Genomic DNA, 93,944 nt, shown 5'->3' with positions numbered 1-93,944 from the left:
TGGCCACGATCACCCTATGGTGTTCCCCGGCGCGAGGGGCGGCTTCCAGCGCCGCTCCAACTTCAACCGCCGCGCCTGGACCCCCGCCGTCGCCGGCGACCCTGCCGCCGGCATCCCGCCGATCCTGGCCGGCATGCACTTCCACGATCTCCGGCACACGCACAAGACCTGGCTGATCGAGGACGGCATCCCCGAGATCGCCCAGGCCCGACGGCTGGGTCACCGCCTCGGCGGCGTCCGGGGCATCTACAGCCACGTCACCCCCCGCCATGCGCCAACACCTCGTCGACGCGCTGCAACGCCGCTGGGAACGCCTCCAGCCGTTGGCGCCGGCCACCGGCGACGACAGTGGCCACGTGGCGGGGGAGGTGCCGGCGGCGTGACCGCCACAGCCCCGGATCGCGCGTGGGGATCGACCGTCGACGTCCACCGGGACGCTCCACAGGCGAGTCTACGACGATCATGTGCTCCCAGTTTGCTCCCAACGTAAAGGTCACAACGGGAAACGCCCGTTACCGGAGCTCCGGTGACGGGCGTTTGACCTGCATAAATGCTGGTGGGCGATACTGGGATCGAACCAGTGACCTCTTCGGTGTGAACGTGGACGCTGCGACGCTGTGACCAGCGCAAACACGAGGCGGCGCAGGTCAGCGGCGCCTGTTCGCAACAGTTCGATGCCGTTCGGAGCAGTTCAGTGCGGTTCACGGCGGCCGTGTGCTCCCCGCGTGTCGTGTCATGGCCGCCGGACCGGTCCGCGACCTCTGGAAACGCGACGGTCTAATAGCCGTTACCGGTGGACTATCGCCACCAGATGGCTGAGCGGACCACGCCGACGCAACCGGACCCGCAGACGGCCATCGTGCGCCAGTTTGAGCGCGACGAGGACGGTCGCCACCGCGGGTACCGCTCCGGCGAGCAACATGCCGATGCGTGGGCCAAAGTGCTGGTCGATGCTGCCCAGCAGGGGTCCGCCGAGCGCGCCACCGCCGATGAAGACGACCAGGTACACGCCCATCACTCGGCCGCGAATCGAATCGTCGGCTGCCAGTTGCACCATCGAGTTCGCCGAGGTGTACAGCAGCAGGGTGGCCGCACCCACCGCGACAAGGAACAGGCAGTAGCTCCACCGGTCTGGTGCCGCTGCGGCGAGCATTTCCAACGTGGCGAGGATGAGGCAGGTACCGACCAGTTCCCTTAACCTGGCCCGGGTCCGCCGAGTGGAGACCAACGCGCCGCCGAGCGAGCCGAGCGCCACCACGGAGTTGAGAAGTCCGTAGCCGCCCGGCCCGGATTGAAACACAGTCTTGGCGTAAACGGCGAGCGTGACGGGAAGGTTGCTGGTGAACATGCCGAACACGCCGACGAGGACGATCGGCCACAGCAATTGCGGCCGGCCCGCGACGTAGCGCAGCCCGGCACTCACCTGACGGCTCATCGTGTCCCCCCTCGGCGATCTGATGAGCTCGTCGTCGCGCATGAGCAACAGCGCGGTCAGGGGCGCGACGTACGAGGCGGCGTTGACGGCGAACGCGTAGCCGGCGCCGACGGCGCTGATGAGCGCACCGCTGATCGCCGGACCGATCAGCGCGGCGAGCTGAAAGACCGACGAGTTGATACTGATCGCGTTGCGTAGCTGATCCGGGCCGACCATCTCATTGACGAACGACTGCCGGACGGGATTGTCGACTGCTGTGACGGTTCCGAGACCGAACGCGATGGCGTAGACGTGCCATGCCGCCTCCTGGTGGGTCAAGGTGAGAAGGGCGAGCGCTGCCGCCATGGACGACATTCCGACCTGCGTCGCCAGCAGCACGCGCCGCTTCGGGTAGCGGTCGGCGATCAACCCGCCGGTCAGGCCGAACAGCAGTGTCGGCATGAACTGCAGGGCGGTGGTGACGCCGACGGCGGTCGCGCTGTGCGTGATGCTGAGTACCAGCCAGTCCTGGGCGATGCGCTGCACCCAGATCCCGGTGTTGGAGACGATCTGACCCGACGCGAACATCCGGAAGTTCCGTGCCTGCAGCGAGCTGAGGGTTGCCCAGCCGCGCGACGGCGGGGTGGGCGGTGGATCCGACGGTTGAGGACACTCGGCTCTTCTGGGCGCGCTACTCAACAGTTATCCAAACCTCGTGATGTGGGCCAATCTGATCCTCGCCACTCCCACCTCATTCCTAAAGCTAATTGATCGTATTAATGTAATTGCGAAACATTATGAGAGGCGATGATCGATGTACGATCCGGACCAGTTGCGGACGTTTCTCGCCGTGGCACAGTCGCTCAGCTTCACGAAGGCGGCGGCGTCCCTCGGCATTCGCCAACCGACTGTCAGTCAGCACGTTCGCAAGCTGGAACAGGCGGTGGGTCGCCCACTGTTCATCCGCGACACCCGCACGGTGACCCTCACCGCCGACGGTGAAGCGATGGCGAGCTTCGCGCGGTCGATCCTGGCCGCGTACGAGCCGGCGGTCGCGTACTTCACGGGTTCCGGCTTGAGCGGTCGGCTGCGATTCGGTGTGACCGACGATCTGGCGCTCACGTCGGTACCGAGGATCCTTCGCGACTTCCGGCAGCTCTACCCCCGTATCGCGTTGGAGCTCACCGTCTCGCAGAGCGTCACCCTGCAGCGCCGCGTGGAATCGGGGCATCTTGACGTCGCGTTCGTCAAGTCCACCGCGGGGGAGGGGCGCGGCCGTCTGGTACGGCGTGACCGGCTCGTCTGGGCCGCCGTCGACGGCACTACCGTAGAACCGGGTCGCCCGGTGCCGCTGATCGTGTATCAGGCGCCGAGCCTGAGTCGCTCCCTCGGCGTGCAGGCGCTGGAAAGCGCCGGTCTCAGCTACCGCGTCACCTGTACGGTTCGGGGTGTCAATGGTGTGATCGCGGCCGCCCGCGCCGGGCTCGGCATCGCGATCTTTGCGCGCACGATGGTCCCTGAGGACCTCGTTGAACTACCGGTCAGCGCCCGCCTGCCGGAACTGGGTGAGATCGATCTTGTCCTGCTGACGAGCGCCCGAGCTGCCGCGGGGCCCGTCGACGCGCTCATCGCGGCGATCATCGCGAGCGGAAATCCGATGGGTGCGGCTCCGTTGAAGGGAGTTGTCGGGCGGGGATGACATCCGTCGAGGTCCCGGCCGGTGTTCGGCGCACCCCGGTCGCGGTCACCGTCCCGCCTCGCCCCGGTCAAGGGCCGGAACGGAAGCCAGAACCGGGTCCGACCCGCCCCTGGGGGTCGGGGCGTCGAGGTGCCCGGACTCCTGCTGGTGGGCGCTCGTGTTGTGGGCGTGAACGAGACTTTGCGCCTTGTCTGCCGCGCGCTCCGCAATCGCGTCCACGAGCGCGGCGTGCAGGTCGTACCGCTCCCGGAGGTACATCGCGTGCGCCTCGTGTGCGGGGAGCACGAACACCGTGTGCGATTCGATGATCTCGAGCAGGCTGCAGTAGAACGAGCGAAGAATCGCGCTCGGGCTGACGGCGGCGATCCGCGCGTGCAGCGCCCAGTTCGCACGGGTGAACGAGGTCGAGTCCTCCGTCTCGATGGCCTCGGCCATGGCGCGCAGCAGTTCGCGCATGGCCTGGATGTCGGAGGCGGAGGAGTGGCGGATGGCGTCCGCCACGAGTAGCGGGTCGAGGGCGTCGCGGATGCGGATGGCGTCGGCGACCGACGTGTCGGCGGCGTCGAGGGCGAGCACCGAGTTGCCCAGCCGCACGATCGGTGACGGGGCGGCGGCGAAGACGCCGCCGCCCGGACCGGTTCGGACCGAGACGATTCCTCTCGACTGGAGCAGGCGCAGCGCTTCGTTGAACGTTCCGACGCTGACGCCGACGGCCAACCGGAGGTCGTTCTTGGTGCCCAGACGGGCGCCGGGAGCGAGGTTCTGGACCATGGCCGCGATGCGCTCGGCCGCTACATGGGCGAGGGGCGAGTCCTGCACCCGGCCTTGGTTCATCTCATACCTCCAGGGGAGATCCTATGCCACCCCTTGACAGCGCTGCCCCGACCGATAACATCGCCTGCACAAACCTCCATATTCAATATAGCGAATTCAGCTATCCCCATCCTTCTCTGGGAGTGCCGCGTGCGGGTTGCGAACGTTGCGGGTCGATTGGCCCTGGTGAAAGATTCCGAGGCGGTCGATGTGGAGAAGGCCAGCGACGGCCGGTTCGGTCCGGACCCGCAGTCGGTGTACGCGGACTGGGACGCCTTCCACGACTGGGCACGCCACGCCACCCTGCCCGCCGGTGAGTCGTTCGACCTCGCCGAGCTGGGGCCGCCGGCGCCGGCGCCGCGGCAGGTCTTCGCCATCGGGCTCAACTACCGCGACCACGCGGCCGAATCGGGCTATGAGGTCCCCACCGATCTCACCGTGTTCACCAAGTTCCCGGCGAGCTTCACCGGTCCGTACGGCGAGATCGCGCTGCCGGACGGCGGAATGACCGACTGGGAGGTCGAGCTGGTCGCCATCCTCGGCCGGCGTGCCGAACGGGTCGACGAAGCGGACGCGTGGGACCACGTCGCCGGGCTCACCGTCGGCCAGGACCTGTCGGAGCGGATCTCGCAGACCAGGGGCTCCGCGCCCCAGTTCAGCCTCGCGAAGTCGTTCGCCGGCTTTTCCCCGACCGGCCCCTGGCTGGTCACCCCCGATGAGTTCGACGACCCCACCGACCTCGAGCTCGGCTGCTCCCTCAACGGCGAGAAGGTGCAGTGCGCGCGTACCCGGGATCTCATCTACAGCTTGCCCGTCCTCATCAGCCGGCTGTCGCACGTCCTTCCGCTGCTGCCCGGTGACGTCATCTTCACCGGCACGCCCGCGGGCGTCGGATTCAGCAGGGAGCCCCAACGGTCCATCGCCCCCGGTGACGATCTGGTGAGCTACGTCGAGGGAATCGGAGAGATGAGGCACCGCTTCGTGGCCGGCTCGGGAGCCCGGTGAGTTCGCGCCCGGCACCTTCGAGTGGAAAAGGGATGAGATGACGCACCCGGTTGTCCTGATGCCCGGCCCGATGACCGAGCACGTGATGGCGGCCTGCGCGGCGCGCTTCGACGTGATCCGGCTCTGGGAGCACAGCGACCAGGATGAGACGCTGCGCACCCGTGGCGCCACGGTGACCGCGATCGCGACCGCCGGCAGCCCACCCGTTGACGCGGCCCTGATGGACCGTCTGCCCAATCTGCGGATCGTGTCGGGCTTCGGCGTCGGCTACGACTCCATCGACGCCGTCGAGGCGGCGCGGCGCGGGATCATCGTGACCAACACCCCGGACGTGCTGACCGACGACGTCGCCGACGTGGCGCTGGGCCTGTTGCTGATGGCCGTGCGCGAACTGCCCCAGGCGGAGCGGTACCTGCGCGAAGGGAAGTGGCGCAGCGGACCGTTCCGGCTGGCCCCGGCCACCCTGCGCGGGCGGAAGCTGGGAATCTTCGGTCTCGGCCGGATCGGCGAGGCGATCGCCAGGCGCGCCGAACCGTTCGGTGTCGAGGTCAGATACCACAACCGCCGGCCCAAGGCCGTCCCGTACCGCTACTGTGCCACCCTGGCCGAACTCGCCGACCAGGTCGACACGCTCGTCATCGCGACGCCGGGCGGACCGGCGACGCGGCACCTGGTCGACGCCGACGTCCTCCGGCGGCTGGGCGGGCGCGGCATCGTGGTCAACGTCGCCCGCGGCTCCGTGATCGACCAGGCGGCGCTGATCGACGCCCTGCGGTCGGGCACCATCCTGAGCGCGGGCCTCGACGTCTTCGAAAACGAGCCGCACGTCCCCGGCGAGCTGCTGGCCCTGCCCAACGCGGTTCTGCTGCCACATGTCGGTTCGGCCAGTGTGGACACCCGGCGCGCCATGGGCCAGCTCGTCGTCGACAACCTCGTCAGCTGGTTCGAGCGCGGAACCGCGCTGACCCCGGTACCCGAAACCCCACAGCCGGAGCCCGCGCACGCGCCGCCCGGACGCGGCTGATAGCGCACGACCGCACATCCGTCACCACCTACGAGGGGGAGCCCCAGTGCGCAGCTTGAATGAGTCGGCCCGGCTGTACGACGCCGCGTGCAAGGTGATCGCCGGGGGAGTGTCGAGCGACATCCGGCGGAGCACCACCTCGGCACCCCCGCTCTACATCGACCACGCGTCGGGCTCGCACCTGTGGGACGTCGACGGCAACGAGTACGTGGACTACGTGCTGGGCCAGGGCCCACTCCTGTTCGGACACTCGCACCCGCGGATCGTCGAGGCGGTGACGAAGCAGCTTGCCCGCGGGCAGGTGTACTCGGCGCAGCACGCCCTCGAGGTCGAGGTCGCGGAGCTGGTGTGCGAGCTGGTGCCGTGCGCGGAGCTGGTCCGGTTCAACAGCGTGGGCTCCGAGGCGGTACAGGGTGCCTGGCGGCTGGCTCGGGGGCTGACCGGCCGGCCGAAGGTCCTCAAGTTCGAGGGGCACTACCACGGCTGGTACGACTCGGCGCTGTTCAGCCTGCACCCCAGCCTGGACGAAGCCGGACCGGCCGACCACCCGCGCGCGGTGCTCGGTTCGCTCGGTCAGTTGCCGTCCGCGGCCGACGGGCTGGTCATCGCGCCCTGGAACGACCTGGCGGCGTTCAACCGGCTCCTCGACGAGCACGCGGGCGAGATCGCCGCGGTGACGATGGAGCCGCTGCTGTGCAACACCGGCTGCATCGAACCGCACGCGGAGTTCCTGCGGGGCGTCCGCGAGCGGACCCGGCGCGACGGCATCGTGCTCATCTTCGACGAGGTCATCACCGGCTTCCGGCTCGCGCCCGGTGGCGCGCAGGAGTGGTTCGGCGTCGTGCCGGACCTCGCGGTCTTCGGCAAGGCGATCGCGGGCGGGCTCCCGCTTTCCTGCATCGCCGGTACCGCGGAGGTCATGCGGCCCATCGTGGAGGGGCGGGTCGGTCACTCGGGAACGTTCAACTCCAACCCGGTCGTCATGGCCGCCGCGGCAGCGGCCCTCAGCATGATCGCAGAGCAGAGGGACGCGCTGTACGACCCCTTGCGGGAACGGGGCCGGCGGCTCGTCGAGGGCATCGCCGAGCGGGCGAAGGCCGCCGGCGTCGACATCCTCACCAGCGGCCCCGGTCCGATCGTGCAGACGTACCAGACGAGCCGGTCGGCGATCGACAACTACCGCGACTTCGCGACGGTCGATCGGGAGCGGACGCTGCGGTTCCACGCCGCGCTCCTGGATCAGGGCGTCAACTCGGTGAGCCGGGGCCTGTGGTTCCTGTCGACGGCGCACGACGACGCCGACATCGACCGGACGCTGAACGCGGTCGAGCGGGTGTTCGACGACCCGACCTGGACGCGGGAGCTGCCGTGACGGCCACGCGGCGGGCACCGGCCACGCGGGCACCGGCCACGAGGCGTGCCGGGCTTGGGCGCCGGTTGGCCCCCGGACTTTCGGAGGTGCTCGCGTGATGGAGTACGTCCGGCTCGGCGCGTCCGGCCTCAAGGTGTCCCGGGTGGTCTACGGGAACTGGTTGACGCACGGCCCGCACACCGACAGAGCCGACGCGTTCGCATGTGTCCGCGCGGCGCGCGATCTCGGCATCAGCACCTTCGATACGGCCGACGCGTACGCGAACACCGAGGCGGAGTCCGTACTCGGCGAGGCCCTCCAGCACGAGCGGCGGGAGAGCCTGGAGATCCTGACGAAGGTCTACAACCCCATCGGCCCGCGTGGTCACAACGATTCCGGCCTGTCCCGCAAGCACATCATGGAGGGGATCAACGGATCGTTGCGGCGGCTGCGTACCGACTACGTGGACGTCTACCAGGCTCACCGCTTCGACACCGAGACGCCGCTGGAAGAGACCATGCGGGCGATGGCCGACGTCGTACGGCAGGGCAAGGCGCTGTACATCGGCGTCAGCGAGTGGACCGCCGACCAGCTCCGCCGGGGGGCCGACCTGGCGCGGCAGTTGGGCATCCAGCTCGTCTCCAACCAGCCGCAGTACTCCATGCTGTGGCGCGTCATCGAGCAGGAGGTGGTGCCGACCTGCGAGCAGCTTGGCATCTCCCAGATCGTGTGGTCGCCGCTGGCGCAGGGCGTGCTGACGGGTAAGTACCTGCCCGACGCCCGGCCGCCCGGAGGATCCCGGGGCGCCGGTGCGGCCGAGTCCGGTGAGCCGCTGCTGAACAGGTTCATGCAGCCCGAGGTGCTGCGCCGGGTGCAGCGGCTCCGCCCGGTCGCCGACGCCCTCGGCCTGAGCCTCGCCCAGTTGGCACTGGCCTGGGCGCTGAAGAACCGAAACGTGGCGGCCGCGATCGTCGGTGCGTCCCGCCCCGAGCAACTGAAAGAGAGCGTCGCCGGGTGGAAGGCCAACATTCCACCGGACGCCATGGCCCGCATCGACGAGATCCTTGCCGATGTCGTCGAGCGCAGACCCGAGATGACCGCCGCGATGGCGCCGAAGCGGCGCCCCACCTAGGCGTGACGAGACAGCCGCGCCGGCGACCGGCCGGCGCGGCGATGGAGACGGTGAGTATCGCTAGTTCGGTTACCGCGAGGTGAGCTGAAAGGCTGCCTTCCTTCCGAAATGAGGATAGCCACGATGGCGAGGTTCAAATTCAGAACAGGGGCATGGTTAGGGGCCCTGCTGCTGACAGCGGCGGCGCTGACGGCCTGTTCGGGCGGGTCGTCGGGTGGCGGGTCGGCGAAGGGCGACCCGGCCAAGCCGGTGGATCTGCTCAAGTGGGCCGGCCCGGGGCCGGTCGTGACCCTCGACGGTTCGGTCGCCGGGGACGCCGCCTCCATGGACGGCATCTATCTCGCCTCGGGTCAGTTGACCCGGTTCAACGCTGACGGCAAGCCGGTTCTGGACCTTGCCGAGAGCGTCGACATGGCCAAGGACGGCCTCACCGCCACGATCAAGCTCCGGCCGAACCTGAAGTATTCGGACGGCACACCGATCACTTCCGAGGACTTCCAGTACGCGGTCGAGCGCAACCGGAAGGGCACCGGCGCCTCCTTCGTGGCCACCATCAAGTCGGTCGACGTCGTCGACGACACCACGGCGGTGGCGCACCTCAAGGGTCCCGACCCCGACTTCCTGACCTGGTTGGCGGAGCGCGGCACCCAGCTTCACCCGAAGAAGCTCATCGAGTCCGACCCCGACTACTGGAAGCATCCGGTCAGCGGCGGCCCGTACATGGTCGACAAAGGCTGGACCCCTGGCAGTGACGTGTTCCGCGCTGTGGAGAACCCGAACTACCCCAAGGGCCCGATGATGGCCAAGGCGATCGAGATCCGCTCGGTCCCGGACGCCGCCTCCCGGGTGCTCCAGGTGACCAGTGGCGAGCTGGACGCGGCCATCGACCTCCCCCTGTCCAGTAAGGACAATTTCCCGGCGGAGGTGAAGACGTCCTACGCGGGCGTCGGCGGTACGAACTACGTGGTCGCGAACGAGACGCTGGGTGGGCCGTTCGCCAACGCGAAGGTGCGGCAGGCCATGTCGTACGCCATCGACCGCAAGTCCATTTCCCAGAAGGCGTTCTTCGGCCTGCAGCCGGCGTCCACCTCGCCGATGTTCAACTGCGGGGACCTGTGTGAGCGCGACCTGCTGCCGGAGAAGGGCGCGCGGGACGTCGCCAAGGCGAAGCAACTGATGCAGGAGGCTGGGTACGCCAACGGCTTCGACGCCGAGATGAAGGTGAGCAGCGGCCGGGGCGGTTGGCAGGAGGCGGCGGTGATCGTCGCGCAGAACCTCGCCGACATCGGCATCCGGGTGAAGGTCACCCCGGTCGATGAGGGCCAGCACTTCAGCTCGATCACGAAGCAGAACTACCAGCTGTTCTTCACCGGCGGCGGTGGGAAGGCGCAGTCGACGCTGTCGCAGATGCTCAACACCGGTGACTTCTGGGTGAAGGCCACCGGCTGGACCCCGCCGGCCGAGGCGGCCGAGGTGATGCAGCGGACGGCGTCCGAACTCGACCCCGCCAAGCGTCGCGAGGCGTACACCGAGGCGCAGAAGATCTGGATGGACGCGATGCATGTCATCCCGGTGACCGAGCGCATTCAGCTCAACGCCAGCAGGGTTTCGCCCAACCTGTTGGTGCTGCAGGTCAAGAACGACCAGAAGGTCATCGTCCAGACCGTTGCCGAGGCCAAGCAGGGCCTGAAAGCTGGAAGTCTGTGAGTTCCCGAGTTGAGTGAGTCGATCAGGGTGCCGCGTCGGCGGGCCGGGTTCACGGACGTGTGGCGCAGGCACCGGGCGGTGCAGATCGTGGCACGGGGAGTCGCCGTCAGTTTCATCGTCGCGACGGTGGCCTTCTCCGTGCTGCGGTTCGCACCGGGCGATCCGGTGCTTGCGATCCTCGGCGACCAGGCCACGCCGAGCGCGGTCACGGCGATGCGGGCGAAGCTGGGGCTGGACGGGAACATCTTCGTGCAGTACCTCCGCTTCCTCGGCCACGCGGTGCGGGGCGATCTGGGTACATCGATCACGAGCGGCGTGCCGGTGGCGCGCATCATCGGTGACTCGATCGCCCCCACCCTGTCACTGGTCGCGATGACCGCGATCCTCGCGCTGATCTTCTCGGTGCCGCTCGGGCTGCGGCTGGCCCTGGCGCCGGAGGGACTGTTCAGCAAGGTGTTCCGGGTTGCCGCGTCACTGTCGCTGGCGATGCCCGGGTTCTTCCTCGGCCTGCTGGCGCTGCTGCTGTTCGCCATCCGGTGGGGGGTGGCGCCGGTCGCGGGGTTCACGTCGACGTTCCCCGGGGCGCTGACCTACCTGTGGCTGCCCGCCCTGGTGATCTGCGCCCAGCTCGTGCCGATCCTGGCGCGCGTCTTCCGGGCTTCGGTCCTGCGGACGCTCGACGAGGAGTTCATCGAGGCCGCCATCGTACGGGGAGTCTCGCGACCGCGGTTCTACTGGCACTACCTGATCCGGCCGTCGATCGCGCCGACCATAGCCCTCCTGGGCTACATCACCGGCCAGCTCCTCGGCGCCTCGGTGATGATCGAGATGGTGTTCAGCATGCCGGGGATCGGCACCCGCCTGGTGCGGGCGGTGACGACCCGCGACTACCCCACGGTGCAGGGGATCCTGCTGGTCTTCGGGGTGCTCGTGGTGCTCATCACCACCCTGTCGGAACTGGTGATCAAGCGCCTTGACCCGAGAGCCGGGGGTGACAGATGAGGTGGGCCTCGCGGTTGAAGGACGCCGACCGGATGTTTCTCATCGGTGCGCTACTGCTCGCACTGATCGTGCTGGCCAGCGCGCTCGCGCCGATACTCAGCTCGTTCGATCCCGTCCGGGGCACGTCGCCGCCGATGCGGGCGCCGTCGGCCGGTCACCTGTTCGGCACGGACAACCTCGGCCGGGACGTCTTCGTCCGCGCGTTCGCCGCGACCCGGCTCGACATGATGCTGGCGGTGGTCGCCGTGGGGGTTTCTCTCATCGTCGGCACGCTGGTGGGCGCCGTCATGGGAATGGGCGGCCGGTCCAAGGTGAGCGGTTTCCTGAACCTGGTCGTCGACAGCATCAACGCCTTCCCGTTCATCGTCCTGGCGCTGGGGGTGGTGGCGGTGGTCGGGCCGAGCGTGCCCGGCGTGCTGTCGGCGATCATCCTGACCGGATGGGCCCGCTACGCGCGGGTCGCCCGCGCCCGGACGGCGGTGATCGCCGACGCCGATTTCGTCAACGCCGCCCGGCTGCTGGGCTACGGCCGCTCGCGGGTGATGATCCGGCACGTCTTCCCGAACGTGTACTCCGAGAGCTTCGCGTTCGCGCTGAGCGAGCTGGTGATCGTCATCCTGGCGATCGCCTCGCTGTCCTTCCTCGGCGCGGGCGTCCGCCCGCCGACACCCGAGCTCGGGGCGATGATCTCCGAGGGCCGCATCATGCTCACCCGGGCCTGGTGGATCTCGGTCTTTCCGGGGGCGGTGCTGGCGCTCGCCGCCCTCAGCATCCAGCTCATCGCCGACGGCTACGAGAGGATGACGCGCTATGCCTAGTGGGCTCAGCACGGAAAGCGCGCAGCCGCGCGGGGACGCCGACGGCGCCGGCCGCCCGGCCGACGACCTGCTGGCCGTCTCCGGCGTGAGCGTCGCCCTGCGGCGCCGCGTCGGAGAGGTAATGGTCGTCGACACCGCGAACTTCACGATCGCACCCAACGGCGCGCTCGGCGTCGTGGGAGAGTCGGGCTCCGGCAAGAGCATGCTCAGTCGTGCGCTGATCGGTACGCTGCCCCGCTACGGCGGGCGGGTGACCCGCGGTTCGATCCGGTGGCAGGGGCGCGAACTGGTGGGCCTGCCGGAGAAGGAGTGGCGGACGATCCGGGGAACCGAGATCGGCTATGTTCCGCAGAGCTCGATGGCCTCGCTCAATCCGATCCTGCCGATCGGCGAGCAGTTGCTCGAGGCCGTCTCGAACGGACGGCGCCGGGCCGACGCCGAGCATCGCGCCCGGGTGCTGGAGCTTCTCGAGCTGGTCCGGATCCCCCGGGCGAAGCAGGTGATCGGGGAGACCGCCGGCCAGCTGTCGGGCGGCATGCGCCAGCGGGTGGTCATCGCGGCCGCTCTGGCGCAGCGGCCGAAGCTGCTGATCCTCGACGAGCCGACGACCGCGCTGGACGTCACGGTCCAGGCCGGCATCCTCAAGCTGATCGTCGAGCTTCGCCGCGAGCTCGGCATGGCGGTCATGCTGACCTCGCACGACCTGGCAGTTATCGAGACGGTCTGCGACAACGTCATGACGATGTACGCCGGCGCGGTCATCGAGATCGGGGCGACCGGCGCGGTACGGCAGCAGCCGCTGCACCCGTACACGAAGGCGTTGATGGGCTCGCGGGTCGACCAGGCGGACCCGGCGAAAGAGCTCCTCACCATCCCCGGCGAGCCGCCCACCACCGGCAACTGGCCGACCGGGTGCCGGTTCTGGCCCCGGTGCCCGAGCGCGATCGACGCCTGCCGCGTCGGGGAACAGCCGGCGATGGGCGCCTACGGCGAGCGGTGGTCGGCCTGTATCAGAACCGAGGAGTTCCTGTGACCGAGCCGATCATCACAGTGGCCGACCTGCACGTCACGTTCGCGACCCCGCGCGGCGACGTGCCCGCGGTCCGTGGCGTCGACCTGGTCGTCGCGCCCGGCGAGACGGTGGGCATCGTCGGCGAGTCGGGCAGCGGCAAGTCGACGCTCGCCCGCGCCATCGTGGGCCTGGTCGACGCGCAGAGCGGAAGCGTCACCGTCGACGGCCGCCCGGTCCGGCCGGTGCACGGGCGCCGCTCGCGCGCCGATGCCGCCACCGTCCAGATGATCTTCCAGGACCCGTACAGCTCGTTGAATCCACGGCAGCGGCCCATCGACGCGGTCGCCGAAGCGGTACACGTCTGCCAGCGGCTCGATCGGAAAGCGTCCCGGGCTCGGGCGATGGAGCTGCTCGGCTCGGTCGGGATCTCGCAGGCGCAGTGCCGGATGAAGACCCGGTCGTTGTCGGGCGGGCAGCGGCAAAGGGTGTCGATCGCGCGGGCCCTCGCCGCCGAGCCGAAGATCCTCGTGGCCGACGAGCCGACCTCGGCCCTTGACCAGTCCATCGCGGCGAGCCTGCTCAACCTCCTGCGGCGGATCCAGTCCGAACGGGGTATCGCGGTGGTGTTCATCTCCCACGACCTCGGTGTCGTCCGGTACCTCGCCCATCGGGTCTACGTGATGAAGGAAGGCGTGTTCGTCGAGGACGGCGTGACCGTCGACGTCTTCGAGGCGCCACGCCACGAGTACACCCGCACGCTCGTCTCGTCCGTGCCGGGCGCCGGTACCACCGTCGCCCACGGGCACGCCCCGGCTCAGGAATGACCGGTTCCGCTCAACCGCGTTGGAGATGAACACATGCCGAGCATCGGTGTTGGAATTGTGGGGACCGGCATCATGGCCAAGGCCCACGCCAGAGTCGTGCAGGAGGACCCGCGTACCCACCTCGCGGGGTGGGTGAGCAGGCAGAGCAGCCCGACCGGAATCGACGAGTTCGGCCCGGTCCCGGTCCACCGCACGGTCGACGACCTGCTGCGGGACGAGTCGGTCGCGATCGTCATCGTCGCGACGCCGGACTTCGCGCACCGCAACCCGAGCGTGGCGGCGGCGCGGGCGGGGCGGCACGTGCTGATCGAGAAGCCGCTCGCGATGTCCGGCGCCGACGCCGAGGCCATCCTCGCCGCCGTCCGCGGGTCCGGCGTGCACGCCATGACGCTGTTCAACCAGCGCTGGGCGCCCGCGTACTGGCAGGCCAAGCAGGAGCTCGCGCAGCCGTCCGCGGGCCGTCCGATCATGGCGTACGCGCGCAAGAACGACACGCTCCACGTGCCCACCAAGATGATCCCGTGGGCGGACCGCTCCTCGCCGTCGTGGTTTCTGTCCTCACATGACGTCGACCTGGTGACGTGGTTCTTCGACGCGCCGGCCGTCGAGGTCTACGCGACGGCGGTCGAACGGGTGCTCGTCGGCATGGGCATCGACACCCCCGACGCGGTGCACGCGCAGGTGCGGTTCGCCGACGGCGCCGTGGCCACCTTCGAGTCCTCATGGTCCGTACCCGAGGGCTACCCGACCGTGGTCGAGTCCTTCGTCGAGGTGCTCACCTCGGACCGCCACATCCACGTCGACCGCAAGGTCGAGCAGTTGGAGATCGCCACCGCGGAGCGGATGTACTACCCCCGTACCGGCGGAACCCGGATCGGCGGGCGCAACGTCGGCCCCGCCGCCTCGGCGGTTAGGCACTTCATCGACGTGGTCGTCGACGGAGTGGAGCCGATCATCCCGCTCGAGCACTCGGTACGGGTGACCTGGCTGCTCGAGGCGATCGAGAAGTCGTACCGCTCGGGCGCCCCGGTGCGGGTCAACGCCGCCGGTGGCGCCGGCTGACCCGGAGTCCACGGTAGACACCGGTCCCATTCGCAGGCACGCCGGAGAGGGCGGACATGAGCCAGGTTGAGCCAGTACCGCACAACGGTCGGAATCATCGCAGCGCCAAATGGTTCCAGGGCGACAGCATCAACGCGGCGTCGAGCCGGGCGTGGCTGCGCTCCCAGGGGCACAGCGCGAGCATGTTCGACGGCCGGCCGACGATCGGCGTCATCAACTCGTGGGCGGACACCACACCGTGCAACATGAGCCTGCGCGACGTCGCCGAGCACGTGAAGCGGGGAGTCCGCCGCGCCGGCGGTTTCCCCCTGGAGCTTCCGGTGATGTCGCTCGGCGAGACGCTGATGAAGCCGACCACCATGCTCTACCGCAACCTCATGGCGATGGAGGTCGAGGAGTGCATCCGCGCCTACCCGTTCGACGGCGTGGTGCTGCTGTCCGGCTGTGACAAGACGACACCGGGGATGATCCTCGGCCTGGCGAGCACCGACGTTCCCGGCATCGTGGTGACGAGCGGCCCGATGCTCCGCAGCATCCGCGGCACCCAGGAGCTCGGCGGCTCGAGCGGGCTGTGGAAGGCCGACACCGCGCACCGGACCGGGGCCATCACCGGGCGGGCCTGGCGCGAGATCGAAGGCTGCATCGCCCGGTCGGCCGGTCACTGCGGCGTCATGGGATCGGCGTCGACCATGGCGATCGTGGCCGAAGCGCTCGGGCTCACGCTGCCCGGAAACGCCGCCATCCCGGCCGTGGACTCGCGCCGGCTCGCGCTCGCCGAGGAGAGCGGGTACCGGATCGTCCAGATGGTCGACGAAGGGCTGGTGCCGGAGCGGATTCTCACCCGCGCCGCCTTCGAGAACGCCATCACCGCGCTCATGGCGGTGGGCGGCAGCACGAACGCGATCATCCACATCACCGCGATCGCGCGGCGGGCCGGAGTCGACATCACGCCGGCCGACTTCGACCGGATCTCCCGGCGCACGCCGGTCATCGCGAACGTCCTCCCCGTCGGCACCCACCAGATGGAGGACTTCTTCTACGCCGGCGGGCTCCCGGCGGTGATCCACGAGCTGGGCGACCTCATCGACCCGGACTGCGTCACCGTGACCGGCCGGAGCCTGCCCGACGAGTGCGCGGACGCGGAGATCCTGGACCCGGACACCATCCGGCCCCTCGCCGACCCGTTGCAGGCCGACGGCGGCATCGCGGTCCTGCGCGGGAACCTGTGCCCGGACGGCGCGGTCATCAAGCACGCGGCCGCGTCACCGGGGCTGCGCAGGCACCGCGGCCGCGCGGTCGTGTTCCGCGACAAGTACGACCTGGAGGCGCGCGTCCACGACCCGGCTCTCGACGTCGACGCGAGTTCGGTGCTCGTGCTGCAGAACAGCGGACCGGTCGGCGGCCCCGGCATGCCTGAGTGGGGGATGCTGCCGATCCCGCTCAAGCTCGCCAAGCAGGGCGTCGTCGACATGGTGCGGATCTCGGACGCCCGGATGAGCGGAACCTCCTTCGGCACCTGCGTGCTGCACGTCTCGCCGGAGGCCGCGGTCGGCGGCCCGCTCGGGCTGGTCGAAGACGGCGACGAGATCGAGCTGGACATCGCGAACCGCAGCCTGACCCTGCTGGTCAGCGACGAGGAGCTGGCTCGGCGCCGGGAGCGCTGGCGGCCCGCGGTCGCCGCACCGCAGCGGGGCTTCACCTCGCTGTACGTGCGCCACGTCGAGCAGGCCCACGAGGGCGCGGACTTCGGCTTCCTCGCCGGCCGCACGTCGGTGAGCGAGCAGATGTACCAGCCGATGCCGGACTGACCGACGGCGTGCGGACTTCCCGAACGGCTCAATGGAACGGATGGCGGGGGTATGGCCAGTAGCGACAATCTCACCGGACCGCTGACCGAACTGGAGACGAGCGTCGTCGACGTCAACGTGCTCGTCGGTCCCGACGTGCCGGCCAGCCGGTCCACGGGCGCCGCTGACGTCGGAGAACTCCGCCGCCGCTTCGGCATCGGCCACGCGCTAGTACGCAGTTCGGCAGCGATCCGGGTGGCGCGGGAGCGCGGCAACCGGTCGGTGCTGGACCTGGCGGGCGAGGAGGGGGTGTCGGCCGTCGCCGTCGCCTCGGCACTGCACCTCGACCGGCTGCCCGACGAACTGGACACTGCGGTGAAGGCGGGTGCGCGGGCGGTCTGGGTCGAGTACGCCAACTGGGCGCTGGAAACCGAGGCGGCACGGCGACTCCTGCGCGTCGTCGAGGCGACCGGCCTGCCGCTGCTGGTACCGCACCTGCATCCGGCTGCCGCCGCCCGGCTCGGCGCGCTGACCGCCCGGACGAAGACACCGGTCGTGCTGGTCGAGGCGCGGTATCCGGACTTCACCGAGGTCGTTCCCGCCCTGGAGCGGTACGAGAACCTGCACGTCGAGACGAGCAGCCTCGGCAGCTACGAAGCGATCGAGTGCATGGCGCGGGTGGTCGGGCACGAGCGGATCCTGTTCGGCTCGGGCGCTCCGGTCCGCTCGCCGCTGTCGCCGATGTACGCGGTGCTCCAGGCCAGAATCTCCACCGCCGCGAAGCGAGCGATCTTCGGCGGCAACGCGGCGCGGATCTTCGGCCTCGGCTCGGTTCCCACCGCCACGGTGAGCATGACCGTACCCGAGCGCCTGTTCGACGTGCACGGGCACTTCTTCCCCGCGCCCTGGGAGGTGCCCGAACAGTCCGGGGAACCGCTGCTCGGCGAACTGGCCGGGTTCGGCATCCGTACCCAGGTGGCGTCGTCCGTGCCCGCCATCATGGGCGACCTGGAGGCCGGCAACGAGCAGACCGTGCGCGCCTGCCAGGCCCAACCGGGCCAGCTCGGGTACCTGGTCGCGCACCCGGACGACATCGGCCTCGCCGAGGAGCACATCAGGAAGTGGGGCGACGCCGCCGGCATCGTCGGCATCAAGGTGCACGCCGAGATAGCCGGCGTGCCGACGAGTTCTCCGCAGATGGCCAGGCTGTTCGACGTCCTCGCGGACTACGGCCGGCCGGTCAAGATTCACAACGCCGGCGACGGGTGGGAGCCCGCGCTAGTCGCGATCGCCCGGAAGCACCCGCGGCTGCCCATCATCATCGCGCACGCCGGCTTCCACCGGCCGCAGCCGTCGGCGGCCACGGTCGTCAACGGCACACCGAACGTCCACATCGAACTGGCGAGCAGCAAGGCCGATATCCGTGACGCGCGCGACCTGGTCCACGCGGTCGACGCCGATCGGGTGCTGTTCGGCTCGGACGCACCGCTGATCAACCCGGCCTTCGTCCTCGGTGTGTACCAGGACCTGGGCCTGCCGGAGCCCGTCCTGGAGCGCGTCTACTGGGACAACGGCGAGCGCCTCTTCGGCGGCTACCGCTGAACGGTCGTCCGGCCCGGTACACCACTTCCGAACCTACGAAAGGAAAGAGTCACATGGCGTTGGACCTTGCCGGGGCAGAGTCGAAGCGGCTGCGGGAGCGCGCACTGTCTGTCATCCCCGGCGCCGTCAACTCGAACATCCGACTCTCCGCCCCGCCGGTGTTCTTCGGCCGGGCCAGTGGCGCGACCCTGTGGGACGTCGACGGCCGCGACTACATCGACTACGTGCTGGGGCAGGGGCCGCACTTTCTCGGGCACGCGTGCGAGCGGGTCAACGCCGCGGTGGCGGAGGCGTGCGCGCAGGGCATGCTGTTCGGCGCCTCGCAGGCGCTGGAGGTGGAGGCCGCCGAACTGGTTCTGCAGGCACTCGGGTGGGCCGAGCGCCTGCGGCTCGGGCTGACCGGGACGGAGTGTGTGCAGGCCGCGCTGCGGCTGTCCCGCGCGGTCACCGGCCGGCGGAAGTTCGTCCGGTTCGACGGGCATTACCACGGCTGGCTCGACAACGTCCTGATCAGCCCGGACGAGCGCGCCCGCCAGGCGAGCGACGGTCAGGTCGGGGAGTATCTCAACGACTCGTTCATCCTGGACTGGAACGACGCCGACGCCCTGGCCGAACTCCTGCGCGAGCACGGCGACAGCATCTGTGCGGTGATCATGGAGCCGGTGATGGTGAACACCGGCGGCATCGAACCGCGGCCGGGTTACCTGCGGCGCGTACGGGAACTGTGCGACCAGTACGGGGTCGTGCTCATCTTCGACGAGGTGATCACCGGCTTCCGGGTGGCCCGTGGCGGCGCCGTCGAGCGGTACGGGGTCGTGCCGGACCTCGCCATCTACGGCAAGGCGATCGGCGGTGGATGGCCGGTGGCCGCTGTGGCCGGGCGCGCGGATCTGATGGACGAGTTCGGCTCGGGCCGGGTGAACCATTCGGGCACCTTCAACGGCTCGGTAATGGCCGCGGCGGCGGTCGTCGCGACGCAGCGACTGCTGGCGGAGAACTCGCCGTACGACCGGGTCGCTGACTACGGGAATGCGCTGATGAAGGGGCTGGCGGCGGTCGCCGCCGACCACGGCGTCGCGCTCAACGTGCACGGTCTGCCGGCGGCCTTCCACGTGTCGTTGGGGCCGCAGATGCCGGTACCCGACCTGCGCACCCTCAACGAGTTGGATCTCGCCGGGTACGCCGCGCTGACCGACCGGTTCGTAGCGCAGGGCCTGTGGGTGATGCGACGCGGGATCTGGTTCGTCTCGGCGGCCCACGGCGACGCCGAACTGGACAGGACGTTGGACCGGTTCGGTGCGGCGCTGGGCGGCGCGTCGTCGTAGACCAATGGTGGCCGTACCGCGGCCGGCCAGCACGGTCGACACCCGTACGCGTATCCGGTCCGCATCGATTCGAAGGGGAAGTGGGAAGCGTTGGCCAATCGCTTGAGAGTCCTCTACATCGTCCCGTCGGAGCCGACGTACCGGCGGCCGTGGGCGGTGGACATGACGGAGGCCATCGGCACGGAACACCATCTCGTCCCGGTTGACGGCAGCAGGTCGCTGATCGAACAGGTGGCTGACGTCGACGTCGTCGTCGACGCCGCCGGCGCGGCTTCACCCGATCTGGCCCGGGCCGCGGCCGGTTCGATGCTGCTGTGGCAGTTGACCTCGGTTGGTTATGACAAATACGACGTAGGGTCATTGCTGGATCACCGCATACCGACCGCCAACTGCCCAGGATTCACCAGTGCGAGTGGGCTTGCCGAATGGGCGATGACGCTGGCCAGCATGGTCCTGCGTCGTTGGTCGGAGATCGGCCACCTGATGAGGTCGGGTCGTACGGACCTGGTCACCGGTCGGCAGTTGCACGGCCGAACTCTTCTTGTCCTCGGCCTGGGCGCGAGCGGTCGCGCCATCGTGCGACTGGCCAGGGCGCACGGAATGCGGGTGATCTGTGTTCGCCGAGCCGGACCCGATGACCGGTTGGCCAAGAAATTGGGGCTGGCCCGGCTCACCGGATTGGATGAGCTCGACGAGACTCTTCCGATGGCTGATGTGGTCTCGCTCCACATTCCCTTGACGGGCGACACCGAGAACATCCTCGACCGCAGGAGAATGGCCCTCATGCGGCCGGGCGCCGTGATCGTGAACGTGAGCCGTGGCGGCCTGCTGGACGAACCGGCCCTGGCTGAGCTCGTGCGTGCCGGGCACCTTGGCGGCGCCGGTCTGGATGTCCTCGCCAAGGAGCCGCCCGATCCGGGTAATCCGTTACTCGACCTGCCACAGGTGGTCGTGACGCCACATGTCGCCGGACTGACCGATCGGACGTCGAAAAGGCGTGCGTTGTTCTGCGCCAGAAACATAAGTCGAGTTGGTGCCGGCCGGGAGCCGCTTTCGCGTATCTGTTCATCGCAGGAACGGTGAAGATGAAGATTTCCAAAGTCGAGACCATCTGGTGCGCCGCGGGTGCGAGCCCGGCACTCACCTTCGTCCGTCTCCACACGGACGGGGGTGTCGTCGGCCTGGGCGAGACGTACTACACCCCGTTGTCCGTGGCGTCGTACGTTCACGAGGTTCTCGCTCCGTACGTCATCGGGCGGGACGTGCTCCGGGACGGCTCGATCTGGGAAGAGCTGTACGCGCAGTCGGCTCGTCGCGGTGCGGGGGGAACCGACATGCGTGCGCTGTCCGCCGTGGATCTGGCCGTGTGGGACCTTCGCGGCAAGCTTCTCGACGTGCCGGTCTACGTACTGCTCGGAGGCAACGACAAGCCGAGCGGCGTACGGATGTACAACACCTGTGCCGGTCGGACGTACGCGGCTGCCCCGGCTGTCGGCCGCGGCGAGTCGGCGGAGCACGATGACCTGTGGCGTTGGCGGCACGCGCCGGCGGAACTTGCCGCGGAGCTGCGCGACGAAGGTTTCGCCGGCATGAAGGTGTGGCCTTTCGACGAGGCTGCCGCCGAGGACCAGGGTCGGCGGATCTCCGCTGGTGCGCTTCGGGCCGGTACGGCCATCCTCGAGGCGATCCGCGGCGCGGTCGGCGGCGACCTCGAGCTCATGCTCGAAGGGCACGGCCAGTGGCAGATCGAGCCGGCCGCGCAGATCCTTCGGGCGGTCGAGCCGCTGAGCCTGCAGTGGGCTGAAGACATGATCCTCGCCCATGACCCGGAGGCGTTACGGACGCTCGCCGCGCGCACCTCGGTACCGATCGCCGCGTCCGAATACCTCATGGGCCGATGGCAGTACCGTGCCGTGCTCTCATCCCAGTCGATCAGCTACCTGCATCTGGATCCGACGTGGTGCGGCGGCATCACCGAGGCGCAGCGCATCCTGGCGCTCGCGTCGAGTTTCGGGGTGGTCTGTTCGATGCATGACTGCACCGGGCCGATGAACCTCCTGGCCGGCCTCCACCTGGCCAGCGCGAACCGGATCGTCGGATACCAGGAGGTGGTGCGCGGCTTTCTGTCCGACCTCTACCCCGAGATGGTCGACACCACCTGGCTGCGCCGGGACGGACGGATGATCGTCCCAGATGCTCCCGGACTCGGCGGTGAGCTCAGCGATCGCTACCTGGCCCGCCCCGATCTCATCCGCAGTGTCACCGAATGACGGGAGACGCGGAGGACCCGTACCTCCACCGACGCGCGGCGAGCGGTACGGGCACCTGGGCGTCGCGGCGATGGCAGCGCCGTCTCAGTCGCGCATCTGCCGGCTGAGACTGCGGGCGACCTTCCGAAGCTGTTTGACCGTGTCCGCGACCTGTTCGCGGGGGAACCGGTCGGCCGGGGCGCTGACGCTGATGCCCGCCGGCAGGCCGGTGCCGCGGATGACCACCGCCACGCACCGGCCGGCGGGCTGGTTCTCAGCGTCGTCTTCGCCGAAGCCCTCGGTGCGTACCCGCTTCAGTTCCGTCAGGTACGAGTCGACACTGGTGATCGTGCTGTCGGTCAGCGCCGGCATCCCGGCTGCCGAGAGGATGGACCGGACGCGGTCCTCGGGAAGCTCCGCGCAGATCGCTTTGCCGAGCGCGGTGCTGTGAATATAGCCCCGGTCCCCGACCCGCGCCGCCAGCCGCATGATGTGCGGTGACTCGGCGACGGCGGTGTGTACGACGTAGGCCCCGTCCAGCACGCCGAGGTTGGTGGTCTCGCCGAGCTGGTCGCGCAGCTTCTCGAGGGCGGGGCGCGCCAGTTCGGTGAGCATCTCGACGGCACGAGTGTTCTGCGGGCGGAAAGCCAGGCCCAGCCGGAAGCTGCTGGTCTCCGGGTCGCGCTCTACGTAGTGCCGGCCTTCCAGGACGGTCAGGTACCGGAAAGCGGAGCTTTTGGGCATGCCGGTGCCCTCGGCGACCTCCGACAGGGACACGGAGCTGTTGGAGTTGGCCAGGATATCCAGGATGTCGCAGACGCGCTCGACCGCACGCAGTGCGTAGGGCGGCCCGGACTCTGCTGGCGCGCTCTGCTTCACGATCGTACCCCTGTCGTCACGTCGGATCTGGGTGTGGGCCTTCATCAGTTCTCCCCGATGTTATTGGATCCACCGCGGCCGGTGGGCGCCGACGTCCGCCCACCTCGGGCCGGTCCGTGCGCCACCGGGTCGTTGTTCCAGCCCTGGCTGGTTCCGCCTTTTGGACAAGGACTTGCCTCGATGCTTGCCTCGACCGATAGCATCCTAGCTGAAACGCCCGTTCCTGTGCATGGAACAGGTGCTGGACTCGGGAGGCCTTATGACCATGTCGGCCGACGACGAGGGTGACCTGCCCAGCGGGCTTCCCGACGTGTTCGAGGTCCGGGGCGCGTCGCCGGGGCCGACCGTCGCCGTGCTCGGTGGCGTACACGGCGACGAGTTGGAAGGCGTCCTCGCCGCGCGCCGGGTCGCGCGGCTGCTCGATCCCGCCGGGCTGCGCGGGACCGTACGGTTCGCCGCGCCCGCTCATCCGGCCGCGTGGTCGGCGATACGCCGGACCAGCCCGCTGGACGGCCTCAACCTGGCCCGGGTGTTTCCCGGCGACCCGCTCGGCAACCCGACCGAACGGGTCGCGGCGGTGCTGACCTCGCAGCTGATCACCGGAGCGGATCTGCTCATCGACCTCCATTCTGCGGGAGAGGGCTTCGACATGCCGCTCCTTGTCGGATACGGCGCCGATGCCGGCGACGTCTCCGAGCGGTCGGCGGCCGCGGCGGAAGCCTTCGCCGCGCCGTTCCTGTGGGAGCACCCCACCACGGCGCCGGGCCGGTCGCTGTCCGCGGCCACGACGCTCGGCATTCCGTCGATCTACGTCGAGGGGCGCGGCGGCGGCCAGGTCCGGCACGCGGACCTCACCTGCTACGTCGGCGGCGTGCTGCGGGTGCTGCGCCATCTCGGGATGATCGACGAGGCGCCCGCGCCGGCGCAGCCCGCGCCCGTGCGGGTCCACGGCGACGGTGACACGGACGGCGGCATCGAAGCCGGCGCCGCCGGCTACTTCGTGACCGCGGTCGAGGTCGGTGACTCGGTCAGCGGCGGAGCACTGCTCGGCGCGCTTCTCGACGAGCACGGCGAGCAGGTCGCGGACGCCCGAAGCCCCCACGACGGAGTCGTGATGCTCCTACGCCGCCACTCACGCACCGAGGTCGGCGACACGCTCGCGATCGTCGCCACCGTCACCGCGCCGCCCGGAGAGGACCCGAGATGACTGACCTGATCGACCCCCGTGTCACGATGGGCGAGGGCGGGACGCCGATGGTCGCGCTGCCCCGGCTGGCCGAACGCTGGGGACTGAAAGCGTTGTGGGGCAAGGCCGAATACGTCAACCCCACCGGCTCGTACAAGGACCGGATCGCGGCGGCCAGCCTCTCGGTCGCGCTTCGCGACGGCATGCGCGGCTGGATAGCCACCTCCTCGGGTAACGGCGGGGCGGCCATGAGCGCGTACGGCGCGCGGGCCGGACTGCCCGGCGTGCTGTGCGTGTTGACCGACGCGCCGGTCGAGAAGCTCGGCTCGATCGCCCCGTACGGCGTCCTGCAACTGTCCATGGACCGGATGGGACCGGACGTCATGGGGCGGCTCGCCGAGATCGCCACGACCGAGGGTCTCCAGCTCACCATCACCGCGCACGCCTACAACCCGGTGGGCATGCGCGGCGCGGACGCGATCGGACACGAGATCGCCGGGCACGGGCGCGCCACGCACGTGTACGTGCCGACCGGAGGTGGCGGGCTGCTGGTGGCGACCGCACGCGGTCTGCGCGACCGCGGGCACGACGCCGCCGTGGTGGTGGCGCAGCCCGCCGGCTGCGCGCCGATCGCCCGGGCGGTCAACAAGGAGATCGTCGAGCCGCGCATCGACGACTGGTCCACCCGGGTCTCCGGGCTCCAACTGCCCGTGCCGCCAGACGGCGAGCTGGCTCGCGAGGCGGTCACCGCGTCGGGCGGGTGGGGCGCGCCGGTCGACGACGACGACGCGTGGGTCGCCCAGGAGTTGCTGGCCCGCACTGAGGGCGTCTTCGTCGAACCGGCGTCGGCGCTCGCGCTCGCGGCTGTCCGCAAGGACGCCGCGGCGGGGAGGTTGGGCGCCGACGATGAGCCCTGCGTCGTCCTGACCGGTCACGGGCTCAAGGACCTCGGACGGTTCACCGGCGCCGACCGTCGCCCAACGCCCACCACATTGGACGAGGTTCAGGACCGGGTTCGGGCCTGGCTCCGCTGACCGCCGCCGGTGGTCAACGACGAAGGGACACGACACATGAGGGAACGCCTGGCCGTGCTGGGCCTGGGACACGAAACCAACACCTTCTCCACCGTGCCGGCCGATCTGCGCAAGTACGAGGACGGGGGCATCCACCGTGGACAGGCGCTCGTCGACCACTACGCGGAATCCCAGGCTACCTGGGCCGGGTTCCTGGCACCGCGGCCGGACGATCCGGTCGAGACGGTGCCCCTGCTCGCCGCCTGGATCAATCCGTGCGGCGCGATCACCCGCGAGGCGTTCGAAACGATCGTCGACGAGATGACGGAGCGTCTCGCGGCCGCCCTGCCCGTCGACGGCGTCCTGCTGGGCCTGCACGGCGCGGCGGTGGCGGACGGCTATCCGGATGCCGACGCCGAGATGGCCGAGCGGGTACGCGCGGTCGTCGGGCCGAATGTCCCGATCGGCGCTGTCCTGGACATGCACGCGAACGTGAGTCCCCGGCTGGTGGAGCACGTCGACGTGCTCCTTCCGTACCAGACGAATCCGCACGTGGACGCTCGCGCCCGGGGCATCGAGTGCCGCGACCGGGTGGTCGAGATCATCCGTACCGGGCGCCGTCCGGCCCTCGCGCTCGAACAGCTGCCCCTGGTGGTCACGATCACCCGACAGGACACCCGCGAGGAACCGATGCGCGGCCTGCTCGAGTACGAGCGGCGGTTGGAGCAGCGCGACGGGGTGCTGGACGTCAGCGTCGTGGAAGGCTTCCCCTACGCCGACGTGCCGCAGATGGGCATGTCGGTGCTGGCGGCCCACCGGGACGGTCCGGCCGCGGCGCGGCGGGTGGCGCGTGAGATGGCAGAGCGCGTCTGGGCGGCGCGCGAGGCGCTGCAGGGCGACGGCGTCACCGTCGAGGACGCCATCGCGCGGATCGCGGCGCACCGTGGCGACAAGCCGCTGCTCGTCCTGGACGTGGGGGACAACGTCGGCGGCGGTGGGCCCGGTGACTCGACGGTGCTGCTGGCCGCGGCCGTACGCGAGAAGGTGGGCGGGATCGTCGTCGTCCTGCTGGACCCTCAGGCGGTGGAGAGCCTGGCCGACCGTGCCGTCGGCGACCGGGTCCGGATCGCCGTCGGCGGCCGGTCGGTGGAGCAGGACGGCGCGCCGGTGGACCTGGACGCCGTGCTGGTCGGCCGCTCGGACGGGCGGTACGAGGAGCCGACCATGGCCCACGGCGGCCTGCGCTACTTCGACGCCGGTCCGATGGTCGCGCTGCGCACGGACGACCGCATCACCGTCGTGCTGACCTCCAAGCTCGTGCAGCCGATCACTCCCCGGCAGCTGACGGCCGTGGGCCTCGACCCCGGCTCGTTCCGGGCGATCACGGCCAAGGGGGTCAACGGTCCCCGCGCCGGCTACGCCGACGCCTGCGGCGACCTGGTGGTGGTGGACACCCCGGGCGTCACCCGGCTGTCGGTGCAGGGCTTCACCTACGCCAACCGCCGGCGGCCCATGTACCCATACGAGCCGGACGCGACCTACGAACCGGCGCCGGCACCGGACGACAAGGAGAACTGACATGCCACGTGAGGCGATCGTCGAGGGCGACGTTCCGCTCAGCCACCTGCCCTTCTCACCCGCCGTGCGCGCCGGCGACCTCGTCTTCGTGTCCGGGCAGGCGTCGGTGGACGACACCGGCGCCTACGTGGAGGAGGACTTCGCGGGGGAGATGGACCGTGCGATGAGGAACGTCGAACGGATCCTCGCGGCGGCCGGCGCGACCATGGACGACATCGTGCAGGTGCGCTCGTACCTGGGTGACATGTCCTACCGTGACGATTACAACCGGCTGTACCCGCGGTACTTCCGGACGCCGCTGCCGGCGCGCACCACCGTCGCCGGGGAGATCGGGTCCCTGAAGTTCGAGATCGACGTGATCGCCTACGCGCCACGCCACAAGGGTGATGCGTGAGTCGTCCGGTCCGGAGGCCTGAGCCGTCGGTGCCGACGGTGACCGCCGAACCCGTCGACGCGCCCGCGTGCGCGCTCGGAGAGAGCCCGCGGTGGGCGCACGGCGCCTGGTGGTGGGTGGATGCCGAGGCGGGGGTGCTGTGGACCGCGGACGCCGCGCTCACCGCCGGCGGCGCGACGGCGGTCGCGCTGCTGCGCACCGGCGGCCGGCTCAGCCTCGTGCACCCGGCTGCCGACGGGCCGGTCGTGGTCGCCAGCGGCAACGATCTCCTGTTGGTGGACGCCTCCGGCGCCGCCGCGCCCCGCGTCTGGTCACGCCTGGACCTGCCGGCCGGCTGGGTGCTCAACGACGGCGTCGCCGACCCGGACGGTCGGCTGTGGATCGGTGCGGTACATCCGGACCGCCTGCCGGGATCCGGTCGGTTGTACGTCGTCGAACCGGACGGTACGGCGCGCGTCGCCGCGGAGGGGTTCGCGCTGTCCAACGGGATGGCGTGGCGGTCGTCGACGGTGCTCGTCCACGCCGACTCACTCGACCGTTGTCTGTGGCGGCACGAGGTGGACGCGGGCGGAGCGACCGTCATCCGGTCACACCGGACGGTGACGTTCCCCGCCGAGCCTCCGGGCGACCCGGATGCGGGACCGCGGGGGCTTCCCGACGGGGTGGCGCTCGACCGCGACGGTGGACTGTGGGTCGCGCTGTACGGGTCGGGGCAGGCGTGGCGTCTGGTGGAAGGCCGGGTCGACACGGTCATCGAGGTGCCGACCCCGCGGGTGACCAGTGTGGCCCTGGGCGGAGCCGACGGCCGCGATGTCCTGATCACCTCAGCCCAGGAGGGCATGGACGAGGCCGCCCTTGCGGCGGACCCGCTGGCCGGACGCCTTTTCCGGGCGCGTGTGGCGGTGCCGGCGGGCCCGGTGCCGGCGGCGCGGCCAGGACATTGATCCGTAACCAAAACTTGACAGTGGGCCCGGCCGGAAGCCTTGACCGTGCCGCTCCATGTTTCTGATACTGAACACTCTATTTCACACAGCGAAACCTAACCAATGAATGGTCCACCTTGCTTCCGCAATGAAAGGTGCACACATGGTTCGCCGACAGGCACGAAGAATGGGCCGGGTCGCCGTGGCCGCGGTCGTGGGAGCTGCGCTGCTTCTCACCGCCGCGTGCAGCTCGTCCGGGAGCGGTGGGACCAAGACCAAGGGCGGCTACCTGCCCGCGTCGGCCCGCAAAGCGGCCAACAAGCTCGTTCTGGTGGCGTCACAGGACCCGGGCACGCTCGACTACGTCAAGAACAACCTGACGGCGCTGATCCTGTGGCTGCCCGGCAACGTGGTCGAGCCGCTGCTGAGCTTCGACAAGAACGGCGACGCTCAGCCGAACGTCGCGGAGTCGTGGAAGGTCAGTGACGACCAGACCACCTACACCTTCAAGATCCGCGATGTGAAGTTCTCCGACGGCTCGCCGGTGACCGCCGACGACGTCGTCTACTCGCTCGAGACCATGCGCAAGAGCCCGATCACCACCTACTCGGCGCCCTACACCGCGGTGCAGACGATCCAGGCCACCGGCGACCACGAGGTGACGGTCAAGCTCAGCCGGCCCAGCCAGTCGTTCATCCACGGCATGGGCGGCATGTCCGCGCTCATCCAGCCGAAGGCCGCGGCCGCCAACATCGCCACGAAGCCGATCGGCACCGGCCCGTACGTGCTGGACCGGTACGTGCAGGGCACCAACATGATCTTCAAAGCCAACCCGAACTACTGGGGCAAAGCGCCGAGCATCAAGGAGGTGGAGGTCCGCATCATGCCCGACGGCACCGCGGCCCTCAACGCCCTGCGCGCCGGCGAGGTCGACGCGTTCCCGGTCATCACGATCGACAAGTGGGAGCGGTTGACCAAGGAGAAGTTCGGCGACACCTTCAACCTCATCACCTACCCGCAGGTCGGTGAGATGCTCTACGTGACGTTCAACGCCACGCAGGCCCCCTACAACAATCCGGCCCTGCGCAAAGCGCTGGCCGAGACGTTCAACCGCCAGCAGTTCATCGACGCCTTCAACGCACCGTGGGGCGCCAAGGCCACCTGCGGCTACGGCCTCGACAACACCTCCTGGTTCGAGAAGGAGAGCAAGGCGAGCTGCCCGGCACCGTTCGACACCGCCGCGGCGAAGAACGATCTGAAGGCGGCCGGCTACAACGGCGAGGAGCTCGAATTCGCCTCGCTGAGCGACGTGCCGGACCTGTCCCTGCCGGCGGACCTGCTGATCCAGCAGCTCAACGGGTCCGGGGTGAAGGTCAAGCGGGACGCGATCACGCTGGCCCGGTACTCGCAGCAGATTTTCCAGCAGAAGCCGCCGCAGTTCGGGATCACCGTCATGTCCGACCCGGCCCCGATCACGCAGTTCGCGTGCGCGGACCAGTCGCAGATGGGCTGGACGACCTACTGCAGCCCGGAGATGACCGACCTGATGAACAAGGCGGACGCGGCGAAAACCAAGCAGGAGTACGAGGACCTGATGAAGCAGGCGGACGACGTGCTCAAGAAGGACGCGGTGATCGTCCCGCTGCTGTCCAAGAGCGGCGTGGGGCTGCTCCGGCCGGACCTGAAGGGCTGGCAGGAGCCGAAGATCCTCGTCGACATCGACTTCGCCAACCTGCACTGGTAGCCGTGGAAACCGTCCAGAAGTGACGGTCAGGGGGCGCGCCTGGCGGCGTGCCCCCCTGACCGGACTCCATACACCGCCTCAAAAACTGGAGAGGCATGCTGGTCTTTCTCGCGCGCCGGCTGGCGTTCTTCGTCATGGCGCTCATCACGTCGTCGATCCTCATCTTCGCCCTGATCCGGCTAGCCGGTGGCAACGTCGCCTCCGTGATGCTGGGCAAGGCCGCGAAGCCGGAGGCCATCGCCGCGCTGTCCAAGGAGCTGGGCCTGGACCGCCCGCTGCCGGTGCAGTACTTCGACTGGGCCTGGGGGATGCTGCGGGGTGACCTCGGCATCTCGTTCCGGACCCGCGAGCCGGCCACCAGCCTGCTCCTCGAACGCCTGCCGGTCAGCGTGCCACTGGCCCTCGCCGGCATGATCCTGGCGCTGCTCATCGCGGTGCCCGTCGGCACGTACGCGGCGACGAAGGTCGGTACGCCCATCGGCGCGTTCGTGGCGTTCACCAGCCAGGTGGGGATCGCCATCCCGGTGTTCTGGGCCGGCGTGCTCCTGTCGCTGTTCTTCGGGGTGCGTCTCGGCTGGCTGCCGACCGGTGGGTGGGTGCCCTGGTCGGCATCGCCCATCGACTCCATCCGGTCCCTCGCGCTGCCGGTCATCGCGCTCGGGCTGGTGATGGCGGCGACGTTGAGCAGGTACACCCGGACGGCGGTGCTCGACGTGATGAACGAGGACTACGTCCGCACGGCGCGCGCCTCGGGGATGACGAAGCGGGGTGCCCTCCTGCGGGTGGGCGTGCGCAACGCGTCCCTCCCGCTGGTGACCGTCGTGGGCCTGCTCGCGGCCGAGCTGATCGGCGGCACAGTGATCATCGAACAGGTCTTCTCGCTGCCGGGGCTGGCCCGCATGGTTCTCGACCAGGTGCAGGCGCGCGAGGTCATCGTCGTACAGAGCACCGTGATGATCATGGTGGCGTTCGTGCTCGTGGTGAATCTGATCGTCGACATCCTGTACGGCGTGCTCGACCCGAGAGTGAGGGTGAGTCGATGAGCAGCGCTGCCGAAGGCGCCATGACGTCGCACGAACTGGCGTCAGGCGGCGGCCCCGTACCCACTGGCGGCGTGGGTCGACGCGTTCTCGGTAACGCGTCGCTCGTCGTCGGCGTCGTCATGACCGTGGCCCTCGTCGCCGTCGCCGCCCTGTCGCTGGTATGGACGCCGGCCGACCCCAACCTGGCCGCGCCGGCGGATCGGCTGCTGCCGGCCGGGTCCCACGGGCACCTGCTCGGCACCGACGCGCTCGGCCGCGACATCGCCAGCGCACTGATGGTCGGAGCCCGTACCTCGATCACCGTGGCAGCGGGCGCGGCCCTGCTCGGGGTAGTGCTGGGCACGATCAGCGGCCTGACAGCCGCGGCGGCGCGGCCGGTGGTCAGCGAGTCCATCATGCGTGGCGTGGACATTCTCCTGGCGATGCCGGGCATCGTGTTCGCGCTGGTGCTGGCGGCGACGGTCGGCGCGGGGGTCGGTTCGACGATCTTCGCGTTGACCGTCTTCTTCGTACCGTCCTTCACCCGCGTGGTCCGGGCGGCCGCGCTGCGCGTCCTGGCCGAGGACTACGTCACGGCCGCCGAACTGTACGGGCGGCGCAAGGTCTTCATCCTCGCCCGGCATGTGCTGCCGAACATCTTCTCGGTACTGATCGTGCAGTTCACCCTGTACTTCGCCGCCGGAATCCTCACCGAGGCGGGCCTGTCCTACCTGGGCGTCGGCGTGAACCGGCCGGCGGTCTCCTGGGGCATGCTGCTCAAGGAGGCGCAGGACACGGTCGGCGTGTCCGGCCCGCTGGCGATCTGGCCCGGGCTGGCCATCGTGTTCGCCGTGCTCGGCCTGAACATGCTGGGCGACGGCCTGCGCGACGTACTCGACCCGCGCCTTCGGAAGAGGAGCTCATGACGACGCAGACCGTGCTCGACGTGCGTGGGCTGGTGGTCCGACGCGATGACCTGAAGGCCGTGCGCAACGTCGACTTCCAGATCCGGGCGGGGCAGCGGGTCGGCCTCGTCGGCGAGTCCGGCGCCGGCAAGAGCCTGACCGCGCTGGCCGTGATGGGGCTGCTCCAACCCGGCTGGACCACCGAGGGGCAGGTGCTCCACGACAACGTCGACCTCACGACCATCTCCGACCGCGAGTTCTCCAACCGCCGAGGCCGCACCGTCTCGATGGTGTTCCAGGACCCGCTGTCGGCGCTCAACCCCACGAAGCGCGTCGGCGCGCAGGTGAGCTGGGTGATCCGGCGCCACACGAAGGTGACCCGGGACGAGGCGCGAGCCCGGGTGCTCGACCTGTTCAAGCAGATGCACCTGCCACGGCCGGAGCAGTTGCTGCGCGCGTACCCGCACGAATTGTCGGGCGGGCAGCGCCAGCGGGTGATGATCGCGATGGCCATCGCGTGCTACCCGCAGCTGATCATCGCGGACGAGCCGACCACGGCGCTCGACGTCACCGTGCAGAAGCAGGTGCTCCGGCTGCTCGATGGCGCGGTGAAGGACCGCGGCAGCGCGCTGCTCATGATCACCCATGATCTGCCCGTCATCGCGGCGATGTGCGACTACGTCATGGTCATGTACGGCGGCCGGCTCGTGGAGCAGGGGCCGGTGGGAGAGGTGTTCCGCTCCCCGCGCCACCCGTACACCAAGGGGCTCCTGGAGTCCCAGCCCACATTGGACAACATCGAGCTGGAGGGGACGACGCGCTTGCCGTCCATCCGCGGGAGCGTCCCGCCACTTCACGCCATGCCGACCGGCTGCCCTTTCCGGACCCGGTGCGACCGCGCCACCGCCCAGTGCGAGATTGTGCCGGAGCTCGAAGGCGACACCTCCCAGGCCGCCTGCTGGCACCCCCTCGACGCGCACTCGCCGGTGGTAGGGGCATGACCGCGCGGACGGCGGACACCGCCGCGACCGACGCCGTCCCGATCATCGCGGCCCGTGGCGTGTGCCAGGAGTACAAGCTGGCGCGCAAGTCCCTTTTCGGGCAGCGGGAACGCTTGGCGGCGCTCCAGGACGTCGACTTCCACGCCATGCCCGGCGAGGCCGTCGGGCTGGTGGGGGAGTCCGGATCCGGCAAGTCGACCCTGACCCGGGTACTCGTGGGGCGCGAACGGCCGACCGCGGGGGTCATGGAGTACGAGGGGCGCGACGTCTGGTCGCTCGACGGGGCCGGCCGGCGGCAGTTCCGGCGGTCGGTGCAGGTGGTACTGCAGAATCCACGCTCGTCGCTCGACCCGCGGATGACGGTGGGCGTATCCCTGGTGCAGCCGCTGCGGGCGCTGCACATCGACGTCGATCCGAAGGCCCGCGTACGCGAGGTGCTCGAGCAGGTCGGGCTCGGCGTCGACGTGCTGAGCAAGTACCCGCACGAGTTCTCCGGCGGCCAACTGCAGCGCATCGCGATCGCGCGGGCGCTGATGCCGCACCCGAAGGTCGTCATCGCCGACGAGCCGGTCTCGGCGCTGGACGTCTCGATCCAGGCCCAGGTGCTCAACCTCCTCAAGGACCTGGTGGCCGAACTCGGGCTCACCCTCGTGCTCATCGCGCACGATCTGTCGGTCGTCGCCTATACGACCAGCCGGGTCGCGGTGATGTCGGCGGGACGGATCGTCGAGACCGGCCGCCCCGCCGACCTGTTCCGTCACCCGACGGCCGAGGCCACCCAGGCGCTGGTCGACTCGGTGCTCACCGTCGAAAAGGGTCTGGAAGGAAGTGCACTGCTATGAGTACGGGTCGGCTCGCCGGGCGTACGGCGCTCATCACCGGGGCCTCGCGCGGTATCGGCGCGGCGGTCGCGCGCGCCTTCGTCGCCGAGGGCGCCCGCGTCGCGCTGGCGCACGAGCCCACAGCCGCCATGGCCGAACTGGCCGAGCAGTTGGCCGATGAGCTTCGCGCCGGCGGTGGGCAGGCGGTCGCCCTCGCCGGTGATCTGGCCGAACCGACCGGGCCGGCCGAGGTGGTGGCGAAGGCCCGGGAGGCGCTCGGCCCGCTGAACATCCTGGTCGCGAACGCCGCGGCGTCTGGACGGTCGCCGTACCAGGACATCTCGGTGGCGCAGTGGGATCTCGTGCAGGCGGTCAACACGCGCGGCACGTGGCTGCTGGCCAAGGCGGTCCGCGACGACCTCATCGCGACGCGCGGCTGCATCATCAACCTCACCTCGGTGATGGTCCGCACCGGGCAGCCGTGGGCCGTGCACTACACGGCCTCGAAGGCAGCGATCCTCGGCATGACCCGTGCGCTCGCCCGTGAGCTGGGCCCGCACTACGTACGGGTCAACGCGGTCATGCCCGGCGCGATCCGTACCGAGAACGAGGTCGAGCTCGAGGCCGACCCGGCGGTCGTCGCCGCGGAGATCCTGCCGCTGCAGTCGATTCCGCGCCGGGGCCTGGCCGAGGACCTCGCCGGCGCCTTCGTGTTCCTTGCCAGCGACGAGGCGGCGTTCATCACCGGCCAGGTGATAAACGCCGACGGCGGCTGGGTGATGTACTGACGGCGCGTCGCCGCGCCCCGCGGTCACCGGGTGCACGCCTCCAGCAGTTCGAGGATGTGCCGGTAGGTGTGGCCGGTCGCCCGCGACATGCCCAGCTCGCAGGTGCGGTTGTTCGACACGTACTCGTCGAACCGGGCACCCGCGAGCTCGGCCGCCTCGGGCCGGGTCGCCGCCGCGGTCACCTCGGGGTGCAGCAGGCCCCGATCGCCGGCGAACCCGCAGCAGCGCCAGGTCGCCGGCACGGTGACCGAGTCGGCGCAGGCGTCCGCCAGCGCCAGCAGATCGGCGGTCGAGCCGAGATGCTCGCTGGAGCAGGTCGGATGTACCGCCACCGACGCCACCCGGCGGGTGACGGTGAGTCGGGGCAGCACGTCCGTGCGCGTGTACGTCACCGCGTCCACGATGGGCAGGGCGGCGAAACTGTCGGCCGCGTCGCCGGTGAGGTGGGCGCCGATTTCGCGCAGGCCGAGCCCGCACGACGAGGCGTCGCAGACCACGGGGAGGCGTCCGCCGTCCGACGCCGCCCACACGGCCTCGAACGTCCGGTGCGCCATCACGTCGTACCCGCGGGTGAGCCCCTTCGATTTCCACGGGGTGCCGCAGCACAGCCCGGCCACGCCGTCCGGTACGGCGAGCGCCAGCCCGGCCCGTTCGCACAGCGACTGGAAGGCGGTCGCGGCTCCCACCGCCATCGTGTCGTCCCCGTCGACAGCGGGTCCGAACAGCGCGTTGATACAGGCCGGAAAGAACACGGCGGCCGCGTCGCCCGGCGTTCGGGGCCGGGGCCGCCGCGGGCCCGCGCCGGGCAGATCGGCACCGAGCTGCGGCACCCAGTCCTCGGAAAGGATCCGCCGGGCCGCCCTGCTGCCGGCCGACAGCACGTTGGTGGGTAGCGCGTCGGCGACGCGCAGGGCCGCCCGGAGTCCGTTGACCGTGCCGCCCCAGTGCGCGGCGGCGGTCGCCCCCGCGCGCTGCGCGGTGGCCGAGTGCCGGCGCTCGCGGTCGGCCTTCATGACGGAGCCGGTGTCGATGCCGACGGGGCAGGCGGACCGGCACATCGAGTCCGCCGCGCAGGTGTCGACGGCGTCGTAGCCGAAATCGCGTCGAAGCGCTCGGGCGCGCGCGGTGTCTCCGGCAGCATCCGCCGCCGCGATCTCGCGCATGATCACGATGCGCTGCCGGGGCGTGGTCGTCAGGTCCTGTGACGGGCAGACCGGCTCGCAGTATCCACACTCGACGCAGGTGTCCACGGCCGGATCGGCCGGCAGCGGGATCTTGAGGTCCTTGAGGTGAGTGCGCGGGTCGTCGCTGAGGACGGTGCCAGGGTTCAGCAGAACCGCCGGGTCGCACAGGTCCTTGATGGCCCGCATCACCCCGTACAGTTCGTCGCCGAACTGCCGGCGCACGTACGGCGCCATGATGCGGCCGGTGCCGTGCTCGGCCTTGAGCGAGCCGTTCGCGCCGAGCACCAGGTCGACGAGGTCCTCCGTGAAAGCCTCGTACCGGCTCAGCTCGTCAGGGTCGTCGAAGCGCGGGTTGATCAGGAAGTGCAGGTTGCCGTCCTTGGCGTGGCCGAAGATGACGGCGTCGTCGTACCCGTACCGGGCGAACAGCGCGGTGAGCCGCTCGGTCGTGTCGGTGAGCCGGTCGAGCGGCACCACGATGTCCTCCAGCAGCGCCGTGCTGCCCAACGGACGCGCCCCGGCCACGAGGGTGTACAGGCCTTTGCGGAGGTGCCAGAGCGTGGCGCGTTCCGCCGGGTCGGTAGTGAACCGGGCCGCGGTGGACAGTGCGAGCGTCGCGAGAACCGACGACGCCGCTGCCAGCTCGGCGTCGAGCTGCCCGGTGGTGGCCGCCTGCAGTTCGACCAGCAGGGCGGTGTGTGACCGTACCCGCACGCCGGCCAGCACCGCTGCGCCCTGCGGTTCACGTTGGACGACCCGCAGTGACGCCGCGTCCATGAGCTCGACGGTACGCGCGCCGGCCGCCAGCAGCCCGGGTACCGAGTCCGTGGCCTGTCGCAGGGAGTCGAACACGAGCAGGGCGGTCGCGACGTGCGGCCGGACCGGCACCGTGTCGAAGACCGCTTCGGCGATGAACGCCAACGTTCCCTCGGAGCCGACCAGCAGGTGGCTCAGGATGTCCACTGGGCGGTCGAAGTCCAGCAGCGCGTTGAGCGAGTACCCCATGGTGTTCTTCATGGAGAACTGGTGGCGGATGCGGGCGACGGAGTCGGCGTTTCCGCGTACCCGGTCGCGAAGCTCTGCGAGGCCCTGCCACAGCCGCGGCTCGCGGGTGCGCAGCAGGTCGTCGGCGCCGGTGTGGGCGGTGTCGACGACGGTGCCGGAGGGCAGGACGAACGTCATGGACCGTAGCGTGTGATAGGCGTTGAGGGCGGTGCCGCAGGCCATCCCGGACGAGTTGTTCGCCAGCACTCCGCCGACGGTGCAGGCGGCCTCGCTGGCCGGATCCGGCCCGAGCTTGGTGCGGTACGGCGCCAGCCGGGCGTTCACCGCGCGGACTGTCGCGCCGGGCTGGCTCCGGACGCGCGCGCCGTCGTCGAGGACCTCGACCCGCCGGAAGTTCCGGCGGGTGTCAACCAGGAGGTCGTTGCTGCCCGCCTGTCCGGACAGGCTGGTGCCGCCCGACCGGAACGTGACGGGAAGGTTGTTGTCGGCGGCGAGGCGGAGCAGTCCGGCGACGTGGTCGGCGTCGCGCGCGGTGACGACGACGCGCGGCTGCCGCAGGTAGTGCGAGGCGTCGTGGGCCATCGCCGCGAGGTCGATGGGCCGGGTCCGTACGTTTCCGGGATCGCTCAGGGCGCGCAGCGCCTCGAGGGCGGACCGGTCCAGGGGTCGGTTGACAGCCATGGTGGCCTTTCCGGATGATGCCGGTCAGGCCCGCTTGGCCACGGGGCCCGGCCCTTGCGAGAGGGTGGCCGCGAGCGACTCGTCGAAGACCGCGACCGTCTGCGCGATGTCGGCGTCGCTGTGTGCGGTCGACAGGTACCACCGGCCGCCGGGCAGGGTGAAAACGCCGCGGCGCAGCATCTGCACCCCGAGCCGGTCGTAGAACTCCTGGTCGGCGGCCAGGAACGCGTCGAACGAGTCGGCGTTCTCGACTCCGGCGATGCACTGCACGACCGGACCGACCTGGTGCACTGTGGACGGTACACCGTGGCGGGCCAGCGCCGCCCGCATGCCGTCGGCCAGGGCCGTGCCGCGCCGCTCGAAGTCCTCGTACACATCGGGCTCCGCGAGCGCGTCGAGGGTCGCGCTGCCCGCCGCGAGCACAACCGGGTTGCCGTTGTAGGTGCCGGCGTGGACGACGCCCTTCGTGGTGCGGTCGATGATCTCGGCGCGACCGGCCACGGCCGCCAGTGGGTAGCCACCCGCGATCGCCTTCGCGAGGACGACCAGGTCCGGCGTCACGCCGTACCGCGTGACGGCGCCGCCCGATCCGATCCGGAAGCCAGTGATGACTTCGTCGAACACTAGGATGGTGCCGGTGGCGTCGCACAGGTCGCGTAGGCCCTGGAGGAATCCGAGCGGGGGTGCGAGCACACCGGAGTTGCACAGCACGGGCTCGCAGAATACGGCCGCGATGTCCGAGTCGGGCGCTTTCAGCAGGTCGGCGGTCGCTTCCAGGTCGCCCCACGTGACCAGCGCGAGATCCTCCATCGCTGCGGGATTCTGGCCGAGGCTGCCGAGGCCCAGCGATCCGTCCGGGCCGGGGCGGTACCCGACGAGCATCGTGTCGGACCACCCGTGGTAGTGCCCGGTGAACTTGACGAAGCGGTGCCGGCCGGTGGCGGCGCGGGCGAGGCGGAGGGCGACCTGGGTCGCCTCCGAACCGGTGTTGCTCCACAGGACGCGCTCCGTGCCGGGTATGCGCGCGAGAACCTTCTCGGCGACCTCTGCCTCGAGGAGGTGCCCCGAGCCGTACGTGGCGCCCAACGGCAGTTGCCGGCTGACGGCTTCGGTGAGGCCGGGGTGGCCGTGCCCCAGGATCACCGGACCCCAGCCGAGGACGTAGTCGAGGTAGGTGTTGCCGTCCAGATCGGTCAGCCGAGGGCCCTGTCCGCCCTGGAAGAAGATGGGGTGCGGTTTCATCGAGGCGCGTAGACCGGTCGAGACGCCGCCGCCCAGCGAGGCCTTGGTCCGCTCCCATGCTTGTTGTGACGCCGGCCATGCAGCGATCGTCATTCCGTCTCCCGCGGTTGAGCGACTACGTCGTTGGGTTTTACAGAATGGAATACCGGTTCCAATTGCTTCACGCTACTATCGCGCGATGAGTCGGTCAATGTGGTGCGCCGATGGCGGCGGAAACAGCTCTTCCCACAACGGAACCGGTGGTCCGCGCTACCGCAGTCTCCCGGTGCCGGACATTCCTGCCGACCTGGTCGGCGCGCAGAATTGGCGCCTCGACGACCTCCTCCTGCCCGCGCTCACGGTGCGCCGCAGCGCGATCGAGCACAACGTCGGACTGCACGCCGCCTGGTGTGCCCAGCGTGGGGTGTCACAGGCGCCCCATGCGAAGACCCATCTGTCGCCGGAGATCGTGCGGCTGCAGCTGGAGTCGGGAGCGTGGGGCATGACCGCGGCAACCGTCCACCAGGCCCGCCTGCTCGCCGAGTGGGGAGTACGTCGGATCATCCTGGCGCACGAGGTGGTCGATCCGGCCAACATTCGTGCCCTGGCGGGGCTGCTCCGGCAGTACCCCGGCCTGACCGTGCTGCCGCTGGTCGACTCGGTGGACGGGGTACGGGCGTTGGACCGGAACCTGACCGCGGTGCGGGCGGGGGCGCCGCTGCCCGTCCTTGCCGAGCTCGGCCTGCCCGGCGGCCGGACCGGCGCCCGCACCCTCGACGAGCTGGAACGGGTGGGCCGAGCGGTACTCGCCAGCGAGACGCTCGTGCTCGCCGGGGTGGAGGGCTTCGAGGGCATCCTGCCGGGCGGCCGCGACGCCGAATCCCTCGCCTGCGTGGACGAGTACGTCGCCGCGCTCATCGACGCGGTGGCGCACCTCGACGAGCTGGGGATGTTCGATGGCGTCGACGAGATCCTGCTGACTGCCGGCGGCTCCGCCTTCCCGGACCGCCTCGCGCTGGCCGAACGGCCCGTGCTCAGCCGGAGCCTGCGCCTGGTGGTGCGCTCGGGTGGGACGGCGACACACGACTACGGCGACCATGCCGACATACCTCCGCTCGCGCCGGAGGCCGACCATCCGCTCGGGGCGCTGCGGCCGGCGCTCGAACTGTGGGCCGCCATCGTCTCCACGCCGGAAGCGGGCCTTGCGCTGGCGGCGTTCGGCAAGCGTGACGCGCCGTACGACACCCAGCTGCCCGTCGTTCTCGGTTGCCGACGCGACGGGCAGGCGGTGCCGGTCGACGGCGTCGCCGTGACGAAGCTGAACGACCAGCACGCCTACCTCGCACACGACGGACGCCTGCGCGTAGGGGACGTCCTCCGGCTCGGTCCGTGCCATCCGTGCACGGCGTTCGACAAGTGGCCGCTGGTGCCGGTGCTGGACGACGAGGACGCGGTCGTCGGCGCCGTGACCACCTGGTTCTAGGCGGGTGGGCGTGCCGGGGGCCGGTCCCGGCACGCCCACCCGCTCAGTCCGCGCGGCGAAGCTCCTGGCGTTGGGTACCCAGGCCGTCGATGCTCAGCTCCATCACGTCGCCCGGCTTCAGGTACGGGAAGCGCCCCGACAGCGCGACACCCTGCGGCGTGCCGGTGTTGATGATGTCGCCAGGTTCGAGCGCCGCCACCTGCGACAGGTGCCACACGAGGTAGTCGACGGGGAAGATCAGGTCCGCAGTGGTGGAGTCCTGCCGCGGCTCGCCGTTCACCCAGGACCGGATCCGCAGCGCTGTGGCGTCGATCTCGTCGGCCGGCACCAGGGCGGGGCCGAGTGGGTTGAACGTCTCGCAGCACTTGCCCTTCGACCATTGCCCGGCGGACTGTTCGAGCTGGAAGGCCCGCTCGGAGACGTCGTTCGCGATCGTGTATCCGGCGATGTGGCGGCCGGCGTCGGCCGGGGAGTCGAGGTACCGTGCGCGCTGGCCGATGACCACAGCCAGCTCTACCTCCCAGTCGGTCTTCATCGAGCCCCGCGGGATCAGGACGTCGTCGTTCGGCCCCACGACCGTGTTCGGCGTCTTGAAGAACAGCACCGGAACCGACGGCGGTGCCGCGCCCGACTCGGCGGCGTGGGCGGCGTAGTTCATGCCGATGCACCAGACGGCGTGCGGCCGGGCGACGGGCGGCCCGAGGCGTACGCCGGTGATGTCGACCGGCGGTAACGCGTTGTCGGCCAGCGCCTGTCGCGTACGCCCGATGCCGTCGTCGGCGAGGAAGGAGCCGTCCACGTCGGCGGTGAGCGGGGAAAGGTCGAACGTGGCATCGGTGTCGTCGGAGACGACCGGCCGTTCGGCGCCGGGTTCGCCTACGCGAAGGAAGCGCATTGTTCTCCTTCAGGGTCTGCGCGGGGCTGGTGTCTGCCCGGATCGCCCACCCATCCGAGGCCTGCCGCAGTGGCCGGATGGTGAGCGTCCGCATCGACGCGGTCCCGTGACGATCTCACACTGTTGAGTGCAGAAATGGTACGTTATTTTCATCAGGCGAAACAGTAGTGTCCGGCGCGGTGTGTCGGGCCGCCGGACGACGGCTGCCGTGCCCGGTTCCCGGCCGCGTCCGCCGGTCGGGACCATCGCCCAGCGCTGAAACCACGGTCTCCACGAGGAGTATGAGCGTGACCAACCAGCCTCACCCGACGTCCGGCACGAGGCGGGTCGCCTTCGCCTCGTTGATGTACGAGACCAACACGTTCGCGCCCGGACCGCAGGGGCTCGACGCGTTCAGAGCGTCCACCTACGCCGACGGCGCGGAGGTTCTCACCGTCGGGCAGGGGCTGGACTCCATCGCCGGCGCCCTGGCGGTGGCGCGCGCGAACGGCGTGGACGTCGTGCCGACGACCGCCGCCGGCGCGATGAGCGGCCCGACGGTCGCGGCCGGGGTGTACCCGTTCCTGCGCGACCGGCTCCTGGCCGGGCTGGCACCGTTGCGCGGGCAGGTCGACGGCATCTACCTGCAGTTGCACGGCGCGATGGTCGCCGAGGACGAGCCGGACGTCGAGGGCGACTTGCTGTCGGCGGTGGCCGACCTCATGGGCGTACCCGTCGCCGCCTCCTTCGACCTCCACTGCCATTTCACCGCTCGGATGGCCGGGGCGACGCCGCTCATCGCGGGCTACCACACGCTGCCCCACGTCGACATGGTCTCCACCGGAGAGCGGGCGATGCGACTGCTGCTCGCCGCGCTGGATGGTGCGCGACCCGTCATCGCGTGGCGCAACGTCCCGATGATTACCTCGTCCGAGGGGCAGGACACGAACCACCCGCCGATCAGCGAGGTCATGGCGCGGCTGCACGAGATCAAACAGGAGCCCGGCATACTCGACGCCTCGCTGTTCATGACCCAGCCCTGGCTCGACGTACCGGAGCTGGGGTGGACCGCCGTGGTCGTCGCCGACGGCGCCGGTGAGCTGGCCCAGCGCCGGGCCGACGAGATCGCGCAGCTGGTGTGGGACCGGCGGCATCGGGTACTGGCCCCCAAGCTGCCGATCGACGAAGCCCTGGTGCGGGCCGCCGTGATACCCGCGGGTCGGGGGCCGGTGGTCATCGGCGACGGCGCCGACAGCGTCTCCGCCGGGTCGACCGGGGACGGGGCGGAGGTGCTGGCAGCCCTGTCGCGAGCCGACCTCACCGCCCGGGCTCAGGTCATCGTCACGGACGCGCCCGCCGCCCGGCGCCTCGCGGAGGCCGGTATCGGCTCGGAGGTGACCCTACGCCTCGGTGGCCGCCTGGCGCCGCAGTTCCACACGCCGGTCGAGGTCACGGGAACCGTCGTCACCGTGACGAACGGCCGGTACGAGTCGCTGTACCCGCCGGTCCCCGTCGACCTGGGGACGGCCGTGGTGCTCCGGGTTGGCCGGCATCTGCATGTCGTGGTGACCGAGCGGCCGGCCAGCCAGCTTGACTACCAGCTGTACCTGCACGTCGGACTGGATCCGCGCGACGCCGCGGTCGTCGTGACGAAGTCGGCAGGTGGCTACCGCGCGTTCTTCGAACCGATCGCCGCGGAGTGTCTCGACGTCGCAACACGAGGGCCGTCCGATTCGCGCATCGAGCTGATGCCGTTCACGCGGGTGCCGCGCCCGCTGTACCCGCTGGACCCCGACGTGGAGTGGTCTCTTCCGGGTTAGACCGGCAGGCTACGCCGGCCCGGTGGAGCCGGGCCGGCGGCTGCCGGCGCGTACGGCGGTCCGCACGTCGCGCGCCGAGGCGGCCCCGCGCAGGTGCCACAGTGTGGTGGTGGCGGGCAGGGGAACGTCGGTCCGATCGTGCGCTCGCTCGCCCGTCACCCGGCCGGGCTCAGCGCAAAAAATGAAATGTCCATTCCACTAGACAGTAGACCGTGGTTTCATATGGCAGAGCGGACGCCCGCCGGCCAGGGTAGGTGAGCGTCCGCCGATACTCGCGTGAGATGGGGGCGCCGTGGCTGCTGACCTGATTCTGCGATCCGCGACTGTCGTCGACGGAACGGGTAGCGAGCCGTTCACCGCCGATGTCGCCGTGTCCGGCGGTCGCATCGTGGAGATCGGCGACCTGCGTGGCCGATCGGCCGCCCGCGTCGTGGACGTGGACGGAAGGGTCATCTGCCCGGGGTTCATTGACATCCACACCCATTCCGACGTCAGCCTGCTGTTGGATCCGGCCGGTGAGAGCAAGGTGCGGCAAGGCGTCACCACCGAGGTGACCGGAAACTGCGGCTTCTCCGCGTTCCCGCTGTCCGAGGACAGGCTGGACCTGCACGCCGACCACCTGGCGAGGATCGGGGACGATCCGGTCGAACTCACCTGGCGCACGCTCGACGGGTACGCGTCGCGGCTGGCCGGGTCTCCGCCGGCGCTGAACGTCGCCCCGCTGGTCGGCCACGGCACGATCCGCGTCGCCGTGATGGGGGTGGAGCAGCGACGGCCGACCCCGGACGAGCTCGACGAGATGCGCCGGCTGGTCGCGCAGAGCCTCGACGACGGCGCCTTCGGACTGTCGACCGGGCTGACACACATCCCGTCCGGGTACGGCGACACCGACGAGGTACGCGAACTGGTGCGCGTGGTGGCCAGCCGGGGCGCGCTCTACAGCACGCACTGCCGGGAGTCCCACGGTCGCGGGTTCCCGGCGATCGAGGAAGCGATCGCGACCTGCGCCGATGTCGGCGCCAGGCTCCAGTTCTCACACGCGGCCATCAACGAGCCGGGCAAGTGGGGGCGTGCGTCAGAGGCCGTGGCCCTGTTCGAGCAGGCCGAGGCGGCCGGCCTGGACGTGCGCTTCGACGTCTACCCCTACGACGCGTCGTCGTCCTCACTGACCCAGTACCTGCCCGCCTGGGTACAGGCCGGCGGGACCGAGGAGATGCGCCGGCTGCTGTCGGATCCGGCGGTGCGCGAACGCGCGGAGCGGGAACTGGCGGCCGGCTGGATGGGGGGCATTCCCTGGTTCTGGGACCGGGTGGTCATCAGCCGCAGCGGTCCGGGGCGCGAGGACTGTGTCGGCCTGACGATCGAGCAGGCCGCCGCCCGCGCGCGCGTGGACCCGGTGTCGTTCACGCTCGACCTGTGCCTGGAGCACGGCAACAGCGTGCAGGTCGTCCTCTTCTACCGGACCGAGGCCGACATGACCACGTTCCTGGCGCACCGGCTCTCGCTGGTGGGATCCGACGGCTCGGCGGTACCGCTCGATCAGCGTGGGCTCAAGCCACACCCGCGTGGCTTCGGCACCTTCCCGCGCATCCTCGGCCGGTACGTCCGGGACCAGGGGCTGCTCACCCTCGCCGGCGCCGTTCACAAGATGACCGGCGCGGTGGCGGACCGGCTGCAGGTGCGCGACCGGGGCCGGGTCACCGTTGGGGCGTACGCCGATCTGGTCGTCATCGATCCCGCGTCGATCGCGGACTCCGCCACCTTCACCGAGCCCGCCCAGCCGCCGGTAGGGGTCGACTATGTGCTGGTCAACGGCGACGTCTGCGTCGATGAAGGAGTGCAGACGGCGGCCCGCCCGGGACGGCTGCTACGGCGGGAACGCCACGTACCGGCCTGACCGACTGGTAGCGCGCCGCCGCGCCGGCCATGACGCGAGACATCGCTCGCCCGCCCCACTGCAGAAACTCGCCCGCCTCATTGCAGAAAAGAGCCCGAAGGTGCAACCCACATCCACGCCGGGGGACCAGAACCCGACGGAGGTCCCACGCGAACTCGCCAGCCAGCGGGTACGCCGGATGAGCTTCGAAGGCGACGCGCTCCGCCTCTCCATGGATTGGTCCGTCGAGGACCTCGGCCGGCCGCAGGTGCTGGTCGAGACAACCGCCGGCTCGTCCCACCCGAGCTCCTACGCGCTGCGCGAACTGGGCGCCGAGGCGGCGAAAGGCGTGCTGCAGGCCGGCGGCAAGCCGGGCGAGTACACCACGACGGACATCTGCGACGGGGTCGCGCAGGCGCACGACGGCATGCGGTACCCGCTGGCATCGCGGGAGTTCATCGCCAACATGGTGGAGATCCACGCCAACGCCACGCCGTTCGACGCGATGGTCCTGTCGTCGGCCGGGGACAAGGCGGTGCCCGCGCACCTGCTCGCCATCGCCCGACTGGACCTGCCGTCGGTGCACATCCCGGGTGGCGCGATGGCGGCCGGTCCCCAGTTCCGCTCCAACGAGGAGCTGTGGAGCATGAAGGTGGCCGTCGACCAGGGGACGCTGGATTTCGAGGAGTTCCTGGCCTTCCAGCGCTTCGCGTGTCCGGGCTGCGGGGCGTGCCAGTACATGGGCACGGCCGCGACCATGCAGGTGATGAGCGAGGCGCTGGGGCTCGCCCTGCCGTGGGGTGCGCTCGTGCCGGCCACCATGGCCGAGATCCGTCGGATGGCGCGGGCGGCAGGGGAGCGCGCGGTCGAGTTGCTGACGGCCGGCGTGACTGCCCGGCAGATCCTGACCCGCGAGGCCTTCGAGAACGCGGTCACGGTACACGCGGCCATCGGCGGTTCCCTGAACGCGGTCATGCACCTCATCGCGATCGCGCGCGAGGCCGGTGTGCCGCTCACGGCCGAGGACTTCGACGCGATCCACCGGCGTACGCCGGTCCTGGTCGATGCCAAGACCGCCGGCCGGTACCCGACCGAGCTGTTCTGGTACGCCGGTGGTGTCCCGGCGCTGATGGCGCAGATCAAGGATCTACTGCACCTCGACTGCGTCACCGTCACCGGCGCGACGGTGGGGGAGAACCTCGAGCGGCTCAACGGTAGCCAGTTGCAGAAGCATGCCGCGATGTTTCTCGGAAACTACCGGCTGCGACCCGAGCAGGTCATCCGCCCGCTGAACGACCCCGTGTACGATTCCGGCTCGACCGTACTGTTGTCCGGTAATCTCGCCACCGGCGCCATCGTGAAGTCACACGCTGTCGCGTCGTCGATGCTCACCCATGCCGGCCCCGCGCGCGTGTTCGACCGCGAAGAGGACGCGATCGCCACGCTGCTCGATGACCGCATCCAGCCGGGCGATGTGGTCGTCGTCCGCTACCAGGGGCCACGCGCGAACGGCATGCCGGAGATGTTCTTCCTCTCGGAACTGATCGCGTCCAACCCCGTGCTGGCATCCACCACCGCGCTCGTCACTGACGGCCGATTCTCAGGAGCCAGCCGCGGTCCCTGCGTCGGATACGCCTATCCGGAGGCGATGGACGGCGGCCCGCTGGCCTTCGTCGAGGACGGGGACCTGGTGGAGATCGATATCCCGCGCCGGCTTCTGCGGGTGGTCGGCCTGAGGGGCGTGCCCGCGACCGCCGAGCAGATCGACCAGGAGTGGGGCCGCCGCAAGGCGGACTGGCCCCGTCCGCAGGTCGTCCATCGTGGAGCTCTCGGCCAGTACACTGCCCTGGCGAGGCCGGCACTGTTCGGAGGCGGCCTGGAGACCCGCATCGAGCACTGAGCGCAGCGTGTCCGAGCATTCAATCGCCCCGTGGCCCACCCGGAATACAGCGAGCTTCGCCGGGCCGCGAGCGGGTGGGCTCGGCGCCGACCGCTGCGGCGAGCATCTCGGATCGACACCGACCACCGCGGCGAGCAGCCCGGATCTTCCTTACCCCGCGCACACATTCCCGGCGGCCAGCGCCGCGGGTTCCCGTCCTTGCGGTCCCGGTAATTCGAGAGGTGTTCTGATGACCAACATTCACCCCAAGCGGCCCGGTTGGCGTTTACCGTGCCTCGCACCGGTGGCTTCCGCAGACCACGTCTGCGGCCCTTCTTGCGGAGCAGCTGAGGCCGTTGGCGCCCAAAGCGGCGGGGTTCTCCTTCTACAACTACGGTTTCATGGCGCTACCTATGCTCGACTGGGTGGCGGAGGCGACAGGTGCCGTCCCAGTGGCCTCCCGTACGTCTGAAGCCAGGTCATGACCAATGCGGCAGCGCCGGACCGAGGCGCTTCAACGGTACTGGGAACCTCTCCAGGCCATGCCAAAGCAGGGCCAGGCGTCACTTCGACAGCGGGCAGGGGTGTGGTGAGCACGCGCGCCCGCATCGCGGTGGGCGGCATCCGCTACGAGTCGAACAGGCCGGGCCTGCCGGTGCCCACTGGCGAGAAGGTTCGGCTCCGTTGAGCGCGAACGGGGCCGTTGTCGTGACCGGTGCGGCGTCCGGTATCGGCTCGGCCGCGGTGCGCCTGCTCGCCGCCCGTAAGCCCGATCGGCCGATCGTGGGTATCGACCTGGCCTGGCCGGCCGACAGCGACGTGCCGTGTCACCGGTTGGTTGCCGATGTCACGGACCCGGCCATCCTCGCCGAGGCGTTCGCGGCGTGGGACGCGCACGGGCTCGGAGTCCGTGGACTCGTGTGTGCGGCGGGTATCCAACAGCGGGTGCCGTCACTGGACCTCACCGCGGAGCAGTGGCACGCCATGCTCGCGGTTCACCTCGACGGCGCCTTCTTCGCCTGCCAGCAGGCCGCCCGGCGAATGGCCGACGGGGGCTCGATCGTCCTGTTCTCCAGTGTCGCGGAGTTCTTCGGCTGGCCCGAGCGCACCGCGTACGCCGTGGCCAAGGCCGGAATCTCGGCCATGGCCCGTTCGCTCGCCGTGGAGTGGTCCGGCCGTGGCATCCGCGTGAACGCCGTCGCTCCGGGATACGTCGACACGCCACTCATCGCCCGGGCCCGGGCCCGCGGTGAGCTCCCGGTCGAGCCCGCCGACCTGCACGCGATGGGCCGACTGGCCGGTGCGGACGAGGTGGCCGCACCGATTTGCTTCCTGCTGTCGGAGGACGCGTCGTTCATCACCGGCGAGACGCTCGTGGTGGACGGGGGCTACCGGGTCCTGAAGAGCCGGTAGGAGGCGAGTGTGCTGTCCGCGGGTTTCCGGCACGGTGTCCCGTCCGCGCCACATGTCGGTACGGATGACTGCAGCTGAGGACAGAAGCAGGGAGTGATCGGTGCGATGAGCGGTGAACATACAGGGCTCGCAGTGGTTACCGGAGCGGGCTCAGGAATCGGTCAGGCGATAGCCATCCGGCTCGCGAAGGCTGGTTATGCCTGCGTACTTACCGGCAGGCGCCCGCAGGCGTTGGCCGAGACGGCCGAGGCTATCGCCGTCGACGGTGGGGACGCGCGCTGCGTACCGGCCGACGTCACCGGCCCGGACGGTCGAGCCGAGGTGCTCCGGGCCGTAGATGAGCATCCGCTGAAACTCACCGCGCTGGTCAACAACGCCGGTGCAGCTCATCCCGAGCCGCTGTTCGACCAGCGGCTGGAAACCTGGCGCGCCGCCTTCGCGCTCAACGTCGAGGCCGCCGCTTTCCTGTCGTTCGAGGCGATGAGACGGATGACCGACGGCGGGGCGATCGTCAACATCGGGTCGGTGTACGGCTCGTTGGGGCGCAACGCTGCCTTCTACGCTCGACGCGATCCTGTGCAGACGCCCCACGGCCCCGTCCGCTCGATTTCCTACGCGGCCTCGAAGGGGGCGATCGTCCAACTGACGCGCGAGCTGGCCGTCGCGGGCGCCGGCTTCGGCGTGCGTGTCAACTGTGTGTCACCCGGGATGATCAAACTCGCGACGCGTGACATGCATCCGGAGATGGAGGAGGCCCTGAGCGACGCGACACCGATGGGTCGGCTCGGCCGCCCGGACGAAGTCGCGGGGGCGGTGCGCTTTCTCCTCTCTTCCGATGCGAGCTTCGTGACCGGGGTGGACCTGTTCGTCGATGGTGGATGGACCGCTTGGTAGGAGGCTGGAACCGAAGCGCCTGCCGTACCTCCGTCGCGGGCGCCTCCCCGGCCCAGGTGCCGACAATGTGCCGGCGTCGCTCGCCGGCCGGCTGGAGCAGGCCGGCCGGCGAGCGACGCCTCAGCGCTGTTCGTTCGCCAGCGCGGCCGAACGCATCTGGATCGTGCTCACGCCCTGGATCCGCGACACCGTGCCGGCCGCCATGGCTGACCGCGTCCGCTGGGCTGGCGCCCTCTTCCGCGACCGTCCGACCGGCCGGATGGCGGCCACCGGCGCGCTCTGAAGCTCGTCCTGGCCTCCCGCTGGAACCGACAGGACTCCTGGCCAACTGCTTAGTTACAAAGAATTGATTACGTGGCCTGGACAGGGTTGATCGTCGCCGGTACTTTAGCTCACAAAACTCGGGTTCCATCAGATGAAACAACGGCGGTGCGGTCCGTCGTACATCGGCCGGGTGGGCGTCGCGCCCCGAGCGGGGCGAAGGTGCGGACGCGCGGGGCTCGCCGGTGGTGCGTTGCGGTATGCCGCCTCTGCCCGCGGGGCCCCGCCTGCACGCGGCGTCACCCGCAACTGTCGATCGCGGATTCGACGAGAACAGGGATCACGGCGCAAGGGGGGATCGAGTGACTGTCACCTGACCGCGCGGGAAGCGCTCCGGACGGGCGTATTCGAGTCGCGGCCGGCGTGCCTTGAGACGGTGGCCGAAACAGCGGCACGCTCGCCCGGGGGACAGCCGCCGGTTGCTGTCCCTGCGACGCGTCGGTGCCGACGGTGCGGGCCGGGTGGATGCGCCTCTCGCGCGAGACGCCGACGTTTGTCGGAACGCGCGGTCCGCGCAGATCGTGGAGCTGGCCGATCGAGAACGGAGTTGTGGTCGCGGTGGCGCCTGTCCTGGACATTTCTGATCTTACGGTGGAGTTCGACACGCCCGAAGGAACCGTGCGGGCCGTCGACCATGTCAGCTACTCGGTCGATGCCGGCGAAACGCTCGCGGTGGTGGGGGAGACGGGCTGCGGCAAGTCCGTGACGGTGTTGGCGGCGCTCGGCCTGCTCGGCGCCGGTCGCATCGTGTCGGGAGCGGTCACGTTCGGTGGTGCCGACCTGCTCGACATGCCCGCCAAGAAGCGCCGGCGTCTGCTGGGTCACGACCTGACCATGGTCTTCCAAAACCCGATGACCGCTTTGAACCCGGTGATGACAGTCGGCCGGCAGGTAGCCGAGACACTGCTGGTCCACGAGCCGAAAATGAGCCGGGGCACCGCCCGCGACCGTGCCATCGAGTTGCTGGCGATGGTGGGAGTGCCGCAGCCCGACGTCCGCTACAACCAGTACCCGCACGAGTTCTCGGGTGGGATGTGCCAGCGTGTGGTGATCGCGATGGCGATCGCGAACAAGCCACGGCTGATCGTCGCCGACGAGCCCACGACAGCGGTGGACGTGACGATTCAGGCGCAGTTGCTCGACCTGTTGCGGGTAGCGCGAGAAGAGACCGGGGCGGCCGTCGTCATGATCACCCATGACCTCGGAGTGGTGGCCGAGGTCGCCGAGCGGGTGGCGGTGATGTACGCCGGACGCGTCGTGGAGATGGCGCCGGTCGAGCAGATATTCCGCAGTCCCCGACACCCCTACACCGTCGGCCTGCTGTCGTGCCTGCCCCGGCTCGACCGCGACGTGTCGGAACTGATCCCGATCCCGGGTGCGCCGCCGGACCTCCGTGACGTAGCCCGCGGCTGCCCGTTCGAGCCGCGCTGCGAGATGTCGGCCGCACGGTCCGCGTGCCAGAACACTCGTCCGCCACTCATGCCGGCTGACCCGAACTCGGTCAGTGCATGCCACTTTGTCGACGAGGTGGAGAGCTGGGCGAGGGCGCGGCGCGGGAACGTAGAGGAGGCGGCGTGAGCGTGCGGACCGAGGGTAAGGATGCGGGCTCCGGTGGGGACACACTGGGCCGTGATGCGAAAACGCCGGTGCTGCAGGTCGAGCACCTCGTGAAGCACTTTCCGGTACGCAAGGGGGTATTCGGCCGTCGGGTGGGTGAGGTCCACGCGGTCTCCGACGTCAGCTTTGAAGTATTTAAAGGACAGACGCTAGGCCTGGTCGGCGAATCGGGCTGCGGCAAGTCGACGACGGGCCGAACGGTGATGCGGCTGTTGGAGCCGACGTCGGGAGTCGTCCGGCTGCAGGGGCAGGAGATCACCGCAGCGACGAATCCGCGTGATCTCGCGCGCGACATGGCGTTCGTGTTCCAGGACCCGTTCGCGTCGCTGAACCCGCGCCTGACGGCGGCGAAGAACGTGACCGAGCCGCTTCGGATCCAGGGGGCGGGCGATGCCGCGCAGCGGCGCGCACGGGCGCTCGAGCTGTTCGCCCACGTCGGTCTGCGCGAGGACCAGTTGGACCGCCTGCCATCCGAGTTCTCCGGCGGACAACGCCAGCGCATCGGCATCGCGCGTGCGCTCGCCCTGTCGCCGAAGGTGGTCATCCTCGACGAGCCCGTATCGGCGCTCGACGTCTCGGTGCAGGCGCAGGTCCTGAACCTGCTCAAGCGGCTGCAGGCCGAGACCGACGTGGCCTTCCTGTTCATCAGCCACGACCTGTCGGTGGTACGCCACCTGTGCGACCGGGTCGCCGTGATGTATCTCGGCAAGATCGTCGAGATCGGTGATCGCGCGCAGGTCTACGACCGTCCACTGCACCCCTACACGCAGGCGCTCCTGTCGGCTGTGCCTGTGCCAGTGCCGGGCGCGCGCAGGAACCGGATCGTGCTCCAGGGTGATCTGCCCAGCCCGGTCAATCCACCGAAGGGCTGCCGGTTCCGCACGAGGTGCCCCAAGGCGCAGGCCATCTGCGCGGAGAAGGAGCCCGAGCTGGCGTCCCGGACCGGGGCTCAACTCGTCGCCTGCCACTTCGCCGATGATGATCGGAGCATGGTATGACTGCCTCACCAGCAACCAGCGCGGCGGTCGCGCCGCGCGTGGCGACGCGGCGCGTGCGGTACTCGGCGCGGCAGAAATTCCTGCGCAGCACGTCGGGTCTGATCGGCACGCTGGTCTTCCTCGTGCTTGTCGTCATCGCGATCGCCGCGCCGTTGATCGCTCCCGACAGTCCCCTCAAACGTGCCGGCGACGCCCTGCAGCAGCCGAACGCGCACCACTGGTTCGGCACCGACGAACTCGGCCGGGACCTGTTCTCACGGGTCATCTACGGCACCCGGCTCTCCCTCGAGACCGCCGTCGGCGCGGCCGCACTGTCCTGTGTGGTGGGCTTGCCGGTCGGGATCGTCACCGGCTACCTCGGTGGCTGGGTCGACGCGGTCATCATGCGCGTCACGGACTTCGTGCTGGCGGTGCCCGAGATTCTGTTCGCGCTCGTCGTCGTCGCGACGCTCGGCTCGGGGGTGTTCAAGCTGACCCTCGCGATCGGCATCGGCGCGACCCCGGCCTTCATCCGTCTGGCGCGAGCGAGCACGCTCTCGCTCCGCGACACGGAGTACGTGCTCGCGGCGCGCAGCATGGGCGCCGCCAAGCGCGACATCATGTTCCGGACGGTCATGCCGAACATCCTGCCACCGATCTTCGTACAGATCGTCGTCACCGCGTCGGTGGCGATCCTGGTCGCCGCGGCGCTGAGCTTTGTTGGCCTCGGCACGCCGCCGCCGGCACCGAGCTGGGGTGGCATGTTGCAGACCTCGCGCTCGTATCTCTACCAGCAGGTCTGGTACGCGATCCTGCCAGGCGTCGCGCTGGCGATCACGGTCGGTGCGCTCGACGCGATCGGCCGCGGTCTGCAACAGGCGCTGGGCACCGAGACAGCAACCAAGGCGAGCGGGGCGATGGGCTGATGGGTAGCTACGTTATTCGCCGACTGTTGCAGTTCGTGCCGGTGATCCTGCTGGCGTCCGTGGCGGTGTGGGCGCTCATCTACGCCGTACCCGGCAACCCGGCCGACGCCCTGGTGGGCCCCGACGCGACGCCACAGGCCGTCGCCGCCGCCAAGGTGCGGCTCGGTCTCGACCGCCCGGTCGTCGAACAGTACTTCATCTGGCTGGGACACGCGCTCCATCTGGACCTCGGTCACTCGGCCATCAGCGGCCAGCCCGTCACGGAGCTCATGGCATCGCGCATCCCGGCGTCCATCCAACTCGCGGTGTTCTCGATGGTGATCGGGCTGGTGCTCGCATTCCCGCTCGGAATCGCCTCGGCGCTCAAACCGCGATCCGTACTGACCAAAGCGATCAACCTCTACCAGGCCGTCGCGCTGGCCGTACCGACGTTCTGGGTCGGGATCCTGCTGATCATCGGCCTGGCGATACGCGTTCACCTGTTCCCGTCGATCTCGAACTATGTGCCGTTCTGGGCCGACCCCGTCGGTGCGTTCAAGAACACCTTCATGCCGGCACTGTGCCTGGGCACCTTCATCTCGGGGATCATCGCGCGATTCGTCACGGCCTCGCTCAGGCAGTCGATGTCGCAGGATTACATCCGCACCGCACGGGCGAAGGGAGTGCCCGAGTACGGGGTGATCTCCAGACACGCCCTGCGCAACGCGCTGCTGCCCACGGTGACGATCGTGGGCTTGCAGGTGGGCTCCTTCCTCGGCGGCACCGTCGTCACCGAGGTCGTGTTCTCCTATCCGGGACTCGGGCGCATGATCTATTCGGCCGTGACCTCCCGCGACTACCCGGTGATCCAGGGCGCAGTGTTGTTCATCGTCGTGGCGTTCCTCGCCATCAACCTGGTGGTGGACGTGCTTTACGCCTATCTCGATCCACGTGTGCAGCTCCGCTAGGTGAGTTCAGAAGTCTCACTCCAACTGGAAGGGTGGAAGATGGCCGACAAGAGCGTCCGCGGCACGGCTGACGTCACCGATGGTGGCAACAGCCAAGTGCTTTCGCGGAGATCAATCCTGAGGATGTCGCTGCTGGGTAGTTCCGCGTTGTTCGCCGGGCCCGCGCTGGCGGCGTGCGGCACGTCGTCCGGCGGCAGCGGATCGACTGCCAGCCAGAACGTCACCATCGGTGTCGTGGGCGACATGGTGAACTTCGACCCCTACTACAACGGGACCGTCGATTTCATCCTGCTGCAGAACCTGAACACCTTCCTCATAGACTACGACGACAAGCTGAAGCCGCAGCCGGCCGCGCTGACGAGCTGGGAGATCAGTAGCGACCATACCCAGGTCACCCTGAAGCTTCGTCCCAACCTGAAGCTGCAGACCGGCAAGACGTGGACCGCCGACGATCTGGTGCAGGGTTTCAAGCGCGCGGCGGATCCAGCCGAGGGCCAGCAGCTCAACGGGCCGATGGCGATCGTGAAGGACTACAAAGCGACCGACAGCAGCACGGTCGTGCTGACGTTCAACCAGCCTGTGCCGGAGCTGCTCATCACGGACCTGCTCGAGAGCTTCCCCGCGGTCGACAGCGCCGACAACAGCTCGAAAGAGCTGGCGAGCAAGCCGGCCAGCGGCGGCCCGTTCCAGCTCGTGTCACGTGATCCGGGCAACGACGTGGTCATCAGCCGCTGGCCGGACTACTGGAACGCCAAGAACGTGCATCTGGAGAAGGTGACGTTTCGGATCTTCGACAACGCGGACGCGATGGTCGGCGCGCTGCAGTCCGGGGCTCTGGACGCGGCCTACAGCCTGCCCGCGAAGAACGCGTCCCAGCTGAAGAACCAGTACGCGATCGTGAAGGGATACCCCGGAGCGCTCGTGCAGTGCCTTCGGATCAACGTGAACACTGCGCCATGGGACAACATCAAGCTGCGGCAGGCGGTTTCGAGGGCGCTGGACCGCGAACGCATCGCCCGTGAGGTGTACTTCGGCTACAGCGTGCCGCTCTACCTCCCGTGGGGACCGGACTCGCCGGCCAACGATCGGTCGTACGCGAAGATGAACTCCTTCGATCTCAACGCGGCGAAGCAGTTGTGGCAGGAGGCCGGCTCACCCGCCGGGGCCGAAGCCCTGGCTGACGGATCGGACGCGGACGCGCTACAGATGCTTCAAATTCTGCAGCAGGACCTGAAGCAGATCGGGTTCGACCTGAAGATCACGACCGTGGACAAGGCCACCTTCACCAAGCGGTTGCTGGCCGGCGATTTCGGCATCCTGTTCGGCGCCATCGGCAACTCGTCGAAGAGCCCGTCCCGCGTCGACACGAACTCGATCTTCCGGATCGTGAAGAACCCCGTCCTGAAGGACAAGGTGCCGCAGGAGTACATAGACGCGATCAAAGCGTCGGAGCGGGCGGTCACGCCGGACCAGGCCAAGGCCGCCTATGCGCAGTTGAACAAGGTGATCACGGAGCAGGCCTTCGGCATCCCGGTGTGCGACATGCCGACGCTGACCGCCACGAAGAAGTCGCTGACCGGTGTGACGCGGGATGTCGACAACCGCCTGGTGCTGGAAGGCGCGAAGGTCAGCTGAGCCGCCGCGATGCCGTCGCCCGTGGCGTCGCCGGTGTGGCTCCGCGCTCGCGTGGGGCCACACCGGCAAGCCGGCAGGCGTGGACTGTCGTAGTGCGAAAGATGTGCGGCGCGTTGGCCGGTGTCCAGTGAGGAGCGCGATGTGAGTACGAGGACCGCGATGACATCCGGCCGTGTCTGGACGCAGGTCGGATGTTCGCGAGTCGTGCGGGTGGTCGACCTCATCGAGGTCAGGTCCCTGCCGCATCAGGATCTCGTGATCGAGATCGAGGCGACGGCGATTGCCGGTTCCGGTGAGTGACGCGATGGCCGTCCCGGGTGGATCGGTGAACGACGAGGTCGCACCGCACGTCTGGCATCACGAGGAAATCATCGGGCACGGCATACGTGCGTTGGCCGAGGGCGGAGTGGACGGCGCTCCCCTGATCGACGGGCGGGTGCTGTCGGTGCGCGCCACGCCCGTCAACGGCACCTCGACCAGCATGGCGATCGGGCTTTCCGTGCTGCCACCGGGCGGGGCGACCCCACCGCACTCGCACGATGCCGAAGAGTTGGCGACGGTCCTGCGGGGCGAGGGGACTATCACCATCGACGGCGCCGATTTCCCGGTCCGCCCCGGCAGCGTCGTCCTGACTCCGTCCAGGTCGACCCACGTCACATCGGCGGGACCGCACGAGCCACTTGTCGTCTGGTGGACCTACGCGCCAGCCGGCAGCGAGCAACGATGGCTCGACGCGGGAGCGGTCGACCCCCGATGACGTAGCTCAGCGGCGAGCCGCCGCCGAGCCGGATGATTCCCCCGTGGACCCGACAGTTCGCCAAACCACTCATACCGCTGTGGCGTTGACGGTGCCTGACACACTGCCGCGACCACCCATTCGCATCCTTTGGACGAAGGACGACTCATGCGAATCGCTGTTGCCTACATCGGTCAAGAATCGGACACCTTCAACCCCACGCCGGCCACCATGGAATCGTTCGAGGCGTTCGGCCTCCTCTACAGCGAGCAGCTCAACAGCCTCGTCGGGATCGGTCCGGTGGGTGGCTTCTTCGACGCGGTGCACAACTCGGGTAGGGACGTAGAGGTCGTTCCGCTGGTCAAAGCCTGGGCCGTCGCAGGTGGGCGGATCACCGAGCAGACTCTCGATACGCTGACCCGGGACTTCACCGAACGACTCGCCGCCGCCGGCGACCTGGACGGCTTCGCCTTCCTCATGCACGGTGCGTGCGCCGCGGCCGGCGAGGACGACGTCGAGGGCCACATGCTCGCGGCGGCACGCGAGGTCGTGGGCGACTCGCTGCCGATCGTGGTCGGCCTCGATCACCACGCGAACATCACCGAGCGCATGGTGGCGTTGTCGACCGCGATCATCGGTCACCGGACCCAACCGCACGACCCGTTCGAGACCGGCAGGCTGACCGGGGGGCTGCTCCTGCGCACCGTCGCCGGCGAGGTCGCCCCGGTCATGGCGTGGCGCAAGCTAAGGCTGTTGTCGCACCAGGAGCAGTACCTGACCACACGCGGACCGATGAAGGTCTGGTTCGATCGCGCTCGGGACCTGGAGAACAACGAGGGCATCCTGTCCGTCTCGCCGTTCCCGATGCAACCGTGGCTGGACGTCGAGCAGGGTGGCTGGTCCGTCGTCGTGGTAACCGACAACGACGCGGCGCTGGCCGAAGCCCGAGCCGAGGAGATGGCCGAGCTTGCCTGGTCGATGCGCGAGGAGTTTCAGGTCCGTACCTCGGTGGAGCCGAGCGAGGCCGTGGCGAAGGCCACCGCCCATGACGGACTCGTGATTCTCAGCGACACGGGCGATTCTGTCTTCGGCGGTGCGGGCGGCGACAGCAACGTGTTGTTGACGGAGATTCTCCGCGACGGCGGGCCGAAGACGATCCTGCCGCTGGTCGATCCACCCGCGGCTCGGACCCTCGTGGCCGCGGGTCCGGGAGCGACGGTTGAAGTGGACCTGGGTGGCGTGGTGACACGCTGGTACGAACCGTGCCGGGTAAGCGTCGTCGTGCGACAGGTGGAGGCCGACCTCGTCCTGCAACTTCAGGACTCCCGCAACGACCAGGCGCGGCACGGCGCGACCGCGGTGGTCGACGCCGGGCCGGCCACGATCGTGGTGAGCGAGCTGCCCGGGGTGGGTGGGAACTATCCGGCGTTGTACGAGCACTTTGGTATCGATCCGCGTGACTACTCCGCAGTGGTGCTGAAGACCGCCAGCAACTTCCAGTGGTTCGCCGGGCTGACGACCGAAGTGATACGCGTCGACAGCCACGGACCGACCCAGTCCGACATGCGGTCGCTTCCGTGGGAGCGAGTGCCGCGGCCAATCTACCCTCTCGACGCGATCGAGGACTGGCGTTGAGGCGCGGATACGGCGTGGGAGGAGGTCCGGTGTCGGCGTTGTCGTATGTCACCCGAGCCGCTGGGCGCGGCGCTGCCGGAGCGGGACCGGAGGTCGACTGATGGCCCAGGTGGTGATCGCCGATTCAGAGCTCGCAGACGGCACCGGGGGCGAACTGCGGCGAGCGGACATTCTCGTGGACGGTGACCGAGTCGCCGAGGTGGGTGCGCCGGGGGCGCTGGCGACGGCCGGCCGGACGGTGCTGCCCGCGCAGGGCCTGGTGCTGGCGCCGGGGTTTGTCGACGTGCACTCGCACGCGGACAACGCGCCGTTGCTCGAGCCGCCGGATACGTCCAAGATCCTTCAAGGGGTGACCACCGAGGTCGTCGGCAACTGCGGGTTCGCCCTTGCTCCGCGTGGTGCGCACGGCGTGCTGGCCGACACGTTGCTGCAGCGAATCTTTCCACCGATCGGCGCGAGCTGGGGCGGCTTCGCCGACCTGTTCGATCGGCTCGATTCGCTCGGTTACGTGACCAACATGGTGCCGCTCGCCGGCCACCACACGCTGCGGATCCTGGCGATCGGGATGTCGGATGCCGCGCCGACCGCCGCGCAGCAGGCGGCGATGGCCTCCGCGCTGGATGAGGCGCTGGACGCCGGGGTGTTCGGGCTATCCACCGGGCTGATCTACCCGCCGGGCGTGTTCAGCATGACTGACGAGATCATCGAGCTCGTCCGGAGACTGCCGGAGAACGGGATCTACACGACACACATGCGCGGGGAGGGAAGGGGGCTGGCCGCGAGCGTGGAGGAGGCGATCCGGATCGGTCGCGAGACCGGGCGGCGGGTGCAGATCTCGCATCTGAAGTCGGCGGGCCGGCCGAACTGGGAAGCAGTCCCGGGCATTCTCGCGACGCTGGACGCCGCGCGGGCGTCGGGCGTCGACATCCGCCATGATGTCTACCCTTACACGGCCTCGTCGACGATGATGACCGCGCTGTTGCCGCCGTGGGTGCAGAGTGGCGGCAGTCCCGCTGTCCTCGAGCGGCTGTCCAATCCAGACACCCGTGAGCGGATCCGGGCGCAGATCGCGTCTGATACGAACGGGGACTGGGAGAATATGGCCGCAGGGGCCGGCTGGGAAAACATCGTCGTCGCCTCGACGGCTGACGGCCGGTACGAGGGAAGGTCCGTCGCCGCGGTGGCTGCCGAGGTGGGAATGGAACCGTTCGACGCCGCAGTCAAGATCATGCTCGACGAGCGGCTGCGCGTAACGATGACTGTGCACCAGATGTCCGAAGCGGACCTGGTGGCTGCGCTGGCCCACCCGTACACAATGATCGGCTCGGACGGGCTGCCTCCCGGTACCGGTGGCAAGCCGCATCCGCGAACTCACGGTACGTTCCCGCGGGTGCTGGCGCGTTACGCGCGGGAGATGGGCGTGCTGTCGTTGCCCGAAGCGGTGCGCCGGATGACGTCGCTGCCCGCCGATACCTTCGGTATTCCGCAGCGAGGCCGGATCGTCGTGGGCGCCATCGCCGACCTGGTGGCTTTCGACGCGCAACAGATCGCCGACCAGGCGACGTACGAGCAGCCGACGCAGGTTCCGCGCGGCATCGCCTGGGTCATGCAGGCCGGCAAGGTGGTCGTGCGCGACGGGGTCTTCTGCGGTGAGCGAACCGGCCGTCGGCTACGGCCGGCTTCGTGAAAGGGGCGAGCGGGCCGCCGGCTGCGCAGTCGGGTTCGCCCCGGCGTACGACAATTCGGTACGTCGCACCGGGTACCTGGGCATGCCGCTCACCATGACGGTGGTCGAACGAGGTCTCGGCTGATCTGCTCGATTCGGCCGACCCCGGCTCCGGCCATGGCCTGCCGCAGCTCTTCGATCAGGGTGGTGAGTACGGCGGTGACGCCGGCGGCGCCGTCGGCCGCGAGACCCCAGAGGACCGGTCGGCCAACGGCGACCGCTGAGGCGCCGAGTGCCAGCGCGCGAAAGACGTCCAGCCCGGACCGGATCCCGCCGTCTACGATCACGGGGACCCGTTCGGCGACAGCGTCGACGATGCGGGGGAGTGCCTTGGCGGTGGAGACGACGCCGCCCATCTGCCGGCGACCGTGGTTTGACACGATGATGCCGGCTGCGCCCGCGTCGACGGCGCGTGCAGCGTCGATCGGATTGAGCACACCTTTGGCGTAGACCGGCAGAGTGGTCTGCCCGGCCACCGTCGAGATGTGGTCGACGGTGAGTCCGGTCGCGTACGTCGCCACCATCTCCGTCCAGGTGGACCCGGGAAAGTTGCCCGCGACCGCGGACAGTCGCGCCTGCACGGTGGTGCGGAAGGACGCGCTGCCTACCGGTACGCTTCCGTCGACGGTGAGGACGATGGCGCAGGCGCCGGCCGCTGCGGCACGGTCGAGGTAATCACGCGTCCGTGCGGGATCTCGCAGGAGATACGCCTGAGCCCACCAGGGCGAGGTCGCAGCCGCGCCGAATTCCTCCACGCCAACGGTGGCGGAGTGCGAATAGATCATGAGCGTGCCGGTGCTGGCCGCAGCCCGGGCGCTCGCCAGTTCCGCCTCCTCGCAGGCCAGCCCGTGGCCTGCGGTCGGAGCGATGACCAGCGGTGACGCCAGCGGTGCACACGCCGGAAGGGTGGCCGTCGTGTCGATGTTCTCGACGCCCCGTAGGACCCTCGGGACGATTTCGATCCGCTGCCACGCGTCGTTGTCGTGCTCCGTGCTCTCGGTCGGATCGGCCGTCGCCATGAAGTAGGACCAGACGAGCGGATCGAGTGCGCGGAGCGCGGCGGCCGTCCACTTAGTGAAGTCCATGGCACCCGCGCAGTGGGTTGTGCGTACCCGGCCGCCGCGACGGCTGGCGGGAGATGCCCGCCCGTGCACGCGTCGCCCGGTCGGATCGGTCAGACCCGACCCGACCGATCACGGCTGATCCGCTGTCTGCGTCATCCAGCCCGCGCAATGCGCGTTCCTCCCTCGCGAACCGACGTCAGGCTGCCGGCAGTGAATGGGTCAGGCTGCGGCGGGACGGTCTCGATGTCCGCATCGCGCCCTCGTTCGTCGTCGCGCGACTACGCTGTAGAGGTCCACTTCGACTGCTGGCGTCGTTGACTGGTGTATCGGGCTCACCCTAGCACCGAAATTGGAACGATGGTTCCATACGGTGAATGGTGGGCCGCGTTGGTGACGCGCCGGTGAGTGGCTGGGGGCGACCGGAGTGGCGGGAAATGCCCAACGGCTAGCGACCCCCGCCGCGCTCCCGACGTACCGTCGCCTTCTTCCCCTTGATTGTGCTTGCAGGCACAAGCGGATCGTAGCCGCGGCGACCGGGGGAAGCCGGTCACCGCCGCCGCTTCTGTCAACTAGTGTGGTTGTACAGGTTTAGCCGAGATACGCGTTGAGCAGCGCTTCATCGTGGACGACCTCGTCTCCCATCTCGGTCAGCCGAGCCTCGATCGCGCCTTGGTCGTCAACGGAAAACCACGGCGCAGCCTCGTAGTCCAGGCCAAACTCCTGATCCTCGCGTCCGAACTCGGCCAGCAGCGTGGGTGGTGCCATTTCTGCAGTCTGGAGCCGTACGAGCGGCATCCAGCTGGGGTCTCCGCGGCGAACCTGCGGACGTTGCCGACGAACGTGTGGGACCACGCCGCGCATCTTCGCGGCGGGGCACCGGGCTCCACGGGCGCCAACACCCCGGCCGCGCCCCCGCCGCGAATACCGGCTCGTCGGGCGGCGGCTCGGACGTGTACTACGCCAACTGCGCCGCGGTGCGCGCCGCGGGCAAGGCGCCGCTGCACCGCGGTGACCCCGGCTACCGGTCGCCCCTCGACCGCGACAACGACGGCATCGCCTGCGAATAGTGCGATGGCCCCACCGCGTCCCGGCGACCGGCGCGCCCGCGGCCCTTCCGCGGCGGGGACCGGCCCGCCGGGGTACTCGAAGATCGCGTTGGCCAGTTCGATGCGGGTCTTCCACCGGCGCCGGTCGAGTAGCTCGGTCTGCATCCGGCCCCAGAACGACTCCATCATGCCGTTGTCGTAGCAGTCCCCGATGGAGCCCATCGACGGTGCGAGGCCGGCCTCCCGGACCCGTCGGGTGAACACCCACGAGGTGAATTGCACGCCGTGATCGGAGTGGATCACCGTTCCGGCCGGCTGCCGGTTGCTGATGGCCATCGACAGCGCGTTGGTAACAAGCGTGGCGGTCTGCGCGGAGTCGATCGACCAGCCGACCACCTTGCGGGAGTAGGTGTCCAGCACCACGGCGCAGTAGACCTTGCCCTCGCGGGTGGGGTGTTCGGTGATGTCGGTGACCCACAATTGGTTGGGCGCCGAGCGGGTGAAGTCGCGGTTGACCAGGTCCGCCGCCGTGGGGGTCTGGTGCTTTGGGCGCGGCCGCCGGCTGCCGGGCAGGCCACGGATGCCGGCGCGGCGCATGAGCATCTCGACGGCGTGGTAGCCGACGAGGATGCCCCGGCCGAGGCGCAGTTCGGCGTGTACCCGGCGGGAGCCGTAGGTGCCGCGCGAGGCGGTGTGTACTGCCTGGATCTGCTCGGTCAGCCAGGCGTGCCGCAGCGACCGCGCCGACGGCGGCCGCATTCGCCAGGCGTAGTAGCCGGACGCGGACACGTCCAGCACCCGGCAGCACACCTCAACCGACAGCCCTTCCGCGGCCATCACCTGGATGGCCGCGTACCTGACTTTTGGGGGCACCGCCTCCTTGAGCAACTCCGCGGCTCGCCGGTGGATCGCCAGTTCGGTCTCCAACTCGGCGATGCGCCGCCGGGCGGCGATCAGCTCGACCTGGTCGCTGGAGGTGATGCCGGGCAGTTGGCCGGTGTCGATGAGCTCCTGGCGGCGCCAGTTGTAGATCGTCTGATCGCTGATCTGAAGGTCGCGGACCAACTCGGCCACCGATCGGCCGGCCTTCAAAAGATCGAGGACCTTGCGGCGGAACTCGGGTGGATAGCTTCGCGGCACGTCTCTCCTTACAAGCGACGAGCACGACGAGTCAACCAATCCGACTCCACGGAACCCGGGGAACATCAGAGTCCCCATCAGACCCGGAGCGGTTCAACACCGTGCTCGCTCGCGAGCTCCAGGCGTACCTGCGCTGGCGAAACGCCAACGCCCGCCACCCCGACGTCCTTGCCGCGCAACGCCGCGAACGCGCCCGCATCCGCAGCGAACGCCAACAACGCTGGGCCGACCCGCGACGACGCGAGCTGCCTGACGTCAGTCCACCGCACCAAAATGCGCCGGGTCATACGGCCGGTGACCGATCGTGCAGTGGTAGCAGTGTTCAACCACGCCGTCGGCGTTGTACCACTCGTGATCGCCGCAGTCAGTAGTTCCTTTGCCCGCCACACCCCGATCGACCAGGAACCACGGAAGACGCCGACGAAGCCACGTCCGCCAGTGAAACCGACCACGACCAGAGCTACGCATCAGCACACGCTACGGCGCTTCGGTCCCAACCACACCCAATTTCAACACGGTGAACGTTTGTGGTCAGCGCACTAGCGACTCCATCTGCTCAGCAGAACCGCGCATCCCGTGGGGAGTGGGGGAGGTTCGACGCTAACAGCACCGTACTGGTGGGTGGCGCTGGTTGGGCGGGCCAGCTGTGAGCCGCACGTTTCATGATCTTCCGGCGAACACAGCTGACAGCCGGACATGCGGCGCAATCAGCTGACGCCCTCGCTGATCGTCAGCAGGCGCGCGGGTGCGTGGCACAGCATCGCGTCAACCGCCTCGCGTCCGAGTGTCTTCTCGACCCGGGGGACGAATTCTCGACCGAGGACATCCATGCCGGGCCCGCCGCCGTATGCCCGCAACATCGAGCGTCGCCCGACATCAGTACCGAGGCAGAGGCGATTGATGAGGCCGGCGTCGGCCATACCGCAGATCAGGTCGAGGATGCGTGAGTCCGGTCCGTACTTCACCCGTCCGATGGTGTCGTACACGAGGTAGGCGCCGCGTGCCGCAAGCTCTTTGTGCAATTCGAGGTCAGGGTTGCGGTCAGTGTGTGCGAGCATGATGCGGTCGGGTTCGACGCCGAGATTGCCGAGGCGATCCAGGATCTCGTGAGTGGCCGAGCCGATTTCACAGTGGACGGCGATAGGCGCCCCGGTGCGACGCGACGCTTCGGCACCTGCGGCGAACCAGCGTCGTTCTTCGGGTGCGATGTGCTGGTATGAGGCCCCGAGCTTGATGATGCCGGCCCTCACCTGACTGGGCACCGGCCGAGGGCCTGACCAGTCGCGGTCGTCCATACCCGAGGTGAGATCGGTGAGTAGAACGTCGACAAGGAGCTCATGATCGGCGGTACGTGCCCAGTGCCAGGGCGAGTAGTGCGCGGATCGGTGGTAGCCGGTTGCGGCGACGATGTGCGCGTCGGCGGCGGCAGAGACGTCGGCGAGCGCGGTCGGGCGGCGCCCGAGCCCGACCGTGGTGAGGTCGACGATGGTCCGGATGCCGGAGTCGCGGACGAGCTTAGCTTCGTCGGTGATCTTCTGTTCGTCCCAGAAGGAGTCGTTGGGCGTCTGCGGGGTTCTCAGGAACAGGTGCTCGTGGGCGTCGACTCGACCGAGTTCGTCAGGAGGAACAGGACCTCGGACGGTCATCACATGTGCCATTGCGTTTGCTCCCTGAAGGCTGGTCATCGGGCCGGTCAGAGGGACAGCACGATGTGGAAGACGAATTCGTCACCCACGTACCGTGTCTCGGTCTTCTCGAGTGGCAGGCCGTTTTGATTCGTGATGAGCCTGCGCTCGATGAGGAGGGCCGCGTTCACCTTGATCGACAGCAGCTTGGCGTCGTCAGGTCCGGCGAGGGCAGCGACCTGCGTTCCGGTGGCCCGGGTTGGTATCTCGCCCAGTCGCTGCAGGGCTTCGTGGAGTGAGCCCTGTTCGAGGTCTTCGTTCAGTACCGCTGCGCATGAGACCGGCAGGACTACGTCTTCGATCGCCATCGGTTTGCCGTCGGCGAGTCGCAGCCGGCGTACGTGGGTCACCTTCGCGCGCGGCGGCAGCTGCAGCGCCGCGATCTCCTCGTGGGTGCCGGAGCGAATCTCGGACACCAGCAGTCGGGAGCTGGCCGCAGCGCCGCGAAGAGCCATCTCCTCGGTGAAGGAGCGGAGGCGTCCGACGTCGCGATGAACCTTCGGTTCCGCGACAAAGGTTCCGACTCCGGGAACGCGATAGATCAGACCCTCGTCGGCGAGCCGTTGTGCGGCCTGGCGGACCGTCATCCGGCTGACGCGAAACAGCGCGCAGAGTTCGGCGTCGGATTCGAGCGGGTCGCCGGGCTGGAGACCGGCGACCCTGCTGCGTAGGTGACGCTCGATGGCCTGGTGTCGCGGGATCGTGTGTCGGCTCATGAGCGCCGGCCAGCGCGTCGGTTTGCGGCGGGATCGGTCATCGGACGTAGCGGCACACTAGACAGTCTAGACGGGTGCTCCGTTTGTGGGTACCTCCAAGGATGAATTCATCCTTTACGTGGTCCTGTCTGGGGCGTTTACCTTGCATCGCGGCCCAGTTTCGTCTTGGTTATTGACGTAGCAGGAGGTCAGGTCTACCTTCGCCGTACCAGTCTAGACAGGCTGGACTGCTGGGCCACGCGGATGAGGAGCGGACGGTGCTCAACTCGACAGCCACGCTCGGGGTGGACGTCGGCGGCACTCGGATCAAGTGGGTGCGCTGGATCGCCGGAGCGGGCATCGCTGAGCAGGGCCAGTTGCCGACGCCGCGTACCGGGCCGGCCGGCGTCGTCGAAGCGATCGGTGCGCTGGCCGGCGGGCAGCAGTGCGACGCCGTCGGAGTGGGCGTGCCAGGTCACCTCACCGATGACGGTCGCGGGACCCGGATGATTCCGAATTTGCCGGGCGAGTGGGCGGGTCTGCGGCTCGCCGACCAGGTCGAGGAGCGGATCGGTCACCCGGTCGTGTTGACGAATGACGCCAGGGCGTTCGCCCGCGCGGAGCTCGACCACGGCGCGGCTCGCGATCTCGCAAACGTTCTGTTCGTGACCCTCGGAACCGGCATCGGCGGTGCGCTGGCGCTCAACGGAAAGATCCTGCGCAGCCGTGGCGACGCCGTGGGCGAACTGGGGCACATGATCTGCCGTCCGGGCGGTCGCCGGTGCGGCTGCGGCGCGATCGGGTGCCTCGAGACGGTAGCGGGCGGAAGCGCTCTGGTCACCTGCGCACGTGCGTTGGGGAGCGCGGCAGAGACTCCGGACGACGTGGTACGGCTCGCGGAGAGCACCGACGGGCCCGAACGCGGTGTGCTGCTCGACGCCGCGCAGGCGCTGGGCCTCGTGCTGGGCAACGTCCTGGCCTACACGGGCGTGAACACGGTGGTCATCGGCGGCGGCGTCGCCTCCGCGTTCGACGCGATGCGCGAGCGCGTGCAACTCGCGCTCGCCGAGCGGTCGGGTCTCATCGGGACCGCCATCATCCGCATGGCAGAGCTCGGCCCCATCGCCGGAGCGCTCGGGGCCGCCTTCGAAGCAATCGAGTACGCCGACGCACGCCTGACGCTGCCGGCGCCGGGCGGCACCTGAGCGACGCCGGCCCAGCCGAACGCGACCGACACGTCACCACGACCGAGCACGGATAGGACACCACTGTTGACTGATAGCTGGCTGGCCGCCGCGAGGCGCGCCCTCGACGAGCTGGAACGGACGCAAACTGACGCCATTCAACGGGCGGCGGAACTGTGCGCGAGGTGCATCGCGTCCGACGGAGTCGTGTACGCCTTCGGAACCGGGCATTCGCGGATGCCGGTCGAGGAGATCTTCCCCCGCTACGGCTCGTTCCCGGGTTTCCACCCGATCGTTGAGCTGTCGATGACCTACCACAACCAGGTGGTCGGTGCGAACGGCCAGCGTCAGGCTATGTTCATCGAACGTGTCGAGGGGCTCGCCGAGCAGATTCTGGCGAACTTCCGCCTGCGCCCCACGGACAGCCTGATGGTCTTCAGCGTGAGCGGTGTAAACGCCGTGCCCGTCGAGATGGCGATCGGCGCTCGGAAGGCCGGCCTCCCCGTCATCGCCGTCACGTCGCTCGCTGAGACCAATTCAGCCGAGCCTGTGCACCCGAGCGGGACGAGGCTGCTCGACCACGCGGACATCGTCATCGATCTTTGCTCGCCCGTCGGCGACGCGGTCTGTCAAGTGGACGGCATGCGCGAACCTGTCGGCCCGGTCAGCACGCTGACCGCGGTCGCAGTGGTGAACGAGATCAAGGTCCGAACGGCCCACCTGCTCGCGGCGCAGGGACTCGTCCCGCCGGTCATCACCAGTTCGCGGTTGGTCGGCCGCGAACGCAGCAGCGAGCTGTTCGAGGCCGCCTACCTGGACTTCGCGCGGCGCGCGACCGGAACCCTCCGAACAACGGCGGTCGACTCATGAACGGCCCACAGCGCATCCTCGTTGCCGGAGTAAACGGCGGCATCGGCGGGGCGTGTGCGACGGCGGTCACCACGGCAGGCCACCGAGTCCACGGTGTGGATGCCGACTCCATCGACATCACCCTCCCCGGTGGCGCGGAAGCCGCTGTCGAAGCGGCTCAGGAGGCGTTCGGCGGCCTTGACGGTGTCGTTCATGCCATCGGGATGTCGGGGCGGCGGCTCGGCGACTCGACCGTCCCCGAGTGCTCGGACGAGGCGTGGGCAGAGGTGCACCGGGTCAACCACGAGTCAGTGTTCCGCCTGCTACGCGCATCGATACCCGCGCTGGCCGAGTCCGGTGGCGGCTCGATCGTCGTCATCGGCTCCGCGCTCGCGACCTCGCTGGACAGGGACTTCCGCACGGCGGCGTACGCGAGCGCGAAGGGCGCGCTGGTCCCGCTGGTGCGTTCGGCCGCGTACGACGCGGCGGCAGCAAACGTCCGCGTCAACCTGGTAGCGGCCGGTCTCGTCGACACGCCGATGGCGCGGCGCGCGCTGGAGTCGGCCGAGATTTCCGCCCGCCTAGGCGAGCTGATGCCGCTCGGGCGGCGAGCCTGCTCCCCGGAAGAGATCGCCGACGCGGTGATGTGGCTGCTCAGTCCGGCATCCCGCCGGACCACAGGAGCCGTGATCCCGGTCGACGGAGGGTGGCACCTGCGATGAACGCACCCGAGTTGCTGACTCCTGAGGAAGCCCAGGCGATTCCCCTTGCCTGGACCGGTGATGTCGTGGTCGTCGGCGGAGGGTCGGCCGGCTGCGCGGCCGCCGTCGCCGCCGCGCGGAGCGGCGCACGCACCCTGCTCATCGAGGCGATGGGGTACCTCGGCGGTACCGGGGCCTCGGTCCTCGACACGTTCTACGGCTTCTACGCGCCGGGCCGCGCCGACCGCGTCGTCGGCGGCGTCGGCTGGGAGCTGTGTGAACGGCTGCTGTCCTGGCAGCAGGCGTTCGAGCGGCCCAACACCTACGGTGCCGGTACCGGCGTCACCTATGAACCCGAGGCGCTCAAGGTCGCCTGGGACGAACTCACCGTAGCGGCCGGCGTCGACACCCTGCTGCACGCGCTCGTGAGCCGGGTCGTGGTCGACGACGGCCGGATCACCGACGTCATCGTGGAGACCCGGGCAGGAAGCCGCCGGATCACCGGCACGGTCTTCATCGACGCGAGCGGTGACGCCGAACTGGCGTGGCGCTGCGGAGCCGCGCTCGAGCGGCCGGACGCCGAGCATCGCGTCCAGCCGCTGACGGCGACGTTCCGCCTCGGCAACGTCGACGTGTCAGCGACACCGTCCAAGGTGTTGCACCAGTTGATGCGCGATGCTGCCGCGTCCGGGGAATTCGAACTGCCCCGCACCGAAGGCTCAGCGCATCGCACCGTGCTTCCCGGCGTCGTGCACACCAACATGACCCGCGTCAGCAATGTCAACCCGCTCGACCCGTGGGAGCTCTCGGCGGCAGAACGGGAAGGGCGGAAGCAGACGCAGGAGTACATCCGGTTCCTTCGCTTCCGCGTCCCGGGGTATGCCGATTCCTACCTCATCGGCACGTCCACGCGCATCGGCGTGCGTGAGAGCCGGCGACTCATCGGGCAGTACGTGCTCACCCGTGAAGACGTTCTCGTCGGCCGCAGCTTCGCCGACGCGATCGCGCGGTGCGGCGCGCCGATCGAGGACCACGGGGGTGGCAGTTCGACCATCTGGAAGTACGTCGGCGGAGACGGTGAACCGACCGGCGTGACGTACGGAATTCCCTACCGGTGCCTACTGCCGAACGAAGTCTCCGGTCTCCTCGTGGCCGGACGCTGTCTGTCGGCTACCCACGACGCCCACGCTTCGGTGCGTTCGATGGCGCAGTGCATGGCGATGGGGCAGGCCGCCGGCACCGCGGCCGCACTCGCCGTCGCCACGGACAGCATGCCGTCCGACGTGGATACCGATCGACTCCGCGCCATGTTGGAAAAGGACGGTGCCCTGCTGTGATTTCGCGCCGTCGTTCGGCGCCTCTTTCAGCACTTCAGAAAGTTGGTTCAAGCCCACGTAACACCAAGCTGAGAAGGACAACGGTCATGAACGAACCGGAGAGCACGGGCGGCCTGAGCCGCCGCGGGATACTCGGCATCGCCGGCGGTGTAGCCGCGAGCTTCGGCCTCGCGGCCTGTACCCGAGGCAAGGACAGCGGCGGCGGTTCCGGGTCCACTTCCGGCGCCCAGGGCAGCGGCACGTACTACTGGATCTCGCACGGCGCGCCGAACGACCAGGTGCACGTCATCGCCAACAAGGGCGCCACCCGTGCCGGTAAGGATCTGGGGGTCACGGTGCGGACCTCGTTGCACAACAACGACATCCCGTCGCACCAGCAGGCGATCCAGTCCGCGATCGCCGCCAAGGCGACGGGTATCGCCACCTCGATCCCGCAGGCGAAGGTCTTCAATGACCTGATCAAGCAGGCCACCGACGCGGGCATTCCCGTGGTCACCTTCAATCAGGACGAACCCGATTCCGAGCGCGTCGCCTACGTCGGCGCCGACCTGAAGAACGCCGGGGCGGTCTGGGCCCACTATCTGGTGGACAACAACCTGGTGAAGCCCGGTGACAAGGTCTGGCTGCCGGTCGAGGTCGCCGGTGCCAGCTATCAGGTGTTGGAGACCGAGGGAGCGAAGTCCGTCTTCGCGGAGAAGAACATCTCCGTCGACGTGTTCCAGGCCGGCGGCGACCCTGCCGCTTCGCTGACGGCGATGCGCAACTACCTGACCGCCCACCGCGACGTCAACGCGATCATCGGGCTGGGTGACTCGGTCATGGGCAACGTCCCCCAGGCCCTCCAGGGCGTTGGCGCTACGCCCGGGAAGATCCCGGTCGTCGGTTGGGGAAACAACAAGGCAACGGCCGAGGCCGTCAAGGCGGGATGGGTCAACGCCGCGCTGTGGCAGTTCCCCGACACGCAGGGCTACATGCCGATCGTCATCCTCAACATGCTGCACAACGGTTTGGCTGGCGGTTACGACATCACCAGCCAGGCCCTGTACACGAAGAAGAACGTCGCCAACTTCGAACGGTTTGTGCAGTGACCTCAGCTGAGACGCTTACGCGTGAATCGTCGGACGACGGAGTCACGCAGCGACCGCCGGCCCGACGCCTGCAGCACATGCTGGCGTCGCGGCCGGCGGCGCTGCCGTCCGTTCTCCTCGTCCTGGTCGCCATCCTGTTCTGGATCCTGAACCCGACGTTCCTGACCGCGATGAACATCAGTGGCATCCTCGCCTTCGTTCCGGAGCTCGGGCTGATCGCCCTCGGCATGACGATGCTGCTCACGGCCGGCCAGTTCGACCTGTCCGTCGGCGCGATCTTCGGCTTCACGCCGCTGATGGTCTTCACGATGGTCAACAACATGGGCATGCCTCTCCCGTTGGCGGTGGTGCTCTGGCTGTTGGTGGCCGCCGTCATCGGCTTCATCAACGGCTATGTCGTGACCAAGTTCGGCATCTCGTCGTTCCTGGTCACCCTGAGTACGCAGCTGATGATCGGTGGCGTCGGGCTGTACGAGTCCAACGGCTTCCCTCAGTCGACATTGAACTCGACCTCCTGGATGAAGCCGCTCTTCAACGGGTCGATACAGTTCGGCGGCGTCAAGTTGTACATCAGTCTGCTCTGGTTCCTCGTGATCGCGGCGGCGCTCTGGTACACCCTGAACCAGACCCGCTTCGGTAACTGGATCACGGCCACCGGCGGAAACCGGGACGCCGCCGCAGCGCGGGGCATCCGCACAGACTGGACGACGATCAAGCTGTTCATGCTCAGCGCGCTGCTCGCGGGTTTCGCGGGGATCATCAGCGACATCCGGGTGGGATCGGCATACCCCACCGCCGGTACCGGCTACGAACTGCAGGTCATCGCGATCGCCGTCGTCGGCGGGACCCTGTTGACCGGCGGATCCGGAACGATCGTCGGCACTGTCGTCGGGGCGATGTTGCTGGCCGTCATCCAGAACGGGGTGATCCTGGCGGGCGTACCCGGGCTCGCGTACCAGATGTTCGTCGGCGCCGTCATCCTCGTGGCGCTGATCCTGCAGACCGGCGTACTGCGCCTGCGAAGGGGCACGTCATGACCGCCGTCGACACGCCGCTGATCGAGATGAGCGCCATCACGAAGAGCTTCGGAGCCGTTGCCGCGCTGTCCGGAATCGACTTCAGCGTGGCCAAGGGCGAGATCGTCGCTCTGCTGGGCGACAACGGCGCGGGCAAGTCCACGCTGATCAAGATGCTGTCCGGCGTGACCCGGCCGGACATCGGACAGATCTCCGTGCGTGGCAAGTCGGTGAACTTTCGCAGCCCCCGGGACGCCATCGAGGCCGGAATCGAGACGATCTTCCAGGGCTCCGCGCTCGTCGACCAACTGAACGCCGCCCGGAACCTGTTCCTCGGCCGCGAGCCTCGTACCCGCATCGCTGGCATACTCCCGCGCCTGAACACCCGGTTGATGAACGAGCAGTCCAGGATTCTGTTGAAGGAGATGGGGCTGCACCGCAAGATCGACCCGAGTACCCCCATCGCCAGGATGTCCGGCGGCGAACGGCAGTCCATCGCCATCGCCAGGGCGATGTACTTCGACGCCGAGCTGATCATCCTCGACGAGCCGACCAACAACCTCGGTGTCGATGAGACCAGGCGGGTGCTTCAGTTCATCAGCGACGCGAAGGACGCCGGGCGGTCGAGCATCTTCATCACACACAACATCTTCCACGTGTTCCAGGTGGTCGACCGCATCGTTGTGCTCAGGCGCGGCCGGAAGGTCGCTGACATCGCCACGAGCGACACGACCATCGAAGAGGTGGAGCGGCTGATCACGGGGGCGAGCGAGCCGAGAACCTGACATCGCGCCGAGAGCACCCGGCACGGTCCTCGTGGTGGACAACGCCAACTGTGCGTGGGGGACAGCGCCGGGTGATCTCATGACGCCCTGCAACTGGTCGAGCCGTTCCCAGGCGGCTGGCGGGTGGTCCCACCTGGACCAGGGCGTGTGCCCGCACCGACATCGTCGTGACGTAATGAGCAACCGAAGAGGAGACGATATGGGGAGCCCCGAATGAATCGCATCGGCGTCGGGATCATCGGTGCCGGAGCGGCAACTCAGGCGATCCACCTGCCGGCACTCGCCGCCCTCGGCGACCGGCTACAGCCGGTGCACATAGCCGACCCGGATCAGGGCGTGGGCGAGCAGGTCGCCGCACGCGTCCGTGCGCGCTGGTCAGCTGACGCGCAGGCGGTCATCGATGACCAGGCGGTCGACATCGTCGCGATCTGCAGCCCTGACTGGGTCCACGCCGATCAGGTCGAGGCGGCGTGCCGCGCCGGCAAGAAGGCGGTGCTCTGCGAGAAGCCGCTGGCCAAGACCGAGGCGGACGCGACCCGAATCGCCGAGGCGTCCACCAACAGCGGCGTTCCGGTCATCGTAGGAACCATGCACCGGTACGACCCGGCATTCGTCGCGGCGAGGTCGGCCTGGCAGGGCTTCGGCTCGCGTCGGGTCTTCGTCCGCTCGGCGATCTATCTGCCCGACAACAACGAGATGACGTCCCTGGCAACCAACCAAGCGGGCAGCACGATCACCCCTGGCGCCGGTCCGGCACCCGACGAAACGCCGGAGGCAACGGCGGAGGCGCTGCGAAACTCGGTGCTCGGACTGGCGATCCACAACCTGCCCCTGATCCGGACCCTGATTCCCGGACCGGTGGACGTACTCGAGGCACGCCTGATGCGGCCGTACGGGTACTCGATCACCATCGGCGACGGCCTGCGGATCGCCCGGCTCGCCGCGCTCATGCCGGGGCGTTGGGATCCGAGTTGGACGCTGGAGGCATGGGATGACCGACAGCACCTCGAAGTGCGGTTCCCACCGTCGTACGTGCTGGCGGGCTCGAGCGCTGCCGCACTCACCACTCAGAACGGATCACGCTCGTGGCGATTCCGCGAATCGGGCTATGAGACACAGTGGCGTCACGTCGCGGATGTGGCCGCAGGACAAGCAAGCCCCGATGTGAGCGTGCACGAAGCAGTCGCCGATCTCCGGTACGCGATCGCCATCGCGGACGGCGCGGCCCGGACCGTGCTGGAAAGGACGTCATGACAGCATCGCAGCCTCTTACCGTCGAGTTCGGCCCGGTAGCTGCCCGGACCGTACTGCGACACCGGGTCGCCCTGGCCAGCGTGCCACAACTGCTCCAGGAAGGGCGCGCCACCGACGGGATCCGTTTCGTGGACGGCGAGCGCGCGACGTGGGCAGCCGAGGTCGTCTCGGCCGTCGAAGCCGGCGCCTGCGGCGTGCTGGTCAGCCAGCCCAGCTGCTGCCCTACAGCGGATCTCGACAAGGCGGTACGGGCGGCCGCCTCGTCGGACGTGCCGGTCGCGGTCGCTCTGCGGGCAAGCGGGAACCGAGCGTTTCTGGCCGGTGCGCAGCGGACGGCCACGCACTTCGGCGAGCTGGCGATTTTTGACGCCGTGCACGTCATCGCGCCGGCGGATGTGCACGGCGCCGCCCTGCTCGGGCCGCTCGTCGACCAGATCGCACTGCTCGTACGCATGGCGGGCACCGCAGGTGACCTGGAGCGCGTACACAGCTCCGCCGATGGATACGTCGTGACATCCGACGTGCGTGGCTGCGCAGTCAGCATGAGTGCGACGGTGTCCGGGGCAGGCGACCATGGCGGGCGCGTGGACCTGGTAGGCATCCCGACGCGGTGGTCCATGCACTTCCCGGACCAGGGCCCGGCCCGCCCCGCCGAGATCGTGGAGTACACACGCGATGGCGGGAGTCAGCGCGAGCTAATCTTCGAATCCGCTGAGCGGACGACCTGGATCGCGCTGCACGACGCCGTTCGTGGCTTCAGCCACCTTCCGCTCGACTTCGCCACCTTCGCCGAATACCACCGTATGGCGTCCGTAGTCCTCGGAGCCTCATGACCGAGGAAGCCGGCCGGCGAATCGCCTGCCGGCACACGCTGTAGCCGCAGAGGAGCATGAGTGAGTAAGTTCTACCACCTTGACGATGTTCCGGTGCCCTACCGCGCGGTCTCAGCCAGCAGTATCGCCATGGAGCACGCCGTCTGGGATTCGTTGGAGCCGTTGCCCTTCGACGGCGACCTCGGCGTGGGCCTCATCGGCTGCGGCTGGGTCGCCGGGCTCCAGCTCGACGCGTACCGGCGCGCCGGTATCCGCGTCGGTGCGCTGTGCGACCGTCACCGGGAGCGGGCTGAGAGATATCGCGACCTCTACTACCCGCAGGCGAAGGTGTTCGACGACATCGACGAGTTCCTCGCCGAGTCCGACGTGGCTGTCGTCGACATCGCGACGCACGTCGACGTCCGCCCCAGTCTGGTCGAAAAGGCTTTGCGCGCAGGCAAGCATGTCCTGAGCCAGAAGCCGTTCGTCGAGGATCTCGATGTCGGGTCACGGCTCGCGGCCCTGGCGAACGAGGTCGGCCGCGTACTCGCCGTGAACCAGAACGGACGGTGGGCTCCACACTTCGGCGCGATGCTCGCGCTGGTACGTTCCGGTCTGATCGGCAGCGTGACGAGTGCTGATTTCCTGGTCGCGTGGCCGCAAGACCTCGTCGTCGAAGCGATGCCGGCCTTCGCCACGATGCAGGACCTGATCCTGTACGACTTCGGCAGCCACTGGTTCGACGTGGTCGGTCTGCTGGCGCCGCAGGGCGAGCTCTCGGTATGGGCGACCACCGGACGACGGGCCGGGCAGGTGATTCCCGCGCCCACTCAAGCGAACGCGGTCATATCCGGCGACGACTTCATGGCCTCCCTGACGTTCCGCGCCGCCGAACGCTTCGAGGAGGTGAGCCGGTACCGGGTAGTCGGCACGGACGGCGTCGTCACCCATACGGGTAAGCACCTCGGTGGCGACACGGTCGTCGTCTCCACCCGCAGCGGCCAGGCGTGTATCGACATCAGTAACAACTGGTTTCGCCACGGCATGACGGGCTCCATGCGCTCGATCCTCAACGCCATCACGAACGGGACGCAGCCCTCCAACTCGCCCGAGTCGGCACTGCGCGGATTGTCGCTGTGCTTCGCCGCGACCGGTTCGGCCGAGACCGCCAATGTGCAGCGTGCCGGAAGCCGCCGTACACGATCCGGCACAGAGGCTGCCGTACCGGACCTGGCCGGCGAGTCGGTGGCCCATGGGACGCCCCATGACGACTGGCGCAGCACAAGGTTTTGAGGTCGGTGATGTGCTCGTGGTGTGCCGCCGCCGGTGCGTCGGCCCGCTGGCAACCGCTCAGGATGCTTGTTGGATCGCTTGCGGAGCAGCAAGGTCATGTACCCCAGGAGCGAACACTCGCACGTTCTTGAAGCTGACCTCCGTTACCTGGCACCTTTCGGGTCGAAGCGTGCCGCGACGGAAGGCGTGACGGGGGCTGGCCCATGTCGAGAGTCTTCTGTGCGTGGGGTGGCGGTCTCGACGTCCCGAAAGTCAGGGTTACCTGGTTTCGGGCAGCGTGGATGACGCCGACGCTGAAACCGAGGTTGACGACGACCCCGCGGATCCGCCCGTAGCGGCGCGTTGGTGGATTCCACGGCAGACCGGATGCGGCTGACATCCGAGCGCGGCCACAGCAGCGCCAATGTCTTGAGGAGAACAGCTGATGAGTCTGGTTTTGCGTGGTCCCGCCGACGTGCTGGCGGTCAACCCTGTCATCCCCGTCGTCGTCATCGACGACGCCAGGCACGCAGTGCCGCTGGCCCGCGCCCTGCTACGGGGCGGCATACGCATCATCGAGATCACGCTTCGCACTTCCGTAGCGCTGAGCGCTATTGAGCGGGTGGCCTCGGAGGTGCCTGAAATGGTCATCGGCGCGGGTACGGTGATCACGCCTGAGCAGGCTGTCGCGGTACAACGGGCGGGTGCCAGGTTCATCGTCACGCCCGGCACAACGCCCCGACTGCTTGACTTCGTGCTCGACTCTGGTGTGCCGCTCCTAGCCGGAGCATCAACCGTGACTGAGATGATGCAGCTGGCTGAAAAAGGATTGAACGCGATGAAATTCTTTCCGGCTGAGGTATGCGGCGGTCGTGCGTATCTGTCAGCCGTTGCCGGTCCGTTTCCCGAACTGAGGTTCTGTCCGACCGGTGGGATCTCCGCAGCAAATGCCGCGGACTACCTGGCGCTGGCGAACGTGGGGTGCGTCGGCGGCTCCTGGCTGACGCCTAAGGCGACCATACTCGCCGAGGACTGGGACAAGATCGAACACTTCGCCCGACAAGCGGCACTGCTCAACCGTTGACACAGAGCCCATTGAGGTCAAATTGCAGTGCCAGTACTCCGGTTGCACTTGGCGGAGCCGGAGTCTTCGCTGGTAGTGCCTGCCGAGGTTCTGGCCCATGCCGACTGGGGCGTCAGCCCTCCGGCCTTCGGTCTTCCCGGCGTTCAGTGGGGCCGGGCGTCCCGGCGTGGCTATACAGGCGGCGCTATGAGGACATCGTCCTGAAGTGATCCCCTGAGACCTGAAGTGACCGCTACCGGCCGGACGCCGTGGTGCCGGTCAGGGAACTCGCATTGGGTCTTCTCTCGATGGAAGTGACTACTTCGGTGCGGCCGAAGAGGTCACCCAGTCAGATCGTTCCTGGTCGACGCCTTGATCGATTAGCGGGCCGGCTACGGCGCGACCTCCATGCAGGACATCGCGGCGGCCTCCGGTGTCCTGCGCGGATCGCTTTACAACGCCTACCACGACAAGGAAACCCTGTTCCTGCGCGTCTTCGAAGACTACGCCGAGCAGTTCCTAGCCGATGCGGCCCAAGCGCTCGCCCATCCGATCATCGACCATGCCCTCCGCGACTTCTTCGACTTCACCATCACCTTACGTAGCCGACATCCACGCCATGATCCGGCTCAACCTGCTCGCCCCCATCCTCGCGACGCGAGCGGCGCTGCCGTACCTGCGCGCCGCCGGCGCCCAACACGGACACGCCGCCCTGGTCGGCATCGCCTCGGCCTCCGGCCTGGTCGGCACGCCCTACTACGCCACCTACGCGGCCACCAAAGCCGGCCTCGCCCGCTTCGACGAAGCACTGCGCCGCGAGCTGTACGGCAGCGGCATCCACGTCGCCACGGTCTTCCCCGGCCCGGTCGACACGCCCATGATGGCGACGACCCAGGCCGGCCCGGACCTGGGCTACGGACTGCGTCCCGTCGACGACGTGGTCGCCGAGATCGTGGCCGGCCTCGAGGGCCGCCAGATCGATATCAACACTCAATTGCCCGAGCGCCGCGCGATGGAGGACCTCAACGCACGGGATCCGCTCGCCGTCGATGCCGCCCTCGCGCCGAAGCTCGCCGAACTCCGAGCCGCCGTCAGCAGGCACCGCAGCATCTGACCCGTACGGCGGCGGCCGGGCCGACATCTTCGGCCGCAGGGCGCTGTCGTCGGTCGTGTCTGGGCCGACAGCGCCTCCGCTCCACGCCACTCGCCGGACTGCCCATGAGTCGTCGTTCGTCGTCGCATCCATGGCCGCGGCCGTGATCATGGCTCTGCTCGATCAAGTTCTTGCCGGCTCGTCATTGGCCTCGGCTGCCGCTAGCACTGGCGGCTGTCGCTGCCTTTTGGGCTAACGTCCGACGGCCGGCTCGCGGCTTCGAGGTACCGATGATCTTCGCGCGTGCGAGCGATGTGTCAGCAATAGTCGGTGAGCTACGGTGCGCGCCCCTGAGCGACGATGCGTGCCTGTGATCGCCAAGCAAGATCACGATGGTCCGTGTGATCGGCGTGCGATCGCCGGTCGGCGCTGTCGCTGCTGATCGGCGGTGAGCGTCCCTGCCGCCCGCTGATCGTCGCTGGCAGGTACCCTAGTGCCCGTCGCCCTCGTAGCTCAGGGGATAGAGCAACGGTTTCCTAATGAGCAGCGACGATCGTAACCGCAGGCCTGTGGCCTGCGGTTTCTCGTTTCTGGATCTCGATTTTGGGGTCGTAGACGGCCGCTCGTGTGCTCGGCAGTTGGAGATCAGTCGGACGCCGGCCGTCGGGGACGTGGCGCTACGCGATTGAGGATCTGGTGATGGTGTAAGCCCTGCGCTCGTTGGGCCAGGTAGTGATCACGGTGGCGAAGCACCGATCGCGTCAGTTCGCACCACGCGGGCGGTGGCGGTGGCGGTCGCGACAATCTGATCTTCGGCGTCGCGCAGCGAGCCCTCGAGGAATGCGATCGTGCCGCCGCGGTGCACGATCCGGCCCGTGCCGACGAGTCGTCCCGGCCGTGCCGGTCGCAGGAAGTTGACCTTCAGCTCCAGCGTCGGTGCGAACTGTCCCGGCGGCAGCGTCGCGACGAGCGCCGGCCCTAGTGTGTCGTCGAGCATCGCGGCGAGGAAGCCGCCCTGGATGACACCGAGTGGATTGGTGAACGCCGCCGGCGCCTCGAACGCTACCTCGATCGTGCCGCTGCCGGGATCGATCGCGACGAGCTTCCAGCCGAGCGTCTTCGCGGTCGGCGGCGGATCGGCTCGTCCGGCGATGACGTCCCAGAACGGGCCGACGCGTTCAGTGGTCGTCTCGTTTGCCATGTCCGCTGTCTATCACGTACTCCCGACATACTCCGTCGGCCGGCGGTGGTACGCCGCAGTCTGTTCCGGTCCGACCCGGATCCGGTGGTCCATCCTGCACACTGGCACGGTGGTATCCGTCGTTGAACTCCTCGCGGAGTTCGAAGACCAGCGTTCCCGACTGTTCGGCCTGGCGTACCGCCTGCTCGGCTCTGCCGAGGAGGCGGAGGACGTCGTCCAGGACACGTTCATCCGGTGGAGCGGTGTGGACCGGGCCGCGATTGTCGCCCCGTCCGCCTGGTTGGCCAAGGTGGTCACCAACCTGTGTCTGAACCGGCTGACCGCGGCGCGCGTCCAGCGTGAGCGGTACGTCGGATCGTGGCTGCCGGAGCCGGTGCTGACCGAGGACGGCGCTGGTCCGCTGGAGACCGCCGAGATGCGCGACTCCATCTCCTTCGGAGTGCTGGTACTGCTCGAACGGCTCACTCCGGCCGAGCGGGCGGTGTTCGTGCTCCGGGAGGCGTTCGGATACCACCACCGGGAGATCGCGGACATCTTGACGTTGTCCGAGGCCAACTGCCGGCAGCTACACCGCCGGGCCCGCCAGCGGGTGGGTGAGGCGGAGCCGCGTTTCCGGGCTGACCGGCGGCAACGGCATCGGCTGGTCGAGCGTTTCGTGGCGGCGGCGAGGGACGGTGACCTGTCCGGTCTGGAGCGCCTGCTGGCCGTGGACGTGGCGTCCTGGGCCGACGGAGGTGGCAAGGTCACCACGGCCCGGCGCCCGGTGCTCGGCCGGGACCGCGTCGCCCGGTACATCGCCGGTGGCACCCTCCGGTACGCGGCGGGCATGGACATCGTGGTGGCCGAGGTCAACGGTGAGCCGTCGGTTCTCGCCTGGGCGGGTGGGGTCTTGGCCGGTGTGCTGGTACCGGAGATCGCAGACGAGCAGATCGCGGTCCTGCGTATCGTCGCAAATCCGGATAAGTTGGGGTTCCTGGCGCGGCAGGCGGCCGACCTGTCACATTTCGGGGGTCCCACCGGTTCCTGACGGGTGACAGACCTGGAGGGAGAGTTCCGTGTCGGAACGGATTTTGGTCACTGGGGGCACCGGCCTGCTCGGCCGGCAGGTGGCCGTGCGGCTGCTGGCTGCGGGGCGTGAGGTACGGGTGATGAGCCGACGGCCCAGAGCCGCCCACGACGGCGGGCGGTACGAGTGGGCGATCGCGGATCTGCGGTCGGGCCGGGGCGTCGGGGAAGCTGTGGCCGGCGTCGACGTGATCGTCCATTGCGCCACCGCGTTCGGCCGCGGGGCGGAGGTCGATGTCGCCCGGACGGTGGTCGAGGCCGCGCAGCGGGCGGACGTGCCGCACCTGGTGTACATCTCGATCGTCGGCGTCGATCGGGTGCCGCTGGGCTACTACCGGGCGAAGTTGGCGGCCGAGAGGCTGATCGAGCACTCCGGCCTGCCGTACACGATCTTGCGCGCCACCCAGTTCCACGACCTTGTCCGAACCATGCTCGCGGCAGCGGCCAAGTCGCCGGTGATGCCGGTGCCGGACCTCAGCTTCCAACCCGTCGACGTGAGCGAGGTGGCCACCCGGCTCGCCGAACTGGCTCTTGGCGACCCGGTCGCTCACGCCCCGGACTTCGCCGGGCCGCAGGTACGCGCCGCCCGCGAGCTGGCCGGTTCCTACCTGCGGGCGACCGGACGCCGCCGTCCCATCCTGCCCGTTCGCCTGCCGGGCATGGTCTTCCGCGCTTATCGGCGCGGCGGCAACCTCGCTCCAGAGCACGCGGCCGGCAAGATCACCTTTGAGGAGTGCCTGACGCGGCACGCGGACCCCACGCGCGTGTCCTACCGAGGGAGGCTCCGGTGAACGCGCGTACCTGGCTACGTGTGGGACTGGTCTTCCTTGCTGTCGCCCAAGGCGCGGCCGGCGCGGTGCAACTGTTGCTGCCGCGGGTGTTCTACGATGACTTTCCCGCGGCCGGGCACCCCTGGGTGTCGCTGCTGCCGCCGTACAACGAGCACCTGATGCGCGATGTGGGAGCGGGGACGCTCGCGTACGTGCTCGTTGTCGGTGTCGCGGCGGTGAGCATGGACCGCCGCATGGTTCGTACCGCGCTCGCCGCCAACCTGGTGTTCTCGGTGCCGCATCTAGTGTTCCACGCCACCCACCTCCAACACTTCCCGCCGGTCGACGCGATCACCCAGACCATCCTGCTCAGCCTGGGCGTGATCATTCCGGTCGTGCTGCTCCTGTCCGAACGCGTGCTCAGCCAGCGGGAGCCGGTCCCGGAACAACCGACACCCCACGGTGACGGGCCCGTACCAAACGCGATCCGGTAGCTGAGACGGCCAACGCGCCCGAACGCGTCGCCCTCGTCCGCGCCGGCGCCCACGTGGACAGCGGCGAACGACCTGACGAACACTGTAGGTGCCGAAAATGCCGTCCGGGCAGGTCAAGCGGCGTGTCGGTATTCGTGGAGGATGCCGCCGAGTCGATCGCGTCGTCGGATGTCGAGGTGGTCGAGTGTGTCTGGTGGGGTGATCGGTTGGGGGAGCGGGCGCAGGGGTGCCGCGGCGTGGAGAGCGCGGTGGGTCCGGTGCTCGTTGTAGAAGGTCTCGTACTCGCGCAGTGCGTGCAGCAGGTGGGCCTGGTTCAGGATCAGGGTGCGGTCGAGGAGTTCGGTCCGGCAGGTGCGTACCCACCGTTCCATGATCGCGTTCATGCGCGGGACGTGGATTCCGGTCTTCACGATGGCGATGCCTTCGGTGTGGAAGACCGCGTCGAAGGCGGCCGAGTACTTGCTGTCGCGGTCGCGGATTAGGTACCTCACGGTGGCGCCGGCGTCCTGGAGGTCTATGACCAGGTTGCGGGCCAGTTGGGTGGTCCACGCCGCGGTGGGGTGGGCGGTGACGCCGAGGACGCGGACGCGACGAGTGGCGTGTTCGACGGCGGCGAAGACGTACAGCCGTGCCCGGTCAAAGTCCGGGTCTCGAAGGCGTCAGCGGCGAGGATCGCGTGTGCCTGGCCGCGCAGGAAGGTGGCCCAGGTCTGGCGGTCTCGGTGGGGCGCGGGCTCGATCCCGTGGGCGTTGAGGATTTCCCAGACCGTGGACGGGGCGACCTTGATTCCCAGGGTGGCCAGTTCGCCGTGAATGCGCCGGTACCCCCAGCTGGGATTCTCCCGGGTCAGGCGCAGGATGAGGGCCTTGATACTGCGAACGGTGGGCGGTCGGCCGGGCCGTTTCGGGCGGGACATCTTGGCGTGATGGCGCCGGAGCAGGTCGCGGTGCCAGCGCAGGACGGTGTCGGGGGAGACGATCAAGTGCAGCTGGCGCAGTTTCGGTCTGGGTAGCCGGTGCAGGAAGGCGGCGAGGAAGGCCCGGTCAGTCACGGTGAGGCAGGGCTTGTCGTGCTGGCGCTGCAGGACGGCGAGCTGGTGGCGCAGCGCAAGGATCTCGACGTTCTTGTCCACCTCGCTCATCGGCAGCAGCCGGATGAGGGTGACCACGCTTGTCAGGGCCAGGTAGGGCAGTCGCAGCAGCACGATGGATCATCCTGGCGTACCCGTGTCCCGGCCTTCGGCTGTATCCGAGAATCGGCAGATCACAGCCCATGGACGGGGTTTTCGGCACCCACACGAACATGTCTAGCCCGAAACTGATCGGACAGTCCGATCGGCGCTTGGGGCGGGCGGGAGCCGAGCTGTTCAGCGTGCCAGCTGTTCGACGGCGTCGACCATGGAGCCGAGGTGTTCTCGCTCGCGAGGGCCAGCGACCTTAGTTCAGAGGACTACCTCAACGCGTACTTCGACCTCGGCTCCGAGCAACAAGGGCACATCGAGGAAGCCTGTCGGTGCTCGTACGCTCCGATGAGCCAGACGGTCGGGAGCTGTGCCCAGTCGAAGGTGCGACCGTGGGCGCCGTTCGGTCTGCATTCGAGCCCAACGGAGCCCCTCCGCCCAGTACGCGGGTTCACACTGGTCAAAGTGGACGGTGCGACGTTTTCAGCTCAAGGCTGCCGGCTGAGTGCGCGTGGCCGCAGGCCCGTGACCTGTGGTTTCTCGTTTCTATCTCTCCATTTCCGGGTCGCAGATAGCCGCGTGTGCGCTCCGTGGTTGACGATCAGTTGTGCCGCCTGCGGCGGCCGCCGTCCGGTGTGACGGCGGCCGCAGCGGACGACGGTCCGCGCCGCGAGCGGATGGCTCTGCCCACGATGAGGGTTTCCGCCTCGCCGGCGTCAAGTCGGCGCATGACAGGGGAGCATCGCGCGGCCACAGCCGAACACTGCTGGGCCGGCACCTCCTAACCTGCTCGCAGAACGCCCCTTCGGGGTGGGGAGGCGTCCCTACCGGCGGAGTCACCGGATAGCGTGGGTCTATGCAGGCCATCGAGCTGGCCGACTACCGGGAAGCGGTGGCTCGGCTGTACCTATCCACCTGCGGGCTTGCCGAGTTTCGGGCCCGTCGCGACGAACTGTTCGCCAGCCATCCGCAGTCGCCCATCCCACCCGCCGAACGGGCGACGTTTTCGGGGCTCCGATACTTTCCGCCGTCTGACGATGTGATTGTCGAGGTGGCGCTGCGGGAGGAGCCCGGCGGGTTGAACATAGACACTGGTGGGCCCGACGGAGTTATCCGATATGACCGGGTGGGTGTGCTCACCACCCCGTGGGGTCCGCTGTCGTTGTGGTGGATCGCCGCATACGGTGGCGGCCTGTTTCTGCCGTTCCGCGACGGTACCTGTGGAAGCGAGACGTACGGCGGGGGGCGCTACCTCACCGATACGGCAAAGGGCACGCACGGTAGGGGGCTTCAGGTGGTCGGACCTGGTCGGGTCCGGCTGAACTTCAACTACGCGTACAACCCGTCGTGCGCGTACGACAGCAGATGGGCCTGTCCGCTCGCGCCGCGCGAGAACTGGCTGAACGATCGGGTGCGCGCCGGCGAGCTTCGCTATCTGTGAGCTCATCTCGTGTCGGGCCGGCAGGTCGTCTGCGCGGGTATTGAATGATCGCTGATCTCCTTACGACATGCGCGGCGGCACCGACCTGTGGGGCTCGTAAAGTCGGTTCGGGCTACGCGGCCTGCGAGTACTCGTTGATCAGCCCGCCCAGGATCGGCCGCCGTTGAACGCGGGCGGCGTTCAGGTCAACGACTCTCGTTGGTGGGTTCGGTGGCCGTTGTCCCAGTGAGCGATGTGGACGGTGGCCGTTGTAGTGCGAGGTGTACCCGGCAAGTACGGCCGCCAGGTGTCGCTCGCCGACGATGAGCATCCGATCGGTGCATTCGCGGCGTACGGTGCCCACCCAGCGCTCCGCGAATGAGTTCGCTCGGGTCGCCCGCGGCGGATTCTTGATCACGTCGATGCCCTCGGCGGTGAACACCGCGTCGAATACGCTCGTGAACTTCGTGTCGCGGTCGCGGAGCAGGAACCGCAGCCCCGTCGCGCGCTGGTCGAGGTCCATGAGTAGATTCCGTGCCTGCTGGGCTACCCAGGTGCCGGTCGGATGTGCGGTTACCCCGACGACGTGGACCTGGCGGGTGGCGATCTCCACGAAGAACAGCACGTAGATCCGCTTGAACAACACCGTGTCGACGGTGAAGAAATCGCACGCCAGGATTGTGTGCGCCTGGGCGGCGAGGAACTGCTTCCAAGTCGGCCCAGACCGCCGGGGCGCCGGGTCGACCCCGGCCTGGTTGAGGATCTTCCACACCGTGCTGGCCGCCAACCGGCAGCCCAGCCCGACCAGCTCACCCTGTACCCGTCGGTGCCCCCACGATGGGTTCTCCGCCGCGAGGCGCAGCACCAGGTCACGGACCTGCTTGTCGACCGGTGGCCGGCCGGGTCGTGCGTGCGGGTACGTCCAGTGTCGGGCGAACAGCTCACGATGCCAACGAAGAAGCGTCGCCGGAGTCACGAAGAATACCGACCAGCGTGGGCGGGGCAGTAGCCGCGACAGCACTGCCAGTACCACCCGGTCGGCGGGTTGGAGGTCGGGGCGGTGCACCTGGCGGCGCAGCACCGCCACCTGATGGCGGAGCACCAGGATCTCGACATCCTTGGCGCCGCCGTCCCGGGCGAGCTGGGTCAACATTTGCAGGATCTGGCGCAGGAGTAGGTACACCAGCGATACGCTCATGGCCACGAGCATGATGGTTGTGCAGGGCTCGATCTTGCACAGAACTGCACTTCAGGACGGCCGAACCGAGTATTCGAGCCCCACACGTTGCTGGCCACAGTCCGGCCCCGCGACGCCGCCGGCAAGGCCCGCCGCCGGGTGGCCGCGGAACTGATCGCCGACCTCGAACGTGTCTACCAACGCTCCAAGGCCGCCGACAAAGAGCTCACGGACCTGGTGGCCGCCACCGGCACCACGCTGATGGACCTGCACGGCATCGGACCCTCCGGCGCCGCCCGGCTGCTGGTCGAGGTCGGCGACATCACCCGCTTCCCCGGCGGGCCCACTTCGCCTCCTGGAACGGCACCGCCCCCATCGACGCCTCCTCCGGCGAGCAGGTCCGCCACCGGCTCTCCCGCGCCGGCAACCGGCAGATCAACCGCGTGCTGCACATCATGGCCACCGTCCAACTGCGCAACCCCACCGAGGGCCGCGCGTACTTCGACCGCAAGAAAGCCTCCGGCAAGACATCCATGGAAGCCATGCGGGCGCTGAAACGGCGCTTGTCCGACATCGCCTACCGACAGATGATCAACGACGTCGCGGCGGCTGCGACGACGGGTCCGGGAGGACACCAGGGAACGACTACTGACTCCAGCGTGACCAGCTCTCATCCCCATGCCGGCTCTTCGGAGAAGTCACTTCCCGGACCCGCCAAGACACAGCTTAGAACCCCAATCCCGGTGGCGTCTTGACACAGAGGGGAGCCAGAAGGGGATGGCTCAACCTGGCGCAGGTGCTGCCGACGAAGGTTGCGGTCGGCGGCTGACATCACTCACCGTTACCGAAGGCAACTCTGACGGCTCCGTTGCATTGAGTATTGGCAAGATCGAGGCAGGCTTGACCGGTGAAGCCATCAACCCGTCCTCGCTCTTGGCTGCCGTCGCGGTCGGCGTTCGCCGGGTTCCGGTTCCCGCCCGAGGTGATCGTGGTCGCGGTCCGCTGGTACCTGCGTTACAACCTGTCGTATAGAGACGTGGAGGAGCTGTTGGTTGAACGCGGCATCGAGGTCGACCATGTCACCGTCTACCGGTGGGTGCAGCGGTTCACGCCACTGTTGGCCGACGCGGCCCGGTTTGCCCGCCAGTCACCGGGCGATAGGTGGCATGTCGACGAGACCTACGTCAAGGTCAACGGTGTCTGGCGCTACGTATACCGGGCGATACACCAGTATGGACAGATCATCGACGTGCTCGTCTCGGCCCGCCGGGACGCCGGCGCGGCTCGGCGGTTCTTCCGGCGGGCGTTGTCGGCGTTGAACGTGACGCCGAACGAGGTGGTCACCGACGCCGCCGCGGTCTACCCGGCCGTCCTCGACGAGCTGATCCCATCCGCGTGGCACCACATCGAGCAGTACGCCAACAATCCGATTGAGGCGGATCCCGGACGGCTCAAACACCGGCTGACACCGATGCGCGGGCTACGAACGGACAAGACAGCACACGTGATCATCGCCGGGCACGCCTTCATGCATAACCTACGACGCGGGCACTACGAACTCGGAATCGACGCCCCACCCGCCAGCGGGTCGCCGCGGCATTCACCGAACTCGCCCAAGCGATCTGACCTCCGACTCGGCGCGAGAGTTCAACGCGTTCGTCGATCCCGCAACGCAACGCCACCCTCGGTGTTGCCTCCGCCGGGTCAGCCGGTGCTGTGCGGAAGGTCGAAACGGTCGCGCTTTTCCTGGGGGACGAGGTCGAGGTAGGTGTCCAGGTTCTCGGCGATGACCTTGCGGACGTACGGGCAGAACGGCAGGACGGCGAGCCCGCGCCGTCGGGCGTCGTCGAGTTCGGCCGCGACGAGCTGCCTGGCCAGGCCGCGGCCGCCGAACGCGCGGTCGACCTCGGTATGGGTGAAAGCGATCGTGTCGCCAGTGAGTTTGTAGGCGGAGAATCCGGCCAGCGTGTCGTCGTCGTAGACCTCGTAGCGGCTCTTGGCTGGGTTGTCGCGGACGGTGGCGGTCACGAGGTGTCCTTTCCTGCGTACGGGGTCCGGCCGTTGTCGGGCGAATCGGCGGTCGCCTGCGGCCTGACCGGGTGGCGGCTGACGACGGAGATCCGGTTGAAGGCGTTCATCGCGATGGTCACCCAGCTGACGGCCGAGATCTCGTCTTCGGTCAGGTGCCGGGCCGCGTCGGCGTAGTCCTGGTCCTGGGTACGGCCAGAAGGCAGGGTGGTGAGCGACTCGGCCAGCGTCAGGGCGGCGCGCTCCTTGGCGGTGAACAGGGTGGTGTCGCGCCACGCCGGCAGGACCGCGATGCGTTGCGTGGTCTCACCGCCGACCAGGGCGTCGCGGACGTGGATGTTCAGGCAGTAGGCGCAGCGGTTGAGCTGGGAGACCCGGATGTTGACCAGCTCCACGAGGGCGCGGTCGAGTCCGGCGTCCTGGGTGGCCTGCCGTACCGCCTGGGCGACCTCGCGCTGTGCCCGGTACACCTGGGGGTGCTGTTTGTCGATGAACACTCTCTCGTCGGTCATCGCTGTCCTCAGGCTTGGTGCCAGTACGGGGCCTTGGCCGGAATCAGCGGCAGGGACGAGCGCACCCGGCCGAACCGGTCGTCCTGCCTGGCCCAGGATTCGTATGCGGCGTCGATCTCGGCGCGGCTGCGGGCCACGAAGTTCCACCACATGACGATCGGGTCGGCGAACGGCTCGCCGCCGAGCAGCATCGCACGGGCCGGCTCGCGCACGTCGACACGCAGCTCATCCCGGCCGCGGCCGAGGTAGCCGAGCTTGCCCGGAGGCAGCGCCGTGCCGCCGATGCCGACCGACCCCTCCAGGACCACGACGGCATACTCGAAGTCCGGCCGCAGCGGCACGGTGGTCGGCCGGTGCAGGGCGAGCTCCACGCCGACCAGCGGAGTGTCGTGCCGGGCCGGGCTGGACAGGTTGGCGAAGTCGCCAACAAGGACGGTCGCGACCGCACCGTCGAGCTCGCCCTGCGGTAGCTCGGCGTGGTGCTCGAACGCCGCGCCGCCGTGCCGGGTGGCCTCGGGCAGCGCCACCCACAGCTGGATGCCTTCGAGGGTGCCACGGTAGTGGCCGGTGGCCTCCTCGGCGTGCGAGACCGCATCGCCCGAGGTCATCAGGTTGAGCTGGCCGGGCTTGATGACCTGCTCTGAGCCGAGGCTGTCGCGGTGCAGCACCTGCCCGTCGATGAGCCAGGTGACGGTCTGCAGGCCGATGTGCGGGTGGGGGCCGACGTCGAGACCGCTGTTCTCGGTCACGTCGGCCGGCCCCATGTGGTCGGCGAAGCACCAGGCGCCGACCGTGCGGCGGCCCTTGCGTGGCAGAGCCCGGCGGACCCGGATCTTGCCGACCTGCTCGTCGCGGCTGTCGCTGACCTCCACGCAGGGCGCGGTGGGATGGCTGGCGTCAGCCACGGCGGGCGGGGCGTCGGTCGCGTCGACCGGTCCGCTCATCACAGCACCTCGTTTCCGTACATCTCGCCGAGCGGGTCGGCGATGAGCTCGATGCGGGCGCCGTCGGGGTCGCGGAAGTAGACCGAGACGCCGCTGTGGATGACGTATTCGACGCCGGCCTCGTCCAGGCGACGCACGATCTCGTCCCAGCGAGCTGGCTCCATGGAGATCGCGCAATGGTGCAGGCCGCCGAGCACCTCCGCGTACGGGCCGAGGTCGAGGCCGGGGAAGTCGAAGAAGGCGAGCAGGTTGCGGTTGCCGATGTCGAAGAAGAAGTGCGAGGAGCCGGGGTAGTCGCGGTTCTCGATCAGTTCGGTGAGCGGGAAGCCCAGCAGGTCCTGGTAGAAGTGGATCGTCCGCTCGACGTCGCTGCTGATCAGCGCGGTGTGGTGCAGCCCGCGTGCCGTGGACAGGGGACGCTGCGTGGCGGGGCGGAGGTGGGCATCGCGGATGCGCTGCCGTTCGGCCTCGATCGCGTTGAGATCGGGTGGGGTTTTGGACATCGTTTCCTCTGCGGGGTCGGGAGACGGGTTGTGGTGCCCGTGGCCGGTTCTTTAGGGGCGGTTACCCACGAACGCGGCGCGCAGGAGGTGGACAAGGTCGGCCTCGGTGACCGGGCGCGGGTTGCCGACGGTTGCGGCGGCAACGGACGCGGCTACGCTTTCGACCGCGTCCGGCTCCAGGCCCAGCTTGGCCAGCGAGGTCGGTGCGCCCACCGTGGTGGCCAGGTCGAACAGGGCCTGACCCACGCAACGGCCGGAACCGACGTGCATCGCCCGCGCCGCGCGGGTGAATGCCTCGGGTGCAGCAGTGGCGTTGAACGCGGCGACCTGGGGGAGCAGTGCACTGTGGAGGTCGGCGTGCGGTAGCCGGTAGGTGCCGCCGAGGACGTGGGCGAGTTTGTGGTGCAGGCCCATGGTGGCGCTGCCCAGCGCCCAGCCGGCCAGCCACCCGCCGAACAGCAGGTGTGCTCGCGCGTCGAGGTCGTCCGGCTTGGCCACGACCACCGGGAGCGCCTCGGCCAGGGCCCGGAGCGCCTCCTCAGCGACCGTGGCCAGTAGCGGGGTGGCGTCGGGCGCGTACAACGCCTCGAGCGCGTGGGCCAGCGCGTTCATCCCGCTGGCCGCGGTGAGTTGCGGTGGCAGCGAGACGGTCAGGGTCGGGTCGTACAGCACCGTACGCGGGATTACCCGCGCGTCCCGGCCGGTGGTCTTGCCCTGTGCGTCGGTGAGCCCCCAGATCGGGGTCATCTCGCTGCCGGCGTAGGTCGTCGGGACCGCCAGGATCGGTAGTCCGGTGCGCAGGGCGATCACCTTGGCCAGCCCGGTCGCCGAGCCGCCACCGACGGCGAGGAGCACCTCGGCACCTAGTTGTGTCGCCCGGTATGTCGCCTCGTGGGCCAGGTCGGTCGGCACGTGCTGGGCCACGTCGCGCAGCCGCCCCGCCAGGTCCGGGCCCAGCTCCGCGGCTACCACGTCGGCTGCCGCGTCCTCGTGCGGGCCAGCGATCAGCAGCGCCCGGCAGCCGAGCTGCGCTGCCTCACCGCCTATCCGGTACAGGGAGCCGACGCCGAAGACCACCCGCACCGAACGGTCGGCCAGTACGGGCGCGTCGTAGGTGAACTCCTCCCGCCAGCGCGCTTCGGGCAGTTCCATGGCGTCTCCCGCGTCCTCGGTCAAGATATGTTCAGGCGGCGAGGGTGGCGTGCATCTCCCACACCAGGATCTCGGCGGGCTCGGTCGTGGTGACCCGCTGGCCGCCGACGGCGGTGAAGCGCACGGCGTCGCCGGCGCCGAGCGGACCGGAGCCTTCGAGTGTCACGGCACCGCGCGGCACGAACAGGTGCACATACGGTGCGTCCGGCAGTTCGACGCTCTGGCCGGGCGCCAGGCGGGCGGCGTAGAGCGCGGCGTACCGGTTCTTGATCCGGATCGCGGCCTCGCCGTCGTGGCGGTCCATGCCGGAGGCGACGGGGATGAGCGCGCCGGACGACAGCAGCTTCTCGTCGATTTCGAGCTGCTCGTAGCCCGGGGTGATGCCGGCCTCGTCGGGCACGACCCACATCTGCACGAAGTGCACCGGCTCGTCGTGCTGCTGGCCCTGCAGCCGCCAGGAGTCGTTCTTCTCGGAGTGCAGGATGCCGGTGCCGGCGCTCATCCGCTGCGCGAGGCCGGGGTAGATCACGCCGTTGTGGCCGGTGGAGTCCTGGTGGACCAGTGATCCGCGCATTACCCAGGTGACGATCTCCATGTCGCGGTGCGGGTGGGTCTCGAAGCCCATGCCGGGGACGACGATGTCGTCGTTGTTGACCAGCAGCAGCCCGTGGTGGGTGTTGCGGTGGTCGTAGTGGTGGCCGAACGAGAACGAGTGCTTGGAGTCCAGCCAGCCGATCTCGGTCTTGAACCGGTCGTCGGCGCGGCGGATGTCGATCTGCGGGTTCAGCAGGGTGCGCATGGGACGTCCCTTCACGGCGAGGGAGATGAACGCGGAATGTCGGGTGGCTGTCCCGCCGGCCGCGCCCCCCTCGGGGCCGGCGGGACAGCAGCTATCGGGTCAGGCGTTCTTGATCGCCGAGACCTCGAACTCGAGGGTGATCTTCTCGCTGACCAGCACGCCGCCGGTCTCGAGCGCGGCGTTCCAGGTCACGCCGTAGTCCTTGCGGTTGATCGTCACCGAGCCCTCGAAGCCGACCCGGACGTTGCCGAACGGGTCGGTCGCCGCGCCCTCGTACGTGAACGGCACGGTCACGGGCTTGGTCACGCCCTTGATGGTGAGGTCGCCGGTCAGGTCGAAGCTGTTGTCACCGGTCTGACGCACGGCGGTGGACACGAAGGTGATCTCCGGGTACTGGTCCATGGCCAGGAAGTCGTTGCTGCGCAGGTGCCCGTCGCGATCGGCGTTGCGGGTGTCGATGCTGGCGGCCTTGATGGTCACCGTGGCCTTCGAGAGGGCGGGGTTGGCGCCGTCGATGTACGCACTGCCTTCGAACTCGTTGAACGCGCCGCGCACCTTGGTCACCATCGCGTGGCGGGCGACGAACCCGATGCGGGTGTGCGAGGGGTCGAGGGTGTAGCTGCCGGTCAGGGTGGCCAGGTCGGCGGTGAGGGTGGTCATCGGGGTGCCTCCGAAGCATTTCTGTCGTCGTGTAGATGATGCGTCATCTACGTGCCTCCAATTTACATGACGGGTCATGCAGTGCAAGGGGTGCATGATGTGTCATGAACCACGCTAGAATGGCCGCATGACGGGCACTCGATGGCTCGACGACGACGAGCAGCGCGCCTGGCGGGCGTTCATGCGTATGCAGGCGCAACTGACCGCCCAACTCGGTCGACAGTTGCAGGCCGATTCCGGCCTGTCGCTGGCCGACTACGAGGTGCTGGTGCAGCTCACCGACGTCCCGGACGGGCGGATACGGCCCTACGAGCTCCAGCGCAATCTGCAGTGGGAGCAGAGTCGCCTGTCCCACCACCTCACCCGGATGCAGCGCCGCGGCCTCATCACACGCGAGGAATGCACCGAGGACGGCCGGGGCGCCTTCGTGGTGCTCACCGACGCCGGCCGGCAGGCCATCACCGCCGCCGCGCCCGGCCACGTCGCCGCCGTCCGGCGCCTGTTCTTCGACGGGCTCACCCGCGACCAGATCGCCACCCTCCAGCGGGTGTCCCAGCAGGTGCTCGCTCAACTCGACGCCGCCGTCGAAACGGGGGGCTGAGGCTTTGGACCGGCCGCCGCTCCACCCGGGGCGACGGTGGCGACGGCCTGGCATATTGTTCCTTACCGTTCCACCGATCACCGTCGGATCGGCGGTAAGCTGCAACCCACGCGGACTCTTCGGTTGTGGCACAACCGGTCTGGTCGCCAGCGCGCCTACCGAAGAGCCCCGCCCGGTGTCATCCCGACACGCTGATGCCGGTCACAGACATCTTTTCCGGCCGATGCCTACCGGTGCCCGGCCAGGCCCTCGGCGCAACGGTCACTACTGCTCCCGAACTCATGGTGCGGTGCCGCGCTTGACGCGTCGAGTCCGCCCGTGTTCGTCCTCGCGCTCACTCGTCGACGTCAGCCTTGGCGACTATTCCATCGCGGGTTGGTGCGGTTGACCACACGCACCCGGCCGCGGCGACGCACCACCACCGACCCCGGCTTGCGCTTCAATGCCCGTACCGAGCTGCGAACCTTCATCAGTGCCTCTTTCCGACCCGACGGTTGGCTTCCCAGCCGTCACGGCATCGACAACGCTCAGGAGCCCGTCCGGATTCCCGAGGTGCCGAGACCGTCCCGGCCGGTTCGGCCGGGCCGCCAGGGCCCGGGCGTGGGGTGCACCACGGTCGTCTCGATCGCGAGCGCCACGCTTTCGACCGACCGTGCGATGTCGGCGGACGAGCGGGCGGCCGCCTCCGCACTCGTCTCGATCGACCGGGTGGCATCGGTCTGTACCTCGATGGCCGCCGAGATGCTCTCCTGGATATCGTGGGTCCGCCCGATGGCCTCGGTGATACGGCTGATCGCCTCAATGGCGCTGCCGGTGTCGGCGCGCATCGCCGTCACCGCCGCGCAGTCGGTCGCGTTGGTGGGCAGGTGGCGTCGTTGGGCCGCTCTGGGCTCGGTGCCAGGGAGTCCGTCCGGTAACTGCACGGAGTAGGAGCGTGAGGATGAGCGAGCAGGTGGATGTGGTCGTCGTCGGTCTGGGGCCCGGCGGCGAGTACGTGGCCGGCGCGTTGGCCGAAGCCGGACTCGACGTGGTGGGGATCGAGGCGGAGCTCGTCGGAGGCGAGTGTCCGTACTGGGGGTGCGTGCCCAGCAAGATGATGATCCGGGCTGGGAACCTGCTTGCCGAGGCGCGCCGCTTGTCCTCCCTGGCCGGCGACGCCGAGGTGACCGCGGACTGGAGCCGGGTCGCCGGACGTATCCGCGACGAGGCCACCGACGACTGGAACGACCAGGTTGCGGTCGATCGCCTCGCGGCCAAAGGCGGGCGGCTCGTCCGCGGAACCGGGCGCCTCACCGGGCCGCGCCGGGTGGCGGTCGGCCAACGCACCTTCGAGGCCCGGCGCGGTGTCGTGCTGGCCACGGGCAGCCGGCCGCGGATCCCTCCGATTCCGGGCCTTGCCACGACGCCGTACTGGACCAATCGGGACGCTGTGGCGACCAAGGAGCTGCCGACTTCGATGCTCGTGCTGGGCGGGGGCGCCATCGGCGTGGAACTCGCCCAGGTGTTCGCCCGCTTCGGCTGCGCGGTCACGGTGATCGAGGGGCAGGAGAGGCTGCTGTCGCAGGAGGAACCGGAAGCCGGGGAACTGGCCGCGAAGGTGTTGGGGGCCGACGGCGTGAGCGTGCTGACCGCCGCTCGGGTACGGGAGGTCAGCCATGACGCTTCGGGGTTCACGGTACGCCTCGAGGGTGCGGGCGAGGCGCTGCACGCGGAGCGGCTGCTCGTGGCCACCGGGCGGCGCGCCGAGCTCGCCGCGCTGGGGGTCGACACGATGGGGCTTGATCCGGCGGCCGCAGCCGTGTCCACGGACGGACAGCTGCGCGCCGCGCCGGGGTTGTGGGCGGTCGGCGACATCACCGGCCGCGGCGCTTTCACCCACGTGTCGATGTACCAGGCCCAGATCGCCGTCCGGGCCATTCTTGGCCAGCCCGGTCCCGACGCCGACTATCGGGCGCTGCCTCGGGTCACCTTCACCGATCCCGAGATCGCGGCCGTGGGGCTCACCGAGCAGCAGGCCCGCGACCGGGGCCTGCGCGTGCGCACCGGCATGGTGCCGATCGCCTCCTCGACCCGTGGCTGGATCCACGGACCGGGCAACGACGGTTTCATCAAGCTGGTCGAGGACGCTGATCGGGGCGTCCTGATCGGCGCGACCTCGACCGGACCGGCTGGAGGCGAGGTGCTGTACGGGCTGAACGTCGCCGTCCAGGCGGAAGTGCCCGTCGAGCGCCTCCGGCACATGATCTACACCTATCCAACTTTCCACCGGACCGTGGAGGCCGCCCTGGAAGCCCTTCGCTGAGCCATGCCGCGAGGGGACTGGTGAGCGACGCCGAGCGGGACCGGGTGCTTCGCGCCTGGCCAGTGGGTGCGACAGGGCGAAGGCCTCGACGTAGGTCGTGCCCAACGCTGCGGTCACGGCTG

87 protein-coding genes and 5 pseudogenes are annotated in these 93,944 nt (G+C 69.0%); 67 read left to right on the top strand and 25 right to left on the bottom strand.

Going from position 1 to position 93,944, the window contains the following annotated elements; all coding sequences use genetic code 11:
* The coding region (locus tag HC031_RS33455; RefSeq protein ID WP_240942915.1) for a hypothetical protein at positions 1-271 on the bottom strand (271 nt) is incomplete at its 3' end.
* On the opposite strand from HC031_RS33455, the gene HC031_RS34890 reads away from it, so the two are divergent.
* Positions 173-490, top strand: a complete 318-nt coding sequence (locus HC031_RS34890; protein ID WP_420813681.1) for a hypothetical protein — start codon at positions 173-175, stop codon at positions 488-490. The genes HC031_RS33455 and HC031_RS34890 overlap by 99 nt on opposite strands.
* Before the next feature lie 297 nt (positions 491-787).
* Here HC031_RS34890 and HC031_RS25085 read toward each other — a convergent pair whose 3' ends face one another.
* The gene (locus HC031_RS25085; protein WP_277349797.1) at positions 788-2,113 is read right to left on the bottom strand and encodes an MFS transporter; all 1,326 of its coding nucleotides are present in this window, start codon (positions 2,111-2,113) and stop codon (positions 788-790) included.
* A 115-nt stretch (positions 2,114-2,228) separates the two neighbouring features.
* On the opposite strand from HC031_RS25085, the gene HC031_RS25080 reads away from it, so the two are divergent.
* The gene (locus tag HC031_RS25080) at positions 2,229-3,113 is read left to right on the top strand and encodes a LysR family transcriptional regulator (protein WP_167927875.1); all 885 of its coding nucleotides are present in this window, start codon (positions 2,229-2,231) and stop codon (positions 3,111-3,113) included.
* A 45-nt stretch (positions 3,114-3,158) separates the two neighbouring features.
* On the opposite strand, the gene HC031_RS25075 is transcribed toward HC031_RS25080, so the two are convergent.
* Positions 3,159-3,947: a FadR/GntR family transcriptional regulator gene (locus HC031_RS25075; protein ID WP_167927874.1), complete on the bottom strand. Its 789-nt coding sequence runs from the start codon at positions 3,945-3,947 to the stop codon at positions 3,159-3,161.
* Between the two features lie 165 nt (positions 3,948-4,112).
* Here HC031_RS25075 and HC031_RS25070 point away from each other — a divergent pair, with 165 nt between their 5' ends.
* From HC031_RS25070 to HC031_RS25000, 15 genes are all read left to right on the top strand, one after another.
* Complete coding sequence (locus HC031_RS25070; RefSeq protein ID WP_338090825.1) at positions 4,113-4,931, top strand: fumarylacetoacetate hydrolase family protein; 819 nt, start codon at positions 4,113-4,115, stop codon at positions 4,929-4,931.
* 37 nt (positions 4,932-4,968) lie between these two features.
* Positions 4,969-5,955, top strand: a complete 987-nt coding sequence (locus HC031_RS25065) for a 2-hydroxyacid dehydrogenase (protein WP_167927872.1) — start codon at positions 4,969-4,971, stop codon at positions 5,953-5,955.
* A gap of 46 nt (positions 5,956-6,001) precedes the next feature.
* Positions 6,002-7,327 carry an aminotransferase class III-fold pyridoxal phosphate-dependent enzyme gene (locus tag HC031_RS25060; RefSeq protein WP_167927871.1) on the top strand — a complete coding sequence of 442 codons (1,326 nt, stop codon included), beginning with the start codon at positions 6,002-6,004 and terminating at the stop codon, positions 7,325-7,327.
* Between the two features lie 97 nt (positions 7,328-7,424).
* Complete coding sequence (locus HC031_RS25055; RefSeq protein WP_167927880.1) at positions 7,425-8,438, top strand: aldo/keto reductase family protein; 1,014 nt, start codon at positions 7,425-7,427, stop codon at positions 8,436-8,438.
* Between the two features lie 123 nt (positions 8,439-8,561).
* Positions 8,562-10,145, top strand: a complete 1,584-nt coding sequence (locus HC031_RS25050; RefSeq protein WP_167927870.1) for an ABC transporter substrate-binding protein — start codon at positions 8,562-8,564, stop codon at positions 10,143-10,145.
* 87 nt (positions 10,146-10,232) lie between these two features.
* The gene (locus HC031_RS25045) at positions 10,233-11,147 is read left to right on the top strand and encodes an ABC transporter permease subunit (protein ID WP_167927869.1); all 915 of its coding nucleotides are present in this window, start codon (positions 10,233-10,235) and stop codon (positions 11,145-11,147) included.
* A complete protein-coding gene (locus HC031_RS25040) occupies positions 11,144-11,965 on the top strand; it encodes an ABC transporter permease (RefSeq protein ID WP_167927868.1) in 822 nt (273 codons plus the stop codon). The genes HC031_RS25045 and HC031_RS25040 overlap by 4 nt, the downstream gene beginning before the upstream one ends.
* The gene (locus tag HC031_RS25035; RefSeq protein WP_167927867.1) at positions 11,958-12,998 is read left to right on the top strand and encodes an ABC transporter ATP-binding protein; all 1,041 of its coding nucleotides are present in this window, start codon (positions 11,958-11,960) and stop codon (positions 12,996-12,998) included. Before HC031_RS25040 ends, HC031_RS25035 begins: the two co-directional genes overlap by 8 nt.
* On the top strand, positions 12,995-13,801 hold the full coding sequence (locus tag HC031_RS25030) for an ATP-binding cassette domain-containing protein (RefSeq protein ID WP_167927866.1): 807 nt from the start codon (positions 12,995-12,997) through the stop codon (positions 13,799-13,801). The genes HC031_RS25035 and HC031_RS25030 overlap by 4 nt, the downstream gene beginning before the upstream one ends.
* A gap of 33 nt (positions 13,802-13,834) precedes the next feature.
* Positions 13,835-14,863 carry a Gfo/Idh/MocA family protein gene (locus HC031_RS25025; RefSeq protein ID WP_277349796.1) on the top strand — a complete coding sequence of 343 codons (1,029 nt, stop codon included), beginning with the start codon at positions 13,835-13,837 and terminating at the stop codon, positions 14,861-14,863.
* A 56-nt stretch (positions 14,864-14,919) separates the two neighbouring features.
* Entirely contained in the window at positions 14,920-16,671 is a 1,752-nt protein-coding gene (locus tag HC031_RS25020) for an IlvD/Edd family dehydratase (RefSeq protein WP_167927864.1), read from the top strand.
* A 51-nt stretch (positions 16,672-16,722) separates the two neighbouring features.
* Complete coding sequence (locus HC031_RS25015) at positions 16,723-18,252, top strand: amidohydrolase family protein (RefSeq protein ID WP_167927863.1); 1,530 nt, start codon at positions 16,723-16,725, stop codon at positions 18,250-18,252.
* A gap of 53 nt (positions 18,253-18,305) precedes the next feature.
* Positions 18,306-19,577: an aspartate aminotransferase family protein gene (locus tag HC031_RS25010; protein WP_167927862.1), complete on the top strand. Its 1,272-nt coding sequence runs from the start codon at positions 18,306-18,308 to the stop codon at positions 19,575-19,577.
* Between the two features lie 162 nt (positions 19,578-19,739).
* The gene (locus HC031_RS25005; protein WP_167927861.1) at positions 19,740-20,660 is read left to right on the top strand and encodes an NAD(P)-dependent oxidoreductase; all 921 of its coding nucleotides are present in this window, start codon (positions 19,740-19,742) and stop codon (positions 20,658-20,660) included.
* A gap of 2 nt (positions 20,661-20,662) precedes the next feature.
* On the top strand, positions 20,663-21,847 hold the full coding sequence (locus HC031_RS25000; protein WP_167927860.1) for a mandelate racemase/muconate lactonizing enzyme family protein: 1,185 nt from the start codon (positions 20,663-20,665) through the stop codon (positions 21,845-21,847).
* An 84-nt stretch (positions 21,848-21,931) separates the two neighbouring features.
* Here the strand turns inward: HC031_RS25000 and HC031_RS24995 are convergent, their stop codons facing one another.
* Positions 21,932-22,750: an IclR family transcriptional regulator gene (locus HC031_RS24995; RefSeq protein ID WP_167927859.1), complete on the bottom strand. Its 819-nt coding sequence runs from the start codon at positions 22,748-22,750 to the stop codon at positions 21,932-21,934.
* Positions 22,751-22,964: 214 nt separating this feature from the next.
* Here HC031_RS24995 and HC031_RS24990 point away from each other — a divergent pair, with 214 nt between their 5' ends.
* From HC031_RS24990 to HC031_RS24940, 11 genes are all read left to right on the top strand, one after another.
* Positions 22,965-23,912, top strand: coding sequence for a succinylglutamate desuccinylase/aspartoacylase family protein (locus HC031_RS24990; RefSeq protein WP_167927858.1), 948 nt, complete (start codon positions 22,965-22,967; stop codon positions 23,910-23,912).
* Positions 23,909-24,925, top strand: coding sequence for a pyridoxal-phosphate dependent enzyme (locus HC031_RS24985; protein WP_167927857.1), 1,017 nt, complete (start codon positions 23,909-23,911; stop codon positions 24,923-24,925). The genes HC031_RS24990 and HC031_RS24985 overlap by 4 nt, the downstream gene beginning before the upstream one ends.
* A 36-nt stretch (positions 24,926-24,961) precedes the next feature.
* Positions 24,962-26,482 (top strand): M81 family metallopeptidase, encoded by a 1,521-nt coding sequence (locus HC031_RS24980; RefSeq protein ID WP_167927856.1) that lies wholly within the window; start codon positions 24,962-24,964, stop codon positions 26,480-26,482.
* A 1-nt stretch (position 26,483) separates the two neighbouring features.
* Positions 26,484-26,876, top strand: a complete 393-nt coding sequence (locus HC031_RS24975; protein ID WP_167927855.1) for a RidA family protein — start codon at positions 26,484-26,486, stop codon at positions 26,874-26,876.
* A 38-nt stretch (positions 26,877-26,914) separates the two neighbouring features.
* On the top strand, positions 26,915-27,820 hold the full coding sequence (locus HC031_RS24970) for an SMP-30/gluconolactonase/LRE family protein (protein WP_167927854.1): 906 nt from the start codon (positions 26,915-26,917) through the stop codon (positions 27,818-27,820).
* A gap of 142 nt (positions 27,821-27,962) precedes the next feature.
* Positions 27,963-29,543 carry an ABC transporter substrate-binding protein gene (locus HC031_RS24965; RefSeq protein WP_167927853.1) on the top strand — a complete coding sequence of 527 codons (1,581 nt, stop codon included), beginning with the start codon at positions 27,963-27,965 and terminating at the stop codon, positions 29,541-29,543.
* A gap of 95 nt (positions 29,544-29,638) precedes the next feature.
* Positions 29,639-30,586, top strand: coding sequence for an ABC transporter permease (locus tag HC031_RS24960; protein ID WP_167927852.1), 948 nt, complete (start codon positions 29,639-29,641; stop codon positions 30,584-30,586).
* Entirely contained in the window at positions 30,583-31,491 is a 909-nt protein-coding gene (locus HC031_RS24955) for an ABC transporter permease (protein ID WP_205863218.1), read from the top strand. The genes HC031_RS24960 and HC031_RS24955 overlap by 4 nt, the downstream gene beginning before the upstream one ends.
* Positions 31,488-32,471, top strand: a complete 984-nt coding sequence (locus HC031_RS24950) for an ABC transporter ATP-binding protein (RefSeq protein WP_167927851.1) — start codon at positions 31,488-31,490, stop codon at positions 32,469-32,471. Before HC031_RS24955 ends, HC031_RS24950 begins: the two co-directional genes overlap by 4 nt.
* Complete coding sequence (locus tag HC031_RS24945; RefSeq protein WP_167927850.1) at positions 32,468-33,313, top strand: ATP-binding cassette domain-containing protein; 846 nt, start codon at positions 32,468-32,470, stop codon at positions 33,311-33,313. Before HC031_RS24950 ends, HC031_RS24945 begins: the two co-directional genes overlap by 4 nt.
* The gene (locus HC031_RS24940) at positions 33,310-34,080 is read left to right on the top strand and encodes an SDR family NAD(P)-dependent oxidoreductase (RefSeq protein ID WP_167927849.1); all 771 of its coding nucleotides are present in this window, start codon (positions 33,310-33,312) and stop codon (positions 34,078-34,080) included. Before HC031_RS24945 ends, HC031_RS24940 begins: the two co-directional genes overlap by 4 nt.
* A gap of 23 nt (positions 34,081-34,103) precedes the next feature.
* Here the strand turns inward: HC031_RS24940 and HC031_RS24935 are convergent, their stop codons facing one another.
* On the bottom strand, positions 34,104-36,950 hold the full coding sequence (locus HC031_RS24935; protein WP_167927848.1) for an FAD-binding and (Fe-S)-binding domain-containing protein: 2,847 nt from the start codon (positions 36,948-36,950) through the stop codon (positions 34,104-34,106).
* 24 nt (positions 36,951-36,974) lie between these two features.
* Positions 36,975-38,285, bottom strand: a complete 1,311-nt coding sequence (locus HC031_RS24930) for an aspartate aminotransferase family protein (RefSeq protein WP_167927847.1) — start codon at positions 38,283-38,285, stop codon at positions 36,975-36,977.
* Positions 38,286-38,457: 172 nt separating this feature from the next.
* Here HC031_RS24930 and HC031_RS24925 point away from each other — a divergent pair, with 172 nt between their 5' ends.
* Entirely contained in the window at positions 38,458-39,654 is a 1,197-nt protein-coding gene (locus HC031_RS24925) for an alanine racemase (protein ID WP_167927846.1), read from the top strand.
* 43 nt (positions 39,655-39,697) lie between these two features.
* On the opposite strand, the gene HC031_RS24920 is transcribed toward HC031_RS24925, so the two are convergent.
* Positions 39,698-40,549, bottom strand: a complete 852-nt coding sequence (locus HC031_RS24920; RefSeq protein ID WP_167927845.1) for a fumarylacetoacetate hydrolase family protein — start codon at positions 40,547-40,549, stop codon at positions 39,698-39,700.
* Positions 40,550-40,836: 287 nt separating this feature from the next.
* Here HC031_RS24920 and HC031_RS24915 point away from each other — a divergent pair, with 287 nt between their 5' ends.
* Positions 40,837-42,348: a M81 family metallopeptidase gene (locus tag HC031_RS24915; protein WP_167927844.1), complete on the top strand. Its 1,512-nt coding sequence runs from the start codon at positions 40,837-40,839 to the stop codon at positions 42,346-42,348.
* A gap of 9 nt (positions 42,349-42,357) precedes the next feature.
* Here HC031_RS24915 and HC031_RS24910 read toward each other — a convergent pair whose 3' ends face one another.
* Positions 42,358-42,507, bottom strand: coding sequence for a hypothetical protein (locus tag HC031_RS24910; protein ID WP_167927843.1), 150 nt, complete (start codon positions 42,505-42,507; stop codon positions 42,358-42,360).
* 133 nt (positions 42,508-42,640) lie between these two features.
* On the opposite strand from HC031_RS24910, the gene HC031_RS24905 reads away from it, so the two are divergent.
* From HC031_RS24905 to HC031_RS24845, 13 genes are all read left to right on the top strand, one after another.
* On the top strand, positions 42,641-44,245 hold the full coding sequence (locus tag HC031_RS24905) for an amidohydrolase family protein (RefSeq protein ID WP_167927842.1): 1,605 nt from the start codon (positions 42,641-42,643) through the stop codon (positions 44,243-44,245).
* A 100-nt stretch (positions 44,246-44,345) separates the two neighbouring features.
* Complete coding sequence (gene ilvD, locus HC031_RS24900; RefSeq protein ID WP_167927841.1) at positions 44,346-46,124, top strand: dihydroxy-acid dehydratase domain-containing protein; 1,779 nt, start codon at positions 44,346-44,348, stop codon at positions 46,122-46,124.
* A 663-nt stretch (positions 46,125-46,787) separates the two neighbouring features.
* Complete coding sequence (locus HC031_RS24895; protein WP_167927840.1) at positions 46,788-47,516, top strand: SDR family NAD(P)-dependent oxidoreductase; 729 nt, start codon at positions 46,788-46,790, stop codon at positions 47,514-47,516.
* Positions 47,517-47,621: 105 nt separating this feature from the next.
* Positions 47,622-48,410: an SDR family NAD(P)-dependent oxidoreductase gene (locus HC031_RS24890; RefSeq protein WP_167927839.1), complete on the top strand. Its 789-nt coding sequence runs from the start codon at positions 47,622-47,624 to the stop codon at positions 48,408-48,410.
* A gap of 67 nt (positions 48,411-48,477) precedes the next feature.
* Entirely contained in the window at positions 48,478-48,693 is a 216-nt protein-coding gene (locus HC031_RS24885; protein WP_167927838.1) for a hypothetical protein, read from the top strand.
* 629 nt (positions 48,694-49,322) lie between these two features.
* Positions 49,323-50,309: an oligopeptide/dipeptide ABC transporter ATP-binding protein gene (locus tag HC031_RS24880; protein ID WP_205863217.1), complete on the top strand. Its 987-nt coding sequence runs from the start codon at positions 49,323-49,325 to the stop codon at positions 50,307-50,309.
* Positions 50,310-50,353: 44 nt separating this feature from the next.
* Positions 50,354-51,346 carry an ABC transporter ATP-binding protein gene (locus HC031_RS24875; protein ID WP_240942924.1) on the top strand — a complete coding sequence of 331 codons (993 nt, stop codon included), beginning with the start codon at positions 50,354-50,356 and terminating at the stop codon, positions 51,344-51,346.
* Positions 51,343-52,251 (top strand): ABC transporter permease, encoded by a 909-nt coding sequence (locus HC031_RS24870; protein ID WP_167927835.1) that lies wholly within the window; start codon positions 51,343-51,345, stop codon positions 52,249-52,251. The genes HC031_RS24875 and HC031_RS24870 overlap by 4 nt, the downstream gene beginning before the upstream one ends.
* Positions 52,251-53,198: an ABC transporter permease gene (locus HC031_RS24865; RefSeq protein ID WP_167927834.1), complete on the top strand. Its 948-nt coding sequence runs from the start codon at positions 52,251-52,253 to the stop codon at positions 53,196-53,198. The genes HC031_RS24870 and HC031_RS24865 overlap by 1 nt, the downstream gene beginning before the upstream one ends.
* Before the next feature lie 39 nt (positions 53,199-53,237).
* Positions 53,238-54,833 (top strand): ABC transporter substrate-binding protein, encoded by a 1,596-nt coding sequence (locus tag HC031_RS24860; RefSeq protein WP_167927833.1) that lies wholly within the window; start codon positions 53,238-53,240, stop codon positions 54,831-54,833.
* 325 nt (positions 54,834-55,158) lie between these two features.
* Positions 55,159-55,590 (top strand): dimethylsulfonioproprionate lyase family protein, encoded by a 432-nt coding sequence (locus tag HC031_RS34070; protein WP_167927832.1) that lies wholly within the window; start codon positions 55,159-55,161, stop codon positions 55,588-55,590.
* Between the two features lie 147 nt (positions 55,591-55,737).
* Positions 55,738-57,204 (top strand): M81 family metallopeptidase, encoded by a 1,467-nt coding sequence (locus HC031_RS24850; RefSeq protein ID WP_167927831.1) that lies wholly within the window; start codon positions 55,738-55,740, stop codon positions 57,202-57,204.
* A gap of 238 nt (positions 57,205-57,442) precedes the next feature.
* Positions 57,443-58,891: an amidohydrolase family protein gene (locus HC031_RS24845; protein ID WP_205863216.1), complete on the top strand. Its 1,449-nt coding sequence runs from the start codon at positions 57,443-57,445 to the stop codon at positions 58,889-58,891.
* Between the two features lie 89 nt (positions 58,892-58,980).
* On the opposite strand, the gene HC031_RS24840 is transcribed toward HC031_RS24845, so the two are convergent.
* Positions 58,981-60,015 carry an alpha-hydroxy-acid oxidizing protein gene (locus HC031_RS24840; RefSeq protein WP_167927829.1) on the bottom strand — a complete coding sequence of 345 codons (1,035 nt, stop codon included), beginning with the start codon at positions 60,013-60,015 and terminating at the stop codon, positions 58,981-58,983.
* Between the two features lie 734 nt (positions 60,016-60,749).
* On the opposite strand from HC031_RS24840, the gene HC031_RS34545 reads away from it, so the two are divergent.
* Positions 60,750-61,061 carry an excalibur calcium-binding domain-containing protein gene (locus tag HC031_RS34545; RefSeq protein WP_167927878.1) on the top strand — a complete coding sequence of 104 codons (312 nt, stop codon included), beginning with the start codon at positions 60,750-60,752 and terminating at the stop codon, positions 61,059-61,061.
* An 84-nt stretch (positions 61,062-61,145) separates the two neighbouring features.
* On the opposite strand, the pseudogene HC031_RS33440 reads toward HC031_RS34545, so the two are convergent.
* Positions 61,146-62,246 (bottom strand): annotated as a pseudogene (locus HC031_RS33440) (IS3 family transposase); the annotation flags it as partial.
* Between the two features lie 29 nt (positions 62,247-62,275).
* Between HC031_RS33440 and HC031_RS33435 the strand changes: the two are divergent.
* A pseudogene (locus HC031_RS33435) lies at positions 62,276-62,422 on the top strand (IS630 family transposase); the annotation flags it as partial.
* Between the two features lie 465 nt (positions 62,423-62,887).
* Here the strand turns inward: HC031_RS33435 and HC031_RS24830 are convergent.
* Both HC031_RS24830 and HC031_RS24825 read right to left on the bottom strand, forming a co-directional pair.
* Complete coding sequence (locus tag HC031_RS24830) at positions 62,888-63,838, bottom strand: phosphotriesterase family protein (protein ID WP_167927828.1); 951 nt, start codon at positions 63,836-63,838, stop codon at positions 62,888-62,890.
* 35 nt (positions 63,839-63,873) lie between these two features.
* Positions 63,874-64,581, bottom strand: a complete 708-nt coding sequence (locus HC031_RS24825; protein ID WP_167927827.1) for a GntR family transcriptional regulator — start codon at positions 64,579-64,581, stop codon at positions 63,874-63,876.
* A 257-nt stretch (positions 64,582-64,838) separates the two neighbouring features.
* Between HC031_RS24825 and HC031_RS24820 the strand changes: the two genes are divergently transcribed.
* The 13 genes and pseudogenes from HC031_RS24820 (at position 64,839) to HC031_RS24760 (ending at position 77,035) form a co-directional block, all read left to right on the top strand.
* Positions 64,839-65,765, top strand: coding sequence for an ROK family protein (locus tag HC031_RS24820; protein ID WP_167927826.1), 927 nt, complete (start codon positions 64,839-64,841; stop codon positions 65,763-65,765).
* A gap of 66 nt (positions 65,766-65,831) precedes the next feature.
* Positions 65,832-66,614 carry a sugar isomerase domain-containing protein gene (locus HC031_RS24815; protein ID WP_205863214.1) on the top strand — a complete coding sequence of 261 codons (783 nt, stop codon included), beginning with the start codon at positions 65,832-65,834 and terminating at the stop codon, positions 66,612-66,614.
* A complete protein-coding gene (locus HC031_RS24810) occupies positions 66,611-67,315 on the top strand; it encodes an SDR family NAD(P)-dependent oxidoreductase (RefSeq protein WP_167927825.1) in 705 nt (234 codons plus the stop codon). The genes HC031_RS24815 and HC031_RS24810 overlap by 4 nt, the downstream gene beginning before the upstream one ends.
* The gene (locus HC031_RS24805; protein WP_167927824.1) at positions 67,312-68,631 is read left to right on the top strand and encodes an FAD-dependent oxidoreductase; all 1,320 of its coding nucleotides are present in this window, start codon (positions 67,312-67,314) and stop codon (positions 68,629-68,631) included. Before HC031_RS24810 ends, HC031_RS24805 begins: the two co-directional genes overlap by 4 nt.
* A complete protein-coding gene (locus HC031_RS24800; RefSeq protein WP_205863213.1) occupies positions 68,628-69,719 on the top strand; it encodes a substrate-binding domain-containing protein in 1,092 nt (363 codons plus the stop codon). The genes HC031_RS24805 and HC031_RS24800 overlap by 4 nt, the downstream gene beginning before the upstream one ends.
* Before the next feature lie 77 nt (positions 69,720-69,796).
* Entirely contained in the window at positions 69,797-70,756 is a 960-nt protein-coding gene (locus tag HC031_RS24795; protein WP_167927822.1) for an ABC transporter permease, read from the top strand.
* On the top strand, positions 70,753-71,520 hold the full coding sequence (locus tag HC031_RS24790; protein ID WP_167927821.1) for an ATP-binding cassette domain-containing protein: 768 nt from the start codon (positions 70,753-70,755) through the stop codon (positions 71,518-71,520). Before HC031_RS24795 ends, HC031_RS24790 begins: the two co-directional genes overlap by 4 nt.
* Positions 71,521-71,733: 213 nt before the next feature.
* Positions 71,734-72,774, top strand: coding sequence for a Gfo/Idh/MocA family protein (locus HC031_RS24785; RefSeq protein WP_167927820.1), 1,041 nt, complete (start codon positions 71,734-71,736; stop codon positions 72,772-72,774).
* Positions 72,771-73,607, top strand: a complete 837-nt coding sequence (locus HC031_RS24780) for a hypothetical protein (protein ID WP_167927819.1) — start codon at positions 72,771-72,773, stop codon at positions 73,605-73,607. Before HC031_RS24785 ends, HC031_RS24780 begins: the two co-directional genes overlap by 4 nt.
* A gap of 60 nt (positions 73,608-73,667) precedes the next feature.
* Entirely contained in the window at positions 73,668-74,879 is a 1,212-nt protein-coding gene (locus HC031_RS24775) for a Gfo/Idh/MocA family oxidoreductase (RefSeq protein WP_167927818.1), read from the top strand.
* A 424-nt stretch (positions 74,880-75,303) separates the two neighbouring features.
* The gene (gene eda, locus HC031_RS24770) at positions 75,304-75,942 is read left to right on the top strand and encodes a bifunctional 4-hydroxy-2-oxoglutarate aldolase/2-dehydro-3-deoxy-phosphogluconate aldolase (RefSeq protein ID WP_167927817.1); all 639 of its coding nucleotides are present in this window, start codon (positions 75,304-75,306) and stop codon (positions 75,940-75,942) included.
* A gap of 378 nt (positions 75,943-76,320) precedes the next feature.
* A pseudogene (locus tag HC031_RS34885) lies at positions 76,321-76,404 on the top strand (TetR family transcriptional regulator); the annotation flags it as partial.
* 43 nt (positions 76,405-76,447) lie between these two features.
* Entirely contained in the window at positions 76,448-77,035 is a 588-nt protein-coding gene (locus HC031_RS24760) for an SDR family NAD(P)-dependent oxidoreductase (RefSeq protein WP_167927816.1), read from the top strand.
* A 715-nt stretch (positions 77,036-77,750) separates the two neighbouring features.
* Here HC031_RS24760 and HC031_RS24755 read toward each other — a convergent pair.
* Complete coding sequence (locus tag HC031_RS24755) at positions 77,751-78,215, bottom strand: PaaI family thioesterase (RefSeq protein ID WP_167927815.1); 465 nt, start codon at positions 78,213-78,215, stop codon at positions 77,751-77,753.
* Between the two features lie 109 nt (positions 78,216-78,324).
* Between HC031_RS24755 and HC031_RS24750 the strand changes: the two genes are divergently transcribed.
* The 3 genes from HC031_RS24750 to HC031_RS24740 are packed head-to-tail and all read left to right on the top strand — an operon-like array spanning position 78,325 to position 80,544.
* Positions 78,325-79,242: an RNA polymerase sigma-70 factor gene (locus HC031_RS24750; RefSeq protein WP_205863211.1), complete on the top strand. Its 918-nt coding sequence runs from the start codon at positions 78,325-78,327 to the stop codon at positions 79,240-79,242.
* Positions 79,243-79,270: 28 nt separating this feature from the next.
* On the top strand, positions 79,271-80,071 hold the full coding sequence (locus HC031_RS24745) for an NAD(P)H-binding protein (protein WP_167927813.1): 801 nt from the start codon (positions 79,271-79,273) through the stop codon (positions 80,069-80,071).
* On the top strand, positions 80,068-80,544 hold the full coding sequence (locus tag HC031_RS24740; RefSeq protein WP_205863210.1) for a hypothetical protein: 477 nt from the start codon (positions 80,068-80,070) through the stop codon (positions 80,542-80,544). Before HC031_RS24745 ends, HC031_RS24740 begins: the two co-directional genes overlap by 4 nt.
* 113 nt (positions 80,545-80,657) lie before the next feature.
* On the opposite strand, the gene HC031_RS32630 is transcribed toward HC031_RS24740, so the two are convergent.
* Together HC031_RS32630 and HC031_RS32625 are read right to left on the bottom strand one after the other, a co-directional pair.
* Positions 80,658-81,035 (bottom strand): integrase core domain-containing protein, encoded by a 378-nt coding sequence (locus tag HC031_RS32630; protein WP_338090823.1) that lies wholly within the window; start codon positions 81,033-81,035, stop codon positions 80,658-80,660.
* Positions 81,036-81,058: 23 nt separating this feature from the next.
* Positions 81,059-81,748 (bottom strand): helix-turn-helix domain-containing protein, encoded by a 690-nt coding sequence (locus HC031_RS32625; protein ID WP_205863209.1) that lies wholly within the window; start codon positions 81,746-81,748, stop codon positions 81,059-81,061.
* Positions 81,749-82,580: 832 nt separating this feature from the next.
* Here HC031_RS32625 and HC031_RS24730 point away from each other — a divergent pair.
* Positions 82,581-83,165, top strand: a complete 585-nt coding sequence (locus HC031_RS24730) for a DUF1684 domain-containing protein (protein ID WP_167927812.1) — start codon at positions 82,581-82,583, stop codon at positions 83,163-83,165.
* Positions 83,166-83,277: 112 nt separating this feature from the next.
* On the opposite strand, the gene HC031_RS24725 is transcribed toward HC031_RS24730, so the two are convergent.
* Positions 83,278-84,342, bottom strand: a complete 1,065-nt coding sequence (locus HC031_RS24725; RefSeq protein WP_167927811.1) for an integrase core domain-containing protein — start codon at positions 84,340-84,342, stop codon at positions 83,278-83,280.
* A gap of 17 nt (positions 84,343-84,359) precedes the next feature.
* Here HC031_RS24725 and HC031_RS33425 point away from each other — a divergent pair.
* The 3 genes and pseudogenes from HC031_RS33425 to HC031_RS24715 all read left to right on the top strand — a co-directional run.
* Positions 84,360-84,761 (top strand): annotated as a pseudogene (locus HC031_RS33425) (transposase); the annotation flags it as partial.
* A gap of 15 nt (positions 84,762-84,776) precedes the next feature.
* Positions 84,777-85,076, top strand: a complete 300-nt coding sequence (locus tag HC031_RS33420) for a hypothetical protein (RefSeq protein ID WP_240942945.1) — start codon at positions 84,777-84,779, stop codon at positions 85,074-85,076.
* A gap of 182 nt (positions 85,077-85,258) precedes the next feature.
* Positions 85,259-85,947 (top strand): annotated as a pseudogene (locus HC031_RS24715) (IS6 family transposase).
* Between the two features lie 78 nt (positions 85,948-86,025).
* On the opposite strand, the gene HC031_RS24710 reads toward HC031_RS24715, so the two are convergent.
* The 7 genes from HC031_RS24710 to HC031_RS24680 all read right to left on the bottom strand — a co-directional run bounded on the left by HC031_RS24710 (position 86,026) and on the right by HC031_RS24680 (position 90,919).
* A complete protein-coding gene (locus tag HC031_RS24710; RefSeq protein ID WP_167927810.1) occupies positions 86,026-86,349 on the bottom strand; it encodes a GNAT family N-acetyltransferase in 324 nt (107 codons plus the stop codon).
* A complete protein-coding gene (locus tag HC031_RS24705; protein ID WP_167927809.1) occupies positions 86,346-86,861 on the bottom strand; it encodes a carboxymuconolactone decarboxylase family protein in 516 nt (171 codons plus the stop codon). The genes HC031_RS24710 and HC031_RS24705 overlap by 4 nt, the downstream gene beginning before the upstream one ends.
* An 8-nt stretch (positions 86,862-86,869) precedes the next feature.
* Complete coding sequence (locus HC031_RS24700; RefSeq protein ID WP_167927808.1) at positions 86,870-87,805, bottom strand: pirin family protein; 936 nt, start codon at positions 87,803-87,805, stop codon at positions 86,870-86,872.
* Entirely contained in the window at positions 87,805-88,308 is a 504-nt protein-coding gene (locus HC031_RS24695; RefSeq protein WP_167927807.1) for a VOC family protein, read from the bottom strand. The genes HC031_RS24700 and HC031_RS24695 overlap by 1 nt, the downstream gene beginning before the upstream one ends.
* Positions 88,309-88,359: 51 nt before the next feature.
* Entirely contained in the window at positions 88,360-89,460 is a 1,101-nt protein-coding gene (locus tag HC031_RS24690) for a maleylacetate reductase (RefSeq protein ID WP_167927806.1), read from the bottom strand.
* A 31-nt stretch (positions 89,461-89,491) separates the two neighbouring features.
* The gene (locus HC031_RS24685; RefSeq protein WP_167927805.1) at positions 89,492-90,259 is read right to left on the bottom strand and encodes a pirin family protein; all 768 of its coding nucleotides are present in this window, start codon (positions 90,257-90,259) and stop codon (positions 89,492-89,494) included.
* A gap of 99 nt (positions 90,260-90,358) precedes the next feature.
* On the bottom strand, positions 90,359-90,919 hold the full coding sequence (locus tag HC031_RS24680; RefSeq protein WP_167927804.1) for a YceI family protein: 561 nt from the start codon (positions 90,917-90,919) through the stop codon (positions 90,359-90,361).
* A gap of 127 nt (positions 90,920-91,046) precedes the next feature.
* Here HC031_RS24680 and HC031_RS24675 point away from each other — a divergent pair, with 127 nt between their 5' ends.
* Positions 91,047-91,520, top strand: coding sequence for a MarR family winged helix-turn-helix transcriptional regulator (locus tag HC031_RS24675; RefSeq protein WP_167927803.1), 474 nt, complete (start codon positions 91,047-91,049; stop codon positions 91,518-91,520).
* A 347-nt stretch (positions 91,521-91,867) separates the two neighbouring features.
* Here HC031_RS24675 and rpmJ read toward each other — a convergent pair whose 3' ends face one another.
* Both rpmJ and HC031_RS24665 read right to left on the bottom strand, forming a co-directional pair.
* Complete coding sequence (gene rpmJ / locus HC031_RS24670; RefSeq protein WP_167927802.1) at positions 91,868-91,990, bottom strand: 50S ribosomal protein L36; 123 nt, start codon at positions 91,988-91,990, stop codon at positions 91,868-91,870.
* Between the two features lie 57 nt (positions 91,991-92,047).
* Positions 92,048-92,443 (bottom strand): hypothetical protein, encoded by a 396-nt coding sequence (locus HC031_RS24665; protein WP_167927801.1) that lies wholly within the window; start codon positions 92,441-92,443, stop codon positions 92,048-92,050.
* A gap of 17 nt (positions 92,444-92,460) precedes the next feature.
* Between HC031_RS24665 and HC031_RS24660 the strand changes: the two genes are divergently transcribed.
* Positions 92,461-93,822 carry a dihydrolipoyl dehydrogenase family protein gene (locus HC031_RS24660; RefSeq protein ID WP_167927800.1) on the top strand — a complete coding sequence of 454 codons (1,362 nt, stop codon included), beginning with the start codon at positions 92,461-92,463 and terminating at the stop codon, positions 93,820-93,822.
* Positions 93,823-93,944: the final 122 nt, after the last annotated feature.

The sequence above is a fragment of the Planosporangium thailandense genome (assembly GCF_011947195.1).
Classification (GTDB): Bacteria; Actinomycetota; Actinomycetes; order Mycobacteriales; family Micromonosporaceae; genus Planosporangium; species Planosporangium thailandense.
Note: the sequence above shows the minus strand (reverse complement) of the source record. Positions and strands in the feature narration are given on the sequence as shown.

What these genes read in the sequence shown, in the direction of transcription:
- HC031_RS24840 (WP_167927829.1), bottom strand. Translation starts at nt 60,015, where the DNA reads ATGGACTTCACTAAGTGGACGGCCGCCGCGCTCCGCGCACTCGATCCG.
- HC031_RS24675 (WP_167927803.1), top strand. Translation starts at nt 91,047, where the DNA reads ATGACGGGCACTCGATGGCTCGACGACGACGAGCAGCGCGCCTGGCGG.
- HC031_RS24825 (WP_167927827.1), bottom strand. Translation starts at nt 64,581, where the DNA reads ATGAGCCGACACACGATCCCGCGACACCAGGCCATCGAGCGTCACCTA.
- HC031_RS33420 (WP_240942945.1), top strand. Translation starts at nt 84,777, where the DNA reads ATGGCCACCGTCCAACTGCGCAACCCCACCGAGGGCCGCGCGTACTTC.
- HC031_RS25055 (WP_167927880.1), top strand. Translation starts at nt 7,425, where the DNA reads ATGGAGTACGTCCGGCTCGGCGCGTCCGGCCTCAAGGTGTCCCGGGTG.
- rpmJ (WP_167927802.1), bottom strand. Translation starts at nt 91,990, where the DNA reads ATGAAGGTTCGCAGCTCGGTACGGGCATTGAAGCGCAAGCCGGGGTCG.
- HC031_RS24990 (WP_167927858.1), top strand. Translation starts at nt 22,965, where the DNA reads ATGACCATGTCGGCCGACGACGAGGGTGACCTGCCCAGCGGGCTTCCC.
- HC031_RS25015 (WP_167927863.1), top strand. Translation starts at nt 16,723, where the DNA reads ATGGCCAGTAGCGACAATCTCACCGGACCGCTGACCGAACTGGAGACG.
- HC031_RS24870 (WP_167927835.1), top strand. Translation starts at nt 51,343, where the DNA reads ATGACTGCCTCACCAGCAACCAGCGCGGCGGTCGCGCCGCGCGTGGCG.
- HC031_RS25080 (WP_167927875.1), top strand. Translation starts at nt 2,229, where the DNA reads ATGTACGATCCGGACCAGTTGCGGACGTTTCTCGCCGTGGCACAGTCG.
- HC031_RS24860 (WP_167927833.1), top strand. Translation starts at nt 53,238, where the DNA reads ATGGCCGACAAGAGCGTCCGCGGCACGGCTGACGTCACCGATGGTGGC.
- HC031_RS25025 (WP_277349796.1), top strand. Translation starts at nt 13,835, where the DNA reads ATGCCGAGCATCGGTGTTGGAATTGTGGGGACCGGCATCATGGCCAAG.
- HC031_RS24705 (WP_167927809.1), bottom strand. Translation starts at nt 86,861, where the DNA reads ATGACCGACGAGAGAGTGTTCATCGACAAACAGCACCCCCAGGTGTAC.
- HC031_RS24685 (WP_167927805.1), bottom strand. Translation starts at nt 90,259, where the DNA reads ATGCGCACCCTGCTGAACCCGCAGATCGACATCCGCCGCGCCGACGAC.
- HC031_RS24790 (WP_167927821.1), top strand. Translation starts at nt 70,753, where the DNA reads ATGACCGCCGTCGACACGCCGCTGATCGAGATGAGCGCCATCACGAAG.
- HC031_RS24935 (WP_167927848.1), bottom strand. Translation starts at nt 36,950, where the DNA reads ATGGCTGTCAACCGACCCCTGGACCGGTCCGCCCTCGAGGCGCTGCGC.
- HC031_RS25000 (WP_167927860.1), top strand. Translation starts at nt 20,663, where the DNA reads ATGAAGATTTCCAAAGTCGAGACCATCTGGTGCGCCGCGGGTGCGAGC.
- HC031_RS25075 (WP_167927874.1), bottom strand. Translation starts at nt 3,947, where the DNA reads ATGAACCAAGGCCGGGTGCAGGACTCGCCCCTCGCCCATGTAGCGGCC.
- HC031_RS25010 (WP_167927862.1), top strand. Translation starts at nt 18,306, where the DNA reads ATGGCGTTGGACCTTGCCGGGGCAGAGTCGAAGCGGCTGCGGGAGCGC.
- HC031_RS24945 (WP_167927850.1), top strand. Translation starts at nt 32,468, where the DNA reads ATGACCGCGCGGACGGCGGACACCGCCGCGACCGACGCCGTCCCGATC.
- HC031_RS24695 (WP_167927807.1), bottom strand. Translation starts at nt 88,308, where the DNA reads ATGTCCAAAACCCCACCCGATCTCAACGCGATCGAGGCCGAACGGCAG.
- HC031_RS24865 (WP_167927834.1), top strand. Translation starts at nt 52,251, where the DNA reads ATGGGTAGCTACGTTATTCGCCGACTGTTGCAGTTCGTGCCGGTGATC.
- HC031_RS24700 (WP_167927808.1), bottom strand. Translation starts at nt 87,805, where the DNA reads ATGAGCGGACCGGTCGACGCGACCGACGCCCCGCCCGCCGTGGCTGAC.
- eda (WP_167927817.1), top strand. Translation starts at nt 75,304, where the DNA reads ATGAGTCTGGTTTTGCGTGGTCCCGCCGACGTGCTGGCGGTCAACCCT.
- HC031_RS24995 (WP_167927859.1), bottom strand. Translation starts at nt 22,750, where the DNA reads ATGAAGGCCCACACCCAGATCCGACGTGACGACAGGGGTACGATCGTG.
- HC031_RS24920 (WP_167927845.1), bottom strand. Translation starts at nt 40,549, where the DNA reads ATGCGCTTCCTTCGCGTAGGCGAACCCGGCGCCGAACGGCCGGTCGTC.
- HC031_RS24680 (WP_167927804.1), bottom strand. Translation starts at nt 90,919, where the DNA reads ATGACCACCCTCACCGCCGACCTGGCCACCCTGACCGGCAGCTACACC.
- HC031_RS25050 (WP_167927870.1), top strand. Translation starts at nt 8,562, where the DNA reads ATGGCGAGGTTCAAATTCAGAACAGGGGCATGGTTAGGGGCCCTGCTG.
- HC031_RS25005 (WP_167927861.1), top strand. Translation starts at nt 19,740, where the DNA reads ATGACGGAGGCCATCGGCACGGAACACCATCTCGTCCCGGTTGACGGC.
- HC031_RS24980 (WP_167927856.1), top strand. Translation starts at nt 24,962, where the DNA reads ATGAGGGAACGCCTGGCCGTGCTGGGCCTGGGACACGAAACCAACACC.
- HC031_RS25020 (WP_167927864.1), top strand. Translation starts at nt 14,920, where the DNA reads ATGAGCCAGGTTGAGCCAGTACCGCACAACGGTCGGAATCATCGCAGC.
- HC031_RS24950 (WP_167927851.1), top strand. Translation starts at nt 31,488, where the DNA reads ATGACGACGCAGACCGTGCTCGACGTGCGTGGGCTGGTGGTCCGACGC.
- HC031_RS24930 (WP_167927847.1), bottom strand. Translation starts at nt 38,285, where the DNA reads ATGACGATCGCTGCATGGCCGGCGTCACAACAAGCATGGGAGCGGACC.
- HC031_RS25035 (WP_167927867.1), top strand. Translation starts at nt 11,958, where the DNA reads ATGCCTAGTGGGCTCAGCACGGAAAGCGCGCAGCCGCGCGGGGACGCC.
- HC031_RS24785 (WP_167927820.1), top strand. Translation starts at nt 71,734, where the DNA reads ATGAATCGCATCGGCGTCGGGATCATCGGTGCCGGAGCGGCAACTCAG.
- HC031_RS24780 (WP_167927819.1), top strand. Translation starts at nt 72,771, where the DNA reads ATGACAGCATCGCAGCCTCTTACCGTCGAGTTCGGCCCGGTAGCTGCC.
- HC031_RS25040 (WP_167927868.1), top strand. Translation starts at nt 11,144, where the DNA reads ATGAGGTGGGCCTCGCGGTTGAAGGACGCCGACCGGATGTTTCTCATC.
- HC031_RS24830 (WP_167927828.1), bottom strand. Translation starts at nt 63,838, where the DNA reads ATGGCACATGTGATGACCGTCCGAGGTCCTGTTCCTCCTGACGAACTC.
- HC031_RS24730 (WP_167927812.1), top strand. Translation starts at nt 82,581, where the DNA reads ATGCAGGCCATCGAGCTGGCCGACTACCGGGAAGCGGTGGCTCGGCTG.
- HC031_RS24890 (WP_167927839.1), top strand. Translation starts at nt 47,622, where the DNA reads ATGAGCGGTGAACATACAGGGCTCGCAGTGGTTACCGGAGCGGGCTCA.
- HC031_RS25065 (WP_167927872.1), top strand. Translation starts at nt 4,969, where the DNA reads ATGACGCACCCGGTTGTCCTGATGCCCGGCCCGATGACCGAGCACGTG.
- HC031_RS24975 (WP_167927855.1), top strand. Translation starts at nt 26,484, where the DNA reads ATGCCACGTGAGGCGATCGTCGAGGGCGACGTTCCGCTCAGCCACCTG.
- HC031_RS24660 (WP_167927800.1), top strand. Translation starts at nt 92,461, where the DNA reads ATGAGCGAGCAGGTGGATGTGGTCGTCGTCGGTCTGGGGCCCGGCGGC.
- HC031_RS24755 (WP_167927815.1), bottom strand. Translation starts at nt 78,215, where the DNA reads ATGGCAAACGAGACGACCACTGAACGCGTCGGCCCGTTCTGGGACGTC.
- HC031_RS24940 (WP_167927849.1), top strand. Translation starts at nt 33,310, where the DNA reads ATGAGTACGGGTCGGCTCGCCGGGCGTACGGCGCTCATCACCGGGGCC.
- HC031_RS24805 (WP_167927824.1), top strand. Translation starts at nt 67,312, where the DNA reads ATGAACGCACCCGAGTTGCTGACTCCTGAGGAAGCCCAGGCGATTCCC.
- HC031_RS24795 (WP_167927822.1), top strand. Translation starts at nt 69,797, where the DNA reads ATGCTGGCGTCGCGGCCGGCGGCGCTGCCGTCCGTTCTCCTCGTCCTG.
- HC031_RS24690 (WP_167927806.1), bottom strand. Translation starts at nt 89,460, where the DNA reads ATGGAACTGCCCGAAGCGCGCTGGCGGGAGGAGTTCACCTACGACGCG.
- HC031_RS24850 (WP_167927831.1), top strand. Translation starts at nt 55,738, where the DNA reads ATGCGAATCGCTGTTGCCTACATCGGTCAAGAATCGGACACCTTCAAC.
- HC031_RS24965 (WP_167927853.1), top strand. Translation starts at nt 27,963, where the DNA reads ATGGTTCGCCGACAGGCACGAAGAATGGGCCGGGTCGCCGTGGCCGCG.
- HC031_RS24955 (WP_205863218.1), top strand. Translation starts at nt 30,583, where the DNA reads ATGAGCAGCGCTGCCGAAGGCGCCATGACGTCGCACGAACTGGCGTCA.
- HC031_RS24810 (WP_167927825.1), top strand. Translation starts at nt 66,611, where the DNA reads ATGAACGGCCCACAGCGCATCCTCGTTGCCGGAGTAAACGGCGGCATC.
- HC031_RS24960 (WP_167927852.1), top strand. Translation starts at nt 29,639, where the DNA reads ATGCTGGTCTTTCTCGCGCGCCGGCTGGCGTTCTTCGTCATGGCGCTC.
- HC031_RS24985 (WP_167927857.1), top strand. Translation starts at nt 23,909, where the DNA reads ATGACTGACCTGATCGACCCCCGTGTCACGATGGGCGAGGGCGGGACG.
- HC031_RS24725 (WP_167927811.1), bottom strand. Translation starts at nt 84,342, where the DNA reads ATGAGCGTATCGCTGGTGTACCTACTCCTGCGCCAGATCCTGCAAATG.
- HC031_RS24760 (WP_167927816.1), top strand. Translation starts at nt 76,448, where the DNA reads ATGCGGCCCAAGCGCTCGCCCATCCGATCATCGACCATGCCCTCCGCG.